The organism is Enterococcus sp. LJL98 (assembly GCF_054871745.1).
This window is the reverse complement of record NZ_JBTXLU010000007.1, coordinates 1-115343: the sequence shown is the minus strand read 5'-3', so window position 1 is coordinate 115343 and position 115343 is coordinate 1. Positions and strand designations below refer to the sequence as shown.

The following is a 115343-nucleotide window of genomic DNA, read 5'->3' as shown; positions in this document are numbered from 1 at the left end:
CAGTAAACGAGAGTGACAAAGCTCAATCCTAAAATAATCGCTTTTGGCAGATCTTTGACTGGATTTTTCATCTCTCCGGCCACATTGCCGACATTTAACCAACCATCGTATGCAAAGAGGGTTGCCAGTAATGCCCCACTAAACCCCGCTAACCACGATTGATTCCCACCGATTTCAAGATTCACTAACGAAATGGCAACCTCACCAGGTGTGAATAATCCAACAAGGATGATGATAAAAATAGGTAAGAGTTTGACAATTAATGTAAAAGACTGGACGCGAGAAGCCACTCGGGTACCTAGTAAGTTAATTCCCGTAATACTCACAGCCGTCGTAATCGCTAAAGGAACCAGCAAGTCATTATTTAAACGGAACAAATTAATTAATTGTGTTGCAAAAATAATACTTAAGGCTGCAATATTCGCTGGGTAATAAATAATTGATTGGGCCCATCCAAGTAAAAACGCTGGAAGTTTTCCATAAGTCACTTCAATGTATTGAATGGCGCCACCCGTCTTAGGAATAGCCGTCGCTAATTCTGCGACTGTTAGCCCACCGCAAATGGTTAAGAAGCCAGCTAACAGCCAAGCAAAAAGAGCCAGTCCTGCCGATTGTGTATGAGCGATGACTGCTGCTGCTTTAAAGAAGACTCCAGCCCCAATTACTGTTCCCATTACTGTCGATAAGGCGCCTACTATGGAGATTTCTCTTTTTAATTCTGTTTGTTCCAACAAACACCACTCCTTTTTTCATTCACTGTTAGAAAGAGTATACTGAAACTTTCAATAAATTTCCATTAAAACTTTCTGTTCTGCAAAAGAATGCACACTTTCTCAGAGACGATTAACAAACACTCTCGTTTAAGTTCTTTATCTAAAAAACTTCTAAAAAATCAGAGTAAAAGGAAAAAAATCTTTTTACTCTGATCTATAAGTTTATTTTGATTGTCGGCGTTTCCGTGCTGCTTTATCTAATGCTTTCTGTGCTTTTTTAGATCCTCGCAGTAAATCTCGTTCTTCTTTTCGTGATTGAAAGTCGGTAAAAAGCTGAGCGAAATCATAGTCAACTGGATAAAGTTCCGTCGCTGGCATCAGTAATTTTAGTCGACGACGCAAGACTTCAATCATCTGCTCTTCCACATAAATGGTGACCGTTTCTTGCTCATCGTCCTGGTACACCAAACCAATTTGCTTGGTTGCTGTTAGTTCTACTCGATCTCCTCGTTGATAAAGGGGAAGTGGCGTTCGTTCTTCAACGATCGCCTTCTTTTGCTTAAAGGTTTGTTTTTTTGTATCAAAGGGGGCTTTATCAATATAGTTTTGAGCTTTTTCTAATACTTCTTGGGATAAACTCATCTTTTGAGCGATCCATAAGGCTTGACTCTCCCCGACTTCTCCAACGATCAATTGATATAAGGGAGTTAAGGTTTCTTGATCAAAGGCCATGGCTGCCGGAACAAAATCTTCATGCGCTTGGGCGAAGCGTTTCACTTCCCCATAGTGGGTCGTCGCAACAACGATCCCCCCTTTGTGATACATTGCTTCCATAATGGCAATCGCTAAGGCCGCTCCTTCATTTGGTTCCGTACCGCTGCCGATTTCATCAAATAAAACGAGCGTGTGGCGTTTGATTTTAGGTAGCATTTCCCCAATGTTTTTTAGATGACCTGAAAAAGTACTCAAGGCATTTTCTAAATTTTGCTGATCCCCGATATCCACGAAGAGTTGATCGAAAATCGCGAGTTCCGTTCCTTCTTTCGCTGGAACTTGCAAACCTAGCATCGCCATTAAGGTTAGAAGCCCGACAGTTTTCAAAACGACGGTTTTCCCACCGGCATTGGCACCCGTAATCACTAAGCCTCGATAGTCCTCACCTAAAGTAAAGTTTAAAGGTACCGCTTCTCCCGGTAAAAATGGATGGCGCCCATGAACGATGTTGATTCGCTCTTCTTTATTGATCATCGGTGTCACCCCATCGATTTCACGACTGAACTTCCCACGAGCGAAAATACAATCAAACACCGTAATCGTTTCAATCGCTTGTTCAATCACCACTTCATTTTCAGCCAAATAGCCTGTCAATTCTGCTAATATTTGATATTCTTCCATGGTTTCTTCAAGCTTTAAGCCGTTCAACTGTTCATTTAGTTTTGAAACCGCACTGGGTTCAATAAAAACGGTTTGTCCCCGATTCGATTCTTCAATTAACATCCCTGCGACTTTATTTTTATAACTGGCTTTAATCGGAATGGTATAATGTTCCCCTTTTTTAACAATGATTCCTTCTTGAATCATTTCCTTGTTTTTTCCGTGACGAATAAACTTGATTAATTTTTCTTGAATTTCTTTTTGAATCTCGATTTTTCTTCGACGGATTTTTGCTAAAGCAGTCGTAGCTGTATCCATAATTTTTTGATGCGCAATTTTTTGATTAATCGCTTCTTCAATCTCAATTAAGTGCGGTAAATAACGACTATACGTATAAAGCAAGGGGGTTTGGTATTGATTTTTCTCAAAAAAAGTAGTAATCAGTCGACTACTGCGTAAGAAATCACTGCATTCAATTAAATCATTGGGGGTTAAAATTAGCCCTTTTTTGACTTGTTCCATGAGTACCGTAATCCGACTTAATCCCATAAAAGGGACATGTTGGTGGCTGTCTAAAATGAGACGTGCCTCCTTGGTCTCTTCTTGTCGCTTTTTCACTGTTGCTAAATGGGTCTGTGGCAACCAATCTTCAATAAGTTTTTGACTATATTGTCCGATCGCCTTTTCTTTTATTTTTTCGATGATTTGGTTGTATTGTAATTTATTGAGTGTTGTTTGGTTCATTTTTCTCTTTCCTTCCTTTTAAAAAAAGAGACACCTACAGGTTTGCTCTGATTCCCCTTGTGTTCAACCTAGAAAACACAAAAAAACGATCGTTTACACCATCGTTTTAGAAGTTTCTTCATTCTTTCGATAGGTATCTTAATAAGTACGCCAAATAAACCTGCATTCTACAGTTTTTTTAGCTATTCAACTTATGATTTAGATACCTGTAACACTCACAAAATTTCCCCATTTCACTAGGTTGCATTTTCTTTCACTCATTAATTTAGCAAGTTTTAAGGGACTTGTCAAACTACTTTCTTTCGCTATTCGAAACGAGTACAATAAAGAAGGAGAGGCATTAGAAAGGAATTTATTCATGAATGGATTCCTTTTAGACAAACTTTTATGCTTAAGCCGAGAATCTCGTGACTTTAGTCATGAGAGGTTCAAATAAAATGGAGCATAAAAGAATTTTAACGAACACTTACAACTCATGGATGCACACAAAAACAAGGAGGAATAAGCATGAAGATTTTCCTAATTGAAGATGACTTTGCTCTTGCGAAACTCGTGAGTGAGACGATTGATAAATACGGATTTGACGTGATTGTCGGAAAAGACTTCCAACACTTAGACCAAGAATTTTTAAACAACCAACCCGATCTTGTCTTAATGGATATTAACTTACCTTATTTTGATGGTTTCTATTGGACGAAAATGATTCGAAAACATTCCAATGTACCCATTATTTTCTTATCCGCTCGAGACCATCCCATGGATCAAGTCATGGCCATGGAATATGGGGGCGACGATTATTTAATCAAACCTTTTGTGAATGAAGTGTTACTTGCGAAAATAAAAAGCCACTTACGTCGTGCCTACGGCGAATATGCAATGACAAAAGAACGTACGGTAATTTTTCATGAATTGATTTATTACCCAGAACGTTTAGAAATCCACTACAATCAACAAAAAGAACTCCTGACGAAAAAAGAAGGCGAATTATTGGAACTCTTAATCGAAGAAACACCAAGAGTCGTTCCTCGAGAAACTTTATTAATGAAACTTTGGGATGATGTGCGTTTTGTGGATGATAATACTCTTTCTGTGAATATGGGACGCCTTCGCAAGAAACTGGAAGACTTAGGTTTAATCAATTGCATCCTAACCGTGCGAGGCAAAGGCTATCTCATGGATTGGCAGGTTAGTTAAATGAAATTTTATCTTAAAACCCACTGGAGGCCTTTTTTTGGCTGTCTTTCTATCGTTGCTTTTGTCGCTCTGATTACGGGGCTAAGTGGTGCCATTCAATGGCTTCTATCTTTATACTTTTTCGGTTTAAGCAGCTTTTTATTTTTCTTACTTTTTGCCTATGATTATTATTCGAAACGACAGTTGTATCGTTTTTTATCTGGGCAAGTGACACAATTAGTCACAGGTGACAGTAGCCTCGTTAGCCAACAGATTCAAAAACAATTTGACGATTTACGTAAAAAAGAAGAACAGCAACTCTTGAAACAAACGAAACGGCAAGAACAACAAATTACCTTTATGAACTTATGGGTCCATCAAATGAAAACACCTCTTAGCGTCTTAGAGATGATGGCACAAAATCAGCAACTTTCTGCGCTCGCTGTTTTGACAGAAACCCAACGATTAAAAAACGGTTTAAACATTGCCTTAAATGAAGCTCGTTTGAGTAATCATTTTCAAAATGATTTTATTTTAACGCAACTTTCATTAACAAATGTGGTCTCCAGTGCCATCAGCACCCAAAAGACGGCTTTTATCCAACGTAAGATCTATCCCTCTGTTCAGATTCCTGAAAATCTATTTGTCATTAGCGATGAAAAATGGCTTGCTTTCATGATCGAACAAATTTTAACCAATAGTTTAAAATATTCCTATCCGGAAGGGACCATTGAAATTACCGCAGGAAAAAAAGGCCACCAGATTTGGCTGTCAATCAAAGATGGTGGCGTTGGGATTCCCGCAGCCGATCTTCCTCGCGTCCGCAAAGCTTTCTTCACAGGAGAAAACGGACGAAATTTTGGTGAAGCGACAGGCATGGGCCTCTATTTAGTCCAACAAGTAGCCACGGATCTGGAGATTTCCTTTGATATCCAGTCCACTCCGAATCAGGGAACTACGGTGACCTTCCTCTTTCAGCCGATTCTTCGTTCATTGTAATTGCTAATGAATGTGACAGACTTTCTGTCACATTTTTTCTTTTCTTACAATTCTGTAAGGTTCTTGTCAGTTAAACACATAGGTACCGACGACTTTTCTTGCTAAACTAAGGTTAAGATAAACATTAGGAGGAACAAACATGTCATTATTATCCATTAAACAACTCACCAAAAACTACACGGGTGAAGTCACCGTTGAAGTCCTAAAAGGCATTGATTTAACGGTTGAAAAAGGCGAAATGGTTGCGATTATGGGCCCTTCTGGGAGTGGAAAAACAACCTTGCTCAATTGTATCGCCACCTTAGACCAACCAACGACAGGAGAAGTTTTATTAGAAAATGAGAACCCTCACCTTTATAATAAAAACCGCTTGGCTGATTTTCGTCGACACAAATTAGGCTTCGTTTTTCAGCAATACAACTTACTGGCTCCTTTAACGGTGATTGAAAACATTGTTCTCCCCTTAACTCTAGATGGCGAAAAACCAGAAATCATGTTAAAAAAAGCGGAAGCGTTACTAGTGGATCTTGGAATCAGTGCGCTAAGAGACAAACGTATTTACCAACTTTCTGGCGGCGAAATGCAGCGGGTGGCAATTTGTCGGGCATTGATTCATGACCCTGCCCTAATTTTAGCGGATGAACCAACGGGAAACCTAGACTCAAAAGCAGCCGATGACGTCATGGGTTTACTGAGTCAGTTAAACTTGGAGCGACAAGTCACGACTTTAATGGTCACTCATGATGCTTTTGCTGCAAGTTACTGTCATCGGGTGGTTTTTATTAAAGATGGTCGCTTCTACAATGAGATTTATTTAGGAGAAAATCGAGAGGAATTTTATCAAAAAATCTTAACCGTTTTAAGTCACTTAGGAGGTCGGAGCCATGAACTTCTTCAAGCTGATTACTAATAACGTCTTACGGTCGACACGAATTTATGGTGGCTATTTCCTAAGCAGTACTTTTTCGGTTTTCGTCTTCTTTCTCTTTTCCATCTTAAACTTTCATCCGCAACTGAAAAATGGTTTAGGTGGAAGTAGTGGCGAAATCGCCCGACTAGCGCAAATTGGGATGAGTGTCAGTCAAGTTCTCATCGTCGCACTTTCTTTTATTTTCTTATGGTATTCTTTTGGAATTTTCTCAAAATCAAGAAAACGAGAATTGAGCGTCTATGTTATGTTAGGCATCAAACCAAGAGATTTACGAAAATTACTCTTCGGCGAGAACATGGTCATCGGAACTGGAGCGATTGTCACGGGGATTACCATTGGGATTCTTTTTATGAAGGCGATTTTGATTATCGTGCAAAATATTTTGAGTTTGACGACAGGTCTCAATTTTTATTTCCCTACATTTGGGATTCTTCTAACGGTTGGGATCTATTTTCTTTTGTTTCTCCTCGTTAGTTTCTTTTTAACCTTAAAAATCGAAACAGCGAACTTGACGCTTTTAGGTAAGAGTGACGACATGCCAGAAAAAACACCGAAAGCCAATCCATTCTTCGTCTTGCTTGCCTTTATCAGTCTCGGACTGGGCTATGGTTCCCTCGTTTCTTTTGTTAAAATGATTGACCAAACAGGATTACTGGCTCTTCTTTCTTGTGTCTTCTTTACCGTTATTGCGACGTTCCTTTTCTTCCATCAAGTCAGCATTTACTATTATTTGTGGAAACAAAAAAGTGCAAAATACTGGCAAGGAAAACGATTGCTTTTAACGACAACTGGTGCTTATCGTGGGAAAGAAAATGCCAATTTTTTTGCACTGATTACTTGTACAGCAGCCGTTGCTTTAGTTGGTGTTTCTGTGACTGCCAGCCTAGGAAGCATGGAAGCCAACACGCGAAACAGCTTGCCTGTTGCAATTGTCATTGACAATAACTATGACCAGACACAAATCAGTGAAGCCAAGCAACCGATTTTACAACTTGGAGCAGAAATTGTTGAAAAACTAAAAAAAGCCAATTACAATCCCGTTTATGAAACGTTCAATCTTTACCAATTTGAGTATTTTATTGAAAATCGCACAGCCGAATACGGAGAATACGTTTCTGCGATAGCTGCTTCGGATTATAATCGTGTGGCACAAGCTTTTGGGCTCGATCCACTACACCCAAAAGAAAATGAAATTCTCATTCCAGCAGCCAATCTCGCCGATGCCCAACGAATTGAAGAAGACGGTAGCGTAAATAAAATTGAAGTTGAAGGCTTCGATGAAACATTGACCAGCCGTGAAGTCGCTACTTCTTTTCGACTAATGGATTATCAAAAAACCGTTGTTGTGACAGATGCCTTTTTAGCAAAACTATTAGCCTTCAATCCAGATAACTATACTCATATCAATACTTACCAATTCATCGACTACAAAGGATGGAATGATGGGAGTCAAGTCAATAAGGAAATTGTCACTGAATTAAGTCAAAGGTCATCTGCAGTCGAAAAAGCAAGGGAAGAGCTCAGCGCATCAGATCTATACGACAAGGACCCTGAACTTTATAGTAAAAAGTGGGATGAAATCTTTAACACTCAAGCTTTCAATTTAAAATCTCTCTATAGCCAATATTTACAAAAGCGCCAAGCCAATGGGTTTATCTTGATGATTGGCTTACTAATCGGTGGAGTTTTCTTCCTCTTTGCTTCTTCGATTCTTTATTTCCGTCTCTTTGGTGACTTAGACAAAGAAGGCCGTTTCCATCGGAGTTTATATCAAATTGGCTTAACACCAAAGATGCGCCACAAAATTATCACGCGGCAGCTTTTAACCATGTACTTTTTACCCATGAGCATTGCGACTCTTCACTCAGCCGTAGCCTTTTGGGGAATCGTTCAGTTAGCAGAAGTCAATCTTTGGCATTACTTCTTGATTATTATTGCCGTTTACTTTATTTTCCAACTCTTGCTCTTTATGATTTCTCGTTGGCGCTATCTGGCTCATCTAGATTTACGAGCAGAAAATCCGCAAGCTTTTTAAGTAAAAAAAGGTTCGAAAGGTGGGCAATCGCTGTCACGCTTTCGAACCTTTTTCCGCTTTAACTTTGGCATCTGTCATCCATTTCTTTTAACATCTGATAAGTCCTTTGATAGGCTTGACAAGCATCTGCTGGCGGCGTGTAATGATTCGTCACTTCGCGTAAACGAGCCATTCGCACCTCATATTCTTTCGTTTGTGCTTGCTCTTCTTGCATCGCTAAAAAGAGTTGGCGGACTTCAATCAATTCTGGGTGATTGGCACCATGAACCTTTTCGATTGTCCGAGTTAATTTATCCAATTGTGCCTGATTGGCAAATGTTTCTGAATGCATCATTGTCTTCCCCTCTTTCTTTACTTGCAGTATAGCAAGAAGGCCACAACTTGAACTTGATTTCTATCAAGCTTTTTCATTTTTTTTAACAACTGGTCCTACTTCATGAATTTTATCTTTCAGTAAATACAAATAAATGGTCAGGACTTCATTTAAGATAAAACCCATGGCAATTGATGCCGCTACTAACAAAGCCTGTGTGCCATCATTCAGCGCCACTTCATAATGTTTCTCAGTTAAATTATTAAAAGCTTTAAATAGTAAGCCTCCTGGGACAATTGGCATAATCCCAGAAATATTAAAAATCATACTTGGTATATTCGTCATTTTACTTAGTAGCCGACTTAAAAAAGTTAAGGCGATTAATGCAATAAAAGCCGCCAAAGCTTCACTCATTTTTAAGCTCGTCAAAAAATAATTGACGACCCACGTAAACATACCTGAGATGCCACAATAATAAATAAATTTTTTTTCCATATTATAAAGCACAGAAGTTGCAGAACTGGCCAAAAAACTAAAAAAAAGTTTAATTAACATCGTCTCCATTTCGTCTCCCCCTTATAATAAACTTGAAAAAATAATAGCTGCTGGAAAACCAAGCATTAAGGCAGTACTTAACGCGTCCATGGCTTGTGTCATGCCCGTAATAAAATTCCCGTTCATCATTGCTTTAATCGAATTGACAAAAGTCGTGCCAGTGAGTAAAGGCATGATACAACTAAAAAGAATAGAATAAGGTTCTTTCACAATCGATAAACGTGACAAAAAGACGATTAATAAACAAATAAAAGACGAATAAGCTAAGATCGAAAAAATTTTAATCCCGACTCGATTTTGCATCGATGTATAAAACCAGTAACCAATGAAACCTAAAATAAAAGCATAGATTGTCCCGCTATTTAATCCATTGATAATGACATTCATGGAACCGCTAACTGTTGCTGCACTAAGAATCTGCGTCCACTTCGAAAAAGAGTAAGTATGTTTATTAATGTCATGTAAGGATTTTAAAAAATCATCCGGACGAATTTGATCATTTAAAAATTGATCCAGAAGGTCGTCCACCCGCATCAACTTTTCAAAATTATAAGCAGAATGCTTCACTGGAATCATCTTCACAGAATTATCATGACGGTTAATAATCGTAAAACTCGTTTGGGCGTTGTAAGTAGATAATTCATTATCCGCCAAATGTAAATGTCGAGCGATTTTTTGGATATTCGCTTCAATCATTTCATTGCTTGCATTGCTTTCTTGTAAAATCTTACCGTACAGCAAACAAATTTTCATAATATAATTAAAATCAAAAGTTGAAGCTGTCGTTTGCTCCTTCATCTCGTTTCGCTCCTCTTCCTTTTTCCTCCTCTTATTTTAACTTGCTTTTGCTTGGGGCGCGGATAAATTGACCGCCCTAGAAACGACAGCTTTTTTACAAGTTCGGCCATCATCACTTGAAGTTGAAGGATTCGAAAAAAGAGGCGTGTCCAAAGCAAAAAAGGCCATGACAAATATCACCGCCTTCTTCCTATTTAGACGAAAGTTGAACTGAGAAAGAAGATACACAGTCTGCCTTCGATTCGTTGGAACGTTTTTTATATTGTTAAATGGTCTCTTCCATTAATTTAACTAAAATGGCTTTTTGGACATGCAATCGATTCTCAGCTTCGTCAAAAATCACTTCCGCATATTGCTCAAAAATTTCAGTCGTGATTTCTTCTTCACGGTGTGCAGGTAAACAATGCAAGACAATCGCATCTTTGTTCGCTTGTGCCATCACTTCACGATTGATTTGATAGCCAGAAAAATCTTGTTGGCGTTTTTCAGCTTCTTCTTCATCTCCCATTGAAGCCCAGACATCCGTAATCACGACATCTGCCGCTTGAGCAGCCGTTAGAACATCTGCCGTTTGGGTAAAATGGGGGTTGTCTTTTACGAACGCGGCAATCTCCGGATGTAAGGAATAGCCAGTCGGTGAAGCCAAGGTAAATTGCATGCCGACTTTTAAAGCACCGACAATCAATGAATTCGCCATGTTATTCGTATCGCCGATAAAACAAACCTTCAGTCCAGCCAATGACCCTTTTTGTTCCCGAATCGTTAATAAATCAGCTAAGACTTGACAAGGATGGGCGAAATCCGTTAAGGCATTAATCACTGGAATCCGGCTATACTTGGCAAATTCTTCGACTTCCCTTTGTTCAAACGTTCGAATCATAATCCCATCACAATAACGAGACATCACGCGCGCCGTATCTGCCGTTGGCTCACCACGTCCGATTTGCAAATCATTGGCGCTTAAAAATAACGGGTGTCCGCCAAGTTGATACATGCCTACTTCAAAAGAAACACGTGTCCGCGTTGAGGCTTTTTGAAAAATCATGCCCAGTGTTTTTCCAGCCAATCTTGGATGGGCGATGTTATTTTTCTTCTCATACTTCAGTTGATCGGCTAAGTTTAAAATTTCTGTGATTTCTTCTGTGCTTAAGTCTATGAGTTTTAATAAGTGCTTCATATAGGTTCGCCTTCTTTCGTTTCATTTAACACTTCAAGTAAAATTTCTAGTCCCTTCGTTAATTCTTCTATGCTGACAGTTAAGGGCGGTAGCAAACGAATTTTTTCTTTCGCAGTTAAAAGAATTAGGCCTTTCGCAAGACATTTTTCAAGGATTACACTTGCTTGTTTCGTTTTCAACTGAATTCCTAGCATTAAACCAAGACCATCAATTTGTACGATTTCCGGCGCTTCTGCCAAATATTTTCGGATAAAAATTTCTTTTTCTAATACCGCAGTTAAAAGTATTTGGTCAACTTTGTCAAGTACGACTTGTGCACCGGCACAAACGACTGGATTCCCACCAAATGTGGTTCCATGATCTCCTGGTTGAAAACAATCTGCTAATTTTTGATTGCATAAAAAAGCGCCTATTGGCAAGCCACCACCGAGTCCTTTGGCCAAAGTCGTAATATCTGGTTGGACCTGATAATGCTCACTTGCTAAAAATTTTCCAGTCCGGCCAATTCCTGTTTGTACTTCATCCGCAATGACTAAAATATCATGGGCCTGACAATAACGAAAGACTTCTTGAACATAAGCAGCATCTAAAGGATTGACTCCTCCTTCCCCTTGAACAAACTCCAATAGGACGGCACAAACAGAATCATCGGCTTTTTCCAAAAAAGCCTCAAAATCATTGGCTACTACATAATCAAATCCTGACGTAAAAGGGTGAAAAGACTGATGAAAAACTGCTTGCCCCGTAGCTGCCAGCGTCGTAATCGTCCGTCCATGAAAAGAGTTCACGAGACTGAGGATTTTTGACCGATTTTGTTTTGCCCCATAACGGTCAGCGCTATATTTTCGTGCCAATTTAATGGCTCCTTCATTCGCCTCCGCTCCTGAATTTCCAAAGAAAACTTTTGCATAGCCACTTCGCTTACAGAGGGTTTCCGCAACTTTGACCATCGGTTCGGTATAATAGAGATTGGATGTATGCTGTAAAGTCGCACTTTGAGTAGCAACGGCTTGCTGCCAATCCCTATCGCAATAACCTAAGGCATTTACGCCAATCCCACTTCCAAAATCAATATAAGCTTTTTGTTTTTCATCAAAACAAGTCGCTCCTTCCCCACGCACGAAACAAGGTTCTTTTCGAGCATAGGTATTCATGATGTATTTTTGTGCGCGTGCTTGAATACTCATTAACTCTCTCCTTTTTTAAGAAAACATGGTACCAATTCCTTCTTTTGACAGCAATTCAATCAAAATGGAGTGTGGGGTTCGACCATCGATAATAATTGAACGTTTCACACCGCGACGAATCGCCTCGACACAACATTCAATCTTAGGAATCATGCCGTCGCTAATGATGCCTTGCTTAATTAAATGTGGCACCTCGCTTACGTGTACAGCAGGAATTAACGTGTTTTCATCTTCTTTATTTTGTAAGACCCCTTTAATGTCTGACATTAAAATTAAATTCTCAGCCTTTAAGGTTGCGGCAATTTTTGCGGCTGCTGTATCCGCATTAATATTATACGTTTGTCGGTCTGCACCAATGCCGATTGTGGAAACGACAGGGATATACCCTTGTTCAAGCGCGTTTAAAATCGGTTGGGGATCGACTCCTGTAACAGTCCCAACAAAACCTAAATCGATGGTGCTCACTTTTTTTTCAGCTTGAATCATCGAGCCGTCAATCCCGCATAACCCCAGCGCCTTGCCACCACTTTTTTCAAGATGAGCGACTAAGTTCTTATTGACTTTACCGGCCAATACCATTTGAACGACATCCATTGTCTCTTGATCGGTATAGCGTAAGCCATTGACAAAGCGGCTTTCTTTCCCGATTTTATTTAGTTGTTCATTAATTTCTGGGCCGCCGCCATGAACTAAGACGACCTTAATCCCAATTAAAGATAGCAAAACGATATCCGCCATGACTGCATCTTTTAATACGTCACTCGTCATGGCATTGCCACCATATTTGACAACGACAATTTTCTCATTGTACTTTTGAATGTAAGGCAAAGCATCCATTAAAATCTCTGCCCGCAATTCGTCTGAAACACTTTTACTCATGGGAACCTCCTTACTTTTACGTATGATAATCGGCATTGATTTTGACATAATCATAAGTTAAGTCACAGCCCCAAGCCGTTGCTTTATAAGCACCCGTACCGATATCAACCAAAATCAAAATCGTTTCTGCCTTTAAAATTTCTGCCAACGTTTCGTAATCAAAATCCGCTCTCGCACCCTGTAAACAAACCGTTGCTCGTCCATGGACCGAGGCCAAATCGACTTTCACTTGCTGAATGTCAAAGTCGCCTTCCGCATAGCCAATCGCGCAAAGAATTCTCCCCCAGTTTGGATCTTGACCAAACATCGCACTTTTGACTAAGCTTGAAGTAATAATACTTTTCGCGACAGCCTTGGCTGTTTTTTTTGTCTGGGCTCCTGTGACTTGGCATTCTAATAATTTTGAGGCACCCTCGCCATCTTGCGCAATTTTTTTCGATAAATTCATTAAAACATCATATAAAGCGGTTTTAAAATGCGTGTACCCCGGAGAATCCACGGTTGAAATGGGAGGATTCCCGACTTTTCCAGAAGCTAAGAGCGTAACCATATCATTGGTTGAAGTATCGCCATCAACCGAAATCATATTAAACGTTTCATCGCTCACTTCGCTTAAAGCGGTTTGTAAGACAGCCGGTTCGATAGCCAGATCGGTAGTCACAAAACAAAGCATCGTCGCCATGTTTGGATGAATCATGCCACTTCCTTTTGCAATTCCGCCAATTTTTACCGTTTGATTCTCCCATTCGAAAGCCACTGCATACTCTTTTTCACACGTATCCGTCGTTAAAATAGCCGTCGCTGCTTGTGCATTTCCCTCACGACTTAAGTGATCTTTTAACTTGGGACAAGCTGCGACGATTTTATCGACAGGAAGTGATTCCCCAATAATCCCAGTCGAAGCAACCAAAACATCTGAAGGGGCAATCCCCACTTCTTGGGCAATGGTTTCGCACATCACGACTGCTTTTTGTTCGCCATCAGGATTGCAAGTATTGGCATTGCCACTATTAATAATTACTCCTTGTGCATAAGGATCGGTTAAATGTTTTTTCGTGACCTGAATGGGTGCTCCTTGAACTTTATTTTGGGTGTACACAGCCGCAGCCGGACAACGCTGTTCGCTATAAATAAAAGCCAAGTCAGGTTTTTGTTTGTTTTTTCTTAGCCCACAATGAACCCCTGAGGCGAAAAATCCTTCAGCTGCACAAACGCCACCACTGACTTCTGTTAATTTCATTTCTTTTACTGACAATCTTTTCCTCTCCTTTTTTCATCACCTTAATCGATGAGCGATGTTCTTTCGTCAATTCCCATCATCAAATTCAGACATTGAACGGCCGCACCAGATGCCCCTTTGCCTAAATTATCCAAACGAGCAACGAGTAATGTTTGTTCCTGGTGACCGGAAACAAAAATTTCTAGTTGATTCGATTCGACGACGCCATTTGCTGCTAAAAAACCATCGGTCGTAAAGGGTTGTACTTGAATGAAGGCTGAATCTTGATAATAATTTTGTAACAATTGATGCATTTCTTCAGCGCTTCGTTCTTCCCCTAGTAGTCGTGTATGTAAAGGAATCGAAACGGTCATTCCTTGATAATAGTCTCCGATACTGGGATTGAAAATTGGCGGGTAAACCAAATTGGAAATTCCCTGCATTTCTTTTAAATGTTTATGTTTTTGTTCTAAGGCATAAAGTCTGGGTGAATCAAAATCAGCCGGCCTTTCCGCACTTTCGTAAGCTTGAATCGTTTGCTTGCCTCCGCCACTATAACCACTGATGGCATGACAAGTCACTGGATAATCTTTTGGTAAAATCCCAACAGCAACCAAAGGATAGACTAAAGCAGCAAAACCTGTTGCGTAACAGCCTGGCACTGCCACCCTTTTCGATTGTTCAATTTTTTTTCGGTGTTTTTTTGATAACTCTGGAAATCCGTAGGCCCAATCTGGATGCGTACGATGTGCGGTGGATGCATCGATTACTTTCACCTTGTCGTTGTCAATCAAGGAGACGGCCTCTCTTGCCGCCTCATCTGGTAAGCACAAAAAAACATAATCGGATTGATTCATTAACCGCTGACGTTCCTCGCGATTTTTTCGTAAATTTTCTGCGATTTTAATGATTTTTAAATCTGGACGGTTTTCTAAACGTTGAACAATCTTTAATCCTGTCGTTCCTTCTTGTCCATCGATATACACCTTTTTCTTCACCAAACTTCGCCCCTTTTTTATAATTTTTTCAATGCCTCTTGAATTTGTTTCTCAACTGCAACTTTTGAAGGGCCTCCGAGTACTTTTCGTTCATTTACACAAGTAATTAAATCAATCGCTTGATAAATATCTTCCGTAAATAATTCACTGAATTGTTGATAGTCTGCCAGAGGAAGGGTTTCTAAGATCGTCTGCTGGTCTATACATAAAGCAACCAACTTTCCTGTAATTTGATACGCATCACGAAAAGCCATGCCTTTTTTCACTAAGTAATCGGCACAATCGGTCGCATTAATAAATCCCTTCGCTGCTGCTTGCCGCATATTTTCTTTTAAGACTGTCATCGTTTCAACCATTGGGGCTAAGGTGCTTAAGCAAAGTTTGACCGTATCTACGGCATCAAAGACAGCTTCTTTGTCTTCTTGCATGTCTTTGTTGTAAGCCAAAGGTAATCCTTTCATCATCGTCAACAGTCCAACGAGATCCCCAATCACACGCCCCGTTTTCCCACGAATGAGTTCGGCAATATCTGGATTTTTTTTCTGAGGCATGATACTCGAACCCGTCGCATACGCATCGTCTAACTCAATAAATTTAAATTCCCAAGAACACCAAAGGATGACTTCTTCACAAAAACGTGACAAGTGCATCATTAAAATGGCTAAATCACTAGTTAATTCAATACAGAAATCACGGTCAGAAACCCCATCTAAGCTATTTTGAGTCACCGCTGAAAACCCTAGGATTTCAGCCACTCGTTGACGATCAATCCCATAAGTCGTCCCCGCTAAAGCGCCACTGCCTAAAGGCATCACATCAAGACGATTTTGACTTTCTTCCAAACGTGCCACATCGCGAAAAAACATTTGCACATAAGCCATTAAGTGGTGGGCAAAAGTAATCGGCTGCGCCCGCTGTAAATGAGTGTAACCACTCATGACTGTTTCTGTATGCTGACTCGCTAAATCGCAAAAAACACGAATCAAGTCTTTCGTTAAACCAACCAATTCTTCGGTTTCTGTTTTTAGATAATAGCGTAAATCTAGGGCCACTTGGTCATTTCGACTTCTTGCCGTATGCAGTCGTTTGCCTGTTTCACCGAGTTTTTTCGTGAGTTCGGCTTCAATGAACATGTGGATGTCTTCGGCTGCTTCATCGAAAGGCAATTCACCACTTTCAATTGCAACTAAAATTTCTTCCAGACCGATGATGATTTTTTCCGCTTCTTCAAGGGGAATAATCCCTTGTTCACCGAGCATTGTCGCATGGGCCATACTTCCTTGAATGTCTTGTTGATACATTCGAAAATCAAATCGAATGGAACTATTAAAATCATTGACTTGCGTGTCGACTTCTTTTTTAAAACGTCCTGCCCAAAGTTTTGCCATTACTTGCCACCTTTTCCATCTAATAATGCTTGCACCGTAATTGGTAACCCGAATAAATTAATAAAGCCTTCTGCATCTTGATGATCGTAAACATCATCTTCGCCAAATGAAGCAAATTCTTCACTATATAAAGAATGCGGCGAAGTCAGGCTGACATTGGTAATGTTCCCTTTGTATAATTTTAACTTCACTTCGCCTGTCACTGTCTTTTGTGTTTCGTCCACAAAAGCACTCAAAGCTTCTCTTAAAGGGGTATACCATAAACCGTTATAAACAAGTTCTGCAAATTTTAAGGCAATGCTTTGTTTGTAATGTTGGGTGTCCTTATCTAAACAAAGGGTTTCTAAGGCTTGATGTCCATGATATAAAATCGTTCCACCTGGTGTTTCATAGACCCCTCTTGATTTCATTCCGACTAAACGATTTTCAACAATATCGATGATCCCGATGCCGTTCGCTCCACCAATTTTATTGAGGGTTTTAATGAGGGTTACCCCATCCATTTTTTCTCCATTCAAAGCAACCGGAATGCCTTTTTCAAAAGTCAGCGTGAGAGTCGTTGGTGTGTCAGGGGCTTGCTCTGGCGACACACTCAATTCTAAAATTTGATCGTATTTTGGTTCATTGGCTGGATCTTCTAAATCCAATCCCTCATGAGACAAGTGCCATAAATTCATATCTTTTGAATAATTTGTTTCTCTGGTAATTTTCAAAGGAATCTTGTGCTTTTCTGCATATGCAATCTCATCTTCCCGCGACTTTAATTCCCAAGTTCTCCAAGGGGCGATAATTTTCATGTTCGGTGCGAAAGCTTTCACGGCTAATTCAAAACGTACTTGATCATTGCCTTTTCCAGTACAACCATGACAAATGGCATCGGCACCTTCAGCTAGCGCAATTTCTACTAAACGTTTTCCAATAATCGGGCGTGCAAAAGACGTACCTAGTAAATAGCCATTCTCATAAACCGCTCCTGCTTTGAGGGAAGGAAAAATATAATCTTCCACAAATTCCGTTTGTAAATCCTCAATGTAGAGTTTTGATGCACCGGTATTTAACGCTTTTTCTTCTAATCCTTCTAGCTCAGAATCTTGACCGACGTTTCCAGTCACCGCAATGACTTCACAGTTGTGATAATTTTCTTTTAACCAAGTAATCATAATTGATGTATCAAGCCCTCCTGAATAAGCGAGTACGACCTTCTTAATTTCATTTGTTCCTTTAACCATTTCCATTCCCCCTGTTTTTGTTGTTAATGTATACTATACGCATATTTTTTCTAAAATCAAGAATAAATTGTATATTTATACATAATAAGTGGATGAATGTTCAGATTTCCGTATATTTAAAAATAAAGATCTGCAATAAAATAACAAAAAAATACACCTACTAAGCAAAAGTAGATGTATTTTTTTTAGATTATTTTCCAAGTTGTTCAAAGGTTCCCCAGACTTTTATTTCTTTTTCCTGGACCATGACTTGACCTTTCGCAATAACAGTTCGAATATTCAATGTTTCTTTGTCTAATAAACAGAGGTCCGCATCTTTTCCAACAGCCACTGTCCCTTTATTTTCTAATTTGAGGATTTTCGCTGGATTACAAGTAATGGCTCTTAAGGCAATTTCTAAAGGTATTTCTTCTTTAAAGACAGCCTCCTTGATTCCTACAAGTAATGACTTTGAACTGCCAACACCCATTCCAAGAAATTGATTCTTTTCATCAAAGTAGGGTAAGCTCCCTTGCCCATCAGAGGTCATCGTAAAATTATCAAGAGAAATCCCTTCTGCTAGTACCCGTTTTAAAGCTTTACTAAAACGAACCTCCCCATCGGTTTTCTCCCAAAAATCAGGATTTTCACTTCCAGTAAAATCGATCACGCCACCACGTTTCGCAAAATCTAAGCAAGCTTCTAAAACAGCCTCGGTTCGATTGGCATGGGTGGGTAAAAATTGAGTGATGGGTATTTCCGTTTTTTCTAAGGTTTGATTGATTAATTTTAAACGATCTTTGCCATCACCCAAATGTACATTAACAATTCCTGCTTTGCCTGACAACATGCCACCAACTCTGGCATCAGCTGCCATTCGAGTAAACTCTTCAAAGGTCGGTTGTGACGAGCGGTGATCTGAAATCGCAATCTCTCCGACCCCAATAATCTTATCAATCGTCAACAAATCTTTAATAATCGAATCCGTGACTGGTTCAATCGGTAAGCGATAGGAGCCGTCATAAACATAGGTCGTAATTCCTTCGGTTTCTAACCCATGGGCTTTACTTAATAATGCCACCATGTCACGTCCAACGCCATCTGTCCCTAGACAGCCGACGACGGTTGTCACTCCAGCAGTTGTTAGTTGACTGAGTGTGACTTCTGGCGTGCGGTTATGATAACCATTCTCGCCACCACCACCGAGTAAGTGGAAATGACAATCAATAAAACCAGGGGTTAAAATTTGCCCGCGACCATCCACTTCTTCTAGTCCGACTTCTGAAAAACCACCAGTAAGTACTTCTTCCATCGCGACAATCTTATCATTGACAATTAAAACGTCCATTGTTCCTAAAAACGCCGGTGCATAAACTTCCACTTGACGAATTACTTTCATTTACTTTCCTTCTTTCCATAAAAAAGCTGAGAAGTGGTTCACCTCTCAGCACCTTGTTCTATTTTATTGCAAACCAATGCCAATGGCAATCATAATGAATATGGTCCCTAAAACAAACAAGAATCCTTGCATTTTGATCTGGAATTTCGCCCATTTGACCCATTCGATTCGTGCGACACCTAAGACACCGATTAAGCTGGCTGAAACAGGAGTAAAAGCATCCATGAAGCCTGCACCTAATTGATAAGCTAAGACGGCAACTTGACGAGAGACACCAACTAAATCAGCTAATGGCGCCATAATTGGCATGGTCAAAGCAGCTTGACCAGAATTGGAAGTCACGACCAAATTGAATAAACTTTGGAAAATATACATTACCCATGCTCCTAACCAAGCAGGTGCTCCAACTAACAGACTACCGATACTATATAAAATCGTATTTAGTGAGGAAGCAACATTGGCATCTGCACCGCCTAAGACAAGGAGAATCCCTTTGGCCATTCCTACCACAACCGCGGTTCCAGCTAGATCCGCCACGCCTGATTGGAAAGAAGAAGCCACGTCATTCACGCTCATACCTTCAAGTTTAAAGATGACAGCAGTTATCCCTGCTGCTAAGCCCATCACGAAAAATTGAGACGCAATTTCTGGAATGTAGTAACCTTTTTGCGTCACTCCCCAAACAATCCAAATTAAAACAAAAAACATTTCAATTAACACCAGTTTATGTCCTAATAAAAAAGGTTTGTTTTCATCGCTCGTCTTCTTCATCTGTTCGCGGAAATAATTATCCGTTTTAAAACTCAACGATTTTTCTGGGTTTTTCCGAATACGTTCAGCATAAATCATCAAGTAAGCTGCCGATAACCCGGTAATCACAAACCACATGATTAGACGGAAAGTCGCACCAGAAAGGACAGGAACCCCTGCAATTCCTTGGGCAACCGCCACACTAAACGGACTCATCCAAGACGTTCCATTTCCAATTTGTGAAGCCACATAAGTGACCGTCACAGCGACAATCGAATCATACCCTAAGGCGATAACAAAAGGCACCATAATCATCGCAAAAGGAATCACTTCTTCTGCCATCCCAAAAGTCGCACCACCAAAAGAAAAAGCAAAGAATAATAGAGGCAAGGCCAAACGTTCTAACCCTTTTGTTTTAGAAATAAAAGCAAAAATTCCCGCTTCAATTGCCCCAGTTCGCATAATAATTCCAAAAGCGCCACCTACAACAAGAATCAATGCAGCAATTCCAACTGCCGAACCATATTTATCGCCTGAAGTTAATCCCTCAAAGACGAAATTCAAGAATCCAAAACCACCAGTGTCTTCTGTTCCCCAGACTCTTGCGGTTTTATGCAGCTTTTTACTCGTATCATAAATTTCCATACCGAATAAATCATAGAGGGTATCGTCGGTTAAGGAAATTTCATCCAACCTCGATTGCGTAAGGTTTGCTTTTCCTTCTGCTAAAATTTCCTCCAGTCCTTCTTCTGGCACGTCCAAACGCGCCAATTCCTCTGGTTCCGCTTGGATTTTTTCTAATTGTTCAAAAACAAATTTTTTATCTAACGCATAATCATAACGGAAAGAATCTTGTCGCAGCACGGTACGTGTACTCACGCCACCTTCTCCGTTATCATATTCAATTTCTTCTGTGCTAAACTTTCCAGCAGGTACTAAAAAAGTTAAGAGCCAAGAAAAAAGAACCACACCAAAGATAATGACATAGATATGTGGGGTTTTCATTTTTGTAAAGTCTCGTTTGACCTTTTTTGTTGCTTTTTTATCGTTCACTTCAATCTTCCTTCCATTAATATTTATAAGTAAACAGCGATTCAACTTGAATATTATACATGAATTCATTTAAAATCACATTGGGATAACATGAGAAAATAAGGGATGAAAGATTTCTCCTCTTTCACCCCCTACTTTTCGCCTTATTTTCTTCCACGGTTGCGACGCGCTTGACGACGTCTGCTCCTTGTTCGAAGATTTAAAAACAATAAGAGAAGTAATCCACCGGCTAGAAAGAACCAGCCAACTTGCAGCCCCTTACCGAATGAGAAACGTCCTTCCAAACGCTCGAAAAAGGAAGATGGCACCTTATCCGCTACACTTTTCATTACTTTGGTTGACAAGTTCACAGGTGTGACTGCCACTGATTTTGGCGCGATATTTTCCGCCACCCGAGGCAAGGATTCTTGTAGTCCAATTTGATTTTCTTCCACTTGAAAGGCGAGCGTTTGCCCTTTTTCTACAGTATCCCACAGTGGCGCTTCAACAAGCAGATTCTCTCCATTTATTTCTTGTTCTCCCGCATTTAAAAGCTCACGATATTCAAAATGTTCAAAGCCATAGGTTAATGCTGCATTCGCAAAGGGATGACGTAGATACTCACCTTCTTGATTGGCCCAGTCACCGACACCTAAAACAATGGCAATCAAGCGAAACTCTTCACGTTGAGCGGTGATTGCGATATTAAAACCACCCGAACCACTGGAACCAGTCTTCAGGCCATCAACCCCTTCATATTCATGACGTAAGCCTGTTAAAGAATAATTATAACTATCGAAAGTCGCTTCATAAGGCGTCCCTTGCATCACGGTGTATTGAGGCGTTGCCGTGTATGCTAATATTTCTGGATAGTTTTGTAGTAAATGATAAACCAAAACAGCTAAATCTCTTGCTGTCGTGGCGTTATCTTCCCATGGGCTTAGGCCACTCCCGTCAATTTCAGCTGGAACATACAATTCCTGAAAAGCTGAAATTTGAGCCCCCGTCGCATTGTAAATCTGCGTTTGGTTCATTCCTAATGCTTGCGCTTTTTCATTCATTTTTTGTAAAAAAAGGACGGGGTCTGGTTCGACCAAGTCAGCCAACATCAATGTCGCAACATTCGATGAAGGTACAAGTACCATTGGAATTAATTCTTTCACTGGATAAGCAACGCCCGTCACAATTGGTGAATTACTCAAAGCATAAATTTGCGAAATGCCTTGATAGCGATCGGTCCCCACAATCGTTGTCTCTAAATCAAATTTCCCTTCAGCCATCGCTTCATAGACCATATACAAGGTCATTAATTTCATCACACTTGCGGGATTATGCGTGAAATCTGGGTTTTCTCCCCATAAATATTTCCCCGTATTGCCATCAATTAGGACGACTGAAGCTGGGCGATCACTTTCGCTCACTTGATAACCAGCCGCTTCAATCAGTTCCATCATGGACGGGGCTGGTTCTTCCGCATGGACAACACTCGTCCACCCTAAAAATAAAAGAATGAACAGTAATAAATGCTTGTATTTTTGTATTCGTCGTTTCACTTTTTATATCCTCCTAAATTCTTTTCCCTTTCCTAGTATAGCAGATTCATTTCCAGATAAAAGAACATAAAAAAAAGAGAACGTTTCGATTCTTTTCAGATTCCTTGTTCCCTTTTTACGATTGCTAATAGAGTGTGATGTGCTTAAAATCTTCTCGCTCGAGTAATTGTTGCTTAAAGGCTTCCAGCGCTCGTAATTCTATCATATTCTTATTGATCTTTGCATAGGCTTTTGTTCCATAATAGAGATCGATAATTGCTTCTGGGCTTTTATTTTGTGCGACCGCATTTTTGGCTAACTGGAAAGTCATGCGCGCTAAATAATAAGTCACATGGTTGTCTGAACAAATCGCTACCCCATGTTCAAGTAACGCATCACTCGTTTGATAGTCTTCATTATTGGCGTAAAAAGTGCCGCAATAATACAAGATATTTAACAAGCGCCAAATGTCGGTTGTTTCTTTAATTGGATAACGATAGACATCGGTGACCGCCTTATTAAAAAAGTATTCTGCTTTAGCAATTTCACCTAAATTCTCATAAAGAATTCCCATCCCTGTATAGGCGAGTAATACGAAGATTTCCATTTCTTCTGTGGGCGCTTCTGCGATGATTCGATTAAAATAAAAGGAAGCATCGGCAGTCGAACCGTTTTGTAATGCGATAACATACCCTTTTAAATAATCGTAATGCCAATGTTGTCTTTGCTCTGTTAATAATTCACTATCAATTTTCGTTAAGATCGATTCTGTTTTTTGATATTCTCGTAAAATAAAGTTAAATTCCGCCTTTGCCAACTGCCGATTCAGTTCACTTTCTTCGACGCCAACTTCTGGAAATAATTCACCTAGGCCTAAGTTCAAGCGATTGCATAGTTGAATCAATATTTTCACCGTTGGAATTTGACCATTATTTTCGAAGCGACTTAAAGTTGTTTGAGTACAAATTCCTTCGCTTAATTCTTTTTGAGAATATCCTAAGGCTTTTCTAGTTGCTACAAACCGTTGAATATCCATACAGGTCCTCCAATCCATTCTCTTTTTCCTATTGTATCATACCACTTTCGCTTGGTGCGCCTTTTTTTGTCAATGAGGCGACGAATGTTGTCTGTTTAAGCCTCGATTTAGTTGATGGCTTGAATCCTCTCAATAAACCGTTTCACCGCTTGCGAAAGTGAAACATTTTTTAAATAACAAATGCCAATTTGTCTCTTTGGCAAGCTCTCGGTTAATTGCACTTCAAAGACTTCTTGATTTTTTAAATAATGTTGTGAAAATTCACGAATCACACAGGCCACGCCTAAATTGATTTTCGCAAAATCTAACACAAGATCATGCGAGCCTAACTCAAAATCCGGTGAAAGTGTATAGCCTTTTTTTGTAAAGTAAGCTTCAACATATCGTCGTGAATTGGATTTGTCTTCTAGGAAAATTAAGGGTTGTTCGAGTAGCGTGTCAATTGTAATTTTTTCAGCCGCTAAATTGGAAAATTGTTCCCCACAAACAAAGGTATCTTGAACTGCTAAACAAGGAACAACTTCTAAATGATCATCTTTGATTGGAAGATTGCAAACCCCTAAATCGACTTTCCCTGATTTAATGAATCCCGTGATTTCAGGCGTCGTCCCATTTAAAATCGTCAGTTTAATCCCGGGATACTTTTCATGAAAGGCTTCTAAATAAGGCAGTAGATAGTAACGTGAAATGGTGTCACCTACACCAATACGCAAATGTCCGGCTTCCAGCGTTTTAAATTCAAGTAATTTTTCTTCTCCGACTTGAATCATTCCCAGTGCGGAGTGAATGTGCTCATTGAGCATCTTCCCCTCATTTGTTAAAATGACCCCTTTGGAAGTCCGATAAAAAAGTTGTAAATCCAGTTCTTTTTCTAGCTTTCCAATGGCTTGACTTACTGCAGATTGCGTCATATATAATTCTTGTGCGGCTTGCGAAAAACTTTGATTTTGGCTGACAACGTTAAAAATCCGATATAAATCTAAGTTCCCTATCATATTAGTTCTCCTTATCGCTGATATTACTAACATTAATTTTATTTATACCACTAGTTTATGATATAGTAAATAAGTAATGAATGCCAATAAAAAAATTAACTCAATTAGAGGAGAGATTCATTTTGACAAGAGCTGTTGGAACGGTCGTACGTGGGCTTCGTAGCCCGATTATTAACGAAGGTGACGATATCGAACAAATTACAGTCGATACGGTGCTGGAAGCTGCAAAAGCAGAAGGTTATACGATTGAAGATCGTGACATTATTTCACTCACGGAATCAATTGTTGCCCGTGCTCAAGGAAACTACGCAAGCATTGATGCCATAGCAAAAGACGTTAAAGCCAAATTTGAAAAAGGAACGGTTGGTGTCATCTTTCCGATTTTAAGCCGTAACCGCTTCTCATCAATTCTGCAAGGAATTGCTCGTGGTTCAAAAAAAATTATTTTAATGTTAAGCTACCCATCGGATGAAGTAGGGAATCACTTAGTCGATATTGAAGATTTAGACAACAAAGGCATTAACCCTTGGACCGATGTCTTATCCGAAAAAGATTTCCGGGAACATTTTGGAATGGTTGAACATGCTTTTACAGGTGTTGACTATATTGAATACTACAAATCCATCGTTGCTGAGGAAGGCGCAACCTGCGAAGTCATCTTCTCTAACAACGCGAAAACCATTTTAGATTATACAAAGGACGTCCTCACTTGTGATATCCACTCGCGCTTCCGCACCAAACGGATTTTAAAAGCCAATGGTGGTGAAACGATTTATGGTCTAGACGATATTTTAACTGCTTCCGTTGACGGAAGTGGCTTCAATGAAGCTTATGGACTACTTGGTTCCAATAAGGCTACCGACGATAGCGTAAAACTCTTCCCCAATAACTGTCAGCCAATTGTGGATTCGATCCAAGCAAAACTCAAAGAAGCCACAGGGAAAACAGTTGAAGTCATGGTGTATGGTGACGGGGCCTTCAAAGACCCAGTGGGCCAAATTTGGGAACTGGCTGATCCAGTCGTTTCTCCAGGCTATACAAGTGGTTTAGATGGCGTTCCTAATGAAATCAAACTCAAATACTTAGCAGATAATAACTTCTCACACTTAAAAGGAGAAGCATTAAAAACTGCCATTTCTGAACACATTAAAAATAAACAAGAAGATCTTGTTGGAAAAATGGAAGCCCAAGGTACAACGCCACGTAAATTAACCGATTTAATTGGTTCCTTATCTGATTTAACATCCGGTAGTGGAGACAAAGGCACACCAATGGTTTACATCCAAGGTTACTTCGATAACTTCACAGACTAATAAAAAAGACTTGGAAGATTCTTTTTAAGAATTTTCCAAATCTTTTTTTGTTTGTTCTAATTTTATTTTTTGGGGATGAATCTTGAAATACCAAGTCAGGCCAACCACATGGGCAAAATAAATAAAACCTAAGAGCCATTTCAAGTAAAGCATCGGAACCATAATAATGGATAAAGCAAAAACAATGCCCATCATCACAAACATCTTCACCATGCCTTTAGTAGAAATGTTTTTCTTAATTAAAAGATCAACAATATACATTTGATAGTACTTCGAATGTATAAAACGTTGATACAACTTATCCGAACTACGCAACCATAAATAACTTGTTGCTAAATAAAAACCCGTTGTAGGTAAAAAGGGGAGAAAAATACCAATTGTTCCTAATGTAAATGTCACACATCCTAAAAAAAGAAAAAGAATTCTTTTCAATACCATTCATCCTTTCCGCTGCTCCTATCATAGCATCCTTTTAAAAAAGCAGATAGAGATTTGTTTTCTCTATCTGCTTTTTATCATCTAATCTTTAATTGATGCGCCAGATACGCCGTCAGCTTCGCCATCTCCTGCATTTTCCGAAGCGCCAGAAACGGCATCTGCTTCTTTTCCACCTACAAGTTCTTGGCCCGTTTGTTGTAAATACCATTCGATTGTCGGTTTTAAGTCCCAAATGTATTCATTAATACCGACATAATTGCCTTGCTCATCGTGCATCGCTTGATAATTATGGACAATGTACTTTTCAGGCACATCTTTTGGTACGTGCACCCGAACCACGTCTGTTGCACCAGAGCGTAGTTGTTGAATGACCCATTCGACATTTTTTAATGCAAACTCAGGATGGCAATCTGCTAATGAATTCCCCACTTGTCCAGGAACGCGTGAAGCAAGCATCTCTGCAGCATCTTGGGTTTGATTGTAGTATAAAAATTGATTGTTATGGTCTGCATAGGTTAATTCCATTGGCATTGAAGAAAGGAAGTAGTTTAATTGATCAACCGTTAGCAACCCGCGATCTAATTTTACGTAATCGCTACCTTGCGCGGCTTGTGTTTTTTCAGCAGCTTGTTCTAACCAATCTTCTGCTGCCATCTCAATCCCTTCAACCGTCGTCTCAACCTTACCTGTTGCATGAAGATCTTCTGCTGGTAATGGTGGTTTTGGCGCTTGCATCACAGCAACCATATCAACAAATTTAACAAATTTTTCCAAACAAACTTTTAAAAAATCAATCGTCCGTTTTTCTTTTAGATTGTGCTGCTCATCAAAAGCTTGTTTGACATTGCCTAATAAGAACTCATTTCCTGGCATCACAATGGCATTCACACCTGGTGCATCTAGAATTTGACGCAAGTGTAATTGTGCCCTTGATGAGCCTTGGTTGTAATAAGACGCGCCAACAATCATCACTGGTTTGTTTTCGAGAGGATGTATGTTAAACGACAACCATTCTAATGCACTCTTTAAAGCAGCAGGAATTGTATGATTGTGTTCTGGCGTTGCAATAATCACACCATCCGCCATTTTAATTTTTTGATTGATGTATTGAACTTCTGGGCTATTCGTTTGGTCGTCACTTTGATTAAATAATGGTAAGTCTTTAATTTCTAAAACTTCTAAAGTAAAGAGGTTTTTATACTTTTTCGCGATGTATTGTAATAATAAACGATTATACGAAAACTCTGCGTTTGATCCTACGATTCCGACTAATTTCATTTTTTCGTTCCCCTATTCTTATTTATTTTCTTCCCATGAGAAGTTGGCTGCAGCCTTTTTATTTGCTTCATGTGCATGGTTTAATTGCTTCATGATTTCCATAAAGGTCGTGAAATCAGCAAATAATCCTTCGAGTTGTTGCACTTGCTCGGCGTCTTTTAGATTTCCTTCAGCATCAAAAGCTTGTAAAGAATGACCAAGTAAGAATTCAGAACTTGGCATGATTCGAGCCTTTAATTCGGGCGCATTTAAAATTTGGCGTAAGTGGGCTTGTGCTCTAGATGAACCTAACGTACCATAAGAAGCTCCTGTAATCATTACCGGTTTATCAACAAACGGATAAATACCATAAGACAACCAACTTAATGCGTTCATTAATGCCGCTGTTACCGCATGGTCATATTCCGGTGTACTAATAATCACGCCGTCAGCCGCTTCAATTTTTGCTGCCATTTCTTTCACAATCGCTGGTACAGTCATGTCTTCAGGTTTGTTAAACATCGGTACTGCTTTGATTTCCATTAACTCAATCTCAGCCTCTTGGCCAAAATGCTTCGCCATAAATTGTAATAACGTCCGGTTTGTTGATTGATCAGAGTTCGTTCCAACTAATCCGATAATTTTCTTCATATAAATCTTCCTCTCGATTTTTCTTTTTTAACAAATAAGATTTTCCAACTCTTTTGAATAATAGGTTTCCCCTGTGTTGGTAATCATAAACGCATAAATTTCAGGAAGTGTTGCCACAATTTCTAAAATTTCTTGCGGTTTTTTTCCAAATAAACGAGTCGTCCAAATTTCTCCATCACATGAATTTGACGAAAGAATGGTAAGACTCACGACCTCTGTTTGAATCGGATAGCCTGTTTTCGGATTCAAAATATGATGGTATTGCTGTGAATCGTGCATTAAGCTTCTTTCGTAAATACCTGAAGTAACCACCGATTGATTTTTAGTCTTTAACACAATCAAGGATTGTTTGCGTTCTTTGATTGGATTTTGAATACCAATTCGCCAATATTGATCTGAGTGTTTCGGCGAAGGTCCAAAAGTAACGAGATTCCCACCTAAGTTAAGTAAAGCCGATTTGACACCAACTTCTTTTAAATAAGTAATCAGCAATTCGGCAATAAAGCCTTTCGCTAAACAGCCCAAGTCAAGTAACATCCCTGCTTTTTTCAAGTAAACAGTCCGTGCTTCTTGATCTAAAATGATTTTCCGGGGATCCGTTATGGCAAGCAAGTGTTGAATTTCTGCTTCTGTTGGTACCCTAGCATCTGAAAAACCAATGCGCCAGGTTTGTACTAACGGACCGATGGCAATATTCAAATGACTTTGCTGCGCACAACTATGCGTTTTTCCAATCTGAATTAACTCAAATAATTCTGGATGAACCACAACTGCTGTTTTTCCAGCAGCTTGATTGATGGCCATTAATTCTGAAGTCACATCATTGGCACTAAAGCGCTTTTCATAACGTTTGAGTCGTTGAATCGCTTCTATTAAAATAGGCCCTGGATTTTCGTGTTCAATGCTTAAGTCGATAATTGTTCCCATCAAACGAACTTGCTGTGTTTCTTGCCTCATGTCATCCCTCTTTTATGTTATAAACCTCACGACATTCACTAAATTTCACTTTAAAAACAAAGCTTTTCTTCTTTTTTGAAGCTTTTTAAAAAAAGCAAATCCTTGTTTCTTTCCATCAAATGGTAAAATAAACTTGCTATCCTTGCCTTCAAATAAAAAGGATTCACCAAACTTCTTTTATAGGATAAAAAAGCAAATGCATTGAATCTTTGTGCGTAAATTCACATTTATTTACAATTAGATTATACAATCAAAAGATATTTTGGTCAACACTTTATATAAAAAAATATATATTTAATCTTTTCCTTGTTAAAAACAGACAGAAAAAAGAATGATTCCAATAAAAAAACGCCCCTCATCATAGACTAGAATTTTTTTCTAGTGTCTACGATGAGAGGAGCATATCATGGACGTTCGTTTTTTTTTTTATTTAAAACCGAATAAACCTGGAATATAGTAAGTTAAAATCAACATAATCACACATGCTGTTAAAATCCCCAAAGCAATTGGGACCACTGATTTTTTAGGTGGTAAACCTAACAACGCAGCAATCAATGAGCCGGTCCATGCGCCGGTTCCCGGAAGTGGAATAGCGACAAATAAAAACAACCCAATCATTAAACGGTTCGGATACTTCGCTAACATTTGCTCGCCACCACTACGTCCTTTTTCAATCATTTTACTGGCTAATTTCTGAATCGGTCCACGGACAGAAAGGAAATTTAAAATGGTTTCAATAAAAAAGATAATGAAGGGCACTGGTAACATATTCCCAATCACGGCAATCGGTGCCGCGACTTGCCAAGGTACACCTAATAAACTGGCCGCAATTAACCCGCCCCGTAGTTCTAAAATCGGTAAAAGTGAAATCACAAACACAGTGACTTTAGGATCGAGGAAGGACTGAAAAAAAGATAAAACGGTTTCTAACATTTTTTTTAACTCCTTTAATTTTCAATTCTTTTTATTTTATCAAAAGACAGAGAGAGAAGCTAGCTTTCTTTGTAATCTGAAAAAAATCGGTGAATTTCCACTCACCGATTTTTCTATTTGTATTTTTCTTCTAAGCGACTCATCCAAGCACCTAAAGCCGTTCCAGCTAACAATAAAAGGACAGAGGCAGCGTAATGTATTCCCGTGAATTCGGTGTCGTTCGTGGGAATAATCATCACCGTTGAAGCAAAGACAATCCCTAAGATAAAGTGAAACAACTGGGCATAAGCCTTGCTAAAAATAAAATCCATCAACTTTGATAACCCTAGGACTGTGACAACGCCACCAATCCCAATTGGTAAAATCACTTGAAAGTTCAACGCTTTAATCCCATCAGACATCGCCTTGTACATCCCCATATAAATTAAGAAGTTGGATGGACTTAAGCCTGGTACAATCATCCCTAGACCAATCAAACCACCGGCAATCATCCAGGTTAGGAAGTTTTGTTGTACTTCTGAAAATAAGGATGAACCTTGCCATAAGAATAAATAACCAACAATAAAACTAACGGCTAAAATAATCAAGTCCCGATTCGATCGACCTTCTTTTCCTGCTTCTTTCCAAAGAGCTGGAATGGTTCCCACAATGCAGCCCACAAAAAACCACATCATCATCACTTCATAGGTACCTAATAAAAAACTAACCCCAAAAGATAAAAGAAAAATCCCTGTTATCCCACCTAAACCAATCGGGAGAAAGAAAAGAACATTTTCTTTAAAATTCTTGGTAAGATGAGCTAAAAATGAAATAATTCGTTCATAAATTCCAAAAATTGCCGCGAGGGCGCCCCCACTCACTCCTGGTAAAATAAAGCCAGAGCCGATAAACATGCCTTTAACAAAACGTAATAGCCAATCTTTCGTACCTTTTTTCATCGTTTCCTCCTATTAATCTAGTTCGTACCTCATTCAAACCTTTATTTTATCAAAAGTTCTTCCCTATACAAAGCGGCTTAAGGAAAAATTAGAGAAACCTAGAAAAAACATGGACTCTAAACTTTCAATTAAAGCAATGCCCCGTTATAATAAAGGGGCCCCTTAGTGGCATTTTACTTTTAAAGAAAGAGGCGATTTTTTGACACCCTTTTCCATCATGCTCAGTTACTTGATTGTGATCAACCTTTTCTCTATTTCTTTAATGTATCAGGATAAGCAAAAGGCCTTGAAAAAACAGTGGCGAATTCCTGAGAAAACGTTATTTACCGTCGCATTCTTTGGTGGTTCAATTGGTATTTTACTAGGAGGCCGACTTTTCCATCATAAAACAAATAAGAGAGCCTTTAAATACGGTATTCCGTTCATCATCTTTTTCCAAATCCTTCTTAGTCTAAGTCTTTTCTATTATTTCACTTAAAAAAGCCATCCTCCCACAGTCAAAAGACCTTGAGAGGATGGCTTCTTTATTAGACGTAAAAGAGATTTTTCGATGGGAAGTTTGGATCACAGGTAAAGGAGATACCTAAACTTCTTAACACTTGTTCATCATCTTTATTTAAAATCACCGTTGAATGGGCTTGGGTATCCTTTAACTGCCCCAGCTTGCTATAGGCAAGTTGCGCCGTTGGATTCGTCACTGCGCTAATCGATAAGGCGATTAAAATTTCTGAGATATTTAATGAAGTTATCCGACCTGAGAGCTCGTCGGCTTTTAATTTTTGAATCGGCTCTAAAATATTTGGCGAGAGTAATAAAATATCATCACTAATATTCGCCATGAATTTAATCGCATTTAAGACAGCTGAAGCACTGGCATCCATTAATTCTGAACCACGCCCTGTAATAATTTGACCATCCGTCAGCTCTAAAGCCATCACAGGTGGGGTAAATTCTTGATCCCAGTCTTCTCGCTGTTTCAAACGCTCAGAATATTCTCTAGCTGGCAATACACAGACACGATTTTCCGGTCGTAAATCAAGCTCCTCCATAATGATTTGCATCCGATTTAAAGGTTCAATATCTGTTAGCCCTTTTTTATAATTGCTTTCGGTTTCAAAATAGCGACGAATGATTTCTTGTTTTGACGCTTCCTGAACCACTGCGTCATCAATAATTCCAAAACCAATTCGATTCACTCCCATATCCGTTGGTGAATGAAATTCTGCCTCACGTCCAGTAATTCTTTCAATTGTACGCTTAATAATCGGGAAGGTTTCGATGTCACGATTATAATTCACTGCCACTTCTCCATAATAATCATAATGGAAAGAATCGATCATATTGACGTCTTTTAAATCAACCGTCGCTGCTTCATAGGCAATATTTAAAGGATGTTTTAACGGAATATTCCAAACAGGGAAGGTCTCAAACTTGGAATAGCCTCCTGTATGACCATAACGACTCTCGTGATACAGTTGATTTAAACAAGTCGCCAACTTCCCACTTCCTGCACCAGGACCCGTCACAACAACGATGGGTTTCGTTGTTGGAATATAGTCATTTTGACCAAAGCCTTCATCGCTGACGATTTGATCCACATTGACAGGATAGCCTTCGATTTCGCGATGAGTGTAGACTTTCATCCCCCGTTGTTCTAATTTATTAATAAAAATTTTCGTTGAAGGTTGTCCGTTATATCTAGTAATAACGACACTGTTCACCACTAACTCATAATCACTGAGTTCATCGATTAGTCGCATAATATCCATATCGTAGGTAATCCCATAATCACCCCGAATTTTATTTCGTTCGATATCCCCTGCATAGACACAAATAATGATTTCTGTCTGATCTTTTAATTTATGTAATAGTTTAATTTTAGCATCTTGATCAAATCCCGGTAAGACACGTTTCGCGTGCATATCGCCAATCAACTTACCTCCAAATTCAAGGTACAACTTATCGTAATGGTTCACTCGTTCTAAAATATATTTCGATTGCTCTTCGATATATTTTTTTGGATCAAAACCAATTTTCTTTGTCATTTTTTCACATACCCCTCATCTATATTGGAAACAAAAGAAATGCTCTTGTCCTATTCAAACAGAAAAAAGGTGTGTTGACAACCAATTCCTACTAGAAATTAGAAAAATATTATTGAAGAGGCTTACGCTTCTCATACACTACTCCCTCTTCCCATGCACATCGTCATTTATCGATTTTTACTCTTACTTTCCCCTTCTTTTTAAGCTAACAACGAAGCAATTTCTTCGACTTTTTGCTTCTCATATGCTATTTTATAAAAGTGACAAAGTGTCACTACCTTGTTTGTAACTAGCGAAAAAAATCAAAACAGGAGGAAAATCTGGATGCCTAAAGAAACTTTTTTGAATTTATCAAGCGAGCGACAAGCACGAATCGATGATATTTTACTCAATGTATTTTTCGAACAACACCTTAGCCAAGTCAATGTTTCTGAAATTGTTAAGCAAATGGCGATGTCTCGTGGTGCTTTTTATAAATACTTTGAAGATTTAACAGACGCACATACCTATATCGTCAAAAAATATTCTGCCATGATTCACCGTGATATTTTCGATTTTGTCCAGCAAGCCGATTCGAATTTTTTCCTTGGTATTCGTCAATACTTTGTCTGGTGCACCCAGCTCGATCGCCAGTCAACTGATTGGAAAGGCTTAGTTCTCTTGACGCGGACCAATCATCAAAGAACCATGAAACGCTCGCGTGAAAAGAAAAGTTCTGTTCAAGCAAAGCAATGGCTCGCATTGCTTGAAAAAAACAACTATCAGACGCACTCAAATGAAGAAGCGGACCATTTATTTTTCTTTCTCATCGAAATGGTCGTTGATTCACTCACGAATTGGATTATTAACGATTGGACGACAGAGGAGTTTTTGACTGATTTTGATTATCGCGTGAAGTGGTTGACACAAGGAATACTACACAAAAAGAAAGAGGATGATGTACAATGAACAAATTAGCAAGAGCAAGCATGACTTATGCCATTATCGGATTGATTTCGGGTGTATTTTATCGTGAATTTACCAAAATGAATGACTTTCGTGGATTTACGCAACTCAGTGTCCTGCACACGCATTTATTAATCTTAGGAATGTTTTTCTTCTTGATTGTCTTACTACTTGACCACGCTTTTCACTTATCCGAAGAAAAAAATTTCAAGAAGTTTTATATCTTTTACAACAGCGGATTCGGCTTAACTGTCTTGATGATGGTTATTCATGGAATTATGCAAGTTCTAGGTAAAGCAGACCACGCGGCAATTAGTGGCATGGCTGGGTTAGGTCATATCATTTTAACGATTGGACTCTTTTTCTTCTTCCAAAGCCTTTTATCTGCAATCAAAAAAACAGAAGCAAGAGATTCTTAAGAAAAAGGCATGCGCCCCTCACTTTGTTGACGAGCGCATGCCTTTTTTAATCTATAAAAAACGAATCAATCAGATATTCTGGATCTACATAAATCGTGCGGTACCATTTATAATGACCCATTTCGTGCAAAGTTTCCCGGTTTGAACGGCTCATTGAAAAACCAAGAATCGCAATCATACTACCTAATACAACGAGAACAATACCGATTTTCAGTAATCTTTGTTTCGACGCTTCAATCATCATCTTACAATCACCTTCTTACGGAAAATTTGTGTCATTTTCTCAAGACTCATTTTTGTAACAGCCTGCATCTTTTTCGTTGAATAATAAGTCACGAGACCACAAAGAATCGCTAGCCCTAACAACAACAATCCTATTCCTAGCTGAATTACTCCAATGATAAAAATATCTGCCAGCATAAAAGGGAGACCAATGATACTAACTAATCCCCCAACAAAAAAACCAAAAGTTAGCAAAATGGTCGTCAAAGGCACACACCAAATAATCAAATAAGCAGAAAAGAATAGCGCAGCTACCGCAACCAATAAACTTCCCCACAAAGGAAAACCTAAAATCAATAAACCGATCGTGAGTACCTTATTACTCGAATTTGTATTTTTTGAAAAGGACGTTTCTTGTTCTTTTAAAATTTGCTGCGCGATTTCTCGCGGCTCACCGATTTGTTTAAACACATCCGCCTCACTTAACCCATCTTCTAAATAGTCCTCGATCATCTCTGCATAGTAAGACACAAATCTCGCTCTTTCCCTTTTGCTTAATGCTGTCAACTCGCTTGTTAACTCTTCTAAAAACTCAGCTTTCATCGGATGAATCCTCTCCTTTTATAAATCGATAAATGGCCATCACTTGTTGCCAATCGGTCAAAAACTCTTGAACGCGATGCTCTCCAATTAAAGTAATTTGATAATATTTCCTTAAACGGCCATTATGCGCAACCGAGTAAGTCACGACGCAATCATTTTTTTCTAAACGTTTTAAAATCGGGTATAAAGTCGACTCGGATATTTCGACGTACTCAGAGACATCTTTAATAATTTGATACCCATACGAATCTTTCTTCTTCAAGACCGCCAAGACACAATACTCTAACAAGCCTTTTTTTAATTGAATATCCATAGGACACCTCCCTATACGCAATACTATACATTGCATAGTATTGATGGTCAAGTTTTTTTTGCTTTTTTTATTCAACATCACTAAAAAAAGCATGCAAACCGTTTTCTTAATAACGGTTTACATGCTTCTTGCGATACTTAAAGGATTTCCTCGGGATTAGAGGTTTCATCAGCTTTTAAAACAAATGACTGGGTGGCATAATCGCCATATAAATTTGGATGCATATAGATTCCGATATGCATTAACTCCTCACCTGAAATCAACTGTCCATTCACTTGATAAGTCATATCCGCGACCAGCCCGGCCAGTTTCAACGTCACATAAGCGGAAGATGCCTCTGCGAGTACGCGGAAATAAAACACCAATGCTTCTTTTTGATCTTTTGATACAAACATCCAAGCAACCTCGTTTTCTTCGTATGGGCTTTTTAGACGAATAAAGGTTCCGTATTGAAGCAATGTGCGATGTGTTTTATAGAACTGTACTTGTTCAATAATTTCCGTTTTTTCCTCTTTTGTTAGCTGAGTCAAATCAAGTTCATAACCAAAAACCCCAGACATGGCAACATTCCCACGAATTTCAAGACTTGTCTGACGCCCCGTTTGATGATTAGGGATGGCAGATACGTGCGCCCCCATTGATGAGATTGGATAGACGAAGCTTGTACTGTATTGTATTTTTAAGCGAGCAATTGCATCAGTGTTGTCACTTGTCCACGTTTGCGGCATATAATACAGCATACCGGCATCAAAACGTCCGCCACCACCTGAACAACTTTCGAATAAAATCTGAGGATAACGTTGCGTTAATTTTTCCATAAAATCATACAGACCTAAAATGTAGCGGTGGGAAACTTCGCCTTGCATTGAAGGATCAAGTAATAAAGAATAGACCTCCGTCATATTTCGATTCATGTCCCATTTAATATAGTCCACTGGTACCCGATCTAAAATCGCAACCATTTGATTGAAAATATGCGAGCGGACATCGGCACGAGAAAAGTCTAGAACATGCTGTTGACGACTTAACGAACGTGGACGATTCGGAACAGATAAGACCCAATCTGGATGTTGACGGTGTAACTCACTGTCTTTTGAAATCATTTCCGGTTCAAACCACAAGCCGAATTTCATACCTTTGTCATGCACATACTGTGAAATTCCTTCTAAGCCTTGTGCCAGCTTCCCTTCATATTCAAACCAATCGCCCAATGAACGATGATCGTCTTTTCGCTCTCCAAACCAACCATCATCTAAAACAAACATTTCAATCCCTAATTTTTGAGCTTCATCAACAATTCCGTGAATTTTTTCATCATCGAAATCAAAATAAGTGGCTTCCCAATTATTGATTAAAATTGGACGTTCTTTAAATTGATGCTGTCCGCGAACTAAGTGGTGATTGAATAACTCATGATACGTTTGTGACATTTGATTCAGACCTTGATGACTATAAACATTTACCACTTCGGGTGTTTGAAAACGAGCACCTGGTTGTAATTGCCAAGCGAAATTAAAAGGATTCATTCCCATCACAACTCTTGTTTGCTTGTAGTTGTCTTTTTCAATCATTGTTTGATGGTTCCCACTATAGACGAGACAAGCACCATACGCTTCGCCTTGAAACTCTGTTGTTGTCGGTTCGACGAGTGTGATAAAAGGATTTTGATGATGACTACTCGAACCTCTCTTGCTATCCAAGACCTTCGTTCCGATCTCAACCGGTTCACGCGTTAGTTGCCGTTCTCTTCCCCAAGCACCATTAAAATGAATCAATTCAAATGAGCGATTCGGAAAATCAAGGGATTGACTGGCCAATTGATTGATTTCAATGGTTTGCTCACTTTCATTGACTATCTCCGTTGAGCGAATCACCACTGGATAGTCACGGTAAATCGTATAATTTAACTTTAAAACAAGTTGTGCAATTGGATCTTTCAAAGTGATAACTAATGTTTGGGCCTGTTCTTTTTCTGTCGTATAGAGTTGCGGCAAGCCCTCAATCACAACTTTCCCATGGACAATTTCAAAAGAATCGTATCGAAAATCCGTAATTCGACTCCCATCAGCTAACTTAAAATTGTAGGCTGGCTCTCGAAAATCACCGAAACCATATCCTGGATATTCAAGCATGACGGTGTCAAGGGAAAATTTATCATGATTCGCCTCCTCTGGATAAGGACCAAATGAACGCATGTCTCTCACATATTGATAGTGACCTGAATAATGACTCACCTTCTTCCCAAAATATAAATGTGCTAAATATCCATGTTCTTCCACTTCAATCAAGTAACTAATAGCTTCATTACTTAAATGAAAAACTTTTTTCTCATCACTATATTTAATCATTTTTTACTCACTTTCATTAATAATAATATTTTTATTTCACCGATCCATTCGTCATTCCGGAGATGATGTTCCTTTGGAAAACTAAGTACACAGATAAAATAACGATAATCCCGATAACATAGGAAGCAAATGACGGACCATAATCGCTAAAATATTGTCCCTGATAATTATACTGAAATAACGGTAAAGTCCAATTCGAAGCATCTTTGTTTAAAAGAAGCAAGGGTAATAAAAAATCATTCCAAATCCATAGAGCATTGATAATCAAAGTTGTCGCATGCATCGGCTTCATCAGTGGAAACATTATTTTAAAATACATTCGAAATTTTCCACAGCCATCCATTTCAGCAGCTTCATCTAATTCTTCAGGAATCGCCGTTTTAATGTAACCTACATATAAAAACAATGTCTGTGGAACAGCATAAGCTAAATAAAGAATAATCAAGCCTGAAATATTTGAAAGCCCTAACTTGGTCATCATTGAAGTAATCGGAATCATGATTACTTGAAACGGCACAAAAATCCCTAAAATTAAGAACGAGTATAATAAAGCGAAGGCCTTTTTCTTAGATATATTCCTTGCGATTGAAAAAGCAGCCATTGGAACAAATAATGTAATCAACCCTATTGCTAATACTGTTATAACCGTAGAATTGAAAAAATATTGTCCGATTCCGTCATCAATCAATCGTTGGAAGTTATTCATCGTAAATGGATTTGGTAGTCCAAAAAAGTTCCCTGTGATTTGATTTGTCTCTTTAAACGAACTCAAAACAGTTAGGTATAACGGGATAAAAATGATGATAAATCCTAACGTTAAAAATAAATAACTAAAAAAACTTCCTTTTTGTTTCATCTTCTTCTCCCCCTATACTTCGAATCGTTTAGACATTCGAATTTGTAAGACTGATATGACAGCAATGACTAAGAATAATACAACCGCAATCGCATTAGCATATCCATATTGATTACTTTTAAATGCATAATTATAGACAAGTAAACCCAATGTTGTCGTTTTGTCACTAGGCCCACCACCTGTTAAAGCAAAGATCAAATCAAATGCAGTTAACCCTGATTTTAATGCCATAATAAAAACCATACTTAGTGAAGGTAAAAGATATGGCAATTCTATATGACGAAATTTTTGGCGATTAGTCGCCCCATCAATTGATGCGGCCTCCAGGATATCCTCTGGGATACTCTGTAAACCCGCTAAAAATATGACAATAGGCATCGCAACTCCTTGCCATAAAGCAACAAATAAGACGCCCCAAAAAACAGTTTTTTCATTGGCTATTAAATTTTGTTCTAAGAATCCTATACCTAACTTTTCACCCAGTTGTGGTAATCCATAGTTAAAAACTTGTTTAAAGATTAATCCCAAAGTAACGGTACTTAATACTGCTGGAAAAAAATATGCTGTTCGGAAGAAACCAATACCTTTCATCTTTCGATTTAAAAACCGAGCAACAAATACGCCTATTAAAATTTCTCCAACAATTAATCCAATTGTAAAAATTACAGTGAAACTAACAGACTTCATGAATTTTTGATCTGCCAAAATCGATTGATAGTTTTTTAATCCTATCAAATTGTAGTTATTCGTCAAGCCTGTCCAATCAGTAAAACTGTAGTAGAACCCTTGAATCATTGGTGCATAGAAAAAGATTAATTGCAACAAGAGAGGCACAAGTATGAATATGTATGCCCAGTTCCGATTGAGTAAACTTCCTTTTTTCATTATTCTTCTCCCCATATCTTTACTTCATTGTGTCAAAGAAGTTATTTAAATTGTTAGCTAGTTGTGACGGGTCTTGATTGTTAACGTATTCTACTGTTAAATGATGGAACGTTTCTTCTGAAGTCCACTCTTTTTGCAACCAAACAATTTGTTGATCAGTAAATACATATTGTGTCACACCTTCTGTCTCAGGAAATCTTCCTTCTGTATCAACAGCAGTGACAGAAGTTGGTGCTCCATCAACATCATAGTATTTTTGCATCGCTTCTTTCGTTGTCATATATTCCACAAATTTATCGGCAGCTTCTTTATTTTTTGAGCTCTCTGAAACAGATAGTGCTAGGTCTGCTGCACCAACGGTCATTTCCTCACCCGCATTTTGACCAGGATACGCAAACATTCCAATTTTGAATTCGGGATTTTGATTTTGAATCGCAGGTAATGCCCAGATACCATTGGGGAAAATTAGGGCTTCTCCTTTAGCAAATGCTGAAACCGCATCATCATATGTCGCACCCGTAGCATTTTTTTGACCGGAACCATTTAATAAATCCAATTGTTCCGTCACTTTATCAAAATCTGAATTTCCAACTTTAATATCTCCCTTAGGACTATGCACGAGTGCCGCATTTGCACCTTCGAATCCTCCATTTACAGTTGCCCATGCTAATTGGTGATATCCATTTAAAGTCCATGCATCTGCTTGTGTTAGAGATAAAGCAAACGGAACTTCCTCTCCACTTTGAATTTTCTGAACAAGCTTCTCAAATTCTTTCCATGTTTTCGGTGGTTCGATCCCTAATTCTGTAAATTTATCTACATTATAGAAAAATCCCCAAGCATTACTTGTCAATGGAACAGAGTAGATTTTTTCATTAATCGCATACGTCTCTCCAGCACCTTCGGATAAATTATTTAAATACTCTTTATCCGTTAAATCTGTGAAAATATCATTTTTTGCCCACTCTTGAAAATCTGCATTTTGTGGAAAAACATTAATGACGTCTGGTACATCTCCACTAGAAATACGTGTCTTTAAAACTGTTCCAGCATCAGGTACATTTGTAAATTTGACTTTGATTTCTGGGTTTTCTTTTTCAAAATCTTGAATAATTTCATTTAACGTTCCTTGCATTTCTTTTTTCTGACTAAAGAATTCAATTTCTACTTTTCCATCATCTGCCTGTTTTCCATTTCCACAAGCTCCCAATAATAAGGCTGCCCCCAGAATTGTTATTCCATAAAATAAACTTCTGTTTTTTTTCATTTTCCATTCTCCTTTTTTTGTTTGCGCTTTCTTTTAGTAATTACATCATAACTGTTAACTAAGTTAAATGTCAATAGTTTTAGTTAAAAATAAAGTGAACAAATAGCAAGTGAACACTCTTATCGTGTTCACTTGCTATTTCAAACTATTTTTCTTTCACTTTCACGTAGAATCATTTCATAAGAAACACTAACCTGAATCGGAACCTGTCTGACCTTACTCATTAATTCCTCTGCTAAACGTACACCTAATTTCCCAATTTCTTCTGTGTGAATATTCACCGTACTTAAAGACGGCGTTAAGTACTCTGCTACCTCGATGTTATCAAAACTTACTATTGAAACATCTTTTGGAATCATAAATTGCCTTTTTTGTAGCGCTCGATAGACTCCCACTGCTATCGGATCATTGCCAACTACAATTGCTGTAGGGAGCTCTTTTTTCTCCATTAATAATTTTTCACAAGATTTAATCCCGTCTAACGTTGTCCAGCCATTAAGAAAAACAGAACAGTATTTTTCTAAGTCTTTTTCTCTCATCCAAGATTCATATGCCAATTGCCTCTGATCTTCCTCACATTCGTGCCTTTTACCTGTAGCATCTAACAATATTCTTTTTCCGCCAATAAAAGAAATATTACGGTGCCCATTGTCATACAGACGTTCTAGATGTGCATAGGTAGCAGCTTGAAAATTTGTATAGACTGCATCAATATCTTGATTGACTTGAGAATCATCAATCACAACGAGATTTGGATTACTAGCTTTAACAAGTTCAATGACAGCGGGAAGAACTTGCCCTATAATTAAAACTGAACCACAATTTTTTAAATCTTTTACATCCAGTGGTGTTTCACTTAAACGGATTGTCTTTTGTATCACTATTTTTTTACGCTCTGCTTCTAATTGAATTCCTCTACGTATACGTCGAAAATAAGGATCTTCTAATTCGTCACTCTCCGAAACTGTTGTAATTAAAATAAGATCATTCAATTTTTTTTTCTTATTCGTTGTCGTTTTTTTCTTTTTATAATTAAAAAAAGTAACTGATTCTGAAATTTTTTCCTTTGTTTCTTCTGTAACTGACAATGTAGGGTCTTCATTCAACACGCGCGATACCGTTGCAATCGATACACCTGCACGTTTTGCGACATCTCTAATCCCAGCCATAAATATCATCGCCTCTCTTATTAGGTGTTTACTAAAATATAAACACATAAATCAAAAAAAAGCAATCTTATCCCCCATAAACAAGTAAACATTTCAAATAATTTTATCTCAAGACACAACCTTCAATCCCACCGCTGCCCCAATTATCAGAAACAAGCATACCATTCGACGCCAATCTTTCGCTTCACCGTAGACAAACATCCCGACTAAAGCCCCTCCAGAAGCACCGATGCCTGTCCAAATCGCATAGGCCGTACTCATCGGTAATACTTTCATCGCTAAATTTAAAAAGAAAAAACTAGCACCAAAGCCTAGGACAAGTGCAACTAAGGATCGAATGTTCTTTTTCTCATTTAGATAATTAATGAAAGAAACACCTAACATCTCAAAAAAACCAGCGAATAGTAAGTATATCCAAGCCATCTAGTTCCCCTCCTTCTGATCCGTTAATTTCTTCAAACCAATCACGCCGACTAATAAGAGTGCCACAAAAATCACTTTCAACGGAAATAACGATTCCTTAAATAATATCGCATCTAAGAGAACTGTTCCAGTTGTCCCTAATCCTACAAAAACAGCGTAAGCCGTTCCTACAGGTAGTTTTTGTGTCGCTTTGATTAGTAAATAAAAGCTAATCACAATTGCAATGACTGTCCCCATCCATTGTATGAGATTCACAGAATGCTTTAAGCCAACGACCCAACAGACTTCAAAAAATGCCGCAACGATAATTTCAAACCAACTTCTATTCATTTCCTTCAATCCTTTCGTTTAATCAAAAAACCTGAGAGAATATTGTCTCCAATACTCTCCCAGGCTTTTATCCTTCCGCGTGACGTAATTGCTTACGCGTTTCCACTTGGACCAGACTATGCGAGGCATACGGAACCCTAGGAAATCTTTTTATTCTACTATTTTAGTATAAACGATTTTTGACTAAAAATGGCTAATGTAAGAAATTTCTTACATTACGTTAGGCAATTTCCTAGCAAAATAAGCGAAAAGATTGGCTGACCTTCTTAAAAAGGCCAACCAATCTTTTTATACCACGCTTACTAACTTTTGATTGAATAGTGATTGGGTGTTTTCCACAACGCGCTGTGCAATCTGAGCATCATTCATGGTATACAAATGAATGCCAGAAACATCTTGTGTCACTAAGTCGACGATTTGATCCACCGCATAAGCGAGTCCTGCATCTCGCAAGGCAACTGGATTGTGTTCATATTTTTCTAAAATCGCTAAAAACTTACGTGGCAAAGCCGTTTGGGTTGTTTTAATTAACCGTAAGGCTTGGTTTCGATTCACAATCGGCATGATACCCGCCAAAATGGGGACATCTATCCCTGCTAAGTCACAAGATTCTTGAAAACGATAGAATAATTCATTGTCCAAAAATAGTTGGGTAATCAACTGTTCACAGCCTGCATCGACTTTTTTCTTTAAGTTTTGAATATCTGTAATTCGATTCTTGGATTCTGGATGAATCTCTGGGTAGCAAGCACCCGTTAATTGAAATTGTGGTGCTTTTTCTTTAATGTAGCTGGTTAACTCATCTGCGTATTGAAAATCATCTTTGGGAGACATTTCTGGTAAAATATCCCCACGTAGAGCCAATACTTGATAAATCCCTCGAGCAGCCAATTGTTCTAAGACTTCATCGACTTCCTCTTTTGACAAATAGGTTGCCGGTAAATGAGCAATTGTTGGAATATGCAATTTTTGATGAATGTAACTGGCAACCTTAACTGTGGTGTTCGCCACATTATTCGTACCATTACTACACGTCACACTAATAAACGCCGGTTCTAATGCCTGCAACTGTTGCAATGTCTGGGTTAACTTATTCACTCCGACAGTTGTATTCGGAGGGAAAACCTCAAAAGATAAGCCTTGAAGCATAGACTACAGCCCCTTTCTTAGCTCTTTTACTGCTTCCGTCATATTTGCTAAACTTGCTCTTGTTTCTGGAATCCCACGCGTCTTCAATCCGCAGTCTGGGTTCACCCATACTTTTTCGAGTGGTACTTTTGTTAAAATCGTTTGAATTGTTTTCGTTATTTCTTCCACAGATGGCACTCGAGGAGAATGAATATCATAGACTCCTGGTCCGACTTGCGTCTTAAAGTTTTGACGTTTTAATTCATCAAGAATCGATAAATTGGAACGCGAAGCTTCAAAGGAAATCACATCGGCATCCATTTGATCAATTGCTGAAATAATATCGGTGAACTCGCTATAACACATGTGGGTATGGATTTGCGTACTAGCTTGTACTCGGCTATGCACCAAACGGAAAGCAGGAATCGCCCATTCTAAATACTCATCATGCCAATCGGTTTTTCTCAGTGGTAATTTTTCACGTAAAGCCGCTTCATCAATTTGAATGACTTGAATGCCATGTTTTTCTAAGTCCAAGACTTCTTCTTGAATAGCAAAGGCAATTTGTAAGGTTGACTCTCTTAAACTAATGTCTTCACGTGGGAAGGACCAATTTAAAATCGTAACTGGACCGGTTAACATTCCTTTGACAATTTTATCGGTACGGCTTTGGGCATATTCAGACCACTTCACTGTAATCGCCTGTTCACGAACCACGTCACCCCAAATAATTGGTGGTTTCACACCACGAGTGCCGTAAGACTGGACCCAACCATTTTGGCTGAATAAATAACCTGATAAGTTTTGACCGAAGTACTCGACCATGTCGTTTCGTTCAAACTCTCCATGCACGAGTACATCCAGTCCAATTGCTGTTTGCCACGCTAACCAGTCATCAATTTGGGCAGCAATATAAGCATCGTAAGTCTCTTGGTCAATCTCTTTACGGATAAACTTCGCACGGGTTTGTTTGACTTCTTTCGTTTGTGGGAAAGAACCAATTGTCGTTGTTGGAAGTACCGGTAAATCAAATTGCGCTCTTTGTAAGACTTCTCGTTCAGAAAATGCGGGTGTACGTGTGAAATCGGCCTCCGTTAATCCTGCAATTTTTTGACTTAAAGCGACATTTTTTTCAAAACGTTCTTTTGTAAATAATGTTTGATTGGCAACTAAATAGGTATCTCCTTCGCCTGCCAAAATCGCCTGTAATTCAAGTAGCTCGGTCAGCTTCTCTTTCGCAAAGGCAAAGTGCTCTTTCACTTCAGTTGGAAAGGTTTCATTTTCTGTCGTAAATGGCACATGAAGCAAGGAACAAGACGTCGACAGTACCACGTTTTCTACTGCCAGTTCTTTCAATAAATCCAAGCTGGCTTGATAGTTATTACGCCAAATGTTTTTCCCGTTGACCACACCGGCGAATAAAATTTTATCTGCTGGAAATCCCTTTTGAACGAAAGCTTTGTTTTGGATCCCTTCAATAAAGTCTAAACCAATCCCCGCAAAAGGCAGGTCGATTAAGACATCGTAAATATCACGCACATCGCCAAAATAGGTTTGTAATAAAACTTTGATGGTTGCGTCCTTTAATAATTCATCATAGATGCCTTTAAATTCTGCAATTTCTGTCTCAGCTAAATCTTTAACTAAAGCAGGTTCGTCAAGCTGAATCCATTCAGCACCTAAGTCTTTTAGTTTCACGAAGGTCTCTTGGTAGGCACTTACCAAGTCATGAATGACGGCTTGGCGGTCCACGTCTTCATCCAATTCACTTAAATGAAGCAAGGTGTAAGGTCCTACAATAACTGGACGAGTCTCAATTCCTAGTGCTTTGGCTTCTTCAAATTCATCGAAAATTTTTGTTCCGACTCGTTTGATTTTTGTACTTGCTTCGATTTTAGGCGCGATGTAGTGATAATTGGTATTGAACCATTTTTTCATTGGACGCGCTTTGATGTCTCCTTTTTCCCCTTGGTAGCCACGAGCAAGGGCGAAGTATTTATCTAAACTTGACAATTCAATCTGCTCAAGTTCAGCTGGCACTAAGTTAAATAAAAAAGCCGTATCTAAAGTCGTATCATAGAAAGAAAAATCATTACTTGGAATCGTATGGACGCCACTTTCCTTGACTAAGTTCCAATGTCTTTGACGAAGTGCTTTTCCAAATGCTTCGAGCTCTTCTACTGTTATTTCATTGCGGAAATATTTTTCCGTCGCATATTTTAATTCTCGTTGTTCTCCGATTCTTGGAAAACCGATAATGGTTGTTGTCATAGATGATTCCCCCTTGAGTTGTTAGCTAATAATCTATCATGCTTCTAAACTTTGGGATAATTGAAAAAAACAGGAGCTAGATATAGCTTAAAACTATACCCTCTGCTATAGTATGAAAAACAGGAGGGATTTTATGCGCTTAGAACAATTACTATACTTAGAAAAAATTGTCGAAAAAGGTTCGATTAACGAAGCAGCCAAAGACTTATTCTTAACCCAACCAAGTATTTCCAATGCGATTAAAGAACTCGAAAGTGAGATGGGGGTGCAGCTGCTTTTACGCAACCCTCGTGGAGTGACCTTAACGGAAGATGGCCGGGAATTTCTTGCCTATAGTCGACAAATCCTCGATCAAGTCAACTTACTTGAAGCAAAATACAAAGACAATCAACCAAGAAAACAAGCTTTTTCAGTCTCTGCTCAACACTATGCTTTCGTCGTCCATGCTTTCGTTGAGCTGATTCGAACGGTAGATACGGAAGAATATAGTTTTACCTTAAGAGAAACGGAAACAGAAAATATTTTTACTGACTTAACGAGTTTCCGCAGTGAATTAGGCGTTTTATACTTAAATTCCTTTAACCAACAAGTCATGATGAAACTTTTTAAAGAAAAGAATCTCGTCTTCACGCCTCTCTTTGATGCCAAACCCCATGTTTTTGTCAGCCGTGACAATCCTTTAACGCAAAAAAAATCCCTGACCTTAAAAGATTTGGAAGATTATCCGTATCTTTCTTATGAGCAGGGCGAAAATAATTCCTTTTATTTTGCGGAAGAAATTTTAAGTACTTGGGTGCGGAAAATGAATATTCAAGTCAGTGACCGGGCAACGATTTTCAACTTGATGGTTGGGCTCAATGGCTATACGATTAGTTCAGGGATTATTAGTAGTGAACTGAACGATGACAAGATTGTTGCCATTCCTTTAGAGTATGACGATACCATTACTCTTGGTTGGTTGAAACAAAAAAATCGCGAACTCAGCCCAATTGCCCGTTCTTACCTAACCATGCTAAAAGAACATATTCAAGGCTTTGGATTTGAGATTTATGAGGAGAAATAAGGCTACATTAACCGCTCTTGTTTTCTTAAAAGGGACTCGTTGATACTTAAGCGTTTGGGATTTATTTTTCTATGTTTTTTAGGCAGCTTGGAATGTTAGGAGGTTATTGAATCATTAGGCTGATAGAATCGTTCTGATCGCGAGTGTTAAATGATTGTTCTATCGATCCATATAAATGAATCTTCGTTATTTATTGAAAATACTAATTGTAATGATAATGTGAAATGTTTATAGTAATAAAGATATCAGTCGTTACTATTAATGTTAAGAGGAGTGGAACTAATTATGTTTAAAGCGAAAATTATTGTTATTAGTGGAGTAACAGCTGGAGGAAAGACAACCTTAATAAAAAAATTATCGAAAGATATCAAAAACTCATTTATTATATCCTTTGACGATTACAGTATAGACGCACTACCATCCGCACCGTCGCTTGACCTATTCTTAGAAGATTCTAAAAAAGCAGTGAATCAGTATGACATTCGTCCATTGATAGAAGACTTAGAAAAAGTAATCAATCAATATGATTCTATTTTGATTGATTTTCCATTTGGGTATGAGCACAATGTTTTAAAACCGTATATTGATAAAGTGATCTACTTAAAAACACCATTAGATATTGCTTTCGCTCGTCAAATAATCAGAGATTTCTCAGATAAGGATAAACAAGATATTTTAGATTGGGCAGAAACATATATTAATTATGCTCGTCCTATCTTTTTAGAACATGATCGCTTGATTTCTTCCACTGCTGACCATATTCTAGATGGAACACTAACTACGGAAATGAAAATTGAAAAGTTAAAAGAATTGAAAATGATAGAACCCCTTATTACAAAAGAGAATTGTCATTCTATCTGTTAGTGATTTAAAGCTACTGAAATCGATGATAAGCAGGATTTTTTGTGTGAGTATTCTTCAAATACGGTTGAATTTTTTTATCAGATACGACTACTGACGTATCTGATAGAGACAACTTGTCATGTTAGTTGTTTTCTTCCATATTTTACAACTTATTTAGAATATCATAATTTTAACTTGTGATTAAATGTTTAAATAAGTTATTCATGATATGATACCTATTCCGTTGTTTTTTTTTGAATAACGCTTGTACAAATAGTGATGAAAAGGGTGATGATAATTTTTCTAAAAGAATTAATATTATTGGTATTATCTGTAATAGGAGTTTATTTTGCTTATGGAATTTTTTCAGAAAATATAGGTACATTATTTAAAATTAAAAAAGAGTCAGGTATTCCAATAAGGGAACAAATTAAATTGATGTTAAACAAAAAGCCTAAAAAATAGGCTTTTTTGCTGGTATCCACGACTAAGAACTCTCCACAGTTTCGTTCTTATTTTTCATTGGTAACTTTTAGATGGATTCATCGTTTTTAACTGATCAGTGCCTTTGTTTTAAATCCTAGAGAAGAAGTTTCAGATAGAGTTACAACTTACTTAATGGGATTTCCAGTTCCAATTATAACGGATTGTAGTTTCGATGGTTTCCTTGAGAATACTCGTGACTTTGGTCATGAGAGGCTCAAACCTATTGCAGCAATTATATATACTGTCATTTCGATTTTGTTCAGAGTACTACGAAAAAATAGTTATTTAATCGCTAAGTTCACACAAGCACCCTAACAAGAAATTCGCACCTCTTTTTAGCGTACACTTCCCTTGTTGTTCAATACCCACCTTTCTTTCCACAAAAAAATTCTTCCAGTTACATGTAACTGAAAGAATTTTCTTACACTATTGATCGGTCAATTCTGCCACTAGTTTTCCTGTTGCCTCCACGCCATCTTCTGCTAGAGATGCGACAAGCTTCGAACCGACAATCACTCCATCACAGACTTGATTAAAACGGGCCACTTGTTCTCGATTGGAAACACCAAATCCTGCCAGAACAGGAATCGAACTGATTTCGGTAATAAATGCTAAATGCTCATTTAAGGAATCGCGATAGGTTTGACCGATTCCTGTTGTGCCATTGACTGTCACTGCATAAATAAATCCCTCCCCCACATTAACCAATGTTTGCATTCGTTCTTTCGTACTGGTTAAAGTCACTAATTGAATCAAAGCGATATCCGTTTTTGCTAATGGATGCAAAATGAGTTCGCGATGTTCATAAGGGACGTCTGGGATGATTAAGCCTTTCACATCCGTTGATGCTAAATCCGCTAACAATTTTTCAAAACCATAATGGAAGAAGGAATTGGCATATCCCATTAAAATAATGGGTACAGGTGCTTGCATGTTTCGCAAAAATTGGACAATTTTTTTAAAAGTGACTTGGTGTTTAAAGGCTTCTTGGGCTGCTTTTTGAATGATTGGTCCGTCGGCAACAGGATCTGAAAACGGAATCCCTAGTTCAATCGCCGTTGCGCCATTTTCAGCTAACGTATTGATTTCATCTTCTAGGCGCTCCAATCCATTGCCTCCTGCGACAATATAAGGGATAAACAACTTTTCGCCTCGATTTTTTTTCTCTTGTAAATAAACCGTTAGACTTTTCTCACTCATTGCCATCGCCCTCCATTCGTTCTTTGATTTGTTGCACATCTTTATCGCCGCGTCCGGATAAACAAAGGACAATCGTTTGGTCTTTCGTCATCGTCGGTGCGAGTTTAATCAGTTCTGCAATGGCATGGGAACTTTCTAAGGCTGGGATAATCCCTTCCGTTTGAGACAATAAATGAAACCCTTCTAAGGCTTCTTCGTCTGTCACAGCGACATATTTGGCACGCTTCAAGGAGGCTAAGTAAGAATGCTCGGGGCCCACTCCTGGATAATCGAGTCCGGCAGAAATCGAATAAGGTTCAATGACTTGCCCATCTTCATCTTGAAGTAAATGCATCCGGGCCCCATGGAGAATTCCGACTTCTCCTTTCGTCATGGTTGCCGCATGTTCCGCGGTTTCAATCCCCATACCACCGGCTTCCACACCGATTAACGCAACGGATTCGTCTTCGATAAAAGGGTGAAACAAGCCAATCGCATTACTCCCCCCACCAATACAAGCCATGGCTACATCAGGTAAACGACCTTCTTTTTCTAATATTTGACGACGGGCTTCTTTTCCAATCACACTTTGAAAATCTCGAACCATTTCTGGAAATGGATGGGGACCTAAAGCCGAACCTAAAATATAATGAGTGTCCTCTACATTGGCGACCCAGTGACGCAAAGCCTCGTTGACTGCGTCTTTTAAGGTATTATTCCCAGCGACCACACTTTCAACTTTTGCACCTAAAAGCTCCATGCGAAAAACATTTAATGCTTGACGCTCTACGTCGAATGCACCCATAAAAATCGTACATTCCATGCCAAACAAAGCAGCCGCGGTTGCCGTTGCGACTCCATGTTGTCCGGCGCCAGTTTCCGCAATAATTTTCTTTTTCCCCATTTTTTTAGCCAGTAAGACTTGACCGAGGGCATTATTAATTTTGTGGGCGCCTGTGTGGTTTAGGTCTTCTCGTTTGAGGTAAATCTTAGCGCCACCTAATTTTTGGGTTAATTGTTCTGCGTAATAAAGTGGTGTTTCTCGTCCAACGTAATCCGTTAAATAATTCGCTAGTTCTTGTTGGAAGGTCTCATCATGTTTCGAAGCTTCATAAGCGCTTGCTAATTCTTTTAAGGCGAACATTAAGGTTTCTGGAACAAATTGTCCGCCAAAATCACCATAAAATCCTTTTTCATCGGGTTGTTGATACATCTTAACACTCCTTTGCAGCCTGAATGAAGGCTTGTATTTTCGTTAAATCTTTGACACCGTTTGTTTCCACACTACTTGACACATCTACGGCATACGGGTTAAAAATCTGAATGGCTTCTTGGACATTCTCTTGGGTTAAGCCACCAGCAATAAACAATTCTTTCTCTCTGAGTCTTTCGCGTCCTTCTGCCGAAATCCCATGCCAGTCAAAGGTTTTTCCATTGCCCCCTGCGTAAATCTCATTGGTTGTCGGGGCGTCTAGTAAAATAAAGGAAGTAGAGGAAGTCTTTAATTCCTGGACCAGTTTCCGACTCTGACCATCAAAACTTTGAATAATCGATACCGGACTCTTTCGAAGCACCTCTTCATGAAGGATCCCATGAATCTGCAGAGCATCCAGAGAAACCATCTGCAGTGCTTCCTCGATTTCAGCCCAAGTTGGCGAAACAAATACGCCCACAAGCTTGACGGTCTCTGGCACCTTTTTCGTTAACTGATAAACCGTTTCTGGTGTCACTTGACGTTTGCTTTTTGCAAAGACAAAACCAAGATAATCGGCTCCGGCCGCTACCGTACCATCGACAATGGCTTGATCCATTAAGCCACAAATTTTCACTTTCGTCATAAGCGCGCCACTTGTAAACCCAGTGCTGTTTCTTTGATGTTTGTGGCACGCATCAAGGTTTCACCAACTAGCACTCCATCATAGGATTTTGCCACTCGGACAACGTCTTCTGGTGTTTTAAACCCTGATTCGCTAATGTAGAGCACATCGCTTGGTTTTTGCGCTAACTTTTCACTTGTTTCAATAGATACTTCAAAGGTTTTTAAGTTACGATTGTTCACTCCGATAATTTTTGCACCTAAGGCTTGAGCGATTGCCAGTTCTTTTTCATCATGGGTTTCCACAAGTACCTCTAATCCCAAAGCCAAAGCCTCTGTATATAATGTTTTTAAATGCTCCTCTTTCAAAGCGGCAACAATCAGTAAAACCATGCTTGCTCCGGCATTTTTTGCCCGAATTAATTGTTTTTTCGAAAGGATAAAATCCTTACAAAGTAACGGCACATCCACGACTTCGCTAATTGCTTTCAAATCATCGATGGTCCCTTTAAAAAAGAGCGCATCCGTTAATACAGAAATCCCACTCACTCCTGCAGTTTCATATGCTTTTGCTTGTGTTAAAATATCAAGTCCGGTATTAATCTCTCCTTTGGATGGAGAAGCTCGTTTGATTTCTCCTAGTAAATGAACTTTTTCTGGCTGACTTTTCACCCTTTCGTAAAAAGAAGGACGCTTTTTCTTTGCTTGAATTTCTTCCAAAGGCATTTTTTCAATTTCCACGATTTTTTCACTCAAAATTTTATCTAAAAAACTCATTTTTTCTCCTCCTAATTTTGGGCCTGTAACAAAGCTTGTAATTTCCCTAAGGCCGCCCCTGATGCGATACACTCTCGAGCCAAACGAAATCCTGCGGCTAAATCCGTCACTTTACCATTGGCATAAAACCCTAGTCCTGCATTTAGGACGACGGTTTCAAGATAAGGAGAAGATTGATTTTTTAGGACTTGCAATAAAATCTCCGCATTCTCTTTTGGCCCCCCACCGACAATCGCCTCCATCGGAATAGACGTGAAACCATAGTCTTCAGGCAGCAATTCAAACTCGCGTACTTTCCCTCCTTGTAACATGGCGCAACGAGTGATTCCAGATAAGTTGGCTTCATCCATCCCGCCTGCTCCATGGAGAACGATTGCTTGCTTGCGGCCGAGTGCACCGAGTGTTAGAGCGGTCTCAACGATCGTCTCTTCGGCATAAGTTCCCATCAACTGGGTTTCTAATTTGACCGGATTAATTAATGGACCAATCAAATTGAAAATCGTCGGGGTTGCGAGTTCTTGTCGAATTTTCATCACGGCTTTCATGCTGGGGTGCATGGCCGGCGCAAAGAGAAAAGCAATCCCGACCTCATGTAACAACGCCCCTAATTTTTCCGGAGTGGCATCTAAACGGACCCCTAAATATTCCAAGGTATCCGCACTTCCTGAGCGACTAGAAACACTGCGATTTCCGTGTTTCGCCATGGGAATGCCCCCTGCTGCTAAAACAAAAGCTGCTGTCGTGGAAATATTAAAACTATTGGAATGGTCTCCGCCAGTGCCACAATTATCCATGGAATGAAAAGGTGCATTCGAAATTGTCACGGCTTTTCCTTGCATGACTTGGGCGAGGGCGGCTAATTCTGCCTCGCGAACTCCCTTATATTTTAGAGCAATAAGTAACGCCCCGAGTTGTCCTTCTGAAAGTTCCCCATTAAAAATTGTTTCTGCGAGGGTTGTCATTTCATGGAAAGTCAGATGTTCCCCTCGATACAATTGTTCCAAGATTTTCTTCATTTTATCGCCTCCAATTTTCTCCTATCGCTCAACTTCTAAGAGTGCTTTGGCTTTTTGTAAGGTCTCGAAATATTCGGTGGTTGGATCTGATGCCGCCACGATTCCTGCCCCTGCTTGTACGTAAGCCATTTGATTTTTTAAAACTAAGGTTCGAATGCCTATCGCAAAGTCCGCTTGGTTATCTTGGGAGAAATACCCCACCGCTCCGGCATAAACACCGCGTCTAACAGGTTCCCATTGATAAATCCGCCTCATCGCGGCATTCTTTGGTGAACCACTCACCGTGCCTGCTGGTAAAGTCGCTTTTAAAGCATCCATGGCAGTCAGTCCTTTTTTCAATCGACCTTCCACCAAAGAAACGATATGCATCACATAACGATATTTTTCAATCGCCATATACATCGGAACCCTCACGCTATTTGCTTCGGAAATTTTGGCTAAATCTTCCTTGCCTAAGTCAATTAACATGAGATGCTCGGCTCTTTCTTTCGGGTCATTCAGCAATTCTTCTGCTAATGCTTGATCTTCGGCTTTCGTGGCCCCTCGCTTTCGCGTGCCAGCAATTGGATTGGTTGTCACCTTATCCCCTTTGACTTGGAGGAGACTTTCAGGCGATGCACCAATGATCTTTGTTTCTTCATTAAAATCCAAATAATAAAGATAGGCAGACGGGTTGGATAGGCGCAGTTGACGGTAGTAATCAAAGGGATTTTGTTCCAATTTTCCTTTTAAACGTTGAGAAGGAACCACCTGTAAAAGCTCCCCTTTTTCGATACATGCTTTGGCTTCTCGAACGACCTTTTCAAAAGTCTCTTGAGTAAAGTTGCTTGTAAATTCTAAATTTTCTCGCTTAAGCGGTGCTTGCTCTTCTGGTGTGGGAGTTAGTAATTCCCTTTCTAAGAGATCTAGCTGACTTGAGAGTTCCGCCTCACTACATTGGCTATAGGTGTTTTCAAGGACTAAAGTCACATTTTCTTTTTGATGATCGAAAAGGACAAATCGTTCAAACAAGAGCAAATCAAGGACAGGAAGATTGAGCTCGTCATAGGGTAATGCACCAATATCTTCATAAGAGGCGACAATGTCATAGCCAATATAACCAATCGCTCCTCCCTGAAAGGGCAAGGCTTCTAATTTTGTCCCTTCTTTTAAGACATATCTTTCAACTTCTTTTAAAGGATCGGTGACTGGATAGGATTGCTTTTCCTGTGTCTTTTTATTGGTGACAATCAAGTTTTCTCCTTGATACTGTAATTCTAAAACGGGATCGTAGGCAATAATCGAGTAACGACTGGTTTCTTTTTCTCTTGGTATACTTTCAAGTAAACATTTATTTTCTCCTCGAATCCGTAAAAATGCCGATACCGGGGTTAAGCAATCACCATTTAGCTGTTTCATTTTTCTCATTTTCCACTCACTCCTTTAATAAAATAAAAAAAGCCCTCAAACAAATGCACACTCAGCATCTGTTTGAGGGCGAACATACGCGGTACCACCTCAATTAAGAAAAGAATTTCTTCCTTTCTCTTCTTTCCAAACTGTCAAGCAACAGTCGCACTCTGTATCGGGAGTTCCCGGAATCCCCTACTTCGTTTCAAGGATTCTTCTACCAAGCCCATTCATTAATCACAACGTGCCTGCTTCTCACCTTTGGCAGACTCTCTGGAAACATTGCTTTCCTTAACTACTCTTCTTGGATATGATTTTTCTATTCATTTGTTCAATAAAAAAAAGCCCTCAACCACACAAAATCACTGTATGGTTGAGGGCGATTGATTCACGGTGCCACCTCAATGAATGAAAGCGAAGAAACCTTTCATTTTCTCTCTCAAGTATCAAACAATACTCTTACTCGTTAACGGGAGCTCCCGGAAAAGACCTACTGGATTCAGTCTTTCAGCTCAAAAGTCCATTTCACTTCCTTCACTTGTTGATTCGCAGCCCCATCAACTCTCTGGAAAGTTTAAAAAAGTTACTTCTCTCTTGAATTGCCTTATTTATTTGATTTGAGGATTATCTTACATGAGAATAAAATGAATGTCAATTACTTTATCTCATTTTATTTTCATTATTCTACAACCAAGTCGCGATGGTTTCAATTGGCAAGCGAACAGATGGAAAACCAGCCTCCATCCCTTTCCCAATTGAGACGAGCATGATTGGAACATACCGTTCTTTTTCTAAGCCAAGGACTTCTGCAATTTGCGCCTTTTCAAAGCCACCAATTGGACAGGTCTCATAACCGTGTGAACGAGCAACTAGCATCAATTGCATGGCTACCAAACCGCCATCAATTAAGATGGTTTCTTTATTTTCCATTTGTGTGATTTTTTCAGCATGCGCTTTGATGCCCGTTAGTTGTTTCTCTTTGACTGCTTGCGGCATATAGCCTTGCTCGACCGCTTGATGGTAGATGGTTTCCGCTTGTTCAAAATGATTAAAGTCGCCAAAAATCGCAATGACCGCTGCCGAAGTTTCCACTTGCCGCTGGTTAAATTTTGCCAAAGGGGCAAGTTTTTCTTTTCCTTCCGCGCTTTCAATAACAACAAAGCGCCAAGGTTGTAAATTAACCGAAGAAGGCGCTAAGGTGGCCTCTCTGAGTATTTCAGTCATTTTTTCTTGACTAATTTTGACCGTCGGATCATATTGACGAATCGAACGACGCCCATAAAGAATTTCTTTAAAATCGTTTCTTTCACTGGTTGCCATGACTCTTCTCCCACCGTTTCTTTTTTCGAACAGATTTTACCTAGCTGCCTGTGACTTTAGCATAGAGAAGCACTTCGGTCAATTTTCTTGATTGCCTGTTGCCAGCACACTCGCTGAATGCCATCAAAAAAATCCATCTTTCTAAAAAGAACCATGAGTTTCCTCACAGTCGTTCAAGAAAGACGAATTTCTTCATTTTATCTGATGCGATTTACAATAAATCTCTGCGTAAGTCTTCCACTGGAATGGGTGACAAGTACTTTGGTGCAATATCAAGTACTGTATACGCCCCAAATTGTTTCTCCTTCGCTAATCGCACGCAAGCACGTGCATAAGCCACGAGCACACTCGCTGTAAATTCTGGGTTGCTCTCTAACTCTAAATGATATTCAATCACTTGTTTGGTCTGTTCATGGGTCGTTCCTGTATGTAAAACCGTTCCACCATGAGGCGCCGCTTTGTGCTTTTGATTTAATTCTTCTTGTGAAATAAAGTGAACTTGTGTATCATAATCGGCAAAATAATTTGGCATGGTGACAATCATTTCTTTTATTTCTTCTGCATCCACACCCGTTTCCAATACAACAAAACACTCCCGTAAATGCTTATCCCGAGTCGTTAATTCAAGCGTTTCCCCGGCCTTTAAGCGTTCAATCACTTCCGTATTCGGAATCGTATATTGGGTCGCATCGGCAACTCCTTTGATGCGACGCAAGGCATCGGAGTGTCCTTGGCTTACCCCTTTTCCCCAAAATGTATAGGTCTCTCCTTTGGGCAAGATACTTTGTGCATACAAACGATTCAAACTAAATAGACCCGGATCCCATCCCGTAGAAATCACTGAGACTGTCTGGTTTTCCTTTGCGACTTGCGCGACGTTAGCAAAGTGTTCTGGGATTTTTGCGTGTGTATCAAAACTATCAACCGTATTAAAATAGCGGGTCATTTCAGGTGTTTGCACCGGTAAATCAGTCGCAGACCCCCCACATAAGATACAGACGTCAATCATTGCTTGTTTGCTTAATAACTCATCCATTGCATAGACAGATGCACCATCGGTTTGAACCGTTTCTGGCGCTCTTCTTGTAAAGACTCCAACCAAAGTCATATCTGGATTTTGTTTTAATGAACGCTCGACACCACGTCCTAAGTTGCCATAACCGACAATTGCTACTCGAATCATCTAACCACTCCTTCTTTGTATTCAAATTATACTATAATTTCCACCAAATAACTGCATCGAGGAACTTGTTTTTTTCCTTCATTCATGATTGCTTTAAGCAAAAAAATTCTGACACTCGACACGCCTGCATCGAAAATTGATTCTCGCTATTTTTTTGACCGCTAGAAAAAAACACCTTCACTTTTTCCAATCAAAGAAAAAATGAAGGTGTTTCCTCTTGTCCTATCCATGCGTATTTATTTTTCTCCGCGATAGGCTAACATTAACCCCTTGATAAAGTTACGCGCGTAGCGATCGCCACAAGGTTTGTAGTTTCGATGGCCTTCTTTTCGTAAAATCGCACTCATTTCTCCTTTAGAAACGATGACTCCCGCACGCTCTAAGGTTTCAAGCATGTCTTCACTCGTTAAAGACAAGGCGATTTTCAATTTCTTTAATAAGAGGTTGTTCGCATTGCCTTTATGTAATTCAAAAATCGGTGCTTGCCCACCTTCGCGCACGCCTCGTTGAGAAATAATCATGCCATTTAGAAAACGCTCAAAAGCCTCATCCGTTAAGTCAAACTCATATTCTTCATCATTTTTCTTCGTTAGCATTTCTCGCACTTCTTCTTTGGTTACTTTCATCCCACCAAGTTCAAAAATTTTAACCATATCCATATCGCGAATGTCTAGCGCATAACGCAAACGTGTTAAGCGGTCATTATGATTCATTCTTATCCACCATCCATTTCTTTGTCTCATTATACCAAATTTTCAGATGAACGCCCGCTTTTTTATGCTTCTCCTAAGACGTTGCCACTATTTAAGCTCGCTGTTTTTGTTTCTAAAGGTAGCCAGTCTAAGAATTTTTTCAAGTAGGTGTCCCAAAAATCCCATTCATGGCCCCCTTGGTCTTCAATATAGGTGATGGCAACTGCTCGTTCCTTTAAAAATTCATGAAAATCACGTACCGCATCGAGCAAAAAGTCTTCGGTACCAATCGGCAAATAAATTTTAGGTAACGCTCGTTTGTTTTTTAAGCTTTCATCAATTAAGTGATAATAGTCTTTGTCACTTCCTTCAATCGTTTTTAACCCACCAAAAACATTCTCATAAAAACCACGATCAAAAACACCACTACCCGCTGAAGAAGGATCTTCTGATAAGAGATCTTTTAAAAAGACGGCGGGTGAAAAGGCACCAATATGACTAAATGTTTCGTGATATTTCAAGCCGTTGACAAGCGCACCATATCCTCCCATCGATAGTCCTGCAATAAAAGTATCTTCTTTTTTGTGGGAAAGCGGAAACATTTTCCGGGTAAATTCTACGAGTTCTTCTGCGACAAAACGACCATAATATTCTCTTTGTTCTGGTTTATCCACGTAGAACTGGTTCTCTCCTGCCGGCATAATCACCGCGAGATTTTTTTCCTCCGCCCAACGCTGAATTCTTGTACCTGAAAGATAATCCAGATGATTGCCTAGTGCGCCATGCAATAGATACAAAGTTTTTAAGCGCCCCTTTGTTTGACCATCTGCTGTTGACTCCACCTTTTCTACAGGAATAATCGCCTGAAAAGTAACACTACGAAATAACTTCTTTGAAACAAAATTGACTTGGACAAGTGACATCTTTATCTCCTACTTTCATTTTTGGTGTAAAACCGTTCGTTTTTTTTATTCTTTCTTCTACAACTTTCCTGTTGACTCCCCTCGCTTTTTACCTAGCAACAACTTTTAGGATGAAAAAGAATCCGCTAACAATTCATGAATGGTCTGACTGGCCCACTGGCTATTGGTACTTTCTGGTTCTTCGGACTGGTACGAAATCAAAGCTTTCCATAAAGCCCAACCTTTGCTGCGCTCCCAAGTCGCTTCATCACAAGCAAGGGATTTTTTGAAAATTTCTCGGCTACTTTGCTCAAAAAAAGTCCACGCCATGACATAATCACAAGCAGGATCTCCTATCCCTAAAATCCCAAAATCAATCACGGCGACGAGTCGACCATCTCGCACGAGTAAGTTTCCAACGGCTAAATCACCATGGACCCAGACTGGTGGTTGTTGCCAATGACTGGCTAAGGCGCGTTCCCAAATTTCTTGTAATGGCTTTGCTGGAAATACGGACGAAAGTTTTGTTAGCGCTTGACGTGTTTCTTGATGATACACCTTTAACGCTCCCCCACGATAAAAATTTTGTTTTCCAGCTAAGGGACCACCCGTCACGTCAATTTGTTGAAGTTCATTTAAAAAACGAGCCAAATCGTGTGCAAAAACAAGGCGATCCGGCACGGTTTGTACACTAACGGTTTGACCGTCAATCCAACGATTTATACTCCAAGGAAAAGGAAAGGGAGCGGTTGGTTTTCCCAGTGCCACTGGAACGGGTATTTCATACGATAGCCCTCCTTGCAACTTAGGTAGCCATTGAGCTTCTTTCGTCACTTGCCCGGCGTAGGCAACTCCGCTTGGTAAACGTACGCTATATTCTTTTCCTAAGTGAAACGTGCGATTATCATGGCCGCTTTGATCAACTGGTTGAATTGCTAGATGTTGCCATTTAGGGAACTGTTCCTTCACCAAACACTTGACGAATTTTGTCGTTATTTCCATTTTATCCCCCCTCCTGAATAGTTTAACGCAAACAAACCTTGAGTACCATCGGCAAATCGCTCGCATTGATTTTAAACGTTTCAACTCAACAAAAAAAATGGTCCACGATTTTTTTCGTTAACCATTTTATTCGCTAGGATGAGGCATCGATGTTGCTACGCATGCCCCATGCCTACTATTTTTTCCTGGTAAAAGCAAAAATTGCTATCTTTTTTGATAAAAGGTTCTCACTAAAATACGATCCGCAGGTTTACGAAACCCCTTCGAAACAATTTTCGTAACTTCTGTTTGATTAAAAGAAACTTTCTCTCCTTTTTCTAACCCCTGGGGATAAAAAGCCCCAGTATAATCAAAAGCAGAAAGATTGCCGCCTTTTTTGACATTTGGTCGACGGTTTAAAATCATCACAATTTGATTGGAACCTTCAATTGCCACCAGACTACCTACAGGTAACATCTTTCTTTCTCCCCTCTACCCTTATTTGCCCTTATTATAACAAGCCTTCTAGCTTTATAGTGCTTGATCTCAAAGGCGAAACACTCGAAAAAGAAAACATTTTTTTCATTTTGTAAAGGAGTTGCTTGCTTTACCTTCAATATTCAGTATAGTTAATAAAGAAAGTCATTCATGAATAAAGGAAGTGCAAACATGCGGATTAATAAATTTATCAGTGAGGCAGGACGCTCCTCGCGACGGGGTGCCGACAAGCTCATCACAGAAGGCCGAGTGATGATTAATGGAAAAAAAGCCACCATCGGTAGTCGGGTAGAACCTGGAGATGACGTTCGGGTCGATGGCAATCAATTATATGTCGCACGAAACAACGTCTATATCGCTCTGAATAAACCTGTCGGCATTACAAGTACGACCGAAAAAGGAGTCAAAGGAAACATTGCTGATTTGGTCAATCATACCCCTCGTGTTTTCAATATTGGACGTTTAGATAAAGATTCCGAAGGGTTGATTTTACTGACCAATGATGGAGATATCGTCAACGAAATTCTTCGTCCTGAAGGTCGTCATGAAAAAGAATATGTTGTTTCTGTCGATCGACCAATTACGCCAGAATTTTTAAAAGGCATGGCCAGTGGCGTGAAAATCCTCGGTACAACGACACTTCCGTGTGAAGTCGAACAACTCTCAAAATTTGAGTTTAAAATTATTTTAACGCAAGGTCTAAATCGACAAATTCGACGCATGTGTGAAGAACTCGGCTATCAAGTCTACCGGCTACAACGATTACGGATTATGAACATTCAATTAGGGAATCTCCCTGTTGGGCAATGGCGCTATTTATCGAAAAAAGAAAAAGCGACTCTCTTTAGAGAACTCGATTACGAAGAAAAAGAGTGGTAAAAACCATCCCGAAGATTTAATCAAAAAAGAGACGACACCTGGCGGTCGTCTCTTTTTTGATAGTTGCGATTGATTTGAATGATTTTTTACGAAGGCAATCCGTAGTATACTTCATCTAAAAACAACCCTTGCGCAGGTACCGTCATGCCTGCATCTGCACGCACTTTTTTCTCAAAAACATCATCAATCACTGATAAGTCGATTTTTCCTGCCCCAATTTCTAATATTGTTCCCATCATAATTCGAACCATGTTATACAAGAAACCTTCACCAACAAAAGTGAAATGTAATAAATCGCCTTCTCGTTGAATGGCAATTTCTTCTACGGTACGAACGGTTGATTTTTTTGATTTTTTCAATGATGAAAAACCAATAAAATCATGACGCCCCATTAATTTTTGACAAGCCGCTTCCATCTTTTCCATATCTAGCGTTTGAGGATAATAAAAACTATGAAATCCTTCAAATGCAGAAGGAATGACATTATCCCAAACATAGTAACTGTATTTCTTCCCTTTGGCATTATAACGCGAATGGAATCGTTCTGGAACTTCTTCGACTTTTTTGGCAATAATGTCTCGCGGCAAATAGCGATTCAACAATTCTGTCATTTTATCGAGTGCCATCTCATTTTCTGTTTTAAAATTCGCCACTTGCCCTCGCGCATGTGCCCCTGCATCCGTCCGCCCAGAACCAATAATTTCGATGGCTTCTGTTTCTAAAATTTGCTTTAAGACACCTTCGATTTTTCCCTGAATCGTTTTTTCTGAATCACCTAGTCGCTGCCAACCTAAGTAGCGACGTCCGTCATATTCAATGGTTAATTTGATGTTTCTCATGTAAAGGACTCCTCTAATTTCTTCTATTTGAACACTGCTTCATTCGGTTCATTGTACCAAGAACCAAAAGAATGAGCAATCAGTAGTTAACTAAGAGAGGAGCGCTACTGGTTTCTTTTTGATATAATAAAAGAAAGATTCGATTAGAGGAGAGGGACAAAATGAAAATAACTTATCAATGGATTCGAATTGGCTTTCATGTAATCAAATTGCTCGCAACTATTTTCCTTGCCTTTATTATTTATCGCGCACTTTTTATGCGTATTTTAGTAAATGAAATCAACCTCGTCATTTATATTCTTTTCTGGGCTTTCAGTGCGTATCTTGTCTTGCCGTGGATTAATCGTAAGTTAACCAAGATTTACGTCCCGCATTATTTTATTGGTCGTACACAAACGAGTGACGGACTACTGGGAGACCCCATCAACATTGCTTTCAACGGAGAGAAAGAAGACATTTTAACTGCTTTTAAAGAAGCCGGGTGGCACGTCGCAGATCCACTTTCCTTCTCCTCTTCGGTTAAAATTGTCAAATCGAGTATTTTAGGGAGCTCTTATCCGACCGCACCTGTCAGTTCTTTATTTTTGTTTCAAGAACAACAGACCCTCGCTTTTGAACGAGAGATAAATCATAACCCTCGGAGAAGGCATCACATTCGTCTTTGGAAAACACCAGAAGGTTGGCATTTACCTGGGGGCAAGCAAGCTGATTGGCTGGGGGCAGCCACCTACGATAAGAATGTTGGTCTTTCATTATTCACCGGACAAATTACTCATAAAATTGATTCAGACACAGATAAAGAACGTGACTTTGTCATTCAAACACTAAAAGCAAGCTCTTTATTAGGTGAAGTCGAAATTGTCGAACATTTCACTTCTAGCTACCATAGTCGTAACGGAGGAGGAGACCGGATTCAAACTGACGGCGCCTTGCCTTTTGTCACCCTTCAGCGGAAATAGCGTCGCGAGGCTAGTAATAGTCCCACGACGCTATTTTTATTTTACATGACTTTTTTAGCCAATCGTTTTTACTGATTTTCTGCCATGTATTCTTTACTAAACTCATACCTAGCAAGAGCCATTTTTCGTCGCTCTTGATGGTTCACGATTGGATAAGGGTAGTCCGTTCCCAACTGAAATTGGATTTTCTCTTGCTCTTCGACAGGCATCTTTTCAGGTTGATGAATCCATTTTTTAGGAACAGAACTTAATTCTTTTACATATTTTTTAATGAAAGCACCCGAAGCATCAAATTTTTGACTCTGAACCGTTGGATTAAAAATTCGGAAATATGGCGCAGCATCCATACCAGTCGATGCCGCCCACTGCCACCCACCAATGTTACTAGCTGGATCATAATCAATCAGCATCTTCTGAAAATACTTTTCTCCCCACCGCCAGTCAATGAATAAATCTTTTGTTAAAAAAGAAGCTGTGATCATCCGCAATCGATTGTGCATCCAGCCTGTTTCCTTTAATTGTCGCATGCCAGCATCAACAATTGGATAACCCGTTTGACCTTGTTGCCATTTCAAAAATTTCTCAGGGTCGTTCTCCCATTCAATTCCACGAAATTGCTTTTGAATCGCTTTTTCTTTTTGATCAGGATGGGCATAAGCAATCATATGATAAAAATCACGCCAACATAGTTCCTTTTCAAAAACTCGCTTTCCATCAGAATCAACTGCCTGTTGGATTTTCTCCCAAACGGTTCGAATCGACAATTCACCTGTTCTTAAAAAACGTGACAAATGACTGGTTTGATCCAAAATCGGAAAATCTCTTACTTGGTCATAAACCATTAGATCCGACTCAATAAAGTTCGTAAGTCGTAGCATTGCGGCCTCTTCACCGATTTTTTGTCGTTCCATGGTTGGCAAACTTTGGCACTGTTCTTTAAATATCGCCTCATCTTCCAAAAATAAAGGTTGAGCAACAACTATGTCTTTAGCTAGTGAAGAATTCAACGGTGCTTCCTTTACATGATTGCACCATTTTTTGTAATAAGGGGTAAAGACCTGATAAAAGTCATTCGTTTCTTTTTTAATCTCTTGTGCATGATGCAAATAAGCATCATGAAAGGAATAAATCCTTAGTCCTTTTTGCTCCAAAAAGTGTGAAATTTCTGTATCTCTGACACGCCCATACCCAGTTTCATCGCAATTGAAATAAAGTTTATCTATACTTGGAACCCGTTCGATGAGTCGTTGAAAACAAGTTTTGGGGTCACCAAATAAAATCTGTAAATGACACGCTTCATCTAACTTTTCTTTAAAATGTGCGACACTTGAAAAGAACGCTTGGTGATTAGGACTTTCTTCAATTAATTGTTTTGGATTGACTTGGAATAAAAGAATCAATTCCTTAGAATCACGACAAGCATGATAGAAAGCTTTATTATCCTTTACTCTTAAATCTTTGCGAAACCACATCACTGAAGTCAATTTTTACTCATTCCTTTCTTTCAACTAAGCGTAATGCCTTGCTTTACCTACTATTATACCCCTTCCGCTCTTCAGGTGGTTGGCAATCGCACAAGTAAAGGTTGAGCCTTTTTGACGAATCTTTTCAATGAGCGTGTGAAAAATAGGGACTGTGACATCTGTCACAGCCCCCTTGATGTTTTACAAATGTTTGGCGGAGAAACGGGCAACAAAAGTCTGCTCTTTCGTGAAGTCTCTCAGAGCAAAACGACTTTTATCACACCTTCTTGTATGTTTAACTTCGTAACCCACGACCGCGCTGAATGAAAGACCAGCAAATCGCATACAAAACGAGAATAAAACCAATTAATATCCCCATTGAAGCCACAACCGAAACATCCGTCACTCCTAGGAAACCGTAACGAAAACCAGAAACCATGTAGACAATCGGATTGACTTTCGAAACTGCTTGCCAAAAAGGCGGCAACATTGAGATGGCATAAAATACCCCTCCTAAATACGTGAGCGGCTGCAAGACAAAGGTTGGGACAATTGAAACATCGTCATAGCTTTGAGCAAAAATCCCATTTAGTAATCCTGCTAGCGAGAATAAGATCCCCGTCATGAATAAAGTCAGTAAAACAATCCCCCAAGAATAGACATGCAATGGCACAAAAAAGAGCGAAACAATTGTAACTAAAAAGCCAACAAGAATACTACGACCTAGGCCTCCTAATAAAAACCCCCAGATAATCACATGGGTTGGAACAGGTGCGACCAATAATTCTTCGATATTCTTTTGAAATTTTTGTGAGAAAAAGGAAGAGGCCACATTGGAATACGAACTCGTAATGACGGACATCATGATCAGTCCCGGAACGATGAATTCCATATAAGAAAAACCTTCCATCTCTCCAATTCTTCCGCCAATTAAATTTCCAAAAATAACGAAGTACATCGAAGTGGTAATGACAGGTGGAACAAGCGTCTGCACCCAGATACGTAAATAACGATTGGTCTCCTTAATTGCTAAACTTTTCAATGCGATAAAATAAAGATTAAACATGACTAGCCTCCATGGAATGATTCTCTTCTGTGATTTTTAAAAACAACTCTTCTAAACGATTGGATTTATTACGCATGGAAAGCACTTGAATTCCTTGTGCCGTTAATTGCTCAAAAACCGCATTTACACCTTGATTTCGTTCCACTTCAACAACTAGCGTCACTTCATCTTCCATATACGCAGGGTAGTCGATAATTTGAGGTGCTTGAGCAGAAGCTTCCAAGTCAAAAATAAAGGTTTCAAATTGTAACTTCGCAAGCAAAGCTTTCATACTTGTATTTTCAATCAAGACGCCTGATTGAATGATACCAATGTTTCGACACAGCATCTCTGCTTCTTCTAAATAGTGAGTCGTTAAAATAATCGTCGTTCCTTGCTCGTTTAAGGTTTGAAGGAAATCCCACATTTCACGCCTTAATTCGATATCAACCCCTGCCGTTGGTTCATCTAAAATTAATAGCTTTGGTTCATGCATTAGTGCACGGGCAATCATCAAGCGGCGTTTCATTCCACCAGATAACATCCGGGCCCGAACATGCCGCTTTTCCCATAAATCAGATTGCTTCAAATACTTTTCACTTCTTTTTAACGCTTCTTTACGAGGAACTCCGTAGTATCCTGCTTGATTGACAACAATTTGTTCCACCGTTTCGAAAGGATTAAAATTAAATTCTTGTGGGACAAGGCCAATTTGTTGTTTGGCACGAACCAGTTCGGTATCAATGTCATAACCAAAGACCTTCACTTGCCCCGCTGTTTTATTAACTAACGAAGTAATAATGCCAATCGTCGTTGATTTTCCTGCACCGTTTGGCCCAAGCAAGGCATAAAAATCGCCGGCTTCAACCTTTAAGTCAATGCCCTTCAGAGCTTTCATCCCCGTCGCATACGTTTTCTTTAAATTCATTATCTCTAAAGCATAAACCATTTGATTCAATCTCCTTAATTCTCTATCATTCCGATTTTTCTCCTCTTCAATCATAAGTGAAAACAGCGTATGATACAAGCCTATTCCTAGCTCGTAAAGTACAAAAAAAAGAGTGATTCGCCCCTCAAAATGGGGACCAATCAATCTTTTCATCTATTCAAGCCATTTTGCAACGGTGCCTGAATTTTCCTCAATCCACACTCGGGGCAGCCTCTTCAGGCTCCATTCCATCATTAATGGCCAGCATGACTGTTTCCATATCCTCGACCGTCCAATGGAACTGAATGAGATTGCAATTTGTTGATACTTCGGTAAATTCATCCTTTTATCTTTTACCATTTCACTGGCTCCTTGCATCTTACATTTGGAGTACTTTTATCCTACTAAATTTCTGTAGGGAATGCAAAATAATGGGCGATTTGCTAGACGAGACAGCCAAGAGCAAAATACTTGTTCTTAAGAAAGAAACCGCTTATAATTCAACGATGTCTAGTAAAAAACTTTTGATTTATTTGCAATTTTTTTATTCAGCTTCCCTTTTACTTAGACAAGTATCAATATAAAGGAGTAGAAAACATATGAATTGCACAAAATGCGATAATGAAATGGTTCCCGGTAATCTAATCGGTGACCGATATGCCTTAAAATGGATGCCAGCTAGTGAAAAGATGCTACTTGGGACATTTGTCAAAAACGGCATTACTTTTAAAAGTGCCGGCCTATTTGGACGTCCAAAAGTCGAAGCTTTTGTTTGTTCAAACTGTCATACCATGACAATCGATATGAATGGTCAGACAAAATAATGGCATGTGATTCAATCACTACTCCCTTATTTTCGACGGCTTTTTAAACCACTTGTTTTTTCAATTGTAACAATCTTTGGTTTCCCCTTCATTTGGTGAACCATTTCGCCCATAATACATTTACTACCCTGGAAGGAGCGATTTTTATGCAACGACTAAATTTTCAAACAATCAAAGAAGAACAACTGATTGATACGCGCTTACAGAAAGAATTTCAAGCGGGCTCTTTACGACAAGCCATTAATATCCCTACGGCAAAATTCGAAAAATTGGCCCCTCGACTACTGGACATTCACCGCCCCATCGTTTTTATCGTACCGACAGCAGCAATCAATGACTTGCCGCAACTCGAACAAGAGGCAACCAAATTAGGATTTGAAACCATTCATGGTTACCTCTTAGTAGAAGAATTAGGCAGTGACCATTTACATCAAACGCCGACTCTTTCAGCCAAAGATTTTTTAGAAACAAAAACGGATTATCTTTTGTTGGACGTTCGCGACCAGGCAACCGTCACGAAACCCGCTCCAAAAAAGAATTTAGTGACCCTGTCAATCAAAGATTTAGCAACGAATTTTGCTGAGTTAGATCCAGATAAAGAAATTTTCACTTTATGCGGTTCAGGCAACAGTGCAACGACTGCAGCTTCCTTTTTAAACAAACAAGGACGCAAAGCCACCGTTATTGAAGGCGGTATGACCGCGATTCAAAAAGCCCAGGAAAACAAGCACTAAACAAGCATCTCTTGTGACCCCAGCTGCGCTTCCTTTCTCAAAAACTCGATTAAAAAATCGAACTTTGGAAGCGTGCAAGTCACAAGGGAGGCTTGTTTTTTTGCAAGACCTTTCTAACACCTGTTTCGTTCTCGTCTGTTAGACACCAGGTCATCTTTTGTAAATAAGCTTGTTGATACTTTTGACTTAACTCTTTTAAAAATGTTTCTAGCACGATCCCTTCTAAGTGCGGTGCTTCGATTAATTGAAGGTAGCGTTGTTTTTCTTTTTCAGTCGCGACTTTTTTAAAGTATCCCCAAAGGTGTTGATAGGTCACTCGCAACGTTTTCTCGGTGGGTCGCACCTGCTCCAAGTCTACGAGTAGGGATTCGTATTGCTGCTGTTTTTCAGTTGTCCACTGATTCCCTTTCGCAAGTAGTCGAATATGATTATACGCTTGCTGCGAACGAGCCATGACCCAATATTTTTTCGTCGCCCAAGATTTTTGAAATTCTTTGAGTAATTCCGTGTTTTCATTTTGCATTGGCGTCACTCCCTTTCTTAAACTCCATGCATACTGACTTTTTCGTTCTTCAAACGTCATTCCTCTCAGGAAGAAAACGTGACTCCTTTTTTCGCTCTCCATTCCGAGACGCCACAATTCACCAAAATAAGCATTGGTCGCAAGTAACTCTTCAAAACACCCCTCTCCCACAATGGTATCTTCTTTGAAAACGTAAATCTTTTCAAATTCTGTACCATTAGCAATTTTTCTATTAACCTCAGTACAATCTGCTAACAGATGATGACAACTGTACGGAGTAGTTACCGAGTTTTAATACCAACATAGACAGACACCCTTTCTTTTTTATTTTCGTATTTAATTACTATCATCATAGCACATTTTATTTTCAACACGCGACTTTTCATAAGAGAAAAAGTAGGATTAGCAAGCCACTCGCCAATCCTACCCTTCATTTGGATTTACGAAATTATTTATGTTCTCTAAGCTCTCTTTTTTCCGCTTTTTCAGCTTTCTTCTCTGTTACCTGCGCCCGTTTTTTATCCACTTCTGCTTCAAAAATGGATTTGTTCTTTGCCTCTCTAAAAGACTCTCTATTTTCTTCTAATCCATTTCGTTCGGAATGATGCATGGCTGTTCCCTCCTTTTACCTTGTATTGTCACGTCTTATCCTCTCTTATCTTCCTATATTTTTACGGACACTTGGCTGTCTTATTCGTCGTGAGAAACGTCTTTTTTTACCTGGATACAAATTTTTTTCTGAGAAATTTCTTCCCTTTTCATCAAAAACACGAGCAAAGAGACCGATTGCTCTCTCGCTTGCTCATGTGTCATTTCCTCGTATTTACTTATTCTGGTAAAAGCGTCAGTTGATTGGAATCCTTTCTTTATTGGATTATTTGTCAAATTCCCTTCGTCAGAATAAAACAGACTTCTATGTTTTTATTGCAACGAATCTCCTTTGATTTTCATTGGATTCAGTATCGTCCGCTTTTTCTCGTAACGTTGCCAACAAATGACCGCAAATCCCATAAAGATCACTAAACCGAACACATTGTAAACGAAGTTGCCAATCGGGCTAGCCACTCCATGAGCTAAGGTCCCATTTAATTCTTGTGAGATTAACTTTGGATCTGGAACAGTGGACATAAAGAAAACAAACAGAAAGAGAAGTAATAGAAAAACACCGATCCCGATCCCGAAAGCCTGATTTCCAAACTTAAAACGACGAGGCATGTCATCCTTTTTCCAACGAAGTCCAATGTATGCCACGAGTAGGAAGAATATGGGCAACAATGAAGTGGATGCCGTCATATTAATTAACGTTTCTAAAAAGCTATCCATGTTTCCAATTCCTAAGGCGGGAACAATGAGTAGCAGCGTCACGATAAACCCTTGAACAATCAAGGCATTCGTTGGATTGCCTTCCTCGTTGGTTTTCACTAGCCACTTACCAAAAACTCCGTCCGGAATTTCAGAGAAAAAAACTTTAACTGGTGCCGCCGTCCAAAGGGCTAAAGAACCTAGGTTACCAATAAATAAAATCATTCCGACTAAACGAACCATCGCCCCATCCGGAATTTGAAAGTGGCCCCCTAAAATTTTGAAAATATCAAATATCCCATTCGAGAAATTTCCAGTTAAGGTTGATTCTGGAACGATGAAACCAACAGCCACCGCACCTAACACGTACATCAATCCAACGATCACCGTCGCGCCAATCATTGTTCGGACAAAGGTTTGATTCCCACCTTTCACATCCTTAATGTACACACCAATCCCCTCACCACCGCCAACTGCTTGAAGTATCCAGGCCATTGTCATGAAAAAAGTCCAGTTAAACGTAGGTTTCATCGTAGTAAAGGAAAAGGTTTGGGCAGGAGCTTCGCCAAAACCAAAAACCACGACAAAGGACAAGAGGATAAAAATGAACCCCATAAATAATCGTGCCCCACCCGCTAGACTGGTCACTTTCGAAATCCAAGAAACACCTTTGATACAAATCCAGGTCATGGCCCAAAAAAGCACGATCGAGAGCATCGCGATTATGAGGGTACTTTTCGGCCCATCAAACACATTGCGACCAAAAAAGGCGTAAGAACCATAAATCAACGTATTTGGTAATAACGAACAGAAGAAAAAAAGATTCACAAAAAAATAAGACCAGGCGCCTAGGAAGGCCCATTTTTCACCTAAAATTGATTCTAACCAGCTATGCACACCGGACTCTTTCTCAGCGTTTGCCGAAGCAAATTCTGCAATCATTAGGATAAAGGGTAAGAAATAAAATAATGTACCGAAGAGGTAACCCGGTATGGTTGCTAGCCCAACTTGGATACTGTTGTTCACAATACTAGGAAATGCAAAAACCGCTGAAAATGTCATTAACATCAGTGCCATAGAACCTAATCTTGCTCGTGAATTTGAACTTTCCATTTTTAAAGACTCCTTTGATTCATTCTTTTTTTCAATCCATTTCTCTAACGGGTTCTTTCACACTTCAAAACATCCAAAACGAAAGAGCGCTGTGATTTGTTTTCGCAAAAAAACAACTTCCTTTTAAGTTCAAGAGTTACGCGTATTCCCTATAACTCTTCAAAAAATTCCATCAAAGCATCCTCAAATTCTGAAGCCCCAAAGAAGCCGATTTTTTCTTCTTCTTCAATCGAATGAACAATATCTGCCAAGTTAGGATTATCGAGTAATGAGTGTCCAGGTAAATACGCCTCATAAGCCTCCATAATTCGATTGCTATTCACATCTTGGTTCGCAGCCCAACGTCGAATCGCTAATTCTTGGTTTATCGTTCGATATTTTTTTCGAGTTTCGATTAATGTTTCCGTCGTAAAATGCTCCGTGATCTCACCAGATTCGATATCATCCACAATTGCATCAATTTCCTGACGACTTTCTTTATCCATTGGAACAATATGCGCTTCAATCTCTTTTTTGTTTGATGCACTTTTGTGATCGATAAAGTGATTCAATAGTTCCACAAGCTTATCATAGTCAATGATTTCTTCTGAGTATTTTTCTAAAGCAACTTGGATTTCTGTAATATCTGGTCTTTTTTCTGGAGGCAAGAGTTCTACCACGTCATTCATTCTTGCTTGCAGTGCACCTAATTCTTCACTACTCTTTATTTCCAACTTTACTTTATTCCCTGTTGGTTGATTTTGGTTGTCTAACTCTTCGATTTCTGAACCAAATTCATAACCTTGTCGTAACAAGCGCTGGACTTTACTTTGCGTTGTCGCTGCTAATTTTGCAAACTCTTCCTGTTCACTTTCCGAGCGAGGAATTTGACTAAAATCGTCACCTGCTAATTCCTTTAAGCGACGAATCGATGGGGAAAGTTCTGCTATTTGACTACTTTGAGATTTCGCAAAAATCCCATCATCTTCTAAATCCTTTTCTGTTTCTTTTTCACTTTCATTCTTGGCTTCTTCTAAAGTATCATTGCCACCTTTTGTGTAAATTCGTAGGGCATTTTCAACGTATTCTTGCATTTCATCGCCTTTTCGATAAAATCGCACTTTACCATAAGGCTTGCTATTGCGATTAAAGGTCCGATTCGTCCGAGACATGGCTTGAATCAGCATTCCTTCTTTTAGCATCTTATCCATATAAATCATATTTAAATACTTTGAATCAAATCCAGTTAATAATTGATCTGAAACAATCACTAAATCTAAGCGGTCCTCTTCAAGCGCTCGATTGTAAGGTTTTTTACGTGCTAATCTTTTTGTGATATCAATGATATAGGCACGTTCCGGGTCTCTTGCATTTAAAATGCTTGGTGTATTGTAACGAATCGTATACTCTTTAATGGCTTTTTTTAAACTTTCATTTTGTTCCTTCGTTCCCGGTTGATTGCTTTCATCCCGAGAGAAGGTCATTGCGACTCTTAACTCGGGAGCCATTTCTTTAAACAGATTGTAGTAGGAAATTACCGCTTGTTTGCCTGATACAGCTAACATTCCTTGAAAAACATTTTTTTCTTGGACTCCAGCTAACAGCTCACCCCCGGAATTTTTCTCCCAATTTGTTAAGATATCACTTACTACTTGACGGCGATAAATCAAACTCCCATAGATTTCTTTCTCATACTCTTTTTCAGTAAAGTTCGGATCTTGATTGGTTATCGTATAATCTGGTCGATAATAACTCACGTCAAACCCTAAAACGTTTCCATCTCCAATTGCATCTTTAATCGTGTAACTATGTAGCCGCTGTCCAAAAATATCGTGTGTCGAAATCTCTCGAGAAGTATTAATATCATTTAACGTATCACTATAGAAATTCGGCGTGCCAGTAAAACCAAACCATGTTGTTTTCTTAAAAGCCTTCTTGATTAGACTGACAGATTCGCCACTTGCAGAACGATGTGCTTCATCCATAATAATCACATTCCAATCCGTATTTACAAGTCCGCTTTTTACTGCTTTCGTTAGCCCTTGCACGGATATCAATAATATTTGAGAAGCACCTCGGTGATTCAGTTCTCTTTTTAACTCTCGACCGTTCACCTTTTTGATACGGTTTTTGAAATGTGTATAAGCAAAATCTTTAAAATTTTCCAATGTTTGATCAATCAAATCGACACGATCGACAATAAATAAAACATTTCGGATACGAGGGGCAGCAGCTAATAGTTGAGCGACTTTAAATGAGGTCACTGTCTTTCCGGAACCCGTTGTATGCCAAATGTAGCCACCCTCTTTTTCAATAAGACCGCTTTGTTCCATGTCTTTCATTCTTTGTAATATTTTTCGCGTGGCTTGAATTTGATAACTTCTCATCACCATCAAGTGATCATTCGAAGCATCTGGAATCATATTAATCGTCACCAGACGATGCAAGGCAGGAATTCCCATCACTTGATGCGTAAATTCAAAGGCGTCTGTAATGTCTTTTCCGTCATCGTCTCGCCAACCAAAGACAAAGGTTCTATTGTAGTTTTCAAAGGAATTGGGGCGAGCCATGTAACGTGCTGAATGTTGACTCATAATAAACTGCACTTGGACAAAAGAAAAGATACCAGTATACATCCCATCCCCATGGTATCCTTTCAGTTGTTCAAACGCACGCCACTGATTTTGTAACTGTTCATCTTTTAATTCTAAATGAGCAACAGGTAAGCCATTAATTAAAAGCATCAAGTCAATAATCCTTTTAGTTGTCAATGCTGTTGGTAATTCTGTAAAATTTACTTGGCTAACGATTTCATAACGAGATCGTCCACCAGCAATGTCATCCTCATAAAAAATTTCAATTTCTAAATTCGAACCATCATCTCTCGTCAAAGGTAAGGAGCCCACACCTCCTGCCCCAACTAATAACAACTGTGCATCATAAGGTGTCTTAATTCGTTGTAATTCTTGCATGATTAGGCCAAATTCAATATCAGATAGCTCTACACCTTTTAACTTATGTGCATTTAACTCATTCAAGACATCACGCCAATGCTTTTCGATTTTTTTCGTACTTACTCCAGATAAATCTTGGCGATAAGTCCAACCCTCTGCTTCTAGTTTTTTTATTAACGCTTTTTCAAATTTATCCTCTGCCAATCCATCCACTTCCATTCATTTCAATTTATCCTTATCCTAGTCTCTTAAAACAATTATACGACAGATAATAGAAAAAATAGACGAATATTCAAATCTTCTTCTCTTTTCTATCCTTTTTTTCTCACGCTTGGGAACAGCGTAAGTTGAAAGATGAGTGTCATATTTCAGCGGGAGGGGATGTAAATAAAGATAAATTGAAATCAAATGGAAAATATCCTGTTATTGCAAATGCGTTAACTAACGATGGTATTATGGGATATTATGAAGATGATTTCAGAATTGAATCCCCCGCTGTAACTGTAACGGGTCGAGGAGATGTAGGTTTTGCTAAAGCAAGAAAAATTCATTTTACACCTGTTGTAAGATTATTATCAGTAAAATCTGATCACAATGTAGATTTTCTGGAACATTCAATTAATAACCACGCTACTCTGGTTGAATCTACCGGTGTTCCACAATTAACAGCTCCTCAGTTGGGAAATTATAAGATATATTTTCCTACAATTAATGAACAAACAAAAATAGGAAGCTTTTTCCAACAACTAGACGAGACTATTACTCTTCAAGAGTGTAAGTCAAATACTAGATAAATAGCGCATGATTTTGTCATTATCTTGATTTTCAAGCTCTTGAATGATGTGCAAATAGGTTTGTTGGGTGGTACTCATGTTTGAATGGCCTAACCTTCTTGCAACACTTGCGATTGAAACGCCTGCAAATAATAACAAAGAGGCATGTGTGTGTCGTAGTCCATGAATCGAAATAATTGGAACTTCTGATTTCTCACAGTGTCTCTTTAGTCGATTATTAACAGTTGAATTAAACACACGTCCCTTAACGAAAATCAGTTCGTCTTCTTCGTGGCGATCAAGAATTTGAGCAAATTGCATATTAGTTTTCCAATCCAACTGAACAACTCTTTTCGAAGAAGTATTTTTTGTTCCACGAAAACCACCTTCTTCACTTTTATAATTCCAAGTTTTTGAAATGGTTACTGTTTGATACGCAAAATTAAAATCTTCTTTCGTTAAAGCAAGAGCTTCTGAAAATCGTAGTCCGGTCTTAGCAATCAAAAGTATTAACCAGTCAAATGTTATTTCTTCAGTCAATTTTAAATTGTTAATTAACTTTTGCAAATCAAATTGACTGATAAACTTTGTTTTTTTTACTGATGGCGCTCTCCCCTTAATGACAACCTTCCGAGTTGGATCCACAGGTACCAATCTTTCATCAACAGCATCCGCAACAGCTCCTTTTAATTGATGATGAAAATCTGTTGTTGTTTGTTTCTCATGTGTCAGTGCGTAGGTATTTAAAATTCTTTGATATTCTTTTCTATCGAGTTTTTTTAATTCAATTTCTGGAGCAATCTCTATTAAATGTTTCAGTGTCATTTGATATTTGGCCAAGGTGACATCACGAACGGCACCAACTTTGTATAAATCAATCCACTCTCTAAAATACTCATGAAACAAGACGGCTTCTTCTTTTGACATAGCAAAAACCTCCTTATAATGATGCTTTCATTATAAAGAGGTTTGATGTAATCTGTCTTCAAATAACAACTTGATTTACACAAATAGTTTTTGCAGAAAATTTTTTTTCATTTCTTTCATTGACTCAAGCTTTTTCTCTTGAAGAGTAAGAGTCTCGTCGAGTTGTTGGAAAAAGTTGCCAATTTTGATTTGTTCTTCTATTTCTGGAATAGATAGATTCAGTTCTGATAACATTTCCATAACTATGTATGGAATATTACCAGTTCGTGCTTCTTGAGCTATTTTTTTGGGTAACTTATTTCCTATTTCTGAAAAAGTAAAATATCGGTCAGTTTTAAATTCAGACAATACATAAGTTCTTTGATAGGCATTAAATTCCCCATCTGCAAGATGCATATACCCCACTGTTGCTCCATTTCCAGCTATTGTTATTGCAGGACCTTTAAAAGCTGGGGTATCAATTCTATATTTTTTTATTCCAGAAGTATAAAAGTCATACTTCCCTTTTTCAACCATGGCATTTGCATCCAATTTTCCAGTTGTAATATTTACTAAATCCCCCAACTTACGCTGTTCCCAAGCGTCAGTAAATCCTTGAAATCTTAGCTCTGGAATTTTTTCATTTTGTTTCGGAAACATTTTTTGTAAGTAACCTTTTTTCAGTTCTTTCAGTAAATTCAACTTACGTTCTTGAAGTGCGATAGTTTCATCCAGTTGTTTGAAGAAGTGACCGATTTCCGTCTGTTCTTTGATACTTTTTGGTATCACTACATTTGTTTCGTTTAAACTTTTTTTGCTTATAGATGAAACCTTTGTTCCTTGCATAAAACGTAATAACTGTTTGTGATAAATATCTGAGTTTATATAATATCCTAGAAAGTAATCCGCAGTCTCATATTTAGCTCTTGAGACAATAGTATGTAATCCCGCTACTACATTTTCATTAGTGATATTATTTACTTCTACAGCTTTTCCAACAGTTTTGTCTTCTGCCGCATCTGCAAAAATTATATCTCTATTTTTTAACAAGTTTAATTTATATTTTTCTAAACAACCATCAGTGATGTATGGAATTCTATCTTTTTTTACATCAAGAACTGTATTATAACCTATCAAAATATCTCCATAATGAATACTTTTTACTGAGCCACCGTCATAGTTCAATTGCGCTCTCGATAATGAATTTGTAGTAACTGGAAAGTCAAAATACTTTCCAAACTTACGCTCTTCCCAATCTTCTGTGTGACCTCTAAATCGAATGAGCGGAGTTAATTTATTTACCATCACTATCCCTCGCTTCATCATTCCAAATATCCATCATTTTTGAAATTGTACGATCCAATTTTTCTTGTTCTTCAGGATTCGCTGCAACCAGTTCTTGCATCATCGTGATTAGTGTATTTTGATGATTCGCTAAATCAGATTCAACCTGTGACAATTCATTGGTCACTTCTTCCAAGTCAATCGGTTCTTCTTCTTCAAATGTATCCACGTATCGTGGAATGTTTAAATTATAATCATTTTCTTTTATTTCCTCTAAAGTAGCAAGGCTTGAGTATTTGTCTACTTCTTTGCGATGAATCACCGTATCCACAATTTTCATCACATCTTCTGGGCGCAATTGATTCTGACTCTTAATCTTTTCAAATTCCTTACTTGCATCGACAAATAAAATATCGGAATTTGAACGATTTTTTTTCAAAATTAGGACACATACAGGAATGGAAGTATTTAAAAATAATTTATCTGGAAACCCAATCACTGCTTCAATTTGATGACGTTCAATCAAGGCTTTACGGATGCGTCCTTCTGCTGCTCCACGGAATAATACACCATGCGGCAAGATAATCGCCATCCGACCACTGTCATCTAAATGATATAGGCAATGAAGCAAAAAGGCATAATCTGCCTTCGTCTTAGGTGCGACACCATACTCTCGCCAACGAGGGTCATCTTCACGCTCTTTATTGTCCCAATGGGCAGAATAAGGTGGGTTCGCCATGACCGCATGAAACATTCTCGGACTATCTTTTCCATCAATGACACCATCTGGCCAATCACTTTCTAATGTATCAGCATGCTTAATATTGATATCATTATATTCCACACCATGCATCATTAAGTTCATCCGCGCTAAACGATAAGGAGTCGCATCCCGCTCTTGTCCAAAGTATTTAATCGCACCACGTTTATGCGCATTTTTCATATAACTTGCTGTTGTAAGTAGTAAAGAAGCCGAACCAACCGTTGGATCATAAATGGAAAAGTTTTCTTTATCTTCATGACCATAAGTTAAGACTTGCGCCATCACATCAGATATTTCTTTTGGTGTATAGTACTGTCCCATATCTGATGCCAGGACAGTCGCAAACTGGGCGACTAAATATTCATAAATATCAGAGACATTATCATTTCCACCAGACAAATCAAATTCTGGTGTCGAAAGTAATTCAATCATTGAAATCATGACGCTTGAACGCGCTTGGGCATTAGAGCCTAAATCAGCACTATCAAAACGCATCCCATCAAAAATCCCCTCAAAATCTCCCTTGGCTGCAAAGGCAATTTGTTGATTAAAATGACCAAAAGTATCACTCATCATTCCAATATTAAAACGATCTTCATCAATTGCCGTTTTCCAGTCATCAAAAAACTCACCTGGTTGAATTGCGTAACCTAAGTTTTTCTTCATATAATCCATTGCACGTTGAGAATCTTGATTATACACGTCTTCCCATGTTTCACCACGTAAGGTTTGCTCTAACCATTTCATTCCCTTTTCAGATAAATATTTATAAAATAAAATTCCAAAAATATAATCTTTGTAAGCAGTTAAACCTATTTGTCCTCTCGTTTGGTTCAGCATGCTCCACATTTTTGTTTGTTGTTCAGTTGATAATACCATTATTCGACCCTCTTTCTGATTCACTCTGTAAATGATGTCTTAATGAATAAATCCTCTTCATCTTACTACAAATAACTTACCTTGCAATGCTTGATTCAAAAAAAGCAAGACGTTCGAAACGCATTCTCAAACCATCGGGATTTCTTTGTTGACGCCAAATTTCCTCCTTGCTAAAATTAAAATAGGACATTCCACTCAATTGGAGACATCCAGTAAAAGGAAAGAAAAAGGAGGCTTACAATGAAAGCCATCATTGTCAAACAACCGGGTGGCGCCGAACAATTACAAATGACCGAGTATGAAAAACCGGTGCCAAGAGAAGATGAATTACTGATTCGGGTCAAAGCAACGGCAATTAACCGTTCAGATATTATCAATCGAGAGAAAAGTTTAGGTTATTTAGAAAACCCTATTTTAGGAGTCGAAGTATCTGGCATCGTTGAACAAACAGATTGCCAGGAAAAAATTCCCGTAGGCACCCGTGTGATGGGATTAGTTAATGGTGGAGGCTATGCAGAATATGTCACGATGCCAGTCGATCGTGCAATGGTGATTCCTGAAGCCTTATCTTTTGAAGAAGCAGCTGCCATTCCTGAAGTTTTTTTAACTGCTTATCAAACGTTATTTTGGTTAGGTAAATTACAACCTAACGAGAAAGTCTTAATTCATGCAGGTGCCAGTGGTGTGGGAACTGCTGCCATTCAACTAGCTAAAGAACTGGGAGAGGCCCATGTGCTTACAACGACGAGTTCAAAAGAAAAACTCGACTTTTGTTATTCATTGGGAGCAGATTTTGGTATCAATTATAAGACGCAAAACTTTGACGAGGAAGTGCAACAGATAACCCAACAACAAGGAGTCGAGTTAATTTTAGATTTTGTCGGTGCTGCTTATTGGGAAAAAAATCTTGCGAGTCTTAAAGTCGATGGTCGTTGGGTTTTGATCGGTGTTTTAGGTGGTTCGCTCATTCAAGAAGTCAATCTAATGGCACTCCTACTTAAACGAGTACAATTAACCGGGACCTTATTGACGCCTCGAAGCGATCTCTACAAGGCAAAATTAACTGCTGAATTTGCTAAAAAGGCACTCCCACTTTTTACTCAAAAAAAATTACACCCCATTGTCGACAAAATTTTCCCCTTTGATCAAATCCAACAGGCGCATCAGTATATGGAAAGCAATCAAAATATTGGAAAAATCATCGTGACACTCCCCTAATTTTTTTCAATCAAAGACAGATCTTTGTGCAAGTGATGCATGCTACAAAGGTCTGTCTTTGTGTGGTGTGGTTCCAAGGTTATCCGCTGTAAATTTCAAGTTTAAGTTCACCACACTGGGTGAGTAAATTTTTTTCTGCCACAATGAATCTGTTGCGTAAATGAATCGATCACATAGCGTCATATACCCCACTATTTTTCTAGGATAATCATTCACCTAACCTTGGATTTGCAAAATATGATTCTCACCTACATCGCAAATCAAGATACCTTTTGAAATCAATTGACGAATCAACTTGCGCTGATTTTTTACTCGTTCCGCACTCCCAAGAAAGATAGGCGTGACTGAAATAAACAGCTAGTCAAATGTATTACCAGTCCTTTTCTTTCAACGAAATTGTGCTATCGTGCGTTTACGTCATGTGAATTCATTCTTGTCTATTTGTTGTTGGTGGCAACTTCAATACTCACGTGGTATTTTTTTATTCGAAATTCAATATAAAATCCGCCGTGCACTCTCCTTGTATTCTTTAGCCAGTATTACAATTTGAGTATAACTTAAATAATTTTTTACCTGTCTCCCCTAATTTAACAATCGGCATTTTTAAAGTTTTTGTTCTCAGATAGCTGAATCTTCTCTTGGATTTCACTAAAATTGAAATATTATTTGAATATTCATTTCTTTAAATTCTTCTTTTGTTATTAAAAATTCTTTTTTAAGAATTTCAAATTCATTAACTTCCAAATTAATCCTCCTTAACTTACATACGAATAGCCATTATAAGATTGCTTATAAAATGTACTATTACTGAATTGGTTACACTACCCGAGAGAGCTCTTGTAAGAGTAAAAATTAGTGACATAGAAAAGTAAAATCCATTTGTTGATAGAGATGTAGAAAAATGTAACAAAATAAAAAAAAGAGAGCTGACAATTACAGCAGTAAATATATTAAAATGAGTTAAGAAAAAATCATAAATAAATTTTCGACAAATTAATTCTTCAATTATTGGAGAAATAAATATGGCAGAAAAAATATGATATAACGGATAATTTGATTGTGCTTGTTCAGTAAAAAAGTAAATAAAAATTGCAATTATACCACCAAATATAGTGATGATTTTAAAATTAATTTTTAAGTCATCATTTGATATATAATTATACTTTTTTAGTAAAAACAAGTATGTGATTATTGTAAAAATATCTCTAAATATTTTTAAATTCTGCATATTATTTGGTATCCAAAAAAATAAAGTTCTAGAAAATAGCTCTATTAAAAAGTACAGAACTATTGGAATAATTACTAAATTAATAGAATGACTTTTTTTAACCATTAGACTCCTCCTAAATTTTATGGTGAATTATCTAAATTATTTAATTAAAAAATCATTTCAAAAACTCAGTTAAAATTTTTTCTTTTTTTGCAACAAAACCGCTTTCGCAACTATCGAGCTCTTCTAACAATTCAAGATTTAACAAGAATTTTCCTTCTTCAAACTCTTTTATGATTCATTCCTCCTTTCTATGTATTTAACTACAACATAACTGTATATTAAAGTGCTATTTCGTTCAAGATTTTTTTTTAAGAAGCTTTTCATCGTTTTTTGAATTGTAAAAATAAAAATGATTACTTATCAACAATTAAACGTTTTTGTAACACGATAATTAAATAATTTGATTCATGTAAAGGGCGGTAGTGAAATCCGCCCTTGACAGGAAACTTCGCTTGCTTAAATAGTCGATCAACTTTCAGCCTTTCACGACACTTCAATTCATTTTCTAGTAGAGAGAGGAGCCATTCTTCTTTCTCTACTAGAAAATGAATTATTGAGTGCACGAGGCAGATCGAACAGTCGAAGTTGTTTACAAACCTCATCTAATCGATTGTTAAAGAGCCGAGAAAATACTAATTAAAAATCACCCCAAACAAAATAACCAACCTCCACAAAACAAAGGTTGGTTAATTAATACTGTTACAAAATAAATATCATTACTTGTGGTATGGCTCTCCTCGATTAATCCGAAAAGCTCGATAAATTTGTTCCACTAAAATCATTCGCATTAACTGATGCGGAAAAGTCATCTTACCAAAGGAAATTTGGCTGTTACTTCGCTTTAAGACACGATCACTCAAACCAAGAGAGCCACCGATTACAAAGACGAGCTGGCTTTTTCCTTGAATGCCAAGTTGGTCAATCTGCTTGGCAAAGTCTTCGCTACTTGGATTTTTTCCGTCAATGGCTAAAGCAAAGACGTATTCTTGTTCCTTGATTTTTGCGAGAATGCGATCGGCTTCTTTTTCTTTGACTTGGAGCATTTCAGCTTCACTTAGGTTTTCAGGAGCTTTTTCATCTGGAACCTCAATGAGCTCCATTTTTGCGTAAGCGCCGAGTCGTTTGACGTATTCATTGATTCCTTGAACCAAATATTTTTCTTTTAATTTACCCACACTAATCATTTTTATATTCATTTTTTTCGTCCTCTCATTTAATGAATTCTTAAGTTCTCAACAAAGTTGTACACACTATGCACAGGGTTATCCACAAATACCCACACATAAAACCTTGTTTTTATCCCTTTTTTGATAAGAACAGATGTTTCTATGTCTTTTATACCCAATATCCACAACCCTGTTCATAACTTTTGAATCGATTTACACACAAGTTTTTAGACAGTTCTCCACAAGAAAATCTGTGAGATTTTTTCATAAAACAACACCGATTTAAACGTGTTTTTTTCATAATTTATTCAAATTCTATTAGTAGACTAATACTCGAAAGTAATATTATACTATACTTAGTAGAACAACAAGGAGGAATTCTTATGTCAAGAAAAGATGTGACACCTTATAAACAAAATCGTCCTTTTAAAACCTTTGGAATTAGTCTAGCTGGTGGTCTTTTAGGTGGGATGCTAATGTTTGGCGGCTTTTATTCTTTTATCAGCCCCAACAATCAGACAGCTCCTGGAACGACAAACACAACGAGCCAAGGGGGGGCACAAGTGAGTAACGTGAAAGTCAAAACGACAAGCGATGTTACCCAAGCAGTTGAAAAAATACAAGATGCCGTTGTTTCTGTCATTAATTTACAAGGCACACAGACATCTACCGGGGGCTTAGGCGATTTCTTTGGCAATCCTAGTGGCAACCAAGGGCAAGATCAAACGCTCGTTCCAGCTTCTGAAGGAAGTGGGGTCATTTATAAAAAAGAGGGAAAATTCGCTTACGTTGTTACCAACAATCACGTAGTTGAAGGTCAAAATGGACTCGAGGTCTTACTCAAAGATGGTTCAAAAGTAGAAGCAGAACTTGTGGGGACTGATAGTTTTACCGACCTCGCTGTTTTGAAAATCCCCTCTGAAAAAGTAGAAAATGTTGCGACCTTTGGTGACTCTGATGCTTTAAAAGTTGGTGAACCTGCCATTGCGATCGGTTCTCCTTTAGGTTCAGAATATGCAAACTCTGTGACGCAAGGGATTATTTCTTCCTTAAATCGTCCGGTGGAAAGCTTGAATGAATCTGGTGAACCCATCAGTATCAATGCGATTCAAACCGACGCAGCGATTAATCCTGGAAATTCAGGTGGTGCATTGGTGAATATTGCAGGTCAAGTGATTGGGATTAACTCTAGTAAAATTGCTAGTTCTGCAGGTTCTGGTGTGAGTGTCGAAGGAATGGGCTTTGCGATTCCAAGTAACGACGTGGTAGCGATTATTCAACAACTAGAAGAACAAGGAAAAGTCATTCGACCTGCCCTTGGGGTAACAATGATTGACCTTAACAATATCTCTGTACAACAACAAAGAGAAATCTTAAACTTACCTGAGTCTGTCACACAAGGAGTTGTTATCCGTAGTGTTGCAGGCGCCACTCCTGCTGAAAAAGCAGGCTTAGAACAATACGATGTCATTACAAAAATCGATGGTAACGAAATTGCCAACAGCCAAGATTTACGGGCCGCGCTTTATAAAAAGAAAGTCGGCGATTCGATGGATATTACCTTCTATCGTGGAGACAATGAGCGAACAGCCACCGTTCAATTAAGTGTCGATCAATCCATTCTACAACAAGAACAAACACAACAACTTGAACCAAACGAATAAAAAATGAAACGCCGCGGCCCCTGATTCTAAGGGCACGCGGCGTTTCATTTTTTATTTTCCAACGGCAAATGCTTCGCCAACAACGGCATCTGGACCTAATTCCAAAATCCCACGTTGCATGGCAGCATTCGGTAAGTTTAACTCTTTTGCTGAGCAAACCATACCAAAACTTTCCACTCCACGTAGTTCACCTGGCCAAATCAGCAACCCGTCCGGCATCATTGCACCGGGTTTTGCGACAACAACTTTCAAGCCTTTACGGATATTGGCTGCCCCACAAACGACCTGTAAGACTTCCCCATTATCCACTTCAATTTCCGTCACAGATAAGTGGTCACTGTCTTCATGTGGGACACATGTTTTGACGAATCCAACCACAATTTTTGGTGAATGGTCTGGTACAAGGATGTCTTCAAAACCAGCTTTTTGAATCAATGCATTTAACTTTGCTAATTGTTCATCGCTGATTTGAACTTGACCGGTTCCTTCAATGGCAAACACTTTTGAAATCTCAAAGAAGTTCCAGCCGATCACACGACCGTCTTCTGTTGTTAGACGCGCAACGTTTTCACGACGTTCGACGCTTTGTTCCATATTTTTATCATGCTCAGTAATCACCATTAAGGTATCACTGACAAATTTTGGATTGTATGCAAAAATCACACCATTTCCTCCTCTTTCGTTTTCCTTGACCATTGTAGCAGAAATGGTGGTTTATTGCATCTTTTCTAATTTAAATAAAACTTCGTCGCCGGCTTCGAGTTTCATCTCTTTTGCTCCTTTAGGTGCCATTTCGCCGTTTAAATCATACATCCAATATTTGTCATTTGCTTCATCTTGTGCAATGCCATCAATGGCTGTAATAAACCCATCATTGTCTTCAATCGTGAAATTCTCAGACATGATCTCATAAAGAACCGTATCCGCTGCAAAAGAAACCTCTTTTTTGGTTATTTCTTTTCCATCTTCTTGAATAATCACCGTTGCAACAGCTGTTTCCTGAACCGTACTTGCTTGCGTACTCGTTGCAGGTACCTCTGGATTTTTTTGGTCGGTACAGCCACTTAAGCCAACGACTCCTAATGTAAATGCGGTTAAAAGTAAAAGATTTTTTTTCATATTTTTCCTCTTTCCCAACAAAAAAGCCGAAGTTTTCGGCTCTTCTGTTATTTTTTTTCTTCTTCTGGTTTTGTTACGACTAAAACATCACAGGGCGCTTTACGAATAACATAACTGGCAACACTACCTACCATCATCTTTTCAACGGCATTTAAGCCCGACTGTCCGACCATCACTAAATCAATCTGGTGTTCTCGAGGCAATTCAATGGCTAACATGCTTTTCGCTTGTCCAAAGGTCAACACTTTTTTTATGTTCGTAAAATCAACGGTTTCACCATATGCCAAGCATTCATCAAGTAAGAGGTTCGCTCTGCGGCTTTCTTCTTCAATATAGGAGTCACCAAATGCCGAGGCCCCCATCATCAAAGGAACTTGTTGCTCCACAACCGCTGCAACAAACACTTCACCGGCATTTCTTCTGGCTACTTCGACAGCTTTTTTAAAGGCTGCTTTGGCGTGTTCTGATCCATCAATTCCGACTAAGATTTTTTTGTAAGTTTGTTCCATTGTATTCACGCTCCTAATGTATTAGTTTGCTGATAAACGACGGATAAAAGTAGCAATTTCTTCTTTCGTTTTGCGATTTTTACTTACGAGACGGCCAAGTTCTTCCCCATCTTGGATCACGACAAAACTTGGGATGCCAAAGATGCCCCACTCCGCACAAACATCAATATACGCATCGCGATCGACTTCAATCCAGTTGTATTCTGGAAATTCTGCTTCTAATTCCGGCATGATTGGATAAATAAACCGACAATCGCCACACCATTCAGCCGTAAAAAAGAAGACATTGGTGCCTTTTTCCACAAAAGTGGCTAATTCTTCAATATTTTTTGGAATAATCATTTGAAACGTCCTTTACTTGCCTGCGATAATCGTATCGACAGTTGATTTGTCTAAGCTTTTGAGAATTTGAATGACCATCTCACGAGCGGCTTCAAAGTCTTGAATATTAAACATTGTTTGATGCGTATGAATGTAACGACCCGCTACCCCAATAACGGTACTTGGAATTCCTTCATTTGCCGTATGCGCAGCCCCTGCATCGGTGCCTCCTTTTGAAACAAAATATTGATAAGGAATCTTGTGCGTTTCTGCGGTGTCGAGTAAAAATTCTTTCATCGCTGGTAACATGATCATCCCTGGATCAAAGATACGCAACAAGGTGCCTTCCCCTAAGTGTCCAAAGGTGCCATTTTTTGTTACAGTATCGTCTGCAGGAGAACAATCTACCGCAAAGAATAAATCAGGTTGGAATTTCCGTACAGAAGGACCTGAACCACGTAAGCCGACTTCTTCTTGCACGTTGGCACCTGCAATTAAAGTGTGATTGAGTTTTTCATCTTTTAAGGCTTCAAGTGCTTCTAAAACAAGGGTACAACCATAGCGGTTATCCCAAGCTTTTCCAATAATGTTTTTGCCATTGGCTGTTTTGATCGTTTCCACTTGTGGCACGACCGTATCACCTGGACAAAGACCAAAATGCAACGCTTCTTCTTTTGACTCAAAACCTGCATCAAATAAAATATCCGTCACATTCACACCCGCTTGTCCCGCGGAACCTCTTAATAAATGCGGAGGCACAGAAGAAGAGATACAAGGATAATTGCCTTTTGCAGTCTTTAATGTATAGCGTTGAGCGGAAACAACATATGGGTTCCAACCACCTAAGGGCGTTACTTTAAATAGGCCACGATCGGTAATTTGAGTGACCATAAAACCAACTTCATCCATGTGCGCCGCTAACATAATTCTTGGTGCTTCTTCCGTTTGATGGTCACGTACACCAAAAATCCCACCTAGTCCATCTTGTTCGACACGATCTACAAATGGCGTCATCGCCGTACGCATATAAGCACGAACTTCCTGTTCAAAACCACTCGTTCCTTGAAGTTCGGTTAATTCTTTAATTCGTTGAAATGTTTTTTCGTCCATTATCACGTTTGAGCAAAGTCAAACTTTCGCCTCCTCTATCTTGAACTCTCTTTATTATAGCTTAATTTTTGCCTTTTTTGGCATTTACTTGTCGGTTTTTTTCGCTCTGTGGTAAAATAGAAGTATTAACTTACGTAAGGAGAAATGACCATGTCAAATCACTCTCATTTTTCACCTTTAAAGACTGGCCTCCTCATTGGGGCAAGCATTGGTTTAGCCGCAGGAATCTCAAGTACGATTTGGGTAAAAAAACGACAGACAAAAAATCCCCAACAAGTCCTCGAAGGCATCAAGCATTCTTTCTTAGCCGAAGGTCCAATTGAAGGCTCTTGGATCGAACATGAACCCGTTTTTGTCGATCACATCGTCCAAGAAACAAAAGCCTATAGCGGAGGCATTGTCCGCTACGAAGAAGACGCACTTGTTGTCTATGAATTTCTTGCCGACGCGCATTCGGGCACGATTTTAAATATCAGCCAACTTGAAGGTAACTAAACGACTTTTGTCAGTGTTTCACAAAATGGCATGACCACTAAAAACAGTCCTAAGATATTTGCTCTCAGGACTGTTTTTTTGTCTATTTATTTTGCAAGTCTATAAATTGCATCCGCATAAATGACTGCTGCACGGAACAAGTCATCTAAACTCATAAATTCATTTGCTTGATGCATCGTGTCAGTAAATCCTGGGAACATCGCGCCAAAAGCCACGCCACGTTTTAATAAGCGACCGTATGTCCCACCACCGATAATTTGCTCGTACCCTTTTTCACCCGTATGTTCTTCATAAACAGCTAGTAAAGTCGCAACTAATGGGTCTTCCATTGGTACGTAATGCGGGCCTGAATGTTTCTCATCAGCTTTCAAAGCGGTCACGTATTGCCCGATTGTTCCCTGAATTCCTTGAACCAAGGTTTCTTTATCGGTTCCTTGTGGGTAGCGGAAGTTAAAGTTCATGTAGGCGCCCGCTTCTCCAGCAACAAATTCAAATAAGCCGGCATTCATTGTTAGTTTGCCCATTTTTTCATCTTCATAAGCCACACCTAGTTTTTCCCCATAAACATCTAAGTGAATATGAGCCGCTGCCGCTAAATAGTTTTTCGCGCCGCCACCAAAATCATACGCCTTTAAGAAAACGGCTAAATAAGTAGCTGCATTTAAACCTGATTGGGGATTGGCACCATGGGCACTTTTTCCAATTAATTTAAAGGAAACGGTATTGCCAGCCACCTCTGCTTTTCCTGAGACAGGTTCCTCGGCTAAGTATGCTTCAAAAGCTGCTTTTAAAGCGGTTGCTTCCTCAGCAGAAGGCGTCACCACTGTGGCAACCACGTCTTGTGGCACCATATTCGGACGTAAGCCTGCTTTAAACGCTGTCAGTTCATACGCGCCGCCATTCGTGCTTTCAAATTGAGGGGCGACTGAGATATTTCCTTTCTCCCCATTAATAATTGGAAATTCCGCATCTGGAGCAAAACCAAAGTCAGGCATCACTTCATGTTTAAAGTAATAATCCATGTCTTTCCATGAGCTTTCTTCATCCGACCCCACAACGAAACGGATTTTTTTTGAGACAGGTAGGCCGAGTTCTTTAATAATTTTTAAGCCATAGTAAGCTGCCATACTTGGACCTTTATCATCCGAAGAGCCACGAGCATAAATTTTATTATCTTTAATTACCGGTACGTAAGGGTCGCTCTCCCAACCATCGCCTGCTGGCACAACGTCCATGTGACCAAAAATTCCTAGAATTTCTTCACCTTCGCCATATTCAATGTGACCGGCATAGTTGTCTACGTTTTTCACGATAAAACCGTCACGTTCGCCATAACCCAACATATGTAATAAAGCATCACGCGGTCCAGGTCCAAATGGTGCATCTGGCGTAGCCTTCTCATCTTCACGTTCACTTTTTACTTTTAAAAGTTCAACTAAATCTTCTAATAAATCATCTTTACGTTTTTCTACTTCTGCTTGCCAATTGACTGTCATGCATTTTCCCTCCAAATCTCATTCTGCCTTCTATGATACCACTTCTTTTTTCAAATTGGGATGGTTTCGATTCAAAAAAAATCGTTGAACAAAGGATTTTCTCCATTTGTTCAACGATTTGCATTGCTTTTGATTAGCCACGTAATGCTTCTACGTCACGAGCAATCATTAATTCTTCGTCTGTTGGAATTAAGAAGACTTTTACTTTTGATTCTGGTGTTGAAATCACTAAATCTTCCCCACGTTTGGCATTTTGAACTGGATCTAATTCACAACCAAACCAAGACATGCCATCAATAATCCGAGCACGAGTCGCGGAGTCGTTTTCACCGATTCCAGCTGTGAAGACAATTGCATCAACACCATTCATAACTGTTACGTAGCTGCCCACGTATTTACGGATACGATCTGCAAAAATATCTAAGGCCACACGTACTTCTTCTTTGTCCGCATTGTTTTCAAGGTCACGCATGTCACTTGAAATTCCTGATAAACCAAGTAAACCTGATTTTTTATTTAAAACATCAACCATTTCATTGATATTTAAGTTTAATTTTTCCATCAAGTACGGTAACAATGACGGATCAATATCACCTGAACGTGTTCCCATCGTTACACCTGCAAGTGGCGTGAAGCCCATTGAAGTATCCACTGATTTTCCACCATCAACTGCTGTAATCGAAGCGCCATTTCCTAAGTGACAAGTGATAATTTTCGTTTCTTCGATTGGTTTTCCTAACATTTCCGCTGCACGTTCTGAAACAAAACGATGGCTTGTTCCATGGAAACCATATTTACGTACTTTAAAGTCGTTATAGTACTCACGTGGCAGGCTGTATAAATAATTTTCTTCTGGCATTGTTGCATGGAATGCTGTATCAAAAACAGCAACGCTAATAATTTCTGGTAATAAGTGTTTGAACGCTTTAATTCCCATCACGTTTGCTGGGTTATGTAAAGGAGCAAATTCAGATAACTCTTCAATGTTTTTAATCACTTCATCGTCAATAATGACTGACTGATCATAAAACTCTCCACCATGAACCACACGGTGTCCCACACCTGTGATTTCGTCATATGAACCTAAGATTTTTAAATCGATTAATTGATCTAATAACATTTTCACTGCGATATCGTGGTCTGGGATATCAACGATTTGTTCGAATTTTTGGTCTTCACCGTATTTAATCGTAAAGATTGAATCGTTTAAACCAATTCGCTCAACGATTCCTTTCGCGATGACTGTTTCTGCTGGCATTGTATAGAGTTGCCATTTTAGACTTGAACTTCCAGCATTAATTGCAATTGTTTTAGACATGTTGTATGCTCCTCAATTTTCATTTTATATTTTTAAATTCGCAAATAAATTTACGCTTGTTTAAACAGATTTAAAGATTTTCTTGCTTCCATTTTGTGACTTGTTGGAAAAACGATTGCACTTTTTTCGGATCTTTCAAAGTTGAAAGTTGCGCCACTAATATTTCTTTCGCTTGTTGCGCTTTTGGTCCCTTGTTTTGTAGAATTACTAGACTTTTACGGGAAGACGCTTGTTTGAAGAGTTCATCTGGCAACTGGATAATTCCTTGTAAATAAACGGATTTTCCTAACCATTTTTTCAAACGGTCACTTTGATCACTTTCCAGAAAGTTACTTGGCAATAAGAAGAAACCAAGACCTTCTTCTTTTGTTTGTTTCATTCCTTGTTCCATCAATAAATGGTGCGCAAAAGTGTGCCCGGATTCTGCGACGGTTTCAAAAGCACCTGCAATCGAATCAATTGGATAATAACCTACAGGTAGGTCGGCCACAACTGCATCCGCTTTATCTGCTAGACTTTGTTGCATCGCGTCTTGATTGTAAAACAGTGTCTCTGTTTTTACCCATTGACTATTGGCAGCTGCAATGGCAATCAATAACTCATCATTATCAATGCCAATCCCCTTCGGCTTATATCCTGACAGACTTAAATTTGTTAATAAGGTCAATAACAAATTCCCTGTACCCACGCTTGGATCTAAAAGAGTGAGTGTTTCTTGTTTCTTGGGATAAAACTGTTCAATTAAGTACACAAATAAAAAACCAATGCTATCCGGCGTGAGTTGATGATTTGCTTGGATTGGTTCTTTTTGCGTGCCCTTTAGTAACAACCATTGTGTCAATTTACGAATTTCTTCGGCTTCAAGTTTTTCTGCTTGTAGTTTTTGGTAAATCCCTTGTAATTTTTCAACGGTCTGTGCATCAGGAACGCCATCAAGCACTCGAACTTGATACCCATCTAAGACATTTTCAACTTGCTCAAGGTAAGCATCAAAAAATGAAGTTGCTAAGGCTTCTTGTAACAATTCAATGGCTTCAAAGTTTAAATAAAAACTCTTTTCAATTTTTTCCACTGACATTAGACACCTCATTTCAAATAATCACTATAACAACTTTTATTCCTGTTTAATTTTAGCTGATTTTAGGTAAATAATCAACTACTGACGTCTATCCTTTTCAATTTATCATTTTCTCACGAGAAAAACAAAAAAAGAGAGTCGTTAAAAGTGAAACGACCTCTTTTACTTGTCTATTTTTGTGATTTTCTATGTAAACTTCGGAATTTCTAACCATTTTTATTTTCTCGACCCTCCTACTTTTTCTGTATCATTTTCTTCTAATAACTGTTTACTTTCTAAGGTCGAATCTTCCGTATCTTCTGATTTTTCAAGTAGTATTTTTTCCTCATACACGCGTTTATAACGAGAGGTCTCCGCGATTATGGCGAGCGTTGGTTCACGATATGTATAACGAATTTTCCCTGTATTAAAAAGAACTTCGCCTTCCTTTGCTCGCTCATTTTCAGGTAGCTTCAAATAGGAACTCAAAAACATTTCCTTCATTATTCCCATGTGATAGTAATGCCGGCTACGACTCACAAAATACCCCGTCACACGAACATTTTCAGTCAGCGATAAGAACAATACACTCAGTAGACTGATCGTCACGATTGCCAATAAAAAAATACTGCCGCGAAAGTTATGGAATCGTCCATTTTCCAATTTTTTCCTCCCCATCTATGAACGTCACTGTAAAAAAAACATCTGCTCCTGCTTGTTGAAAGTTCAGCTGACGAACTTGCGTCAAGAGTCGCTCCATCCCACCATTATCACTTAAATAGACAGAAGCCGTCGACTTGCTCCATTTGATGGAAAACGTTACTTCTTCTCCCTTGTATTCCTCCTTGCGTTCAAAAAGCAATTCGCCTTTTTTGACACTCTTCAATGTCCCTAATTGAAATTGATTTTCTAATTGGATTAGAAAAACATGCCATTCCAATTCTTGCCGACCTTGGATTCTTTGATTCATGACTTGACTTTGATGAAAGACACCTGAAAGTAGCAAAAAGATGAGGCTCAAAACACTGAGTGAAACGAGACACTCAATGAGCGTGAACCCACCATATTTACTGGAACTGCTGAATGGAAATCGTCTGTCCATTCCTTGTGATTTGAGCATAGGCTTGTTCCTCCAATTGGTATTCAACGTAAAAGTTCTTTCCTCGCTGAAGCCATTGACTTTCTTTGCTTTTCCCTTGCTTGCGAGCGCTGGCGATTTCTTCATAGAGCACGCGATACATTTGCAGTTCCTCTTGCTGCGCTTCGCTTTGCTTTAAAAAGTTTAAACTGCCACTGTAAAAAAAGAAAACCGCAAAGTGAATGAGATAAAAGGCCAGAATGGTTTCCAATAGGATAAATCCTTGATTAAATGGCTTTGATTTCTTTCTCATAGTGTCCTTTCCCTAATAAAAAAGTATAAACGATTGCCTTTTTTTCTTCCTCCCAAGTAAAACGGATGGCTTCCAAACGATCCACCCCTCCTGTACTTTTCGTAAAATGTTTCGTAGCAAAGGCGCTCACTCGTAACGCCTCAGGCAAAGACAGAACTATTTTCTCACCGTATTCGAGTGAAAAAAGCAACTGTCGATCTCCTTCGCCTAGTCGCGAAATGCCTGTAAACTCATTTGACAAGATCGCGACTTGTTGTGTAAGTAACGTGTACTTTTCAAACTGGTTCAAAAATTGATGTACTTGGAGTTGTGCATGTAAACGCGGCAAAGCATGTGCTGGTAAACCAACAAACAAACTCACAACGAAAAAAACAATGAGCGTTTCCAGCAAAGTGAATCCCGTCCAAGGACTACTTGTCCACGCTTTGAAAGTATAAGTCAATTTTCTTTTGGTCATTTTTTAAAAGCTCCTTAATTTCAGCATCTGTCAACGTTCGTTCTTTTTCAAATTCGGCCAATTCAATTTGCGTTCGAATCGATTGAACCAAGGCTTCATTGCCTTGTCGAGTCACGTTTTCTCGTTGACTCGATAAATTCGGAATAAATAGTAAAAGTAAAACACTAATAATTAAAATGACAACCATCATCTCTACCAAAGTAAAGCCCGCATATCTTGTTTTTTTCATACAAAATCCCCTCCTAAATTTCCATATAATGGGATAAACATGGCAACATAAATCGCGATAATCGCTAACGCAATTCCAATGAATACAAGTGGTTGAATCCACTTGATGCCTTGTTCAACCTTTGTGACAAATTGTTTTAAGACCAATTGACTGTAAATCAGCAATTCCTCTCCTAACTTGCCTTTTAATTCTCCTTGAAAGACAATCAAAGAAAATTCTGGCAATAAAAACGGATAGTCTGCCAATTGATTTGTTAGCGAAAGCCCTTCTGCTAGACCTTGATTCAATTTTTTTGATACTGTAATCATTAATGAATTTTCCGGCAAGGCAATGAGGGTTTGAATCACTTGCTTACTTTCTAACCCTTCCTTAAATAGCTTGCCCCACTCTAACGAAAAATAACTCGTCTGATACAGGCGGTAAAAAGACCCAACTACAGGCAATCGACTAAGTAGAATGGCTTGTTCTAACGGTGACTTCCGACGAAATAAATGACGGAGACAAAACCCACTCAGACTAAAAACCAGCAAACTCCCTCCGAACAAAAAAGGACTATAGGTCATAAACCAGATCCCCCAATGATCCGGATTGACCATTTGCGAAGCGAGTAATTGTGGCAGCAATAAGTAGCGCATGCTTAATAAGGTGCTGAAAGAAAAAAGGAGCAAAATCATTGGATACGTCATGATTTTCTGTAGTTCTGTTCGCTGTTTATCCAGTAATTTTAAGTGCTGTAACAAGTTGCTTAACGTTTCCGTCACATTTCCGTGTGTCTCAGCTAATTGAACTTGCAATACTTCTGATGGACGAAAACCCATTTGACAAAACCCTTCTCCTAAGGACTGTCCTTGTGTGAAGGAATGCGTTAAGACCGTGAGCAATCTTTCTGAGAATGAGCGACTTCGCTCCATCACTTGGAGACTTTCTTGCAGACTAAACCCATTTTCTAGCAACAAGACAAACATTTCTAAAAAGGCTATCCGTTCTTTTCTTTCTTTTTTCATAAAAGCACACCAGACTGTTGGAGTGATTGATATCGCTCATCCCAGGTTTTTATTCGTTTGTCGCCCGTAAAAAATTCATAGGCGAGTAACGCTTTGGTTTCCTTTTCGTTCGTTAAGAAAAGTTGTTGATAAATGACCCCCATCAAACAATGTGGCAATTCAGTTTGTTCTCCAACTAAATCGATCAAACGGCTGGTCGTTTCTTTGACCCCTTTTCCATGAATCGTCGCAAACACTTTGTGACCGGTTAGTGCTGCACGAATAGCGGCCTTGGCTGTCAGCGCATCGCGTATTTCACCAATAATCAAGACATCCGGACGGTGGCGCAAAGAGAGTTTAATTAATTGATCATACGTTTGATGTATTTTTTCATTGGTTTGCAATTGTAAAAAATTCGGAGCTTCAATTTCAACCGGGTCTTCGATTGTAATGACTTGACCTTTGATTTGTTGCGCTAAATGATACATCAATGTCGTCTTGCCAGAGCCTGTGGGGCCGCTAAACAGATACAATCCTGCCTTTTGAAAAATGACTTGTTTGATCGTTTCCACATCTTCTGGATAAAAATAGCCTAACTCGATTTGGTCCAGTTGATGTAAAAAACGAACCACTAAACTCTCTTTGCCCCGATAATCACCGACCGTTGAGAGTCGAAGGCGCTGTTCTCCTTCTTTCAATGGATAAGTAATTGCTCCTAGTTGCGCTTTGCGTTTTTCGCCAACATCCATTTCGCCCAAATATTTGAAACGAGCAATTAATTTTTGAGCCGTTTCCACACTATAATCTTTTTCAAACGGAATCATTTCATGATCTTTTCGATAATAAATGGCGACCTGTTCATTTAAAAAATAAATATACAAATCTTGCATTCGTTGTTTTACGCCATAACGAATCAATTCATCTGAAATTGTCTCAATCAAAACCATCTTCTCTTCTCCTTTCATTAGTAAATTTACGCAAAGACCAGAGCTTCTTTTTTTCAAATCAAAAAAAGCACCCAGCTTTTTAACTGGATGCTTTCGCGCTTTATTTTGTTAACAATTGCTGCCCCACCAAAGACGTATATTCGATTAACCCTTGTTCGTTTGGATGAACTTGATCTTCTCGGAACCAAGCTGCTTGTCCTTCCGTTTGACTGTACCAATCAACAAGCGTGACCTTGTCGTATTTCTCAGCCATCTTCGCTAGTAATTGATTCACTTCATTTTGCCAACGTTGAGTCGGGACACGCGTATTGACTAAGTAGACTTGTCGGTCTCCCAAGACGTGCATCATTTGATCAAATTGCGCTTCACTCGCCGGACCATTTGACCCCAAACCAATTAGCACTTGTTCTTTTAATAAACCGTCTGCTTTTAGTTGTTTTAAGTCGTCCACGCAATCATACAACTGCCGACCAATCACTGCATCAATCACAACATTCGGAAAGAGCGTCTGTAAATCTTGTGCTGCACCTAGCATAACAGAATCACCAAAAGCGGTAAGTTCCATCGTTTGTGCCATTTCTACCTGTTCTTTCGTCAAGGTGTAACGGGTCATGATTTCTTCCATCGCCGCGGATTGTTCCGCCGCCACTTCTGAATTTTGCGTTTCATTCTCGGAAGGAACAAAGGTGTTCTTTTGTGTCTCTTCGGCAATTTTTTGATTTTCTAACACTGCTTTTTGAAAACTTTCTTGTTCTTTGGTTAAGGTATTTTTAGGAGCAATGGTGAAGCCTACCAGACTGACCAGTATGACGAATAGTACACTCACCCGTTTGATGATTTGGCGATTGCCTTTTGGTACACGAAACCAATCTTTTCCTTGAATCAAGAGTCCCTTTAAGGTCCATTGACGTCCAGGAGTCTCAACAAAACGGTACGAACATTCACTAAGAAGGACAATGAGTACCATTTCAATCAAGGTATGAAGCCAAAGATTTTCTGCAATATTTTTTACTTTTGCTTCATAGAAGATCATCACGGGAAATTGGTACAAATACAGGCTATAACTACGTTTTCCTAAATAATCGAAGACGGGATTTGTCAACCACTTACTCCAACTCGAACCAGGATGAGCGATAACCGCGACAAGAACTAGGATGACAAGGCTAATGACATACATCCCACCGTAATAGACGAAAGTGTAACGACCGTCTAAGAAAAAGAAGGCCAGAGCGAGTAACAACAAGGCGACACCACCAGAGAGATTAAGGATTCTTCGTGCCTGAACAGGAATGTGACTACTTAATTGCGTGCTTGGCCAGACAAATGCCAGCAAACTACCTAGCCAAATTGAGAACAAACGAGTGTCAGTGCCATAGTAAACTCGTGTCGGATCGCCCCCAGGTTGAAACAAAACTGCCATTAAAACTGCGGATAAGAGTGTTGCTCCTAAAAGTATTTGCAGTCGACGGGCTTTGTTTTTTACCAACTTCATTAATAATAGAAAGAGGAGGGGCCAAATCAAGTAGTTTTGTCCTTCCACTGCCAACGACCACAGATGCGTAAAGGGGGATTCATTACCAAAACGATCAAAATAAGAAAAACCGTGTTGAATTTGCCACCAGTTATTGACGTAAAGGAGACTGCTCGAAACAATTCCACGTAAATTATTTAATAAGTTCCGCTGAAACAAGGTAATATAAGCACTTGAGACAATCAACAAGGCCACTAAAGCTGGATAAAGACGCTTGATTCGTCGCAAATAGAAGGATTTGAGATGGATTTTCCCCTCACGCTGCCACTCTTGGCGTAACAAGTCGGTAATCAGATAGCCCGATAGGACAAAAAAGACAGGAACACCTAAATAACCACCACGCATGCTGCTTGGCATAAGATGGTAAAAAATGACACCAATGACCGCTAAACTACGCAAACCATCAAAGCCATGAATATATCGTCGTTGATTTTTTCTATGATTCTCCATTATCATTCCTCTTATTCTTCATTCATTTGCTTAATCATGCCACAAAAAAGAGAAAAATTCATCTCTCTTATTTTTTTTTGACAAAAAATTAAAAAGCGCCTTTTTTTCTGTCTGACCACAGGCTAAAAAGGCGTTTCTTCTAAAGGTCTTCCTCGTAAAACCGCCCTAAAATTTGAACGTTGTCAGCAATACTGACAAAGGCACGAGGATCTGTTTCTTTCATAATTTGTTTTAATATAGGTAGCTCGTAACGCGTCACGATCGTGATCAAGACTTTTTGTCGGTCATAACGAAAGGCCCCTTCCGCATCGTTTATAATCGTGATCCCACGTCGTAAGCTGCTATGAATGCCATGAATGACCGCATCGGCATGCGACGTCACGATAATCACTTGCATTTTCTTTTGCTTGGTAAACACTGCGTCCATCACTTTGCCACTCACAAAAATCGCTAAGGCGCTATAAAACGCATATTGCCAACCAAACAATAGGCCTGCTGCTAGCAAAATCAAGGAATTGAAGAAAATCGAAAGGGAACCAATTGTTTTGCCCGTCTTTTTACGAATCGCAATGGTGATAAAATCCAATCCCCCAGATGAGAGGCCATTTTTTAAAGCGTAACCTCCACCTGCTCCCATTACGACACCACCAAAAATCGCATTAATAATTGGATCGGTTGATAAGGTTTGTGAGGGAATGATTTGCATAAAAAAAGACGTCAATACAACCGTAATTCCTGTAAAAATCGTAAACTTCGGGCTAATTTTAAACCAACCCAAAATAAATAAAGGCACATTCAATAATAACAAAGAAATGGAAATCGATAATTTCATCCCGAATAAATTCTGAGAAAGCGTGCCGATGATCTGCGCAATCCCCGTCACCCCACTGGAATAAATGTTACCTGGTTCATAAAAGAAATTGACGGCTGCTGAAGCCATGATTGCATAGACGATTGAAGTTGATAATTTGGTGGCATATTTTGGGTAGGGAAACTTATTAAATAACTTCTCCATTGATTTAGAAGCCTCGCTTTATGATTTAAATTCTTTCTTCGTCTCCATTATACGCACAATTTTACAAAAAGAAATAAACAATTGGTAAAAGAAATCAATCTCTCATTTTACCAATTGTTTTTTCTTTTTTATTCTTCGATTGGTGCGGTCACATCAATTCCTAATTCAAATAATTGTAAAGGCGCTACTGTACTTGGCGCAGCGGACATTGGGTCAACTGCACGCCCGTTTTTAGGAAAAGCAATCACTTCACGAATATTGTCTTCACCTGCCAGTAACATCACTAAGCGATCTAAGCCTAATGCAATACCGCCATGGGGTGGGAAGCCAAAATCGAGTGCTTCTAATAAGAAACCAAATTGGTTTTGCATTTCGCGATGAGAAAAACCTAACGTTTCAAACATTTGCTCTTGCAATTCACGCGTGTGGATACGTAGTGAACCACCGCCTAATTCATAACCATTTAAGACAATGTCATAAGCTTGAGCATGAACTTTACTTGGATCCGTCGCAAGTAAAGCCACGTCTTCGTCTTGCGGCAATGTGAATGGATGGTGCGCAGAGACGTAACGATTAGCCTCCGCATCATATTCAAATTGTGGCCAATCAACTACCCATAGGAAATTAAATTTACTCTCGTCGATTAGCTCTAGTTCTTTTCCTAAACGTGAACGTAAGGCACCTAGTGCTGCTGAAACAACTTCAAAGCTATCTGCACCAAACATGAGTAAATCGCCAACTTCTGCATTTGTCGCTGCGATGATTTCATCTGTTGCATCAACTAAGAACTTCGCAATTGGCCCTTTTAAGCCATCTTCTTCCACTTTTAACCAAGCCAACCCTTTGGCACCATATTGGCTAACATAAGTTCCTAAATTGTCCATATCTTTACGGGAATATTTGTCAGCTGCACCTTTTGCGTTCAAGGCTTTGACCACCCCACCATTCGATAATGCCATTTGGAAAACTTTAAAATCAAGGTCTTTGACTGTTTCTGATAAATCAATTAATTCGAATTCAAAACGGGTATCTGGCTTGTCGCTTCCATAACGATTCATCGCATCTTGCCAAGAAATACGTGGGAAAGGCGCAACAACATCTATCCCTTTCACGTCTTTCATGACTTTCACTAACATTTCTTCTGTCATCGTTTGGATTTCTTCTGCCGTTAAGAACGTTGATTCAATATCTACTTGTGTAAATTCTGGTTGACGGTCACCACGTAAATCTTCATCGCGGAAACAACGAACGATTTGATAGTAGCGATCAAAACCAGCATTCATTAGCAACTGTTTAAAGATTTGCGGTGATTGCGGCAATGCATAAAAATGACCTGGATGGACACGAGAAGGCACTAAGTAGTCACGTGCTCCTTCCGGGGTTGATTTTGCTAAATAAGGCGTTTCAATGTCTAAGTAATCTTGACTATCTAAATATTCACGAATGGCACGCGTGGTTTTTGTCCGCATCATAATATTTTGCGTCATTTTCGGACGACGTAAGTCTAAATAACGGTATTTCATGCGTGCTTCATCCCCAACATTTGCTTCATCTTCAATCGGGAAAGCTGGGGTTTTTGCTTTGCTTAAAATCGTAATGTGATCAGCCATCACTTCAAATTCACCGGTTTTCATTTTTGGATTCACAGCTTCTGGATCACGATTAATGACTTTTCCGTGAATTTCAATCACATACTCACTACGACAAGTGTCGGCAATTTCCCAAGCTTCTTTTGATAACTCTGGATTGAAAACGACTTGGACGATCCCTTCTCGGTCACGTAAATCAATAAAAATCACGCCACCTAAATCTCGACGTTTTTGGACCCAACCTTTAAGTGTCACATCTTGGTTTAAATACTCTTTCGAAACGAGACCATTATATACTGTTCTTTTCGCCATATTATTTTTCCTCTTCTTTCATTAATTCATCATAAATTGCTGGAAAGTTCTGATAGATGTCTGTTAATGGTACTTGAATTTCTTTACGAGTCGCCATCGCCTTGACGTTGATGACGCCCGCTTCTAATTCACTTTCGCCAATCGTTAAGACGAGTTTGGCATTTAAGCGGTCAGCTGTTTTGAACTGCCCTTTGGCTTTACGATTTAAGACATCACGATCTGCTGAAAATCCAGCATGACGGATACTTTGTACAATTTTTAGTGCTTCGATATTGACTGTTTCCCCTAAATTCACCACATACGCATCGAGCGGTTGACCCACAGGTACTTCAATCGCTTCTGCTTCTAAAACTAAGAGGACACGTTCCATTCCTAAAGCAAAACCGAATCCTGGTGTCTCTGGTCCACCCAATTCTGCGACTAATTGGTTATAACGACCTCCTGCACATAAGGTGTTTTGTGCCCCTAGGCCTTTGGCATCACTCATAATTTCAAAAATCGTGTGGGTGTAATAATCTAAACCACGTACCATATTGCTATCGATCACGTAAGGCACGTCTAATGCATCGAGCATCGCAATCACTTCATCAAAATGTTTTTTCGCAGGTTCACTCAAATAATCTAAAATCGATGGCGCCCCTGCGACAAACTGCTTATCACGTTTATCTTTACTATCAAGAACACGTAAGGGATTTTCATTTAAACGACGTTGGGAATCTTCACTGAGTTCCTCTTTGTGCGGAGTTAAGTAATCGATTAAGGCTTGACGGTAATTTTGACGTGTTTCTAAGTCCCCTAATGAATTGATCACTAAATGAAATTGCTTCATGCCTAGTTGTTCAAAGAAATCCATGGCCATCATCATTGTTTCGACATCCGTTGCTGGGTTTTCAGATCCAAAAGCTTCCACACCAATTTGGTGGAATTGTCTTAAACGACCTTTTTGCGGACGCTCATAACGAAACATCGGGCCAGTATAATACACTTTATAAGGCTTGGCATATTCGGGACCAAACAATTTATTTTCGACAAAAGATCGGACAACCGGCGCAGTGCCTTCTGGTCGCAAAGTAATATGACGCTCCCCTTTATCATAGAAGTCATACATTTCTTTCGTCACAATATCCGTCGTATCGCCTACACTACGGGTGATCACTTCAATGTGTTCAAACATTGGGGTACGAATTTCTTGGTACTGGTAATCACTGAATAACAAGCGAGCCGTTTCTTCTACAAACTGCCACTTCTCAACTTCACCTGGTAAAATATCATTGGTCCCTTTTGGTCGTTGGTAACTCATTCTTTTTCCTCCTTCAATAAAAAACAAAAAAGCGCCCTTGTTTACACAAGGACGCGAACATTTCACGTGGTACCACCTAAATTTGAAAGTTGGTCGACAATCACACCAAACTTTCCTCAAACGATTAACGCTCGCACACGTAGAGGTTTTGCTTCCTCTCATCTCCAGACTGTCTTTCGATAACTTTCCCTTAAACGACTTTCAGCCACGGTCGTTCTCTCTAAAAAGTGAATCAGCTTATGTACTCGATCCTTCACAGATTTTTGTCTAATAGTAGCTATACATTACAAGAAAATTCCATGAAAGTCAAGGAAGAGTTTGACAAGGACCTGAATTAGCGAAGTAAATACTTAACAGTGATTGAATCTGTCCCGGCTAATCCTTTTGGTTCTCCCGAATAGACAATTTCTCCACCTTTGTGTCCAGCTTCTGGTCCCAGATCCACAATCCAATCAGCTTGACGCATGACTTCAATGTTATGCTCGATTAAAATCACCGTGCTACCATTATCCACTAAAGCATCAATAATTTTCATAAAGGTTTCAATATCCGACATGTGCAGTCCTGTCGTTGGCTCATCTAAGACATAAACTTGCCCGGTCTTATGGAGTTCGCTGGCTAGCTTCACTCGTTGACATTCTCCTCCAGAAAGGGTATCTAAGGGTTGTCCTAAGCTTAAATAAGATAGACCGACTTCTTTTAAGGCATTTAAGGTTTTTAAAATCGTCTTATCCGTAAAGAATTCAATCCCTTCTTCTACAGACAGTTCTAAAATATCGTTAATATTCTTTCCTAAGTAACGCATCTCTAACACTTCCGACAAATAACGATTGCCATCACACTCGGGACACACCAGCTCTACCCCTTCAAGATAAGCTAAATCCAAGGTAACGACCCCTTGCCCCTTACAATTTGGACAACCGCCTTTGGAATTAAAACTAAACAATGATTTTTCCACTTGATTTTCTTTGGCGAAAATCATCCGCACCCGATCAAAAACACCTGTATAAGTTAACATGTTCGAACGACGCGTCGCATGTAAAGCTTTTTGGTCGACTAAAACCACTTCCGGATATTTGTTCAAAAATTCAGTGAAAATCAATGAACTTTTCCCAGAGCCTGCCACGCCACTAATCACCGAAAGCACCCCTTGAGGAATGGAGACATCAATGTTTTTCAAATTATTTGTGGTACAATTTTTCAATTCAAAGAACCCCTTAGGCTCTCGCACGATTTCTTTTAATGGTGGCAAGGCGTTAAGATGCTCGCCTGTTGAAGTCTCGGATAATAACAGATTCGCTACGTCCCCTTCGTAGGTGATTCTCCCACCATATCGTCCGGCTCCAGGTCCCACATCAATAATGTGATCCGCCTCTAAAATCACATCGCGATCATGTTCCACCACTAAAATCGTATTGCCAATATCCCGTAAATGACGCAACATCTGATTTAAGTTCGCCACATCTCGTGGATGCAAACCGACACTCGGCTCATCAAAAATGTAGAGCAACCCACTCAAAGCACTCGAGAGGTGTTTCATCATTTTCACCCGTTGAGACTCCCCACCAGAAAGGGTCGACGTCTCACGATTGAGAGACAAGTAATCTAAACTCATCCCAATTAAATGGTCAATGCGCTTCACTGCTTCATCAATTAAGGGTTGGACTGAAGGCTGATTGATTTCAAGTAAAAAGGTTTTTAAATCACCTAGTTCCAACTCGCCGACATCAAAGATATTGTAATCATTAATTTTTGTAGAAAGCTTGGCCTCATTAAATCGTTTGCCCTCACAAACATCACACTTGGAAAAATGGGTGTATTCTTTTACCAATTCTTGGGTCTTTTTCGAATGTTGACTCAAATCTCGCGTGACATACAAACGATTAAACTTAGGAATTACCCCTTCATAGTCTATGTTTGATTCCTTGGTGCCCATGACATGGACTTTCATTTTTTGACGTTCGCCATAAAGCAATTGATGGCGCTCTTCTTCGCTAAAGTCGCACAGTTTTTTATCCATCTCAAAAAAGCCACTTGCTTCATAAATTTGCCAATACCAACCATCTTTCGCAAAAGATGGAAATAAAAGTGCCCCTTCATTTAAAGATAAGTTCCAGTCAATCATCTTATCCATGATTGGAACGATTTTCCGTCCGATACCATCACACGCCGGACACATCCCTGCTGGATCATTAAATGAAAAAGTATGGGCTGGACCGGTTTGAGGGTGACCGATTTTAGAAAAAACAGGACGTAAAAAGGACATGATATCGGTCATCGTTCCTAATGTCGAACGTGAATTCCCACCAATTTGTTTTTGGTCCACAATAATGGCTGGGCTTAAATTTTCAATTGAAAGAAAGTCTGATTTCACATATTTCGGCAAAAAGGTTTGAATAAAACTAGAATAGGTTTGATTGAGTTGACGGCCCGCTTCACTAGCAATCGTATCAAAGACAATCGAACTCTTTCCTGAACCAGAAACTCCTGTAAATACCGTAATCTTATTCTTCGGAATCTCTAAATAAATGTCCTTTAAATTATTTTGCTTCATTCCTTTAATTGTAATCTTTTCGAAATTCATTCCATCCTCACTTTCTTCTTAGAGTTTCTCTAAGCACTTGTTTTTTGACAGCTTTCTATTATAGCATGAATTTTCAAATCCTGTGGTATAGTTACTCTAAGGAAGAAAGATTTAAGAAAGGATGAATCACTATGAATCTGTTTAAACGATTTTTTCCATTAACCCTCTTGTTTCTACTATTTTTCATGACGAGTTGCTCCAAGCCTAATTCAGAAACAGATATCTTTCAGTTAAAAGATCGAGGTTCTCTCGACGCTACTGTCACTGCCACAATTGATGGAGAGGCGGTAATCATTGGTCAAGAGACAAGCATTCCTTTAGATTCTTTAGAAAACATCCAAGTCAGCATGACCACAAATCAACCAGAACTTGTCTTTAAAAGTTATTTTGATCAAAATGACAGTCAATTTCCTGTGAACACCTCTCCAGCAAAAGAAAGTAATGATTCTCTAGTCATTATTCAAGAAACTTACGAACCTGAGGATTTCCCTGATTTCTTCACCCTTGGTACACATCACATCAATCTTTTCCAGATTGACCCTCAAGGAGAAGTCAATCCTGTACCGAATCCTTTAAATATTAAAGGTGTCAAAACCTTAAGTTATAAAATCATCCAGTAAAGAGAGGACCTCCCTCTCTTTTTTTACGAAGAAATAAGTAAATGTGGAAAGAGGCCTTTTCTTGCTATTAGTATCAAGTACCATCTTATGACTAATTCATACAAACAACTCTTTAAAAACGGGTTACTTTTTTACTATACTATTAATTAATGAAAAATTGGATACGTCCTTAAAGGAATCGAACTGGGCATCATCCAAGTGAAATTGCAATAAAAAAATCGACTCGGAATTCGAAAAAATTCAGAGTCGATTTTTGTTTTTTATTTTCTTGGTTTCCAACTAAAATAGAAAAATAGATACAGAAGGCTTGTTAAGACACACAGTCCACTCACCCAATAACGAAGGCTTTCTTGAAAGAAAAACAACCATAGTATTCCGATAATCGTCGGTAAATTAATACGTCCTCGCCAGAATATTTTATGTTGATATTGGAAGAAATAGGCCCAAATGTGAACGACCAATAAACCACCTAACACCGCCCATAAAATCCACACATTTTGATTCCCTGTCAAATCCATCCCGCCAAAAGTACCCATGTGGACATCAAAGGACTCGGGGACTAAAAAGATGGGAAGATTTGCTGCAAGGATCGCGATTATCACATTTAATAGCGCAAAACCAAGGGGATAGGTTTTCTTTTCTCGCTTTAGATAGGCATTGGTATACAGATAATTCATGGTTAACTTCCCCTTCATGAGATCAAGTAAATTTTCTGATTTATACATCATGACCACTCCCTTCATTACTCTTTCTTCTTACTTCTATTTTATAACAAAGACATTGATTTTGCATGAGTAAAAGTGGAAAAGGGAAAAGAACGAAGCTCCCTCTTGCCTCTTTTCCCACAAAAACGTACACTAATAGAAAACAATAAAGGAGTTTCTTTATGACTTATACTGGTTATTTACGCCAACCTCACTATTATGAAACCGACCAAATGGGGATTATTCATCACTCAAACTACATTCGTTGGTTTGAAGAAGCCCGTGTGGATTGGTTAGCATTTTTAGATATCCCTTATTATAAAATTGAAGAAGCAGGAATCATTATCCCCGTCTTAGCTGTCACTTGTGATTACAAGGAAATGATTCACTACCACGATCAAGTACGTATTGATGTAACGATTGATAAATACACGGGGACGCGTCTCGAGTTCTCCTATCAAATTTTCAATCAAACAACCGGCAATCGACTCACAACAGGAACAAGTAAACATTGCTTCTTAGATAAAGCAAGCAATCGACTCCTCCAACTTAGAAGAAGTCACCCTGAGATTCATCAAATTTTCAGTAAGACTTTTGAACAACAAGGAGAAAAAAAATGATTCGACGAGCAGAAAAAGAGGACGCCCTTCACCTAGCCATTCTCGCGCATGAATTGTGGCCAAGCCAATCGATTGAAGCCTTTCAAACAGAATTCTCTGAAATGCTCCTCAAAAAAGACATCGCCTTTTTCCTCCGTTTTGAAGAAGAGCAAGCGGTCGCCTTTGCCCAATGTCAGTTGCGTTATGAGTATGTTGAAGGAACAAAATCTTCTCCGGTTGGTTATTTAGAAGGCATTTATGTCAAAGAAGCATACCGTAAACAAGGCATCGCTACGCAGTTATTGGGAAATTGCCAAGCTTGGGCAAAGGAACAAGGATGCCAGGAATTTGCCAGCGACTGTGAACTCGAAAATACAGCGAGTCTCCACTTTCATCTAGCCACAGGATTCATTGAAGCCAATCGCATTATTTGTTTTACAAAAAAACTCTAAACAACTTCCTTCACCCAAAGTCAATCATTGGTTATACTAACCTTGGAGGGATACGGATGAAATTAACCATTAGAAAACGAAAAATAGGAAATATTCCTGTACTAGAAGTAGTCGATGATACAAAAATTTATGAACCCATGCCGTTAATTATTTACTATCATGGTTGGCAAACAGCTAAAGAACTGGTCTTAACCCAAGGACGCAAACTCGCTCAAAAAGGTTTTCGCGTGGTTTTACCTGATGCAGCCAATCATGGAGAAAGAAAAACAGAACGCTCACCGATTCCTTCACTGACTTTTTGGAGTAGTATCCAAAGCAACCTCTTTGAATTTGCTTACATTGTCGATTTTTTTTAAAATCTCGGCGTAACTAACGGACAAATTGGTGTTGGCGGGGTTTCCATGGGTGGAATGACCACTGCAGGATTATTAACGAAGCATCCTGAGATTACCGCTGCGGCTTGTATTATGGGTTCGCCAGCGATGATAAAATATCGCGATCATATCCAATATCATGCCAAGGCTGCCGGTTTTTTCTTACCAACTGATTACGAAACCCTTGTGAGTTGGATTGAATATTATGATTTGCAATCACAAATCGAAAAATTAGGAGAACGTCCTTTCCTTCTTTGGCATGGCACGGAAGATGAAAAGATTCCTTATGAACATGTCAAAGACTTTGTCGATGCCTTTCCAAAAGAAAACATTCAGTTTGTTTCTGAACAGGAACGACATCTTGTTAAAGGAGAGACGATGGATTTAGTCACTGCATTTTTCACCAAACATTTAATGACCACTGAACAATTTTAAAAATGGGGCTTTACTCGAATAACGAAATGTTATTGAGCAAGCCCCATTTTTTATTTTTTTATCAGCCCTTACTTTGGCTTTACCAAGGTAACAAAATCCATGAAGTGTTCAAAGGTTTGCATTTGTTGATTGCATTCCTCGCTGTTGTAACAAATATAATTCCCTTTTGTTTTATACTGGCCCTCTTTATTGACTTTGCCTTTGACCGTAAACAAGGAGACCCCACTCGTCCCGTGACAAATCGTGCAAATGCCTTTTTGAATTTCAGTACTTAAATGCCCTTGAATTCCTTGTAACTTATGATTGGCATAATATAAAAGAAATTTACTCTGTTGCCCTGGGTCATTCCAACCGTAAAAAGAATACTTCGTTAAGTCAAGATTTTCCCAATCAGGTATCTGTAATTTCTTCGTTTTGGGAAAAGCCTTCTTCACACCTGTATCCGTTGGTTGTTTGAAAGGCAGAATCCTTTTGCGAAGACTTTCTAAATATTTGGTAAACACTCGTTGGTCCTCTGTCATACACTCAATCTCCATCACAAGGTCTTTTTCAGCTGTATCTAAAGTAGAAAAACGCGCCTTCACTTTTTCAAAAACTTGGACTTGGACGGCTTGAATCGTTGATTTATCACTTACGCTACGATGGGTTTGTGCTAAGATCGATGCTTGTTCTTTTAAAAAATAGTAGTCATAAGGTTGTAAAAATTGTTCCACTGCTTTTTCCTCCTAGTAATTCACTTCTCAATTTATGTAGGATTGAAACAATTGAAAGTTTTTCTATTTTATTTCAATACCGACTCTTGCAAATGGTCTAGGATGCCGTGCATTTGTCTTTGCACCATCGGATCACCACCTGAAAAAATTATAGGGAAAAAAAGAGAGTCGGTCAAATAATAAAGTGTTAAGCAAATGAATAAGCTAGTAAAAAGAGCCGTTGATCATTCACACGAATAAGTTTTACTTTTCCAGTTGCATTGTGTTTTCAACGACAATTCATCCATCTCGATTTAAAGTTCGAGCAATGAATGCGGCTTCATAATCCCTCTATCACTCCCCATGCTCATCGATTTTTTCTCTAATATCTTTTGACGCTTAAATACGTTTGCTACTTCTTTTTCAATCTTCTTTTTTTTGGCTCTCATACTTTTCCTTCTTTAAGAAAGTTTTTAAATAACAAGTCGAATCTAGATGAAACTGTCCTTGTGTTTTTCGATTAATGACACGATGGACATGTTTGATTCCATTTTCAGGAGTCCCCTTGAATACTTAGGATAATCACATGCCGTGGGTATTTCATCGTAAACATCACTCACTAAAGACCATGCTTCATCGCTAAAATCCTCCTATCTTTTATTTAGAAATCATATTTTTCTCGCTTCAAGTAACTGAATTGTTGTACGGATTCCATTCTAATCTCTCCTCTTTCCTCACTCTTTTGTGTGATTGAAAAATCGACGAAATCAAAAGACATCTTGTCGCTTTCGTGTAACACAGCAACTGCATTTTCCACCTAATCTTGATTAGAAATTTCTAATCAAAAAAAGAGACAAAAGGGATGCGAATTCTGTTTTTTTATAATAGAATACGCTTATTGTGTTTTTAGCATAATGAAAAATAACCCATGATTTAGGAGAATAATATGAAAAATAATAATCGCATGATGTACTTAGCCATCAGCAACTTATTGCTGGTTTTTTTGGGTGTCGGTCTAGTTGTTCCTGTATTACCACAATTAAAGGAAGAGATGGGTTTTTCTGGAACCACGATGGGCTTAATGATTTCGATTTTCGCTTTTGCGCAACTAATTGTTTCCCCCATTGCTGGGATGCTTTCAGATAAATTTGGACGCAAGCAGCTGATTGTCATCGGGATGTTTATTTTCTCGTTATCTGAATTACTCTTTGGGCTCGCCCAAACGACGAACGGCTTTTACTTTTCTCGTGCGCTTGGCGGAATCGCCGCAGCTTTTGTAATGCCTTCTGTGACGGCTTTTGTTGCAGATATGACCACGATTGATCGCAGACCAAAGGCGATGGGACTTGTTTCTGCTGCAATTAGTGGCGGCTTTATTATTGGACCTGGTGTAGGTGGTTTTATCGCTCACTTTGGAACACGTGCACCCTTTTTCGTCGCTTCCGCTCTTGCCTTACTTGGTTTCTTTCTCTCGATGTTTGTTTTAAAAGAACCAGAAAAACAAGCAATTTCTCAAACGGATTTACCAACATCTTCCGTCTTAGATGTTCTTAAAAATCCAATCTTTACTTCTTTATTTGTTATTATTTTAGTTTCTTCTTTTGGCCTACAAGCTTTTGAATCGATTTATTCCATCATGACGTCGATAAACTTTGGTTTTACTATGAATGAAATCGCCCTAGTCATCACCGTTAGTGGAACGCTGGCTTTGCTCGCACAAATTTTCTTATTCGATTGGATTGTTTCTCATATAGGAGAAATGCGTTTGATTCAATTAACTTTCTTTATCAGTGCGATCTTTATTGCTTTAATTGCTTTTACAACAAGTCACCTCGTTGTCATTTTGGCGACCTTTGTTGTTTTCCTTTCCTTCGATTTGTTCCGCCCAGCGGTGACTACTTATCTTTCAAAAAATGGCGGGAGTCAACAAGGTATGATTAACGGCTTAAACTCAACCTTCACTAGTTTTGGTAACATTTTAGGTCCACTCGCGGCCGGCTCTTTATTTGATATCAATCATTTTTATCCTTATTATGTTTCAGCCTTTATTTTATTTGGCACTGGATTACTTGCCTTATTTTTAAGTAAACGTAAAAAATAAAAAAATTGCCTCTCACATGCTTTTTTCGTGCATGCGAGAGGCAATTTTTTTGAACGAGTTCCTTCATAAAAAGCAAGCAAACCGATGACCTTATTGTTTGTCCCATTGCTTGCGATACAAAGCCATTCCTTCGTTATCAGCTGGTTTCAATTGGAAGAAACCACGGACAACGATTACTAACAAAATAACGACTCCCGCAGTAAAAATTAAATCGGGAATAATTCGCAACCATAGAAGTAAGGCAACGAGCGGCTGTTGATAAAAACTTGTTTGACGAGCGTGCCAATAACCAAATTCAACGGCATCTTTTAATTGCAAGTGACCGACAGGCATGAGCGTGATAAAGGTCATCCCAGCCAAACCAATATTCAGTAACCAAGCAGAAAGACGAATGTATTTTTCAACCTTTTCTGTCCAGAATTCTTTTTTACTAATGTTGCGGAAGGTGTAAAGCAAGATTGCAATCGAAAACATTCCATAAACACCGGCCATTGCCGCATGAGCATGAGCCGAAGTCCACTGTGTTCCGTGTTCGAAATAATTGATAGCAGGTGCATTGATTAAGAAACCAAGTGCTCCAGCACCGAGCATATTCCAAACACCCGTTGCTGCTAAAAAGATAAATGTCCCTTTATAAGGAAATTCAATTTGAGCATCCTTATAAACTTTATAATGTGACCAAGCTTCCCAAATTAACAGGGTCAAGGGGATAATCTCTAATGCAGAAAAGCAAGCGCCTAGTGCTAACCAAATGCTATGGTCTCCCTGCCAAAAGTAATGATGTCCCATCCCAATGACTCCTGCACCTAAAAGTAAGGTCAATTGGAAATACAAGGCGCGAATCGTGGATTCAACGGTTGTCAACTTCATATCAACGAGTAACCAACCAATTAAAATCACTGCGAATGCTTCAAAAATTCCTTCTACCCATAAATGAACAATCCACCAGCGCCAGTAATCAGCAAAGGTCACATGTGAATCAGGTAAAATAAAGAGCGATGCCAAATAAAAGGCAGGGATAGCAATCGCACCGAGCAGTAAAAGTAAGGTTAAGTGCGAACGGTGTGGGTTGACTCCCGCTTGATTTTTTCTTCGAATCGCAGGGAGGAAACCACGCATTAAGATGACAATCCAAAGCATCATTCCTACGATGAAGATTGCTTGCCAAGCTTTTCCCATTTCTAAATATTCCCAACCAAAATGCCCGATGAGCCACCACTTCTCTTTAATCCAACCTAAGATACCAAACCATTCACCTAACATACTTCCCGCAACGACAACTAGCAAGGCACTAAATAAAATATCAACGAGTAGCCCTTGTCGTTTCGGCTCACGACCGAGTACCCGAGGAACAATATAGATTCCAGTTGCTAACCAAGTCGTTGCAATCCAAAAGACAACCAATTGCAGGTGCCAAGTCTTCGCTAAATTAAACGGCCAAATCTTTTGTAAAGGAATACCGAAAAATTCATTTTCCACGTAGTAATGTGCCATCAATTCCCCTAACAAAATTTGAACGAGAAAGAGCAACATAATCACAACAAAATACTTCGCTACTTTTCGTTGACTCGAAGAGATGGGTTTATCTGGATCAATAATCGGTAACTTATCTTTTGAGTAGATAAAATCCATGTCGAGATGGTAACGACGTTGCACCCAAATTGCGACAGCGACGCCCGCACAAAGTAGAGCGACAGAAACAGCGGTCCAGACCATCGCTTCAGAAGGCATGACGTTTCCTGCATCTAGATCATATGGCCAGTTATTCGTATAGGTAAAGTTTCTTTCAGGTCGGTTGGTGGAGGCTAACCATGCCCCCCAGAAAAAGAAATAAGTTAAATGGTCAATCTTATTCCCTTGGACCATGTAATCCACTGTTTCTTTTTGGTTAATCATATTTTCTGGTAATCCTGCTTGCGTAGGATTATTGACGAATGTTTGATGATTAAATAAACGCAAGTATTCCAACCCAGCTGCTTGAGCCGTTGTTAGCACTAATTCATCGCTTTGCTCCTCATAGCGATTGACTTTAATTTCTTTACGGGTTGCACCAATAATCCCTTCTTGTTCCAGTGTTGACAGTTGTTCCCAATCTTTTTGATACAGCTCTTGTGCGTAATAACGATGCATTCCTTCTAAATAGTAATGCAGAGCTTCTGCCGTGTAATCGGGGCCTAAATAAGAACCATTTCCTAAATAGGTACCATAATCAGCTAAGCCGTAACGCTCAAAAACCGCTTGTCCACTAATCAACTCCTCTTTTGAGACAAGCGTTTCACCTTGCTCATTCACGATTTGTGTCGGTCTTGGCGCTTCATTCTTAAAAATCAAAAACCCACCGGCAATTAATATTGAAAAAACGGTCACTAAGGTCACAAGTAAAATATTCCTTAATTTCCGATAAGGATGTTTCTTCATTTTCTTTTCCTCCTCTATCGTTCCAATTAATCAAAAATTCACAAAGTTTAATAGCATTCATCAAGAATAATTCCAATCGTTTTCACTTTGTCAACCTTTTCTTATTGAGAACTATTCTCATTATGCGCCTTCCAAATGGCTTTTTCAAGCGAAATTATATAAAAAATTATATAAAATTCACACTTTCTTCGTATTCACAAATCGAAAAAGAAGAGAAAAGCAACTACTCACAATCATTCAAAGGGTTCCGAAAAAAAGATTGTGAAATAAAAAATAGGGAATATTTCTTTTTTCGTCAAAAAAAGAAAGCTGCAACCGCGGTCACAACCTTCTTCGTCGTTTATGAATATTTGACTGCCCAATGGGAAACAACTAACCACTCTTTCGAAAGCTTCACGATATTTGAGCAATTGAAACAAACAATTATTCGAATCCCTCTCTCGTTTCTCCGAGCAAAATAACTTTTGTCCTGTTTTCTTTTTTAAATTACATATAAATAAGCGTCCGATGACGTTCTCACAACATTCGCTGGCACACCGACTGCTGTATGATAAGGTGGTACATCCTTTAATACAACCGCATTCGCACCAATTCTCGCACCTTCGCCAATTGTCACGTCACCTAAGATTTTTGCACCGGCTCCAATCAGTACGCCTGCTTCAATTGTTGGATGGCGTTTTTTCTTTTCAACTCCACCTATCCCTCCTAAGGTAACGCCATGGAAAATCGTCACATTTTCCCTCACAACTGCCGTTTCGCCAATCACAACCCCCATCCCATGATCCACAAAGAATCCTGCCTCAATCGTTGCTCCTGGATGGATTTCGATCCCGGTTCGTTTTCGACCACGATGAGAAAAGAAACGCGCCAATAAGAAATTACCTCTTTGATAAAAATGATGAGCGATACGATGATAAATCATCACCTTTACACCTGGTGAAAAGAAGATCGCTTCGAACAATGTTTTCGTCGCAGGGTCTTTCTTTAAAGTATTTCGTCCATCTGCTAGGATCGTCTTAAACATTGGTTCCTCCTATTCTTCTGCAAATAAGACGGTTGATAAATACCGTTCTCCCGTGTCAGGTAAGACGGTCACTACTTTTTTTCCTTTACCTAATCTTTTTGCAATCACCTTGGCCGCCGCATAGTTTCCACCGGCCGACATCCCGACTAAAATTCCTTCTTGCTTACCCAGTTCTCTCGCAGCAGCGTAAGCCGTTTCTTCGTCCATATCAATGATTTCATCTACCACTGCCTGATTATAAATTTCCGGAATAAAGTTGGCGCCAATTCCTTGAATGCCATGTCCACTGGCCGGTCCGCCAGTCAAAACAGGTGATTTTTCTGGTTGAACGGCTACGGTTAAGAGAGCCGGATTTTGCTTTTTTAAGGCTTTTCCAATCCCACTGATTGTGCCACCCGTTCCAACACCAGCCACAAACGCATCGATTTCTCCAGCTAAATCTTCGACAATTTCAACAGCGGTAGTTTCTTCATGTGACCACAAATTTGCTTCATTGGCAAATTGCTTCACCAAAAAATACCCATGTTCTTTGGCTAAGGCTTCTGATTTTTCAACTGCACCGGCCATGCCAAGTTTTCCCTCGGTTAGTACAAGTTGTGCGCCATAAGCGGTAACAATTCGACGTCGCTCGACACTCATCGTCTCTGGCATGACAATGACTACTTGATAGCCTAACGCCGCACCAATCATGGACAAAGCAATCCCCATATTTCCACTGGTCGCTTCAATCAAGGTGTCGCCTTTTTTGATGCGTCCTTGTTTTTCTGCTGCTTGAATCATATAGCGTGCGGGACGGTCTTTGACACTTCCACCCGGGTTGAAGCTTTCTAATTTTACGTAAATCTCCGCTGCATCTTCTTCCGTATGATTGATTTTAACTAAAGGGGTACGACCAATTGTTTCTGTAATATTATGATAGAGCATCTTATCTTCCTCCATTTTGTGATAACAAGGTATCAACCTTTCAGTAACAGTCAACAGGTTTCGGGGGCCCTCCTTCACCTTTTCAAAAAAAATCAAAAAAACCTTTCACCTACTGCATACGTAAATAAACATATACAGAGGCAAAAGGTCGATTTCGCGGTTCCACTCTGTTTGAGATTTCTCCCAACTCTAATTCAAGCACTTCCATGCTCTAGTTCAATAACGGGAACTCCCGTGTTCATCTACTGGATTCGATCAACAAACTCCTTGGCGCACTTCTATTTTTTTCTGTATAGACTTCTTCCACCAGTGAAGTCTTCTCTTGGATACATTGAAAAATATACTTTACCAATTCAACGTGAAATATGATTTTTTTGATTGAAGTGATTATACTTGGAATCAAATCGATTTGTCAAGGGTTTCGAATTTTTGATTAATAATCTTTCAGGTAAGAAAATAGTGCTTCTTCTAATTCTGAAGCAAGAATAACTTTACCTTTCAAATGAAAATAAATGCCTGCTAGTAGATTTTCAAACATCGCTAACTGATAAAAATCTTTATTCTCTACCAGAGGAAAATCTGTTTGGTTGATCCAACCTGCCACCTCTTTTTGAGTGAGTTTTCCTTCTAAAATCCCTCGATAAATAACAGTAGCTAAACGTCTTTCCTCACCTTCAATAAAAGGTTGATTCATTCTTTTAACTTAATTCAGGCAGAAGTCGCCCATCCTCTATAGGTGGGTGATGAATGTCGTTCGGTATGAGGGTTACCATAAGTAACTCGAAAACCGACAATTGAGGCATATTGCCCTTTTATTTTGTTCTATGTTATAATCAGTCTATATAAGAAATGAGTTGATATAACATGGAATTAGATACAAATAATCATTCAGTATTTCTTCTTTATTACCACCTTGTTTTAGTGACGAAATATCGTAGACAAGTAATTGATGATGAAATATCTGACTATGCTAAAGCGACTTTTGAAAGAATTTCAGAATCATATCACATTACGTTAGTTGAGTGGAA

General features: G+C 39.0%; 110 protein-coding genes, 2 pseudogenes, 1 riboswitch and 4 other annotated features (1 of these 117 running past the window's edge). Of the genes and pseudogenes, 24 read left to right on the top strand and 88 right to left on the bottom strand.

Features of this window, described 5'->3' with window-relative positions; genetic code table 11:
- Both ACYSNO_RS07345 and ACYSNO_RS07340 read right to left on the bottom strand, forming a co-directional pair.
- Nucleotides 1-731, bottom strand: partial view of an APC family permease gene (locus ACYSNO_RS07345; protein ID WP_461730420.1) — the 5' portion only. 586 nt of this gene lie to the left of the window's left edge; 731 of the gene's 1317 nt are visible here — the first part of the coding sequence; it begins with the start codon at nt 729-731; its stop codon lies beyond the left edge, outside the window.
- A gap of 204 nt (nt 732-935) precedes the next feature.
- On the bottom strand, nt 936-2831 hold the full coding sequence (locus ACYSNO_RS07340) for an endonuclease MutS2 (protein WP_461730419.1): 1896 nt from the start codon (nt 2829-2831) through the stop codon (nt 936-938).
- 507 nt (nt 2832-3338) lie between these two features.
- Here ACYSNO_RS07340 and ACYSNO_RS07335 point away from each other — a divergent pair.
- The 4 genes from ACYSNO_RS07335 to ACYSNO_RS07320 all read left to right on the top strand — a co-directional run bounded on the left by ACYSNO_RS07335 (nt 3339) and on the right by ACYSNO_RS07320 (nt 7969).
- On the top strand, nt 3339-4025 hold the full coding sequence (locus ACYSNO_RS07335; RefSeq protein ID WP_461730418.1) for a response regulator: 687 nt from the start codon (nt 3339-3341) through the stop codon (nt 4023-4025).
- On the top strand, nt 4026-5003 hold the full coding sequence (locus ACYSNO_RS07330; protein WP_461730417.1) for a sensor histidine kinase: 978 nt from the start codon (nt 4026-4028) through the stop codon (nt 5001-5003). It abuts the gene before it with no gap.
- A gap of 139 nt (nt 5004-5142) precedes the next feature.
- The gene (locus tag ACYSNO_RS07325) at nt 5143-5913 is read left to right on the top strand and encodes an ABC transporter ATP-binding protein (RefSeq protein WP_461730416.1); all 771 of its coding nucleotides are present in this window, start codon (nt 5143-5145) and stop codon (nt 5911-5913) included.
- Nucleotides 5888-7969, top strand: coding sequence for an FtsX-like permease family protein (locus tag ACYSNO_RS07320; protein WP_461730415.1), 2082 nt, complete (start codon nt 5888-5890; stop codon nt 7967-7969). The genes ACYSNO_RS07325 and ACYSNO_RS07320 overlap by 26 nt, the downstream gene beginning before the upstream one ends.
- A gap of 58 nt (nt 7970-8027) precedes the next feature.
- On the opposite strand, the gene ACYSNO_RS07315 is transcribed toward ACYSNO_RS07320, so the two are convergent.
- The 15 genes from ACYSNO_RS07315 to ACYSNO_RS07245 form a co-directional block, all read right to left on the bottom strand.
- On the bottom strand, nt 8028-8303 hold the full coding sequence (locus tag ACYSNO_RS07315; protein WP_461730414.1) for a hypothetical protein: 276 nt from the start codon (nt 8301-8303) through the stop codon (nt 8028-8030).
- A gap of 63 nt (nt 8304-8366) precedes the next feature.
- On the bottom strand, nt 8367-8846 hold the full coding sequence (locus ACYSNO_RS07310; protein ID WP_461730413.1) for a threonine/serine exporter family protein: 480 nt from the start codon (nt 8844-8846) through the stop codon (nt 8367-8369).
- A gap of 12 nt (nt 8847-8858) precedes the next feature.
- The gene (locus tag ACYSNO_RS07305) at nt 8859-9635 is read right to left on the bottom strand and encodes a threonine/serine exporter family protein (RefSeq protein WP_461730412.1); all 777 of its coding nucleotides are present in this window, start codon (nt 9633-9635) and stop codon (nt 8859-8861) included.
- Between the two features lie 265 nt (nt 9636-9900).
- Nucleotides 9901-10812, bottom strand: a complete 912-nt coding sequence (gene argF, locus ACYSNO_RS07300) for an ornithine carbamoyltransferase (RefSeq protein ID WP_461730411.1) — start codon at nt 10810-10812, stop codon at nt 9901-9903.
- Entirely contained in the window at nt 10809-11999 is a 1191-nt protein-coding gene (locus ACYSNO_RS07295; RefSeq protein ID WP_461730410.1) for an acetylornithine/succinylornithine family transaminase, read from the bottom strand. Before ACYSNO_RS07295 ends, argF begins: the two co-directional genes overlap by 4 nt.
- A gap of 15 nt (nt 12000-12014) precedes the next feature.
- Nucleotides 12015-12878, bottom strand: coding sequence for an acetylglutamate kinase (gene argB, locus ACYSNO_RS07290; RefSeq protein ID WP_461730409.1), 864 nt, complete (start codon nt 12876-12878; stop codon nt 12015-12017).
- A gap of 16 nt (nt 12879-12894) precedes the next feature.
- Nucleotides 12895-14133: a bifunctional glutamate N-acetyltransferase/amino-acid acetyltransferase ArgJ gene (gene argJ / locus ACYSNO_RS07285; RefSeq protein ID WP_461730408.1), complete on the bottom strand. Its 1239-nt coding sequence runs from the start codon at nt 14131-14133 to the stop codon at nt 12895-12897.
- Between the two features lie 26 nt (nt 14134-14159).
- Entirely contained in the window at nt 14160-15095 is a 936-nt protein-coding gene (argC, locus tag ACYSNO_RS07280; protein ID WP_461730407.1) for an N-acetyl-gamma-glutamyl-phosphate reductase, read from the bottom strand.
- Nucleotides 15096-15112: 17 nt separating this feature from the next.
- Nucleotides 15113-16483, bottom strand: a complete 1371-nt coding sequence (gene argH / locus ACYSNO_RS07275) for an argininosuccinate lyase (RefSeq protein ID WP_461730406.1) — start codon at nt 16481-16483, stop codon at nt 15113-15115.
- Nucleotides 16483-17712, bottom strand: coding sequence for an argininosuccinate synthase (locus ACYSNO_RS07270; RefSeq protein ID WP_461730405.1), 1230 nt, complete (start codon nt 17710-17712; stop codon nt 16483-16485). Before ACYSNO_RS07270 ends, argH begins: the two co-directional genes overlap by 1 nt.
- Nucleotides 17713-17902: 190 nt before the next feature.
- On the bottom strand, nt 17903-19090 hold the full coding sequence (iadA, locus tag ACYSNO_RS07265; protein WP_461730404.1) for a beta-aspartyl-peptidase: 1188 nt from the start codon (nt 19088-19090) through the stop codon (nt 17903-17905).
- A 63-nt stretch (nt 19091-19153) separates the two neighbouring features.
- Nucleotides 19154-20845 (bottom strand): putative basic amino acid antiporter YfcC, encoded by a 1692-nt coding sequence (gene yfcC, locus ACYSNO_RS07260; RefSeq protein WP_461730440.1) that lies wholly within the window; start codon nt 20843-20845, stop codon nt 19154-19156.
- A gap of 191 nt (nt 20846-21036) precedes the next feature.
- Complete coding sequence (locus tag ACYSNO_RS07255) at nt 21037-22425, bottom strand: serine hydrolase (protein WP_461730403.1); 1389 nt, start codon at nt 22423-22425, stop codon at nt 21037-21039.
- Nucleotides 22426-22549: 124 nt separating this feature from the next.
- Nucleotides 22550-23440, bottom strand: coding sequence for a helix-turn-helix domain-containing protein (locus ACYSNO_RS07250; protein WP_461730402.1), 891 nt, complete (start codon nt 23438-23440; stop codon nt 22550-22552).
- Nucleotides 23441-23547: 107 nt separating this feature from the next.
- A complete protein-coding gene (locus ACYSNO_RS07245; protein ID WP_461730401.1) occupies nt 23548-24435 on the bottom strand; it encodes a LysR family transcriptional regulator in 888 nt (295 codons plus the stop codon).
- A 122-nt stretch (nt 24436-24557) separates the two neighbouring features.
- Between ACYSNO_RS07245 and ACYSNO_RS07240 the strand changes: the two genes are divergently transcribed.
- Nucleotides 24558-25748: a coenzyme F420-0:L-glutamate ligase gene (locus ACYSNO_RS07240; RefSeq protein WP_461730400.1), complete on the top strand. Its 1191-nt coding sequence runs from the start codon at nt 24558-24560 to the stop codon at nt 25746-25748.
- A gap of 24 nt (nt 25749-25772) precedes the next feature.
- On the opposite strand, the gene ACYSNO_RS07235 is transcribed toward ACYSNO_RS07240, so the two are convergent.
- The 6 genes from ACYSNO_RS07235 to ACYSNO_RS07210 form a co-directional block, all read right to left on the bottom strand.
- Entirely contained in the window at nt 25773-26180 is a 408-nt protein-coding gene (locus tag ACYSNO_RS07235) for a YbaN family protein (RefSeq protein ID WP_461730399.1), read from the bottom strand.
- 87 nt (nt 26181-26267) lie between these two features.
- Entirely contained in the window at nt 26268-27464 is a 1197-nt protein-coding gene (locus tag ACYSNO_RS07230) for an NAD(P)H-dependent oxidoreductase (RefSeq protein ID WP_461730398.1), read from the bottom strand.
- Between the two features lie 18 nt (nt 27465-27482).
- Nucleotides 27483-28094 (bottom strand): NADPH-dependent FMN reductase, encoded by a 612-nt coding sequence (locus ACYSNO_RS07225; protein ID WP_461730397.1) that lies wholly within the window; start codon nt 28092-28094, stop codon nt 27483-27485.
- 27 nt (nt 28095-28121) lie between these two features.
- Complete coding sequence (locus ACYSNO_RS07220; RefSeq protein ID WP_461730396.1) at nt 28122-29051, bottom strand: FAD:protein FMN transferase; 930 nt, start codon at nt 29049-29051, stop codon at nt 28122-28124.
- A 426-nt stretch (nt 29052-29477) separates the two neighbouring features.
- The gene (locus ACYSNO_RS07215; RefSeq protein WP_461730395.1) at nt 29478-29984 is read right to left on the bottom strand and encodes a COG2426 family protein; all 507 of its coding nucleotides are present in this window, start codon (nt 29982-29984) and stop codon (nt 29478-29480) included.
- Between the two features lie 113 nt (nt 29985-30097).
- Nucleotides 30098-30922, bottom strand: a complete 825-nt coding sequence (locus tag ACYSNO_RS07210; RefSeq protein ID WP_461730394.1) for a DUF368 domain-containing protein — start codon at nt 30920-30922, stop codon at nt 30098-30100.
- Between the two features lie 217 nt (nt 30923-31139).
- Between ACYSNO_RS07210 and ACYSNO_RS07205 the strand changes: the two genes are divergently transcribed.
- A complete protein-coding gene (locus tag ACYSNO_RS07205; protein WP_461730439.1) occupies nt 31140-31400 on the top strand; it encodes a DUF1294 domain-containing protein in 261 nt (86 codons plus the stop codon).
- Nucleotides 31401-31449: 49 nt separating this feature from the next.
- Here the strand turns inward: ACYSNO_RS07205 and ACYSNO_RS07200 are convergent, their stop codons facing one another.
- Nucleotides 31450-32967, bottom strand: coding sequence for a DUF1846 domain-containing protein (locus tag ACYSNO_RS07200; RefSeq protein WP_461730393.1), 1518 nt, complete (start codon nt 32965-32967; stop codon nt 31450-31452).
- A 324-nt stretch (nt 32968-33291) separates the two neighbouring features.
- Between ACYSNO_RS07200 and ACYSNO_RS07195 the strand changes: the two genes are divergently transcribed.
- Both ACYSNO_RS07195 and ACYSNO_RS07190 read left to right on the top strand, forming a co-directional pair.
- A complete protein-coding gene (locus tag ACYSNO_RS07195; RefSeq protein WP_461730392.1) occupies nt 33292-33915 on the top strand; it encodes a TetR/AcrR family transcriptional regulator in 624 nt (207 codons plus the stop codon).
- Nucleotides 33912-34331, top strand: a complete 420-nt coding sequence (locus ACYSNO_RS07190; protein WP_461730391.1) for a DUF2871 domain-containing protein — start codon at nt 33912-33914, stop codon at nt 34329-34331. The genes ACYSNO_RS07195 and ACYSNO_RS07190 overlap by 4 nt, the downstream gene beginning before the upstream one ends.
- A 46-nt stretch (nt 34332-34377) precedes the next feature.
- Here ACYSNO_RS07190 and ACYSNO_RS07185 read toward each other — a convergent pair whose 3' ends face one another.
- The 12 genes from ACYSNO_RS07185 to metE all read right to left on the bottom strand — a co-directional run bounded on the left by ACYSNO_RS07185 (nt 34378) and on the right by metE (nt 46146).
- Entirely contained in the window at nt 34378-34572 is a 195-nt protein-coding gene (locus tag ACYSNO_RS07185; protein ID WP_461730390.1) for a hypothetical protein, read from the bottom strand.
- A complete protein-coding gene (locus ACYSNO_RS07180; protein ID WP_461730389.1) occupies nt 34572-35156 on the bottom strand; it encodes a DUF1700 domain-containing protein in 585 nt (194 codons plus the stop codon). The genes ACYSNO_RS07185 and ACYSNO_RS07180 overlap by 1 nt, the downstream gene beginning before the upstream one ends.
- Nucleotides 35146-35469, bottom strand: a complete 324-nt coding sequence (locus ACYSNO_RS07175; protein ID WP_461730388.1) for a PadR family transcriptional regulator — start codon at nt 35467-35469, stop codon at nt 35146-35148. Before ACYSNO_RS07175 ends, ACYSNO_RS07180 begins: the two co-directional genes overlap by 11 nt.
- Nucleotides 35470-35606: 137 nt before the next feature.
- Nucleotides 35607-37817 carry an alpha-galactosidase gene (locus ACYSNO_RS07170; protein WP_461730387.1) on the bottom strand — a complete coding sequence of 737 codons (2211 nt, stop codon included), beginning with the start codon at nt 37815-37817 and terminating at the stop codon, nt 35607-35609.
- Nucleotides 37818-37848: 31 nt separating this feature from the next.
- Entirely contained in the window at nt 37849-38673 is an 825-nt protein-coding gene (locus ACYSNO_RS07165; protein ID WP_461730386.1) for a carbohydrate ABC transporter permease, read from the bottom strand.
- A gap of 12 nt (nt 38674-38685) precedes the next feature.
- Nucleotides 38686-39558 (bottom strand): carbohydrate ABC transporter permease, encoded by an 873-nt coding sequence (locus tag ACYSNO_RS07160; protein WP_461730385.1) that lies wholly within the window; start codon nt 39556-39558, stop codon nt 38686-38688.
- A gap of 19 nt (nt 39559-39577) precedes the next feature.
- Nucleotides 39578-40825, bottom strand: a complete 1248-nt coding sequence (locus tag ACYSNO_RS07155; protein ID WP_461730384.1) for an ABC transporter substrate-binding protein — start codon at nt 40823-40825, stop codon at nt 39578-39580.
- A gap of 140 nt (nt 40826-40965) precedes the next feature.
- A complete protein-coding gene (locus tag ACYSNO_RS07150) occupies nt 40966-41994 on the bottom strand; it encodes a LacI family DNA-binding transcriptional regulator (protein ID WP_461730383.1) in 1029 nt (342 codons plus the stop codon).
- A gap of 108 nt (nt 41995-42102) precedes the next feature.
- On the bottom strand, nt 42103-42417 hold the full coding sequence (locus tag ACYSNO_RS07145; RefSeq protein ID WP_461730382.1) for a DMT family transporter: 315 nt from the start codon (nt 42415-42417) through the stop codon (nt 42103-42105).
- Complete coding sequence (locus ACYSNO_RS07140) at nt 42418-42747, bottom strand: DMT family transporter (protein ID WP_461730381.1); 330 nt, start codon at nt 42745-42747, stop codon at nt 42418-42420.
- Between the two features lie 54 nt (nt 42748-42801).
- Nucleotides 42802-42899, bottom strand: a riboswitch (guanidine-I (ykkC/yxkD leader).
- Nucleotides 42900-43035: 136 nt separating this feature from the next.
- Complete coding sequence (gene metF / locus ACYSNO_RS07135; protein ID WP_461730380.1) at nt 43036-43896, bottom strand: methylenetetrahydrofolate reductase [NAD(P)H]; 861 nt, start codon at nt 43894-43896, stop codon at nt 43036-43038.
- Nucleotides 43897-43899: 3 nt separating this feature from the next.
- The gene (metE, locus tag ACYSNO_RS07130) at nt 43900-46146 is read right to left on the bottom strand and encodes a 5-methyltetrahydropteroyltriglutamate--homocysteine S-methyltransferase (protein ID WP_461730379.1); all 2247 of its coding nucleotides are present in this window, start codon (nt 46144-46146) and stop codon (nt 43900-43902) included.
- A gap of 133 nt (nt 46147-46279) precedes the next feature.
- Between metE and ACYSNO_RS07125 the strand changes: the two genes are divergently transcribed.
- The gene (locus tag ACYSNO_RS07125; protein WP_461730378.1) at nt 46280-47209 is read left to right on the top strand and encodes a LysR family transcriptional regulator; all 930 of its coding nucleotides are present in this window, start codon (nt 46280-46282) and stop codon (nt 47207-47209) included.
- 285 nt (nt 47210-47494) lie between these two features.
- Entirely contained in the window at nt 47495-48073 is a 579-nt protein-coding gene (locus ACYSNO_RS07120; protein ID WP_461730377.1) for a nucleoside/nucleotide kinase family protein, read from the top strand.
- Nucleotides 48074-48964: 891 nt separating this feature from the next.
- Here ACYSNO_RS07120 and trpA read toward each other — a convergent pair.
- The 12 genes from trpA to ACYSNO_RS07060 all read right to left on the bottom strand — a co-directional run bounded on the left by trpA (nt 48965) and on the right by ACYSNO_RS07060 (nt 60270).
- The gene (gene trpA / locus ACYSNO_RS07115; protein ID WP_461730376.1) at nt 48965-49738 is read right to left on the bottom strand and encodes a tryptophan synthase subunit alpha; all 774 of its coding nucleotides are present in this window, start codon (nt 49736-49738) and stop codon (nt 48965-48967) included.
- Nucleotides 49731-50930, bottom strand: a complete 1200-nt coding sequence (trpB, locus tag ACYSNO_RS07110; protein WP_461730375.1) for a tryptophan synthase subunit beta — start codon at nt 50928-50930, stop codon at nt 49731-49733. Before trpB ends, trpA begins: the two co-directional genes overlap by 8 nt.
- Nucleotide 50931: 1 nt before the next feature.
- Nucleotides 50932-51555, bottom strand: coding sequence for a phosphoribosylanthranilate isomerase (locus ACYSNO_RS07105; RefSeq protein ID WP_461730374.1), 624 nt, complete (start codon nt 51553-51555; stop codon nt 50932-50934).
- A complete protein-coding gene (gene trpC / locus ACYSNO_RS07100; protein WP_461730373.1) occupies nt 51552-52310 on the bottom strand; it encodes an indole-3-glycerol phosphate synthase TrpC in 759 nt (252 codons plus the stop codon). Before trpC ends, ACYSNO_RS07105 begins: the two co-directional genes overlap by 4 nt.
- 11 nt (nt 52311-52321) lie before the next feature.
- On the bottom strand, nt 52322-53326 hold the full coding sequence (gene trpD, locus ACYSNO_RS07095) for an anthranilate phosphoribosyltransferase (RefSeq protein ID WP_461730372.1): 1005 nt from the start codon (nt 53324-53326) through the stop codon (nt 52322-52324).
- A gap of 21 nt (nt 53327-53347) precedes the next feature.
- Nucleotides 53348-54733 (bottom strand): anthranilate synthase component I, encoded by a 1386-nt coding sequence (gene trpE, locus ACYSNO_RS07090; RefSeq protein ID WP_461730371.1) that lies wholly within the window; start codon nt 54731-54733, stop codon nt 53348-53350.
- A 62-nt stretch (nt 54734-54795) separates the two neighbouring features.
- Nucleotides 54796-55035 (bottom strand) — a binding site (T-box leader).
- A 52-nt stretch (nt 55036-55087) separates the two neighbouring features.
- Nucleotides 55088-55324, bottom strand: a binding site (T-box leader).
- Between the two features lie 75 nt (nt 55325-55399).
- On the bottom strand, nt 55400-56035 hold the full coding sequence (locus tag ACYSNO_RS07085) for a nitroreductase family protein (protein WP_461730370.1): 636 nt from the start codon (nt 56033-56035) through the stop codon (nt 55400-55402).
- Between the two features lie 211 nt (nt 56036-56246).
- Nucleotides 56247-57218 carry a diaminopimelate dehydrogenase gene (locus ACYSNO_RS07080; protein WP_461730369.1) on the bottom strand — a complete coding sequence of 324 codons (972 nt, stop codon included), beginning with the start codon at nt 57216-57218 and terminating at the stop codon, nt 56247-56249.
- A gap of 236 nt (nt 57219-57454) precedes the next feature.
- Entirely contained in the window at nt 57455-57931 is a 477-nt protein-coding gene (locus tag ACYSNO_RS07075) for a YehS family protein (protein ID WP_461730368.1), read from the bottom strand.
- Between the two features lie 62 nt (nt 57932-57993).
- A complete protein-coding gene (locus ACYSNO_RS07070; RefSeq protein WP_461730367.1) occupies nt 57994-58833 on the bottom strand; it encodes an alpha/beta hydrolase in 840 nt (279 codons plus the stop codon).
- 105 nt (nt 58834-58938) lie between these two features.
- Nucleotides 58939-59814 (bottom strand): aminoglycoside phosphotransferase family protein, encoded by an 876-nt coding sequence (locus ACYSNO_RS07065; RefSeq protein WP_461730366.1) that lies wholly within the window; start codon nt 59812-59814, stop codon nt 58939-58941.
- A gap of 204 nt (nt 59815-60018) precedes the next feature.
- Nucleotides 60019-60270, bottom strand: a complete 252-nt coding sequence (locus tag ACYSNO_RS07060; RefSeq protein ID WP_461730365.1) for a DUF4176 domain-containing protein — start codon at nt 60268-60270, stop codon at nt 60019-60021.
- 192 nt (nt 60271-60462) lie between these two features.
- Between ACYSNO_RS07060 and rluF the strand changes: the two genes are divergently transcribed.
- Complete coding sequence (rluF, locus tag ACYSNO_RS07055; RefSeq protein ID WP_461730364.1) at nt 60463-61170, top strand: 23S rRNA pseudouridine(2604) synthase RluF; 708 nt, start codon at nt 60463-60465, stop codon at nt 61168-61170.
- Between the two features lie 86 nt (nt 61171-61256).
- On the opposite strand, the gene truA is transcribed toward rluF, so the two are convergent.
- Nucleotides 61257-62009: a tRNA pseudouridine(38-40) synthase TruA gene (gene truA, locus ACYSNO_RS07050; protein WP_461730363.1), complete on the bottom strand. Its 753-nt coding sequence runs from the start codon at nt 62007-62009 to the stop codon at nt 61257-61259.
- A gap of 161 nt (nt 62010-62170) precedes the next feature.
- Here truA and ACYSNO_RS07045 point away from each other — a divergent pair, with 161 nt between their 5' ends.
- Entirely contained in the window at nt 62171-62968 is a 798-nt protein-coding gene (locus ACYSNO_RS07045; protein ID WP_461730362.1) for an LssY C-terminal domain-containing protein, read from the top strand.
- Nucleotides 62969-63036: 68 nt separating this feature from the next.
- Here ACYSNO_RS07045 and ACYSNO_RS07040 read toward each other — a convergent pair whose 3' ends face one another.
- The 3 genes from ACYSNO_RS07040 to ACYSNO_RS07030 all read right to left on the bottom strand — a co-directional run bounded on the left by ACYSNO_RS07040 (nt 63037) and on the right by ACYSNO_RS07030 (nt 66425).
- Complete coding sequence (locus ACYSNO_RS07040) at nt 63037-64452, bottom strand: cryptochrome/photolyase family protein (protein WP_461730361.1); 1416 nt, start codon at nt 64450-64452, stop codon at nt 63037-63039.
- A 274-nt stretch (nt 64453-64726) separates the two neighbouring features.
- Nucleotides 64727-65497, bottom strand: coding sequence for an ABC transporter permease (locus ACYSNO_RS07035; RefSeq protein ID WP_461730360.1), 771 nt, complete (start codon nt 65495-65497; stop codon nt 64727-64729).
- On the bottom strand, nt 65490-66425 hold the full coding sequence (locus ACYSNO_RS07030; RefSeq protein ID WP_461730359.1) for an ABC transporter ATP-binding protein: 936 nt from the start codon (nt 66423-66425) through the stop codon (nt 65490-65492). Before ACYSNO_RS07030 ends, ACYSNO_RS07035 begins: the two co-directional genes overlap by 8 nt.
- 578 nt (nt 66426-67003) lie before the next feature.
- Between ACYSNO_RS07030 and ACYSNO_RS07025 the strand changes: the two genes are divergently transcribed.
- Together ACYSNO_RS07025 and ACYSNO_RS07020 are read left to right on the top strand one after the other, a co-directional pair.
- Nucleotides 67004-67228 carry a PF20097 family protein gene (locus tag ACYSNO_RS07025; protein WP_461730358.1) on the top strand — a complete coding sequence of 75 codons (225 nt, stop codon included), beginning with the start codon at nt 67004-67006 and terminating at the stop codon, nt 67226-67228.
- Between the two features lie 146 nt (nt 67229-67374).
- Nucleotides 67375-67962 carry a rhodanese-like domain-containing protein gene (locus tag ACYSNO_RS07020; protein ID WP_461730357.1) on the top strand — a complete coding sequence of 196 codons (588 nt, stop codon included), beginning with the start codon at nt 67375-67377 and terminating at the stop codon, nt 67960-67962.
- Nucleotides 67963-68041: 79 nt separating this feature from the next.
- Here ACYSNO_RS07020 and ACYSNO_RS07015 read toward each other — a convergent pair whose 3' ends face one another.
- From ACYSNO_RS07015 to ACYSNO_RS07000, 4 genes are all read right to left on the bottom strand, one after another.
- A complete protein-coding gene (locus tag ACYSNO_RS07015) occupies nt 68042-68485 on the bottom strand; it encodes a YbgA family protein (RefSeq protein ID WP_461730356.1) in 444 nt (147 codons plus the stop codon).
- Nucleotides 68486-68933: 448 nt separating this feature from the next.
- On the bottom strand, nt 68934-69095 hold the full coding sequence (locus ACYSNO_RS07010) for a hypothetical protein (protein ID WP_461730355.1): 162 nt from the start codon (nt 69093-69095) through the stop codon (nt 68934-68936).
- Nucleotides 69096-69406: 311 nt separating this feature from the next.
- Nucleotides 69407-70900, bottom strand: a complete 1494-nt coding sequence (locus tag ACYSNO_RS07005) for an amino acid permease (protein WP_461730354.1) — start codon at nt 70898-70900, stop codon at nt 69407-69409.
- 149 nt (nt 70901-71049) lie between these two features.
- A complete protein-coding gene (locus ACYSNO_RS07000; protein WP_461730438.1) occupies nt 71050-74037 on the bottom strand; it encodes a type I restriction endonuclease subunit R in 2988 nt (995 codons plus the stop codon).
- An 86-nt stretch (nt 74038-74123) separates the two neighbouring features.
- Here ACYSNO_RS07000 and ACYSNO_RS06995 point away from each other — a divergent pair, with 86 nt between their 5' ends.
- Nucleotides 74124-74627: a restriction endonuclease subunit S gene (locus ACYSNO_RS06995; RefSeq protein WP_461730437.1), complete on the top strand. Its 504-nt coding sequence runs from the start codon at nt 74124-74126 to the stop codon at nt 74625-74627.
- Here the strand turns inward: ACYSNO_RS06995 and ACYSNO_RS06990 are convergent.
- The 3 genes from ACYSNO_RS06990 to ACYSNO_RS06980 all read right to left on the bottom strand — a co-directional run bounded on the left by ACYSNO_RS06990 (nt 74613) and on the right by ACYSNO_RS06980 (nt 78438).
- Nucleotides 74613-75533 (bottom strand): site-specific integrase, encoded by a 921-nt coding sequence (locus tag ACYSNO_RS06990; RefSeq protein WP_461730353.1) that lies wholly within the window; start codon nt 75531-75533, stop codon nt 74613-74615. The two genes, ACYSNO_RS06995 and ACYSNO_RS06990, sit on opposite strands and share 15 nt — an antisense overlap.
- A 75-nt stretch (nt 75534-75608) precedes the next feature.
- A complete protein-coding gene (locus ACYSNO_RS06985) occupies nt 75609-76817 on the bottom strand; it encodes a restriction endonuclease subunit S (protein WP_461730352.1) in 1209 nt (402 codons plus the stop codon).
- The gene (locus tag ACYSNO_RS06980) at nt 76807-78438 is read right to left on the bottom strand and encodes a type I restriction-modification system subunit M (RefSeq protein WP_461730351.1); all 1632 of its coding nucleotides are present in this window, start codon (nt 78436-78438) and stop codon (nt 76807-76809) included. The genes ACYSNO_RS06985 and ACYSNO_RS06980 overlap by 11 nt, the downstream gene beginning before the upstream one ends.
- Nucleotides 78439-78678: 240 nt before the next feature.
- Here ACYSNO_RS06980 and ACYSNO_RS06975 point away from each other — a divergent pair, with 240 nt between their 5' ends.
- Entirely contained in the window at nt 78679-79656 is a 978-nt protein-coding gene (locus ACYSNO_RS06975; protein WP_461730350.1) for an NAD(P)H-quinone oxidoreductase, read from the top strand.
- A 760-nt stretch (nt 79657-80416) separates the two neighbouring features.
- Here ACYSNO_RS06975 and ACYSNO_RS06970 read toward each other — a convergent pair.
- On the bottom strand, nt 80417-80989 hold the full coding sequence (locus ACYSNO_RS06970) for a lysostaphin resistance A-like protein (protein WP_461730349.1): 573 nt from the start codon (nt 80987-80989) through the stop codon (nt 80417-80419).
- Between the two features lie 656 nt (nt 80990-81645).
- Nucleotides 81646-82125: a 23S rRNA (pseudouridine(1915)-N(3))-methyltransferase RlmH gene (rlmH, locus tag ACYSNO_RS06965; RefSeq protein WP_461730348.1), complete on the bottom strand. Its 480-nt coding sequence runs from the start codon at nt 82123-82125 to the stop codon at nt 81646-81648.
- 353 nt (nt 82126-82478) lie between these two features.
- Here rlmH and ACYSNO_RS06960 point away from each other — a divergent pair, with 353 nt between their 5' ends.
- On the top strand, nt 82479-83759 hold the full coding sequence (locus ACYSNO_RS06960; protein WP_461730347.1) for a S1C family serine protease: 1281 nt from the start codon (nt 82479-82481) through the stop codon (nt 83757-83759).
- A 51-nt stretch (nt 83760-83810) separates the two neighbouring features.
- Here ACYSNO_RS06960 and ytpR read toward each other — a convergent pair whose 3' ends face one another.
- The 5 genes from ytpR to pepA are packed head-to-tail and all read right to left on the bottom strand — an operon-like array spanning nt 83811 to nt 86818.
- Nucleotides 83811-84422 (bottom strand): YtpR family tRNA-binding protein, encoded by a 612-nt coding sequence (gene ytpR, locus ACYSNO_RS06955; RefSeq protein WP_461730346.1) that lies wholly within the window; start codon nt 84420-84422, stop codon nt 83811-83813.
- Between the two features lie 51 nt (nt 84423-84473).
- The gene (locus ACYSNO_RS06950; protein WP_461730345.1) at nt 84474-84878 is read right to left on the bottom strand and encodes a DUF4430 domain-containing protein; all 405 of its coding nucleotides are present in this window, start codon (nt 84876-84878) and stop codon (nt 84474-84476) included.
- Nucleotides 84879-84925: 47 nt separating this feature from the next.
- Nucleotides 84926-85387 carry a universal stress protein gene (locus tag ACYSNO_RS06945; protein ID WP_461730344.1) on the bottom strand — a complete coding sequence of 154 codons (462 nt, stop codon included), beginning with the start codon at nt 85385-85387 and terminating at the stop codon, nt 84926-84928.
- A gap of 21 nt (nt 85388-85408) precedes the next feature.
- Nucleotides 85409-85729, bottom strand: a complete 321-nt coding sequence (locus ACYSNO_RS06940; RefSeq protein WP_461730343.1) for a thioredoxin family protein — start codon at nt 85727-85729, stop codon at nt 85409-85411.
- Between the two features lie 12 nt (nt 85730-85741).
- Nucleotides 85742-86818 carry a glutamyl aminopeptidase gene (gene pepA / locus ACYSNO_RS06935; RefSeq protein WP_461730342.1) on the bottom strand — a complete coding sequence of 359 codons (1077 nt, stop codon included), beginning with the start codon at nt 86816-86818 and terminating at the stop codon, nt 85742-85744.
- A 150-nt stretch (nt 86819-86968) separates the two neighbouring features.
- Between pepA and ACYSNO_RS06930 the strand changes: the two genes are divergently transcribed.
- Nucleotides 86969-87313, top strand: a complete 345-nt coding sequence (locus tag ACYSNO_RS06930) for a hypothetical protein (protein WP_461730341.1) — start codon at nt 86969-86971, stop codon at nt 87311-87313.
- A gap of 86 nt (nt 87314-87399) precedes the next feature.
- Here ACYSNO_RS06930 and pepV read toward each other — a convergent pair whose 3' ends face one another.
- The 15 genes from pepV to ACYSNO_RS06855 all read right to left on the bottom strand — a co-directional run bounded on the left by pepV (nt 87400) and on the right by ACYSNO_RS06855 (nt 103972).
- Nucleotides 87400-88809, bottom strand: a complete 1410-nt coding sequence (gene pepV, locus ACYSNO_RS06925) for a dipeptidase PepV (protein WP_461730340.1) — start codon at nt 88807-88809, stop codon at nt 87400-87402.
- A 133-nt stretch (nt 88810-88942) separates the two neighbouring features.
- Nucleotides 88943-90127 carry an acetate/propionate family kinase gene (locus ACYSNO_RS06920; RefSeq protein WP_461730339.1) on the bottom strand — a complete coding sequence of 395 codons (1185 nt, stop codon included), beginning with the start codon at nt 90125-90127 and terminating at the stop codon, nt 88943-88945.
- Nucleotides 90128-90197: 70 nt separating this feature from the next.
- Nucleotides 90198-91205 (bottom strand): class I SAM-dependent methyltransferase, encoded by a 1008-nt coding sequence (locus tag ACYSNO_RS06915; protein ID WP_461730338.1) that lies wholly within the window; start codon nt 91203-91205, stop codon nt 90198-90200.
- A 216-nt stretch (nt 91206-91421) separates the two neighbouring features.
- Nucleotides 91422-91847, bottom strand: a complete 426-nt coding sequence (gene comGG, locus ACYSNO_RS06910) for a competence type IV pilus minor pilin ComGG (protein ID WP_461730337.1) — start codon at nt 91845-91847, stop codon at nt 91422-91424.
- Nucleotides 91825-92304, bottom strand: a complete 480-nt coding sequence (gene comGF / locus ACYSNO_RS06905; protein WP_461730336.1) for a competence type IV pilus minor pilin ComGF — start codon at nt 92302-92304, stop codon at nt 91825-91827. Before comGF ends, comGG begins: the two co-directional genes overlap by 23 nt.
- Entirely contained in the window at nt 92252-92575 is a 324-nt protein-coding gene (locus ACYSNO_RS06900; protein WP_461730335.1) for a hypothetical protein, read from the bottom strand. Before ACYSNO_RS06900 ends, comGF begins: the two co-directional genes overlap by 53 nt.
- Nucleotides 92550-93032, bottom strand: a complete 483-nt coding sequence (gene comGD / locus ACYSNO_RS06895) for a competence type IV pilus minor pilin ComGD (RefSeq protein WP_461730334.1) — start codon at nt 93030-93032, stop codon at nt 92550-92552. Before comGD ends, ACYSNO_RS06900 begins: the two co-directional genes overlap by 26 nt.
- Nucleotides 92986-93261: a competence type IV pilus major pilin ComGC gene (gene comGC, locus ACYSNO_RS06890; RefSeq protein ID WP_461730333.1), complete on the bottom strand. Its 276-nt coding sequence runs from the start codon at nt 93259-93261 to the stop codon at nt 92986-92988. The genes comGD and comGC overlap by 47 nt, the downstream gene beginning before the upstream one ends.
- On the bottom strand, nt 93258-94265 hold the full coding sequence (gene comGB / locus ACYSNO_RS06885; RefSeq protein WP_461730332.1) for a competence type IV pilus assembly protein ComGB: 1008 nt from the start codon (nt 94263-94265) through the stop codon (nt 93258-93260). The genes comGC and comGB overlap by 4 nt, the downstream gene beginning before the upstream one ends.
- Nucleotides 94262-95191 (bottom strand): competence type IV pilus ATPase ComGA, encoded by a 930-nt coding sequence (gene comGA / locus ACYSNO_RS06880; protein WP_461730331.1) that lies wholly within the window; start codon nt 95189-95191, stop codon nt 94262-94264. The genes comGB and comGA overlap by 4 nt, the downstream gene beginning before the upstream one ends.
- A gap of 100 nt (nt 95192-95291) precedes the next feature.
- Nucleotides 95292-97172 (bottom strand): acyltransferase family protein, encoded by a 1881-nt coding sequence (locus ACYSNO_RS06875; RefSeq protein ID WP_461730330.1) that lies wholly within the window; start codon nt 97170-97172, stop codon nt 95292-95294.
- 139 nt (nt 97173-97311) lie between these two features.
- Nucleotides 97312-98187, bottom strand: coding sequence for a YitT family protein (locus tag ACYSNO_RS06870; protein WP_461730329.1), 876 nt, complete (start codon nt 98185-98187; stop codon nt 97312-97314).
- 128 nt (nt 98188-98315) lie between these two features.
- On the bottom strand, nt 98316-100088 hold the full coding sequence (gene aspS, locus ACYSNO_RS06865; RefSeq protein ID WP_461730328.1) for an aspartate--tRNA ligase: 1773 nt from the start codon (nt 100086-100088) through the stop codon (nt 98316-98318).
- 1 nt (nt 100089) lies between these two features.
- Nucleotides 100090-101388 (bottom strand): histidine--tRNA ligase, encoded by a 1299-nt coding sequence (gene hisS, locus ACYSNO_RS06860; protein ID WP_461730327.1) that lies wholly within the window; start codon nt 101386-101388, stop codon nt 100090-100092.
- 44 nt (nt 101389-101432) lie between these two features.
- Nucleotides 101433-101654, bottom strand: a binding site (T-box leader).
- A 68-nt stretch (nt 101655-101722) separates the two neighbouring features.
- Complete coding sequence (locus ACYSNO_RS06855; protein WP_461730326.1) at nt 101723-103972, bottom strand: ATP-binding cassette domain-containing protein; 2250 nt, start codon at nt 103970-103972, stop codon at nt 101723-101725.
- Nucleotides 103973-104103: 131 nt separating this feature from the next.
- On the opposite strand from ACYSNO_RS06855, the gene ACYSNO_RS06850 reads away from it, so the two are divergent.
- Nucleotides 104104-104592 (top strand): hypothetical protein, encoded by a 489-nt coding sequence (locus ACYSNO_RS06850; RefSeq protein ID WP_461730325.1) that lies wholly within the window; start codon nt 104104-104106, stop codon nt 104590-104592.
- A 260-nt stretch (nt 104593-104852) separates the two neighbouring features.
- Here the strand turns inward: ACYSNO_RS06850 and ACYSNO_RS06845 are convergent, their stop codons facing one another.
- Nucleotides 104853-105317 (bottom strand): hypothetical protein, encoded by a 465-nt coding sequence (locus ACYSNO_RS06845; protein ID WP_461730324.1) that lies wholly within the window; start codon nt 105315-105317, stop codon nt 104853-104855.
- A 161-nt stretch (nt 105318-105478) separates the two neighbouring features.
- On the opposite strand from ACYSNO_RS06845, the gene ACYSNO_RS06840 reads away from it, so the two are divergent.
- The 3 genes and pseudogenes from ACYSNO_RS06840 to ACYSNO_RS06830 all read left to right on the top strand — a co-directional run bounded on the left by ACYSNO_RS06840 (nt 105479) and on the right by ACYSNO_RS06830 (nt 107156).
- On the top strand, nt 105479-105916 hold the full coding sequence (locus ACYSNO_RS06840) for an acyl-CoA thioesterase (protein WP_461730323.1): 438 nt from the start codon (nt 105479-105481) through the stop codon (nt 105914-105916).
- Nucleotides 105913-106347 carry an aminoglycoside 6'-N-acetyltransferase gene (gene aac(6'), locus ACYSNO_RS06835; protein WP_461730322.1) on the top strand — a complete coding sequence of 145 codons (435 nt, stop codon included), beginning with the start codon at nt 105913-105915 and terminating at the stop codon, nt 106345-106347. The genes ACYSNO_RS06840 and aac(6') overlap by 4 nt, the downstream gene beginning before the upstream one ends.
- A gap of 56 nt (nt 106348-106403) precedes the next feature.
- A pseudogene (locus ACYSNO_RS06830) lies at nt 106404-107156 on the top strand (alpha/beta fold hydrolase).
- Between the two features lie 68 nt (nt 107157-107224).
- Here the strand turns inward: ACYSNO_RS06830 and ACYSNO_RS06825 are convergent.
- Nucleotides 107225-107869 carry a FusB/FusC family EF-G-binding protein gene (locus tag ACYSNO_RS06825; RefSeq protein WP_461730321.1) on the bottom strand — a complete coding sequence of 215 codons (645 nt, stop codon included), beginning with the start codon at nt 107867-107869 and terminating at the stop codon, nt 107225-107227.
- 293 nt (nt 107870-108162) lie between these two features.
- A complete protein-coding gene (locus tag ACYSNO_RS06820; protein ID WP_461730320.1) occupies nt 108163-108297 on the bottom strand; it encodes a hypothetical protein in 135 nt (44 codons plus the stop codon).
- Nucleotides 108298-108794: 497 nt separating this feature from the next.
- Here ACYSNO_RS06820 and ACYSNO_RS06815 point away from each other — a divergent pair, with 497 nt between their 5' ends.
- Nucleotides 108795-109949: an MFS transporter gene (locus ACYSNO_RS06815; RefSeq protein WP_461730319.1), complete on the top strand. Its 1155-nt coding sequence runs from the start codon at nt 108795-108797 to the stop codon at nt 109947-109949.
- 90 nt (nt 109950-110039) lie between these two features.
- Here ACYSNO_RS06815 and ACYSNO_RS06810 read toward each other — a convergent pair whose 3' ends face one another.
- The 4 genes from ACYSNO_RS06810 to ACYSNO_RS06795 all read right to left on the bottom strand — a co-directional run bounded on the left by ACYSNO_RS06810 (nt 110040) and on the right by ACYSNO_RS06795 (nt 115009).
- Nucleotides 110040-112367 (bottom strand): nitric-oxide reductase large subunit, encoded by a 2328-nt coding sequence (locus ACYSNO_RS06810; protein WP_461730318.1) that lies wholly within the window; start codon nt 112365-112367, stop codon nt 110040-110042.
- A gap of 481 nt (nt 112368-112848) precedes the next feature.
- Entirely contained in the window at nt 112849-113391 is a 543-nt protein-coding gene (gene epsC, locus ACYSNO_RS06805) for a serine O-acetyltransferase EpsC (protein WP_461730317.1), read from the bottom strand.
- A 9-nt stretch (nt 113392-113400) separates the two neighbouring features.
- A complete protein-coding gene (gene cysK / locus ACYSNO_RS06800) occupies nt 113401-114315 on the bottom strand; it encodes a cysteine synthase A (RefSeq protein ID WP_461730316.1) in 915 nt (304 codons plus the stop codon).
- A gap of 133 nt (nt 114316-114448) precedes the next feature.
- Nucleotides 114449-114681: a binding site (T-box leader), on the bottom strand.
- A 67-nt stretch (nt 114682-114748) separates the two neighbouring features.
- A complete protein-coding gene (locus ACYSNO_RS06795) occupies nt 114749-115009 on the bottom strand; it encodes a hypothetical protein (protein ID WP_461730315.1) in 261 nt (86 codons plus the stop codon).
- 170 nt (nt 115010-115179) lie between these two features.
- On the opposite strand from ACYSNO_RS06795, the pseudogene tnpA reads away from it, so the two are divergent.
- Nucleotides 115180-115343: pseudogene (gene tnpA / locus ACYSNO_RS06790) on the top strand (IS200/IS605-like element ISEfa4 family transposase); the annotation flags it as partial.

Excerpts from the sequence above, each read along its gene's own strand:
- ACYSNO_RS07020 (WP_461730357.1), top strand. The coding sequence starts at position 67,375 with ATGCAACGACTAAATTTTCAAACAATCAAAGAAGAACAACTGATTGAT.
- ACYSNO_RS07155 (WP_461730384.1), bottom strand. The coding sequence starts at position 40,825 with ATGAAAAAAAACAGAAGTTTATTTTATGGAATAACAATTCTGGGGGCA.
- ACYSNO_RS06810 (WP_461730318.1), bottom strand. The coding sequence starts at position 112,367 with ATGAAGAAACATCCTTATCGGAAATTAAGGAATATTTTACTTGTGACC.
- ACYSNO_RS07190 (WP_461730391.1), top strand. The coding sequence starts at position 33,912 with ATGAACAAATTAGCAAGAGCAAGCATGACTTATGCCATTATCGGATTG.
- ACYSNO_RS06850 (WP_461730325.1), top strand. The coding sequence starts at position 104,104 with ATGAATCTGTTTAAACGATTTTTTCCATTAACCCTCTTGTTTCTACTA.
- rlmH (WP_461730348.1), bottom strand. The coding sequence starts at position 82,125 with ATGAATATAAAAATGATTAGTGTGGGTAAATTAAAAGAAAAATATTTG.
- ACYSNO_RS07150 (WP_461730383.1), bottom strand. The coding sequence starts at position 41,994 with ATGGCTGGGATTAGAGATGTCGCAAAACGTGCAGGTGTATCGATTGCA.
- epsC (WP_461730317.1), bottom strand. The coding sequence starts at position 113,391 with ATGTTTAAGACGATCCTAGCAGATGGACGAAATACTTTAAAGAAAGAC.
- ACYSNO_RS06950 (WP_461730345.1), bottom strand. The coding sequence starts at position 84,878 with ATGAAAAAAAATCTTTTACTTTTAACCGCATTTACATTAGGAGTCGTT.
- pepV (WP_461730340.1), bottom strand. The coding sequence starts at position 88,809 with ATGACAGTCAATTGGCAAGCAGAAGTAGAAAAACGTAAAGATGATTTA.
- comGF (WP_461730336.1), bottom strand. The coding sequence starts at position 92,304 with ATGCTCAAATCACAAGGAATGGACAGACGATTTCCATTCAGCAGTTCC.
- ACYSNO_RS07250 (WP_461730402.1), bottom strand. The coding sequence starts at position 23,440 with ATGGATATTCAACGGTTTGTAGCAACTAGAAAAGCCTTAGGATATTCT.
- trpB (WP_461730375.1), bottom strand. The coding sequence starts at position 50,930 with ATGTATCAACAACCCGATGAAAAAGGATTTTATGGTGATTTTGGCGGA.
- ACYSNO_RS06975 (WP_461730350.1), top strand. The coding sequence starts at position 78,679 with ATGAAAGCCATCATTGTCAAACAACCGGGTGGCGCCGAACAATTACAA.
- ACYSNO_RS06970 (WP_461730349.1), bottom strand. The coding sequence starts at position 80,989 with ATGGTTAAAAAAAGTCATTCTATTAATTTAGTAATTATTCCAATAGTT.
- aspS (WP_461730328.1), bottom strand. The coding sequence starts at position 100,088 with ATGGCGAAAAGAACAGTATATAATGGTCTCGTTTCGAAAGAGTATTTA.
- ACYSNO_RS07270 (WP_461730405.1), bottom strand. The coding sequence starts at position 17,712 with ATGGTTAAAGGAACAAATGAAATTAAGAAGGTCGTACTCGCTTATTCA.
- ACYSNO_RS06915 (WP_461730338.1), bottom strand. The coding sequence starts at position 91,205 with ATGTCAGTGGAAAAAATTGAAAAGAGTTTTTATTTAAACTTTGAAGCC.
- metE (WP_461730379.1), bottom strand. The coding sequence starts at position 46,146 with ATGACAACAACCATTATCGGTTTTCCAAGAATCGGAGAACAACGAGAA.
- ACYSNO_RS07325 (WP_461730416.1), top strand. The coding sequence starts at position 5,143 with ATGTCATTATTATCCATTAAACAACTCACCAAAAACTACACGGGTGAA.
- ACYSNO_RS07320 (WP_461730415.1), top strand. The coding sequence starts at position 5,888 with ATGAACTTCTTCAAGCTGATTACTAATAACGTCTTACGGTCGACACGA.
- comGD (WP_461730334.1), bottom strand. The coding sequence starts at position 93,032 with ATGACCAAAAGAAAATTGACTTATACTTTCAAAGCGTGGACAAGTAGT.
- ACYSNO_RS07195 (WP_461730392.1), top strand. The coding sequence starts at position 33,292 with ATGCCTAAAGAAACTTTTTTGAATTTATCAAGCGAGCGACAAGCACGA.
- ACYSNO_RS06855 (WP_461730326.1), bottom strand. The coding sequence starts at position 103,972 with ATGAATTTCGAAAAGATTACAATTAAAGGAATGAAGCAAAATAATTTA.
- ACYSNO_RS06820 (WP_461730320.1), bottom strand. The coding sequence starts at position 108,297 with ATGAGAGCCAAAAAAAAGAAGATTGAAAAAGAAGTAGCAAACGTATTT.
- ACYSNO_RS07010 (WP_461730355.1), bottom strand. The coding sequence starts at position 69,095 with ATGCATCATTCCGAACGAAATGGATTAGAAGAAAATAGAGAGTCTTTT.
- ACYSNO_RS07180 (WP_461730389.1), bottom strand. The coding sequence starts at position 35,156 with ATGAAAGCTGAGTTTTTAGAAGAGTTAACAAGCGAGTTGACAGCATTA.
- ACYSNO_RS07245 (WP_461730401.1), bottom strand. The coding sequence starts at position 24,435 with ATGATAGGGAACTTAGATTTATATCGGATTTTTAACGTTGTCAGCCAA.
- metF (WP_461730380.1), bottom strand. The coding sequence starts at position 43,896 with ATGCTTCAAGGCTTATCTTTTGAGGTTTTCCCTCCGAATACAACTGTC.
- ACYSNO_RS07220 (WP_461730396.1), bottom strand. The coding sequence starts at position 29,051 with ATGAGGCAAGAAACACAGCAAGTTCGTTTGATGGGAACAATTATCGAC.
- pepA (WP_461730342.1), bottom strand. The coding sequence starts at position 86,818 with ATGGACGAAAAAACATTTCAACGAATTAAAGAATTAACCGAACTTCAA.
- comGB (WP_461730332.1), bottom strand. The coding sequence starts at position 94,265 with ATGAAAAAAGAAAGAAAAGAACGGATAGCCTTTTTAGAAATGTTTGTC.
- ACYSNO_RS07075 (WP_461730368.1), bottom strand. The coding sequence starts at position 57,931 with ATGAATCATAATGACCGCTTAACACGTTTGCGTTATGCGCTAGACATT.
- ACYSNO_RS07065 (WP_461730366.1), bottom strand. The coding sequence starts at position 59,814 with ATGGAAATAACGACAAAATTCGTCAAGTGTTTGGTGAAGGAACAGTTC.
- rluF (WP_461730364.1), top strand. The coding sequence starts at position 60,463 with ATGCGGATTAATAAATTTATCAGTGAGGCAGGACGCTCCTCGCGACGG.
- ACYSNO_RS07045 (WP_461730362.1), top strand. The coding sequence starts at position 62,171 with ATGAAAATAACTTATCAATGGATTCGAATTGGCTTTCATGTAATCAAA.
- ACYSNO_RS07200 (WP_461730393.1), bottom strand. The coding sequence starts at position 32,967 with ATGACAAAGAAAATTGGTTTTGATCCAAAAAAATATATCGAAGAGCAA.
- ACYSNO_RS07315 (WP_461730414.1), bottom strand. The coding sequence starts at position 8,303 with ATGATGCATTCAGAAACATTTGCCAATCAGGCACAATTGGATAAATTA.
- trpC (WP_461730373.1), bottom strand. The coding sequence starts at position 52,310 with ATGAGTTTTTTAGATAAAATTTTGAGTGAAAAAATCGTGGAAATTGAA.
- argF (WP_461730411.1), bottom strand. The coding sequence starts at position 10,812 with ATGAAGCACTTATTAAAACTCATAGACTTAAGCACAGAAGAAATCACA.
- comGA (WP_461730331.1), bottom strand. The coding sequence starts at position 95,191 with ATGGTTTTGATTGAGACAATTTCAGATGAATTGATTCGTTATGGCGTA.
- ACYSNO_RS07030 (WP_461730359.1), bottom strand. The coding sequence starts at position 66,425 with ATGGTTTATGCTTTAGAGATAATGAATTTAAAGAAAACGTATGCGACG.
- ACYSNO_RS07125 (WP_461730378.1), top strand. The coding sequence starts at position 46,280 with ATGCGCTTAGAACAATTACTATACTTAGAAAAAATTGTCGAAAAAGGT.
- trpA (WP_461730376.1), bottom strand. The coding sequence starts at position 49,738 with ATGAGTGAGAAAAGTCTAACGGTTTATTTACAAGAGAAAAAAAATCGA.
- ACYSNO_RS06795 (WP_461730315.1), bottom strand. The coding sequence starts at position 115,009 with ATGAATCAACCTTTTATTGAAGGTGAGGAAAGACGTTTAGCTACTGTT.
- ACYSNO_RS06815 (WP_461730319.1), top strand. The coding sequence starts at position 108,795 with ATGAAAAATAATAATCGCATGATGTACTTAGCCATCAGCAACTTATTG.
- cysK (WP_461730316.1), bottom strand. The coding sequence starts at position 114,315 with ATGCTCTATCATAATATTACAGAAACAATTGGTCGTACCCCTTTAGTT.
- ACYSNO_RS07105 (WP_461730374.1), bottom strand. The coding sequence starts at position 51,555 with ATGACGAAAGTGAAAATTTGTGGCTTAATGGATCAAGCCATTGTCGAT.
- ACYSNO_RS06845 (WP_461730324.1), bottom strand. The coding sequence starts at position 105,317 with ATGTATAAATCAGAAAATTTACTTGATCTCATGAAGGGGAAGTTAACC.
- ACYSNO_RS06875 (WP_461730330.1), bottom strand. The coding sequence starts at position 97,172 with ATGGAGAATCATAGAAAAAATCAACGACGATATATTCATGGCTTTGAT.
- ACYSNO_RS06980 (WP_461730351.1), bottom strand. The coding sequence starts at position 78,438 with ATGGTATTATCAACTGAACAACAAACAAAAATGTGGAGCATGCTGAAC.
- ACYSNO_RS07305 (WP_461730412.1), bottom strand. The coding sequence starts at position 9,635 with ATGAAGGAGCAAACGACAGCTTCAACTTTTGATTTTAATTATATTATG.
- ACYSNO_RS06985 (WP_461730352.1), bottom strand. The coding sequence starts at position 76,817 with ATGGTAAATAAATTAACTCCGCTCATTCGATTTAGAGGTCACACAGAA.
- ACYSNO_RS07215 (WP_461730395.1), bottom strand. The coding sequence starts at position 29,984 with ATGTTAGAAACCGTTTTATCTTTTTTTCAGTCCTTCCTCGATCCTAAA.
- ACYSNO_RS07330 (WP_461730417.1), top strand. The coding sequence starts at position 4,026 with ATGAAATTTTATCTTAAAACCCACTGGAGGCCTTTTTTTGGCTGTCTT.
- hisS (WP_461730327.1), bottom strand. The coding sequence starts at position 101,388 with ATGAGTTACCAACGACCAAAAGGGACCAATGATATTTTACCAGGTGAA.
- ACYSNO_RS07210 (WP_461730394.1), bottom strand. The coding sequence starts at position 30,922 with ATGAAAAAAGGTACGAAAGATTGGCTATTACGTTTTGTTAAAGGCATG.
- ACYSNO_RS07295 (WP_461730410.1), bottom strand. The coding sequence starts at position 11,999 with ATGAGTATTCAAGCACGCGCACAAAAATACATCATGAATACCTATGCT.
- ACYSNO_RS06960 (WP_461730347.1), top strand. The coding sequence starts at position 82,479 with ATGTCAAGAAAAGATGTGACACCTTATAAACAAAATCGTCCTTTTAAA.
- ACYSNO_RS07335 (WP_461730418.1), top strand. The coding sequence starts at position 3,339 with ATGAAGATTTTCCTAATTGAAGATGACTTTGCTCTTGCGAAACTCGTG.
- ACYSNO_RS06930 (WP_461730341.1), top strand. The coding sequence starts at position 86,969 with ATGTCAAATCACTCTCATTTTTCACCTTTAAAGACTGGCCTCCTCATT.
- argH (WP_461730406.1), bottom strand. The coding sequence starts at position 16,483 with ATGGCAAAACTTTGGGCAGGACGTTTTAAAAAAGAAGTCGACACGCAA.
- ACYSNO_RS07225 (WP_461730397.1), bottom strand. The coding sequence starts at position 28,094 with ATGAAGAAAATTATCGGATTAGTTGGAACGAACTCTGATCAATCAACA.
- ACYSNO_RS07340 (WP_461730419.1), bottom strand. The coding sequence starts at position 2,831 with ATGAACCAAACAACACTCAATAAATTACAATACAACCAAATCATCGAA.
- argB (WP_461730409.1), bottom strand. The coding sequence starts at position 12,878 with ATGAGTAAAAGTGTTTCAGACGAATTGCGGGCAGAGATTTTAATGGAT.
- trpE (WP_461730371.1), bottom strand. The coding sequence starts at position 54,733 with ATGAGAAAAATGAAACAGCTAAATGGTGATTGCTTAACCCCGGTATCG.
- ACYSNO_RS07310 (WP_461730413.1), bottom strand. The coding sequence starts at position 8,846 with ATGGAGACGATGTTAATTAAACTTTTTTTTAGTTTTTTGGCCAGTTCT.
- ACYSNO_RS07140 (WP_461730381.1), bottom strand. The coding sequence starts at position 42,747 with ATGAATAGAAGTTGGTTTGAAATTATCGTTGCGGCATTTTTTGAAGTC.
- ACYSNO_RS07160 (WP_461730385.1), bottom strand. The coding sequence starts at position 39,558 with ATGAAAAAAGGAAGTTTACTCAATCGGAACTGGGCATACATATTCATA.
- ACYSNO_RS07170 (WP_461730387.1), bottom strand. The coding sequence starts at position 37,817 with ATGATTAAATATAGTGATGAGAAAAAAGTTTTTCATTTAAGTAATGAA.
- ACYSNO_RS06990 (WP_461730353.1), bottom strand. The coding sequence starts at position 75,533 with ATGTCAAAAGAAGAAGCCGTCTTGTTTCATGAGTATTTTAGAGAGTGG.
- ACYSNO_RS07165 (WP_461730386.1), bottom strand. The coding sequence starts at position 38,673 with ATGAAACAAAAAGGAAGTTTTTTTAGTTATTTATTTTTAACGTTAGGA.
- iadA (WP_461730404.1), bottom strand. The coding sequence starts at position 19,090 with ATGAAAGTAATTCGTCAAGTGGAAGTTTATGCACCGGCGTTTTTAGGA.
- ACYSNO_RS07230 (WP_461730398.1), bottom strand. The coding sequence starts at position 27,464 with ATGAAATTAGTCGGAATCGTAGGATCAAACGCAGAGTTTTCGTATAAT.
- trpD (WP_461730372.1), bottom strand. The coding sequence starts at position 53,326 with ATGAAGAAAATCTTGGAACAATTGTATCGAGGGGAACATCTGACTTTC.
- comGC (WP_461730333.1), bottom strand. The coding sequence starts at position 93,261 with ATGAAAAAAACAAGATATGCGGGCTTTACTTTGGTAGAGATGATGGTT.
- ACYSNO_RS07025 (WP_461730358.1), top strand. The coding sequence starts at position 67,004 with ATGAATTGCACAAAATGCGATAATGAAATGGTTCCCGGTAATCTAATC.
- ACYSNO_RS07145 (WP_461730382.1), bottom strand. The coding sequence starts at position 42,417 with ATGGCTTGGATATACTTACTATTCGCTGGTTTTTTTGAGATGTTAGGT.
- ACYSNO_RS06900 (WP_461730335.1), bottom strand. The coding sequence starts at position 92,575 with ATGAGAAAGAAATCAAAGCCATTTAATCAAGGATTTATCCTATTGGAA.
- ACYSNO_RS07120 (WP_461730377.1), top strand. The coding sequence starts at position 47,495 with ATGTTTAAAGCGAAAATTATTGTTATTAGTGGAGTAACAGCTGGAGGA.
- ACYSNO_RS06920 (WP_461730339.1), bottom strand. The coding sequence starts at position 90,127 with ATGTCTAAAACAATTGCAATTAATGCTGGAAGTTCAAGTCTAAAATGG.
- ACYSNO_RS07080 (WP_461730369.1), bottom strand. The coding sequence starts at position 57,218 with ATGATTCGAGTAGCAATTGTCGGTTATGGCAACTTAGGACGTGGTGTC.
- ACYSNO_RS07035 (WP_461730360.1), bottom strand. The coding sequence starts at position 65,497 with ATGTTTAATCTTTATTTTATCGCATTGAAAAGTTTAGCAATTAAGGAG.
- ACYSNO_RS07185 (WP_461730390.1), bottom strand. The coding sequence starts at position 34,572 with ATGATTGAAGCGTCGAAACAAAGATTACTGAAAATCGGTATTGTTCTC.
- ACYSNO_RS06840 (WP_461730323.1), top strand. The coding sequence starts at position 105,479 with ATGACTTATACTGGTTATTTACGCCAACCTCACTATTATGAAACCGAC.
- ACYSNO_RS07085 (WP_461730370.1), bottom strand. The coding sequence starts at position 56,035 with ATGGCAACCAGTGAAAGAAACGATTTTAAAGAAATTCTTTATGGGCGT.
- ACYSNO_RS06940 (WP_461730343.1), bottom strand. The coding sequence starts at position 85,729 with ATGATTATTCCAAAAAATATTGAAGAATTAGCCACTTTTGTGGAAAAA.
- ACYSNO_RS07015 (WP_461730356.1), bottom strand. The coding sequence starts at position 68,485 with ATGCAAAATGAAAACACGGAATTACTCAAAGAATTTCAAAAATCTTGG.
- ACYSNO_RS07060 (WP_461730365.1), bottom strand. The coding sequence starts at position 60,270 with ATGTTACCTGTAGGTAGTCTGGTGGCAATTGAAGGTTCCAATCAAATT.
- ACYSNO_RS07070 (WP_461730367.1), bottom strand. The coding sequence starts at position 58,833 with ATGTCACTTGTCCAAGTCAATTTTGTTTCAAAGAAGTTATTTCGTAGT.
- ACYSNO_RS07205 (WP_461730439.1), top strand. The coding sequence starts at position 31,140 with ATGCTCAGTTACTTGATTGTGATCAACCTTTTCTCTATTTCTTTAATG.
- ACYSNO_RS07175 (WP_461730388.1), bottom strand. The coding sequence starts at position 35,469 with ATGGATATTCAATTAAAAAAAGGCTTGTTAGAGTATTGTGTCTTGGCG.
- ACYSNO_RS06945 (WP_461730344.1), bottom strand. The coding sequence starts at position 85,387 with ATGGAACAAACTTACAAAAAAATCTTAGTCGGAATTGATGGATCAGAA.
- truA (WP_461730363.1), bottom strand. The coding sequence starts at position 62,009 with ATGAGAAACATCAAATTAACCATTGAATATGACGGACGTCGCTACTTA.
- ACYSNO_RS07005 (WP_461730354.1), bottom strand. The coding sequence starts at position 70,900 with ATGGAAAGTTCAAATTCACGAGCAAGATTAGGTTCTATGGCACTGATG.
- ACYSNO_RS06870 (WP_461730329.1), bottom strand. The coding sequence starts at position 98,187 with ATGGAGAAGTTATTTAATAAGTTTCCCTACCCAAAATATGCCACCAAA.
- yfcC (WP_461730440.1), bottom strand. The coding sequence starts at position 20,845 with ATGAAAACCCCACATATCTATGTCATTATCTTTGGTGTGGTTCTTTTT.